Genomic DNA, 113,176 nt, shown 5'->3' on the forward strand with positions numbered 1-113,176 from the left:
GAAATGGCCACCCCGTGTGGGGTGGCCATTCGTGTAATAGGAGTCCGGCGGTGTCCTACTCTCCCACAAGGTCCCCCTTGCAGTACCATCGGCGCAGAGAGTCTTAGCTTCCGGGTTCGGAATGTGACCGGGCGTTTCCCTCTCGCTATGGCCGCCGAAACACTAGAGATGTAACTAGTAGTTTCAAACAGACAACAACGTGATTCGTCTTTCGACGATGTTGTGTGTGTTTGGTTCTCGACCGTACATCGAGAACCACATAGTGGACGCAAGCAGTGTGTGCTCTGAATAAACAGAGCCGTTTCGCAAAATYTTGGGTGTTATCAAGTTATCGACTTATTAGTACAGGTCAGCTCCGTAGGTCTTTAGTCCCTACTTCCACATCCTGCCTATCAACCCAGTAGTCTAGCTGGGAGTCTCTCACCATAAATGGTATGGAAATCTCATCTCGAGAACGGCTTCCCGCTTAGATGCTTTCAGCGGTTATCCAGTCCGAACGTAGCTAATCAGCGGTGCTCCTGGCGGAACAACTGACACACCAGAGGTTCGTCCAACCCGGTCCTCTCGTACTAGGGTCAGATTCTCTCAAATTTCCTGCGCGCGCAGAGGATAGGGACCGAACTGTCTCACGACGTTCTAAACCCAGCTCGCGTACCGCTTTAATGGGCGAACAGCCCAACCCTTGGGACCTACTCCAGCCCCAGGATGCGACGAGCCGACATCGAGGTGCCAAACCATGCCGTCGATATGGACTCTTGGGCAAGATCAGCCTGTTATCCCCGAGGTACCTTTTATCCGTTGAGCGACAGCGCTTCCACAAGCCACTGCCGGATCACTAGTCCCGACTTTCGTCCCTGCTCGACTTGTCAGTCTCACAGTCAAGCTCCCTTGTGCACTTACACTCGACACCTGATTACCAACCAGGTTGAGGGAACCTTTGGGCGCCTCCGTTACTTTTTGGGAGGCAACCGCCCCAGTTAAACTACCCATCAGGCACTGTCCCAGAACCCGATTAGGGTTCGTAGTTAGATATCCAGAGTGACCAGAGTGGTATTTCAACAATGACTCCACCTGAACTAGCGTCCAAGCTTCACAGTCTCCCACCTATCCTACACAAGCCACACCGAACACCAATACCAAACTGTAGTAAAGGTCACGGGGTCTTTCCGTCCTTCTGCGCGTAACGAGCATCTTTACTCGTAGTGCAATTTCGCCGAGTTCGCGGTTGAGACAGCTGGGAAGTCGTTACGCCATTCGTGCAGGTCGGAACTTACCCGACAAGGAATTTCGCTACCTTAGGATGGTTATAGTTACCACCGCCGTTTACTGGGGCTTAAATTCTCAGCTTCGCCTTGCGGCTAACCGTTCCTCTTAACCTTCCAGCACCGGGCAGGCGTCAGTCCGTATACATCGTCTTGCGACTTGGCACGGACCTGTGTTTTTAGTAAACAGTCGCTTCCCACTGGTCTCTGCGGCCCTATCCCGCTCCAGGAGTAAATCCCTTCACAGGTCAGGCCCCCCTTCTCCCGAAGTTACGGGGGCATTTTGCCGAGTTCCTTAACCACGATTCTCTCGATCTCCTTAGTATTCTCTACCTGAACACCTGAGTCGGTTTGGGGTACGGGTGACTAAAACCTCGCGTCGATGCTTTTCTTGGCAGCATAGGATCACTGATTTCGTCCGTGAGGACTACCCATCGGGTCTCAGGCTATATAGAAGACGGATTTGCCTATCTTCTGCCCTACATCCTTAGACCGGGACAACCATCGCCCGGCTCAGCTACCTTCCTGCGTCACACCTGTTAATACGCTAAACGCACCAGCATAGGGTCGTACGCTAGGCCCCAACCGTCACCCCGAAGGGATCAGTGATGGGGATTCAGATACTTAGCATTACTGGATTGTCTTGGGCGGTTTTTCGTCAGTACGGGAATATCAACCCGTTGTCCATCGACTACGCCTGTCGGCCTCGCCTTAGGTCCCGACTTACCCAGGGCGGATTAACCTGGCCCTGGAACCCTTGTTCTTTCGGAGGACGGGTTTCTCACCCGTCTTTCGCTACTCATGCCTGCATTCTCACTCGTGTGGCCTCCACGGCTGGTTTACACCGCCGCTTCGCTGGCCACACGACGCTCTCCTACCCATCCATACGCCTGGACCCACAAGTGGGCCGGGCAAAAATATAAATGCCACAACTTCGGTGGCGTGCTTGAGCCCCGTTACATTGTCGGCGCGGAATCACTTGACCAGTGAGCTATTACGCACTCTTTCAAGGGTGGCTGCTTCTAAGCCAACCTCCTGGTTGTCTGTGCAACTCCACATCCTTTCCCACTTAGCACGCGCTTTGGGACCTTAGTTGGTGGTCTGGGTTGTTTCCCTCTCGACGATGAAGCTTATCCCCCACCGTCTCACTGCTGCGCTCTCACTTACCGGCATTCGGAGTTTGGCTAACGTCAGTAACCTTTTGGGGCCCATCGGCTATCCAGTAGCTCTACCTCCGGCAAGAAACACGCAACGCTGCACCTAAATGCATTTCGGAGAGAACCAGCTATCACGAAGTTTGATTGGCCTTTCACCCCTATCCACAGCTCATCCCCTCCATTTTCAACTGAAGTGGGTTCGGTCCTCCACGACGTCTTACCGTCGCTTCAACCTGGCCATGGATAGATCACTTCGCTTCGGGTCTAGAACCAGCGACTAAAACGCCCTATTAAGACTCGCTTTCGCTACGCATTCCCCTCACGGGTTAAGCTCGCCACTGATCACTAACTCGCAGGCTCATTCTTCAAAAGGCACGCTGTCACCCCAACAAGGAGGCTCCAACGGTTTGTAAGCAAACGGTTTCAGGTACTATTTCACTCCCCTCCCGGGGTACTTTTCACCTTTCCCTCACGGTACTTGTTCACTATCGGTCATCTGGGAGTATTTAGGCTTATCAGGTGGTCCTGACAGATTCACACGGGATTTCTCGGGCCCCGTGATACTTGGGATACTCTTCGAGCCATAACTTCATTTCGACTACCGGGCTGGCACCGTCTATGGCAGGGCTTTCAATCCCTTTCGTCTATAAAGCGCTGTAACTCTCACTGTTCGGCAGAAGCAGCAGAAAAGTCCCACAACCCCGACCATGCAACGCCTGCCGGCTATCACACATGATCGGTTTAGCCTCTTCCGGGTTCGCTCGCCACTACTAACGGAATCACTATTGTTTTCTCTTCCTGAGGGTACTGAGATGTTTCACTTCCCCCCGTTCCCTCTACCCGCCCTATATATTCAGGCGGGAGTCACCAGGTCACCCAAAGGGCCTGGCGGGGTTTCCCCATTCGGAAATCCTCGGATCACAGCTCTATTATCAGCTCCCCGAGGCTTATCGCAGATTTATACGTCCTTCTTCGGCTCCAGATGCCAAGGCATTCACCGTTTGCTCTTAAAAACTTGACAAACAAAATTGCAAAAAGACCAATGCTTACCACCAAGAAGCAAGCTCCTCGGTGATGTCATTGATACACATAACACGACACGCACCACGTCAGACAGAACCGAAGTCCTGACCTATTTGATACGAGCGTGTAGATGCTCGCGTCCACTGTGTAGTTCTCAAAGTACGGGCGGTATCCTCCCCCACCCACACACCTCGAAAGGCATTCATGTGAGCAGGACCAGGATCCAGAAGGCAGTCCAGCCACTCCCTACGGAGCAGATGGCCCGGTCCTTCAGGACCCAACAGCGTGCACAAAACCTACTTCACACCAGAACCCCCGTTCCGAACTCCCGAAGAAGTTGTACTAACGAGCTCTTTAGCTTTTCGATTTCCTAAGTCAATGTTCCACCCATGAGCGCCACCGCAGAACGTATGTCTACGAAATGGCTACGAGGTKTACTAGCCCTTGACTGATCTGTGTAAACAGCAGGGTCAGAGGCATCCTCGAGTGCTCCTTAGAAAGGAGGTGATCCAGCCGCACCTTCCGGTACGGCTACCTTGTTACGACTTAGTCCTAATCACCGATCCCACCTTAGACAGCTCCCTCCCACAAGGGGTTAGGCCACTGGCGTTGGGTGTTACCGACTTTCATGACTTGACGGGCGGTGTGTACAAGGCCCGGGAACGTATTCACCGCAGCGTTGCTGATCTGCGATTACTAGCGACTCCGACTTCATGAGGTCGAGTTGCAGACCTCAATCCGAACTGAGACCGGCTTTTTGGGATTCGCTCCACCTTACGGTATTGCAGCCCTTTGTACCGGCCATTGTAGCATGCGTGAAGCCCAAGACATAAGGGGCATGATGATTTGACGTCATCCCCACCTTCCTCCGAGTTGACCCCGGCAGTCTCCTATGAGTTCCCACCATAACGTGCTGGCAACATAGAACGAGGGTTGCGCTCGTTGCGGGACTTAACCCAACATCTCACGACACGAGCTGACGACAACCATGCACCACCTGTTTACGAGTGTCCAAAGAGTTGACCATTTCTGGCCCGTTCTCGTATATGTCAAGCCTTGGTAAGGTTCTTCGCGTTGCATCGAATTAATCCGCATGCTCCGCCGCTTGTGCGGGCCCCCGTCAATTCCTTTGAGTTTTAGCCTTGCGGCCGTACTCCCCAGGCGGGGAACTTAATGCGTTAGCTGCGACACGGAGACCGTGGAATGGCCCCCACATCTAGTTCCCAACGTTTACGGCATGGACTACCAGGGTATCTAATCCTGTTCGCTCCCCATGCTTTCGCTCCTCAGCGTCAGTTACGGCCCAGAGATCTGCCTTCGCCATCGGTGTTCCTCCTGATATCTGCGCATTCCACCGCTACACCAGGAATTCCAATCTCCCCTACCGCACTCTAGTCTGCCCGTACCCACTGCAGGCTGGAGGTTGAGCCTCCAGTTTTCACAGCAGACGCGACAAACCGCCTACGAGCTCTTTACGCCCAATAATTCCGGACAACGCTTGCACCCTACGTATTACCGCGGCTGCTGGCACGTAGTTAGCCGGTGCTTTTTCTGCAGGTACCGTCACTTTCGCTTCTTCCCTACTAAAAGAGGTTTACAACCCGAAGGCCGTCGTCCCTCACGCGGCGTTGCTGCATCAGGCTTTCGCCCATTGTGCAATATTCCCCACTGCTGCCTCCCGTAGGAGTCTGGGCCGTGTCTCAGTCCCAGTGTGGCCGGTCACCCTCTCAGGCCGGCTACCCGTCGTAGGCTTGGTGAGCCATTACCTCACCAACAACCTGATAGGCCGCGAGTCCATCCTTGACCAAAATTCTTTCCACAACCAGACCATGCGGCCAGCTGAAATATCCGGTATTAKACACCGTTTCCAGTGCTTATCCCAGAGTCAAGGGCAGGTTACTCACGTGTTACTCACCCGTTCGCCACTAATCCACCCAGCAAGCTGGGCTTCATCGTTCGACTTGCATGTGTTAAGCACGCCGCCAGCGTTCGTCCTGAGCCAGGATCAAACTCTCCGTAAATGATTACGCACAACCACACCACCGGAATAGGCGGAGCAATTGCAAGTTTGAAACTGACAGAACAAATCATTACTGACTTGCTTTGTATGTTTATATCTATTTCCAAAGGAATCCCAAACACCTTCAAAGAAGATGCCCGGGGTTTTTGGCATTTGACTTAGTGCACGCTGTTGAGTTCTCAAGGATCGGACGCACCCGACATCAACCACACCAACCGGCACAGCATCACATCGAGGCAACTTCTCAAGCCTATAGATCGCCGACGATGATGCTCGAGAGCANCTGGTCTGCGATCGCCACCCTCAAAGAGACGTTTGGCATTTGACTTAGTGCACGCTGTTGAGTTCTCAAGGATCGGACGCACCCGACATCAACCACACCAACCGGCACAGCATCACATCGAGGCAACTTCTCAAACCTAGACCCGATCGAAGCTCTTGTCAAATCGAGCGATTCGAGCGACAAGACCGAAATCAGGCGCTTCAAATCGAACCAAACGACGTTCGACTGGGAAGGTTTACATCCTAGAACAAGAACCGGAGTCGTTTATAGACTCTGATCTGGAACTATGGGATGGTCCCGCTTGAGGCCGGAAGCTCTTCGGCTTTCCGCACCTGTGGGGTGACAAGAGGAAACATTACGGAAACACTGGGCGCTCGTCAAAACCAACGTGCAGCCCGGGCGTGTCGCGGCTGGCGGCCCCGGAATTCTGCGGAAGTGGCGCCCTTCGACAGGCTCAGGGAACGGGCGCCGTTAGTCAGGAAGCGCGCGGGCTGTTGTCGACGGCGGTGATGCGCACGACGGCGACGCCCTGCTCGTTGGACTCGGCCAGGTCGACGACGGCCGAGATGCCGTAATCGTGGTCGCCCTCCGGATCGTCGAAGATCTGGCGCACCGACCACTCCCCCGGCCGCTCGTCGATGATGAGCATCGCGGCACTGCGCGCATCCGCACCGGTGAGCAGCTCGTCGTGCTCGTCGAAGTAGTCGTCCATGGCGGCGGCCCAGGCTTCGGAGTCGAAGCCGGCGGCGGCATCGAGTTCGCCGAGCGCCTCGTAGTTCTCGAGCGCCGCGAGTTGCACCCGGCGGAAGAGCTCGTTGCGCACGAGGATGCGGAAGGCTCGCGTGTTCGAGGTGAGCAGTCGCGGCGCAGGCGGCACGATGCCGGGACTCTCGACGCTGCCGCCGTCGTCGCTCGGGTTGATCAGCTCTTCCCACTCGTCGAGCAGGCTCGAGTCGACCTGCCGCACGAGTTCGCCGAGCCACTCGATGAGATCCTGCAGTTCATCGGTCTTCGCCTCATCGGGAATCGTCTGCCTGGCCGCTCGGAACGCATCCGACAGGTACCGCAGCACGAGCCCTTCCGAGCGCGAGAGCTTGTAGAAGTTCACGAAGTCGCCGAACGTCATCGCCCGCTCGTAGAGATCACGCACCACCGACTTGGGCTTCAGCTCGAAGTCCCCGATCCACGGCTGCGAGGCGCTGTAGGTCTCGAAGGCCTCGCCAAGCAGGCCCTCCAGGGGCATGGGCCATGTCACCTGCTCGAGCAGTTCCATGCGCTGCTCGTACTCGATGCCCTCCGCCTTCATCGACGCCACGGCCTCGCCCCGAGCGAGGAACTGCTGCGCCGACAGCACCGGCCGGGGGTTCTCGAGCGTGGACTCCACGACGGAGATCATGTCGAGCACATAGGTCTCGCTGTCTCTGTCGAGCAGGTCGAAGACCGCGAGCGCGAACGGCGAGAGCGGTTGGTTGAGCGCGAAATTCGGCTGCAGGTCGACGGTGAGCCGGATGCGATCGGGCCCGCCCCCGGGTTGCGGCACCTGGGTGACGACCTCGGCCGTGCGGAGTGTGCGGTAGATCGCGAGCGCCTGGCGCAGATGCGCGAGCTGCTTCGCCCGCGGCTCATGACTCGTCTCGATGAGCTCCCGGAACTCGCGGAAAGCATCCCCCTCACGGGCGATGACGTTGAGCACCATCGAGTGGCTCACCTGCATGCTCGACGAGAGCGTCTCGGGTTCGGCGTCGACGAGCCGGAGAAAACTGGGCTCGCCCCAGGAGACGAACCCTTCCGGCGCGCGCTTCTTGACGATCTTGCGCTTCTTCTTCGGATCGTCGCCGGCCTTGGCGATCGCCTTGAGGTTCTCGGTCTCGTGCTCCGGGGCCTGAACCACGACCGTGCCGGCGGTGTCGTAGCCCGCCCGCCCGGCGCGACCCGCTATCTGGTGGAATTCCCGCGCGTTGAGCTGGCGCATCCGGGTGCCGTCGAACTTGGTGAGCGCCGTGAGGAGCACGGTTCGAATGGGCACGTTGATGCCGACGCCGAGCGTGTCCGTTCCGCAGATGACGCGCAGCAGCCCACGCTGCGCGAGCTGCTCGACGAGGCGGCGGTACTTCGGGAGCATGCCCGCGTGGTGAACGCCGATGCCCGAGCGGATGAGCCGGTTCAGGGTTCGCCCGAAGGCCGTCGTGAACCGGAATCCGCCGATCACCTCGGCGATCTCGTCGCGCTGCTCCCGCGTCGCCACTCGGATGCTCGTGAGGGCCTGGGCGCGTTCGAGGGCTGCGAGCTGCGAGAAGTGCACGATGTAGACGGGTGCCTGGTGCGTCTCGAGCAGCTCCTCGACCGTCTCTTGAACGGGTGTCGTGGCGTAGTAGTAGTGCAGCGGAACCGGCCGCTCCACGCCGGTGACGACCGCCGTCTCCCTGCCCGTTCGCGCCGTCAGGTCCTTGGCCAGCCAGGTGACGTCGCCGAGCGTGGCCGACATGAGCACGAACTGCACGTTCGGCAGCGTGAGCAACGGAACCTGCCAGGCCCAGCCGCGCTCGGGGTCGGAGTAGAAGTGGAACTCGTCCATCACGACCTGGCCGACGTCGGTGTCGGCCCCGTGGCGTAGGGAGAGATTCGCCAGGATCTCGGCGGTGCAGCAGATGATCGGCGCATCCGGATTCACCGACGAATCGCCGGTGACCATGCCTACGTTGGCCGCGCCGAACACGTCGACGAGCGCGAAGAACTTCTCGCTGACGAGAGCCTTGATCGGTGCCGTGTAGTAGCTGCGCTGACCCCGCACGATGGCCGCTGCGTGTGCGCCGATCGCCACGAGCGACTTGCCCGTGCCCGTGGGGGTCGACAGGATGACGTTGGCGCCGGAGACGATCTCGATGACCGCCTCCTCCTGGGCCGGGTACAACGAGATTCCGCGGGAACTCGCCCAGGTCTCGAAGGCTCCGAAGACCGTGTCCTCGTCGAACGCCTCGGGGAGCAGCGACAGGAGGGAGGCGGTTTCGGCCTCGCCGATCTGCTCGGAGTCGTCGTCGCTGTCGGCGGCCTCGGGCAGAGTCACGGTCATGATGTATCGATCCTGCCCTCTGCAGGGCCGAGCGCCTAACCGGCACTGTCACCCCGTTGACAAGTTCGAACATATGTTCGAACATTGCTGAATGAATTCGGTCGCAGCTGTGGAGTCACCGGCCTCGGTGAGGCAGGCTCTGCAGGCGCGCATCTCGTCGATGCAGTCCACCAGACTCGACGACGATGCATTCCCCGTGCTGCCGATGATGCGCGGAGTCCTGGCCCGCGGCCTGCGTCGCGGAACGGTCTACTCGCTCACGGGCTCGACCTCTCTGGCACTCGCCCTCGTCGCCGCCGCGTCGCAGCAGGGCGAGTGGTGCGGTGTGCTCGACGTTCCCGACCTCGGCCTCGAGGCCGCAGCCGGCTGGGGCATCGATCTCGATCGGCTCGTCTGGGTCTCCGACCCCGGTGAGCGATGGATGTCGACGGTCGGCGCGATGGCCGATGTGCTCGGTCTCGTGATCGTGCGGCCTCCGACGCGTGTCTCGGCATCCGAATCGTCGCGGCTCTCGGCCCGACTGCGACAGGCACGATCCACCATGCTCGTTCTGGGCGACTGGCCCCAGTCCGAGTCCGAGATCACCGTCGTCTCGTCGTCGTGGACGGGCCTCGGCGACGGGCACGGGCACCTCGCCGACCGTCGCCTCGACGTCGAGGTGCGCCAAGGCCAGCGAGCGGGCGCACCGCGGCGATCGCAGCTTCGCATCCCGGCGGGCACGATCCGATGAGTGCCTCGAGTTCCCGAGTCATCGTGGTCTGGGTGCCCGACTGGCCGATCGTCGCCGCGCGCCAAAACCTCCAGGCAACCGACCTCGATCTGACAGACGAGCTGCCGTTGGCCCTGATCGACCGGGGAACGGTCTTCGCGTGCTCCTCGCTCGCGCGAGCAGCCGGAGTGCGCAGGGGCCTCGCAGTTCGAGAGGCGCAACTCCGTTGCCCCGAGCTGCTGGTCGCGCCCTACGACGCGCAGGCAGACGCCCGGGCATTCGAGCACGTCGTCACGCTGATCGAAGAACTCGTCCCCGGCGTCCGCATCCTGCGCCCGGGCTTGTGCGCAATACGAGCGCGGGGTCCTGCCCGCTTCTACGGGGGCGAGCAGCAGGCCGCGGCGACCATCCGACAGGCACTGTCCGAGAGCGTCGCCTCGGTGCTCATCGGCTCGGTGCGCGTCGGCATAGCCGACAGCCCGTTCGGGGCCGAACAGGCGGCCCTGCGCACAGAGGAGTCCGCCCCGGTTCGCATCATCGATCCCGGCACCACGCAGGGCTTCCTTGCTCCGCTTCCCATCTCCACGCTCGAGACCTCACCCCTCGACGACGCCGCACTCGTGCCGGTGCTGCGTCGACTGGGGCTGCACACTCTCGGCGATTTCGCCGCCCTCGACCGAACGGCCGTCGGGGTGCGATTCGCCGAAGCGGGCCTGCGTGCGCACGCCCGGGCATCCGCCACCGATCGGCTCTCGGGAGCCGAACACGCCCCCGAAGCCGACCTCGGAGCCGACGTCGCGTTCGAGCCCGCCCTCGACCGCGTCGACCAGATCGCCTTCGGAGTGCGAGCGGCAGCGGAGTCGATGATCGAACGGCTCGCGCACGCGGGCCTGGTCTGCACCGCGCTGCTCATCACGGTCACCAGCGAGTCCGGCGATCGCAGCGAACGCTCCTGGTCGCATCCCCACCACTTCTCGGCGCCCGATGTTGTCGACCGCGTGCGCTGGCAGCTGCAGGGATCAGGCGGAGCCGCCGCGGGGCCGTCGGCTCCCGTCGAACGAATAGAGATCGCTCCCTCGCGGGTCGACGCGAGCACGAACCACGAGGCGGGGCTCTGGGGAACGTCCCTCGACGAGCGCGTGCATCACGCCCTCGCGCGGTTGAGCAGCCTGCTCGGCCACGGGGCTGTATCGACTCCCTCTCTGGGCGGCGGTAGGTTTCTGGCAGAGAGACGCGTGCTCGTGCCCTGGGGCGACGAGTCGCCCAAGACGCAACGCGCCCTCCCCTGGCCGGGCAGCATCCCGCCGCCTGCCCCCGCCACGGTGTTCAGCGCGCCCCGCCGCGCCGAGGTGCGCGGAGCGCTCGGCGAACCGGTCGACGTCGACGCCCGGGGAACAACGAACACCGCCCCTGTCTGGATGGCATTCGACCAGGCCCCTCCGCTCACGATCTCTGCATGGGCCGGCCCTTGGCCCGTGCACCAGCGCTGGTGGGATTCCGACACGCGCCGAAGCGCCGCACGCTTCCAGATGATCGATTCCACGGGCATGGCCTGGCTGCTGATTCTCGAAGACCACACCTGGGCCGCGGAGGCCCGGTACGACTAGACGGAGCGCGCTGTGAAGTGGACCAATCCGCCCATCCCCTGGTCGGAATTCGAACGGATCGCGTCGGGAACGAGCAGGCGCGACGAGCGCCCGCCCGGTGCCGACGGTGGCGACAGCCCGGCGTGGTCGCGCAAGCGCGCTCCGTACGAGCCGACACCCCGGGCCGATCGGCCGTCGGGAGCGGTCGTGCCCTACGCCGAGCTGCACGTGCACTCGAACTACAGCTTTCTCGACGGCGCCTCGTCGCCCGAGCACCTGGTCGAAGAGGCGGTGCGGCTGGGCCTCACCGGCCTCGGCCTCACCGACCACGACGGCCTCTACGGAATCGTCCGAATGGCGGAGGCGGCCGAGAGGCTCGACCTCGCGACCGTGTTCGGGGCCGAACTGTCGCTGGGCCTCGGGGCTCCCCAGAACGGAGTTGCCGACCCCGAGGGAGACCACCTCGTGGTCCTCGCCCGCAAGGAGGCCGGCTACCACCGTCTGGCCGGGGCGATCACCCAGGCACAACTCTCGCCGGGAGCGCAGAAGGGCCACCCCGTCTATTCGCTCGACGAGCTGTCGCAGACGGCGCAGAACTCCTGGCTCGTGCTGACGGGTTGCCGCAAGGGAGCAGTGAGGCGCGCCCTCCAGACCGAAGGTGCCGTGGGCGCCGACCGCGAGCTCGGTCGTCTCATCGACCTCTTCGGCCACGACAATGTCGCCGTCGAACTCTTCGACCACGGAGATCCCCTGGCCTCGAGCATCAACGACTCGCTCGCAGACCTGGCGCGGCGCTCCGGTCTGCCGGTGATCGCCACGAACAATGTGCACTACGCGACTCCCGACGCGCATCCCCTGGCTTCCGCCCTCGCCGCGATCCGGGCACGCCGCAGCCTCGACGAGATGGACGGCTGGCTGCCCGCCACCGACTACGCGCACCTGCGCAGCGGGGCCGAGATGGCGGCGCGGTTCTCCCGCTTTCCCGGGGCGGTCGAACGCACGGTCGACGTCGCCGCCGATCTGTCGTTCTCGCTGCGCTCGGCGCGCCCGAACCTGCCGAAGCTCGACGTGCCCTCGGGGCACACCCCCATCACCTGGCTTCGCGAGCTCGTGCGCCGCGGAGCTGAGAGGCGCTACCCGAATGCGACCCCGGCCGTGCTCGAGAGGCTCGAACGCGAGCTCGCCGTCATCGAGGAGAAGGACTTCCCGGGCTATTTTTTGATCGTCGAAGACATCGTCGGCTTCGCCCGCGGCCGAGGCATCCTCTGCCAGGGCCGTGGGTCGGCGGCCAACTCGGCGGTCTGTTACGTGCTCGGCATCACCGCCGTCGACTCGATCGCCCGCGGCCTTCCCTTCGAACGGTTTCTGTCGGCGCTGCGCGAAGAGGAACCCGACATCGACGTGGACTTCGATTCCGACAGGCGCGAGGAGGTCATCCAGTACGTGTACGAACGCTACGGGCGACGCAACGCCGCCCAGGTCGCCAACGTCATCAGCTACCGGCCCAAGAACGCCGTGCGCGACGTCGCGAAGGCGCTCGGCTACAGCCAGGGCCAGCAGGATGCGTGGTCTCGGCAGATCGAGAGATGGGGCAGCCTCACCGAGTCCCACGACCACGACATTCCGGATGCCGTGACCGAGCTCGCGCAGCAGCTCCTCAAGGCGCCGAGGCACCTGGGCATCCACTCCGGAGGAATGGTGCTGACCGAGAATCCCGTGGGCGAGGTCGTGCCCATCGAACACGCCCGCATGGAGAACCGCACCGTTCTGCAGTGGGACAAGGACGACTGCGCATGGATGGGCCTGGTCAAGTTCGACCTGCTCGGCCTCGGGATCCTTGCCGCCCTGCAGTACACCTTCGACCTCGTGGCGGAACACACCGGAGAGGTGTGGGACCTCGACAGCATTCCGAAGGAGGAGGCCGGGGTCTACGACATGCTGTGCCGCGCCGATGCCGTGGGAGTGTTCCAGGTCGAGAGCCGCGCCCAGATGGGCACGCTGCCGCGGCTTCTCCCCCGTCGGTACTACGACCTCGTCATCGAGATCGCGCTCATCAGGCCGGGACCGATCCAGGGAGGCGCCGTGCATCCGTATCTCCGGCGCAAGACGGGCGAAGAGGCGGTCAGCTATCCGCATCCGCTGCTCGAGCCCGTGCTGGAGCGCACGCTCGGGGTGCCGCTCTTCCAGGAGCAGTTGATGCAGATGGCCATGGCCGTCGGAGGCTGCTCACCAGCCGATGCGGATCTGCTGCGGCGGGCCATGGGGTCCAAGCGCGGGGTCGAGAAGATCGAGTCGCTGAAGGCCACCCTGTTCGAGGGGATGGCGCGCAACGGCCTCGACATCGAGACGAGCGAGGACATCTACGCGCGCATCCAGGCCTTCGCCAATTTCGGCTTCGCCGAGAGCCACGCGCTCAGCTTCGCCCTGCTGGTCTACGCCAGCGCCTGGCTCAAGCTGCACTACCCGGCAGCCTTCCTCGCGGCGCTCCTGCGTGCCCAGCCCATGGGCTTCTACTCGCCCCTCACACTCACGGCAGACGCACGACGGCACGGCGTCGACGTGCGGCGACCGAGCATCCAGTCGTCTCTGCCCGACGCGACGCTCGAAGCCCTCGATCCGCATCACCCAGCGCACCCCGATGGGCGGGCGGAGTGCTGCGATCCGAGCCAGCCGCCGGTCGGCCCGTTCGACCGTGGCGCTCCCGATCTCTCGGCGATGCATCGACGCGACGGCCGTTTCGCCGTGCGCCTCGGACTCGCAGGGGTCACCGGCATCGGAGCCGACCTCGCGCGACGCATCGTCGAGGAACGCACCCGATCGGGCGACTACGTCGACCTCGCCGACCTGTCGCGAAGGGTGGGGCTGACCACGGAGCAGCTTGAGGCCTTGGCCGCCGCCGGGGCGTTCGACTCGTTGGGCGTCAGCCGGCGCGAGGCGTTCTGGCAGGCCGGAGAGGCGTCGAAGGAACGCGCAGATCAGCTCGAGGGCTCATCGGTCAGCGTGCAGCCGCCGCTGCTTCCCGTTCTCTCGTCGACCGAACGCCTGGCCTACGACATCTGGTCGACGGGCATCTCGCCCGACGACCACCCGATCAGCCAGGCCCGCGGCGCCCTGACCGCGCGCGGCGTCTCGCCCATCTCGGCTCTGGCACGCGCCGAGACGGGCCGACGTATATTCGCGGGCGGAGCTGTCACCCACCGCCAGCGCCCTCAGACGGCCGGCGGAATCATCTTCATGAACCTCGAAGACGAGACCGGCATGCTCAACGTCGTCGTCAGCACGGGCGTGTGGAATCGCTATCGGCGGCTCGCCCGCGAGTCTCCCGCCCTCGTCGTGAGGGGCATCCTGGAGCGTTCGCCGGAGGGCATCATCAATGTGGTGGCCGACCGCTTCGAGGAGCTTCCGTTGCAGACACGCACCCGATCGCGAGACTTCCGCTGACGGCACTGTAGACGAATGTCGGGGGCTGACGCGAGACTGGATGCGTGCCAGAACTCCCCGAGGTCCACGCGCTCGTCGCCGATCTGGGCGCGCGCCTGCTCGGTCGCACCGTGGCCCGTCTCGACATGGTGTCGTTCTCGGCCCTCAAGACCTTCGACCCGCCTGTCTCGAGCCTCAACGGCCAGGTCGTCGAATCGATCGCCCGACACGGAAAGTACCTCGACCTCGGCATCGGAGACGTGCATCTCGTGCTGCACCTGGCCCGTGCCGGCTGGATCCGCTGGCGCGAGACAGAACCCCCGCCCCGAACGAAGCCGTCATCCGGCCCGCTCACCGCGCGCCTGGTCCTCGACGACGGTTCCGGCTTCGATATCACCGAGGCGGGAACGAAGAAGAGCGTCGCCATCTGGATCGTGCGCCACGTCGACGAGATACCGCAGATCGTGCGGCTCGGCCCCGATCCGCTCGACGCTGCGTTCACCCGCGAGGTCTTCCGCGGCATCCTGTCGTCGGCCGGGCGAATGCAGATCAAGGGTGTTCTGCGCGACCAGTCGCGGATCGCCGGCATCGGCAACGCCTACTCCGACGAGATCCTTCACGTCGCCCGCATGTCGCCCTACAAGCCGGCCGCGATGAGCGACGACGAGGCATCCGAACTCTACGACGCCGTGCGCGAGACCCTTCAGGCTGCGATCGACCGGTCGGAGGGAGTCAGCGCGTCGAATCTCAAGCGCGAGAAGAAGACGGCCATGCGCGTGCACGGTCGGGTCGGCGAGGAGTGCCCAGTCTGCGGCGACACCGTACGGCAGGTCATCTTCGCCGACCGCACGCTCGAGTACTGCCCCAGCTGCCAGACCGGCGGCAAGCTGCTCGCCGACAGGGTGCTTTCTCGTCTGCTCAAGTAGGCGTCTCGTCCCTCAGGGCGTGAGCGTCACCAGCCGAATGACGAATCCGGCCGGCGCGAGCCGAGGTAGGAGTCGACGACGGCCGCACCGAGGTCGTCGAGCTCCGGAGAGACGACATGCCCGCCGACCCGTTTCGCCATCGAGTCGATGAACCGGGCCAGCCCCGGGTCTTCGCCCAGCCTGAAGAAGGTCGTCGACGCCCCCAGTCGCATGGAGTTCTCGAGCTCTCGCACGGCATAGGCCACCGTGAGCGGATGCGGCGGGTAGTCGAAGAACACCTCTCCGCTCGATTCGAGGTGGGAGGTCGGTTCGCCGTCGGTGACGATGAGCAGCACGGGCTGCGCGTTGGGATGCTTGCGGAAGTGCCTGTTCGCGAGAAGGAGGGCGTGGTGCAGATTGGTGCCCTTCTCGTACTCCGCCTCGAGGCCGGTGAGCTGCTCGATCTCCATGACCTCTGCCTGCCGCCCGAACGCGATGAGCTGCAGGTCGTCGCCGCGGAATCGGCTGGTCACGAGGGTGTGCAGGGCGAGGGCCGTGCGCTTCATCGGAACCCAGCGGCCGTCCATGGCCATCGAGAACGACGTGTCGACCAGCAGGGCGACGCAGGCCTGCGTTCGCGCCTCGGTCTCCTGCACCTCCACGTCGCCGATCTCGATGCGCACACCCTGGCCGAGGGCTCCCCCGCCACCCGCGGTGCGTGAGATGGCATTGGTGATCGTGCGCGTCACATCCCACGGCTCGGTATCGCCGAACGCCCACTCGCGCGTGGCGCCGGAGAGCTCGCCTGCGGCACCCGCCTGGCGCACGTCTCGCTCGCCTTGGCGCCCGGAGAGCCGGGTGGCGACGTCGCGCAGCAGAGACTTGCCGAGCAGCCTCATGGCCTTCGGCGTCATCCGCAGGGTTCCGTCGGAGGCCCGCTTCATCGTTCCCGAGTCGCGCAACGCGTTCTCGAGTTGCTTCAGGGTGCGCGCATCCACCGATGCCTCGTCGCCGAGCTGGCGTGCAAGGGCGTCGAGATCGAGATCGTCGAGGCGCGACCCTCCATAGCCCTGGGCCAGCTGCTCGGTCAGTGCATCGAGTTCAGCGATGTCCTGGAAGACTCCCGTGCCGTCGCCGAGGCCCAGGCTCTCAGAGCCGCTCATGCTTTCCGACCCGCGCCAGTCGGCACCGGGGCGAAGCGACTGCAGCTGCTCGTCGAGTGTGGCCAACGACGACATGAGCTCGGGCGACCCGAAGGCCTGGGATGCGAGTGCGTCGAGTTCGTCGCGCTGCTCCTGGCTCATCGAATTGCGCATTCGTGCGGCCGCCGCCGCGCGCTCGGCGAGGGTGTCGATGAGTTCGTCGATGGTGCGGGGGTTCTCCGGGAAGAAGTCTCCATGAGCCCGCATGAAATCGTCGAACTGCTGCTGGTCGGCCTCGCCCCGCGCGTGCCTGTCGAGCAGCGCGGTGAGGTCGGCGAGCATGGCGGCGATGGCCGCCCTGTCTTCGTCGTCGGCGTTCTCGAGGGCCTGCTTCATGCCGGCAAAACGCTGGTCGAGCATCTCTCGGCCGAGCAGGTCTTTGATGCGCTCGAAGTCCTGGCGCGCCTCGGTGCTGCGCCAGGCGTAGTCGTTCAGCTCCTTCACGGCCGCCGCCGCGGAGGGCGGCAGGGCGCCGAGCTGCATCTCGGCGAGTGCCCGGGCGTCGTCGTCCATATCGACGTCGCGGGCCAGCTGCTTGCGTTCCTCGAGCACGGCCTTGTCGAGCAGCCTCTTCACCTCTTGGAGAGTGCCGTCGAGGTTGTGCTTCGCGGCGAGTTCGCGCCGTTTCTCCGCGACCCGGCGCGCGAGGTCGTCGAGTCCGGGCCTGTCATCGGTGCCCCGGCGGAGGAACTCGCGGAGCGACGCTTCGGGAGAGTATCCCGCCATCACGTCCTGCCCGATGGCGTCAAGCGCCTGCTTCACATCGACGGGCGGCGCGAGCGGATCGGGCCCTCCCGCGTACTTGCCGTAGCGCGATGCCCGGGTGAGCCGTCGATTGGCCCTAGCCATAGATCGTCTCGCCTCCGCCGCTCGCCTTGCTTATTCGGCGATCGAGAAAGAGGCCTTCGAGCGCGAGCTCGATCGCGCCCGCCCGCTGGCCGTCTGTGCGCGCGTCGAGCCTGTCGGTGATCTGGTCGTACAGGTCGGATTCGCCGAGCACGGGAAGGCCGCCGAGGAACTCTCGAGCCGACACCTGCTCGCCGGTCGTCACCACGGCGCCGTCCTCGACGGCGGAGACGAGCGCCCTGAAGTCGATGCCCCGCAGATACGCGTGCACCGTCTCGGCGGTGGCCCGTCGAAGAAGGTGGTCGAGGATCTCGTCCTCCCGGCCCTCCTCCCCCGACTCGAACTCGATCTTGCCGCCGAGCACGTCGACGGCCGTCTCCAGATCGACGGGCCGAGCCACGGCATCCGGTTCGCCCTGCCGCGTGGCGCGATGGATGGCCGCCGCAGCGATCGTCTCTGCTCCGGCGATGGCGAACCGGGCGCTCACGCCGCTGCGCTGGTCGACGGACGCGGACTCGCGGAGCGCCCGCGTGAAGCGGGCGAGGATCTCGACGAGGTAGTCGGGCACCTCGGCGACGAGGTCGGACTCCTGCCGGATGATCGACACCTCGTCGGCCAGTTCGAGCGGGTAGTGCGTGCGGATCTCCGCGCCGAAGCGGTCTTTGAGCGGGGTGATGATGCGGCCGCGGTTGGTGTAGTCCTCGGGATTCGCACTGGCGACGACGAGCACGTCGAGCGGCAGCCGCAGCACGTAGCCGCGAATCTGGATGTCGCGTTCCTCCATGACGTTGAGCATGGCCACCTGGATGCGCTCGGCCAGGTCGGGCAGCTCGTTGATCGCGACGATGCCGCGGTGGCTTCGAGGGATGAGGCCGAAGTGGATGGTCTCGGGGTCTCCGAGGCTCCGGCCCTCCGCCACCTTCATCGGATCGACGTCGCCGATGAGGTCGGCGACGGACGTGTCGGGAGTCGCGAGCTTCTCGGCATAGCGTTCGTCGCGGGATCTCCAGGCGACGGGAAGCTCGTCGCCGAGCTCCTCGGCGCGACGGATGCTCTGGCTGGTGATGGGCTCGAGGGGATGCTCGCCGAGCTCGGATCCATCGATGACGGGCGACCACTCGTCGAGCAGGCCGACCATCGTGCGAAGAAGCCGGGTCTTGCCCTGCCCGCGCTCGCCGAGCAGCACGATGTCATGGCCGGCGATGAGCGCGCGCTCGAGCTGCGGGATGACCGTGGCCTCGAAGCCGTGAAGGCCCGGCCAGGGATCTCGGCCCTCGCGGAGCGCCGACAGGAGGTTGTCACGGATCTCGACCCGAAGGGACTTCTGCACGTGGCCCGAAGCCTTGAGCTGACCGACTGTGGAGATGAGGGGACGCGTCATCTCTGCAACGCTACTCCCGCCTCAGACAGTGCTGTCCCTGATGCGACTGTGAATTCTCGATAGACAGAGTATGCAACGTCGTCTCTTCTTTTCTTTACCGTACGTACGGTATGGTTTCGATCATGAGAAACAGTTCACTACCTGAGATCCTCGACGCCGCCATGCGTGTCCTCGACGCGGCCGACGGGGGCGATATCACCTACGACGCGGTCGCCCGGGAGGCGGGTCTGACCAAGGCCGGCCTCATGTATCACTTCCCTTCGAAGGACGCCATGATGATCGCGATCATCGAGCACGTCATCGGCCGCTGGCAGCACGAGCTCCAGACAGCGCTGGGTGTGACCCTCGAAGAATCGACCCTCACGCAGCGGGTGCATGCCTTCGTCGAGTTCGCCGGTTCCGGCGGCGCGACGAGCGGCGAGTTCGCCGTGTTCTCCGAGGCCGTGCGGCGGCCGGCTCTTTCGGCACCCTGGCTCGACTACCTCCGCACCTGGTTCGCGGTCGATGGCGGCGATGCACCGGATGCGACGGCGCTCCTGCTGGTCTGGCTTGCCACGAATGGCCTCTGGATCGCCGAGTCGACCGGCATCCTCGCCCTCGACGACGACCGACGCAGCGCGCTGGTATCCGCACTACTCGACATCCTGCCGAAGGAGAAGCGATGAAGAAGTGGCTCATCCTCGCCGGCGCGATCGTGCTTGAGGTCATGGCGACTCTGTCGTTGCGCGCCGCGATCGACGCACCCTGGTGGGCAGCGCTCGCCGCTGCCGGCTATATAGGCGCGTTCATCGCCCTCTCGGCGCTCCTGCGCCTGGGCACTCCGATCGGTGTCGTGTACGGCATCTGGGCCGCGGCCGGTGTGGCCCTGACCGCGATCCTCGGCAGTCTGATCTTCGGCGAACCGTTCACCTTTCTGATCGGCCTCGGCATCGCCGTGGTTATAGCCGGAGTGGTGCTGGTCGAGACCGGCCACGACACGAAGCCGGAAGCTTCTGCGTTGAAGGCGGGCTCATGACCTGGCTGCTACTCAGCGGCGCGATCCTCACGGAGGTCGCTGCCACCATGTCCCTCAGGGCGTCAGAGGGCCTGCGCAAGAAGCGCTGGATCGCCCCGGTCGCCGTCTTCTACGTCACGGCTTTCTCGCTGCTCACCGTCACCCTCTCCCTGGGAATGCCCGTGGGCATCGCCTATGGCATCTGGGCGGCATGCGGCGTGGCCCTGACCGCGCTCGGAGCGCGGCTCTTCTTCAAGGAGAGGCTGACCTGGCGCATGGGCGCAGGCATCGCCCTGATCGCGGTCGGTGTTCTCATCATCGAACTCGGCAGCCAGGCGCACTGACCACACGCACTGCCCGCACAAAAACTGGCCGCACAAAGAGAAGAAGCCCCGGCCGTGGCCGGGGCTTCTTCAGTGCTGTTCTGGTGGAGCATAGGAGATTCGAACTCCTGACCTCTTCGATGCGAACGAAGCGCGCTACCAACTGCGCCAATGCCCCGGAACTGCCTTGGAAGACTATCACGACCGCGGCAGCGACTTCGAACCGAGCGGGCTGTCAGCCTGCCCTGCGGCGGGCGAGAACCTCGTCGAGGTCGAGCCCCGAGCGGTCGTCGGTGTCGACGATGCCCATGGATGCGAAACGGCTGGGCGGGCGGGGCGCCACCGGCTCGGCCACGGGCGCGAGCGGCAGCTCGATGGGAGCCACCGAGGGCCCGGCGGAGGCTGCGGCGCGCAGAGCGTTCTCGGCATCCGATGCGGCCCGACGAAGATCGGCCTCGATCTCGAGCGAGACCTCGCGCGCCACGGACGGAAGGGCCGTGGCGAGCCCGGGAGCGGAGACTCGGGCGGCGTAGAGCGGCTTCGGGAGAGGAATCGGAGTCCACTCGCTGGGAGCGACCGGCACGGCGACCGGCTGCGGCTCGGCCTCGAGGAACGAGCCGCCATGGTCGACGAGCGTCTGGTCGTGCACCGTGAGCTTCGGGGCAGGAAGGCGCAGGCTTCGACCGGCCTGGGCGAGCTTGCCGAGCATCACGACGCAGAGCGACGCCACCGAGGCCCCGATGGCGACGACGACCCAGGCACCTGCGAGGGAGATCTGGAAACCGGCCAGCACGGCGACGGAGACGGAGAGCAGCAGGATGCCCGTCGTGACCGCGCGCGAACGCTTGATGCGGGCCGCGATGAGGATGGCGACGGGAGTGGCGTCTTGCGAGACCTGGCGCAGGTAGCGCTGCTGCTCGGCGACGCTGCGCGCCGTGGTCGCGACGCGGATCTCGTCGGGCACCTCGCTCGTCTCGGCGAGGATGCGCAGGGTCTGCTGCAGGCGCACCGCGTTGCGTTCGGTTGCGAAGTACTCGCGTCGCCGAGACCAGGTCGGCATGAAATAGATCAGCCACAGCCCGGCTGCGACAGCGATGATGAGGCCCCCGCCCAGCCAGTCCGTTGTCATGCCTCTACGGTATGAGAGAGCGGAGCGGTTGAGGCCGTCTGCCTGCGTGTGTCGCGAAGACCCTGCAGCCAATTCGCAGTGATGCGATCAGCGCGGGAGCGTCTCGATCGCTCGCTGCGCTGCCTCGCGGTCACTGAGGGGCACCGTGCCTTCGCCCGCGGGAACGCGTCCGTCCTTCCATCGGCGGAGCACGCCGACCGGCAGCTCCTCGGAGACGAGGGCGAAGCAGAAGTGATCGCGCCAGTCGCCATTGATGTGGATGAACCGGCGGCGCAGGCCCTCGTAGCGGTAGCCCAGCTTCTCGACGACGCGCAGGCTGGGGCCGTTCTCGGGACGGATGCAGATCTCGATGCGGTGGAGGCCCACCTGGAAGAAGGCGTAGTCGGAGGCGAGGGCGACCGCCGTGGGCGTGATGTTCTTGCCCGCGAAACGCTCGGACACCCAGTAGCCGATGCTGGCCGACGACACCGACCCGTAGCTGATCGACGACACGTTCAGCTGGCCCGCCAGCTCACCGCTGTACTCGATCAGAAAAGGCAGGCCGTAGCCGGCCCGCGCGTTGCTCTGCAGAGACCGGATGCTCGCCCGCGTGTCGAAGGACATCGGGCCGTGCGGGTTGGTCGCCTCCCACTTGCGCAGCCAGCCGCGGTTCTCCATGAGTTCGCGTTCGAGCGCCCGCGCATCACGCACCCGGATGGGGCGGATGACGATCGGACCGTCGGACAGGGTGGGAACAAACATCGGCGGTGACAGTCATTCCTTCTGCGTGGTGGTGGATCGTGGGGCTGTTACAGGCCCTTGGCGTACTCCTTGAGCCAGGGTCGGAGGTCGGTGCCCAGGTCTTCGCGGTCGCTGGCCAACTGGATGATGGCCTTGATGTAGTCAAGCTTGTCTCCGGTATCGTACCGGCGACCACGGAACACCACACCGTACACACCACCCGCGATCGACGTATCCCCGGCGAGGGTCTCGAGCGCGTCCGTCAACTGGATCTCGTTGCCCTTTCCGGGAGCCGTGTTCTCCAGCACGTCGAAGATTTCGGGCTGCAGCACATACCGGCCGATGACCGCGTAGTTCGAGGGCGCATCCTCGGCGGAGGGCTTCTCGACGAGTCCGGTGATGCGCACCACGTCGTCTTCGTCGGTGGTCTCGATCGACGCGACACCGTACATGTGCACCACAGAGGGGTCGACCTCGAGGAGGGCGACGACACTGGCGGTGCGCGTCTCGGCGACCTCGATCATGCGCGAGAGCAGCTCGTCGCGCGCATCGATCAGGTCATCGCCCAGAAGCACCGCGAAGGGCTGGTGACCGACATGCATACGGGCGCGCGACACGGCGTGGCCGAGACCGCGAGGATCGCCCTGACGCACGTAGTGCATCTCGGCCAGCGCGGTGGCTTCGTTGACCATGCGCAGCTTGTTGCCGTCACCCTTGGACTCCAGGGTCGCTTCGAGTTCGGTAACGCGGTCGAAGTGGTTAGCCAGCGCGTGCTTGTTGCGGCCGGTGACAACGAGGATGTCGTCGAGGCCCGCTTTCACGGCCTCTTCGACGACGTACTGGATGGCCGGCTTATCGACGACCGGCAGCATCTCTTTAGGCAGCGCCTTGGTCGCGGGCAGGAAACGCGTTCCCAACCCGGCAGCAGGAATAACGGCTTTTGTGATCTTGATCCCCATGGGCACAAGGCTATCCAATGGCGAGCGGTCGGCGCGCCGGATTGCGAAACACGGCCGATACATCCATGCAACTAAAATCTCTTAGATGGTCACCGACCCGAGCAACATCAAGCGTGCACTGCGAGCCGAGCTCCGTGAGCGCCGCCGCACCCGCACCTCCGTCGAGAGAGCATCTGCCACCGAGGGCTTCACCCGCAACCTGCAGAAGCTGGTAACCGACTCCGGCGCGACCTTCATCTCGTGCTATCTGTCGGCCACCCACGAGCCCAACACCCGCGAGTTCCTCAACTGGGCAGAGGCGAACGGCATCCGTGTGCTATTTCCCATCGCCCGCGAAGACGGCCTGCTCGACTGGACCCGTGGCGACGGCGAATCCGAGGCGCAAGGTCTCTTCGGCATGCCGGAGCCCGTCGGCGAGATCCTCGGGCCGATGGTGATCAACGACGTCGACCTCATCATCGTTCCTGCGGCCGCGGTCGACGCATCCGGGGTCAGGCTGGGCTGGGGTCGGGGATACTTTGATAAGACGCTCGGCAGCATGCAGAAGTGCCCTCCCGTCTACGCCGTGATCTTCGACGACGAACTCCTCGAGTCCGTTCCGCGCGAGATCCACGACCAGCCCGTCGACGGCATCGTCACCCCCACGCAGATCCACACGTTCTAGACCAGCGCCGCTCGGCACTCTTTTCACCGTTCCAAGGAGCTTTTCCCGTGCCCACCTATTCCTACCGCTGCACCGAGTGCACGAACGCCTTCGACATCCACCAGGCGTTCACCGACGACTCGCTCACGGTCTGCCCTGTCTGCGGCGGCAAGCTGCGCAAGGTCTTCAGCGCCGTGGGCGTCACGTTCAACGGCTCGGGCTTCTACCGCACCGACTCGCGCGCGGCCGACAAGTCGAGCGGCTCGGGCAGCACGGGCGGCACGGGCAAAGCCAGTGGATCGGGCGAATCGTCGTCGGCCTCGAAGCCCGCGGCGCCGTCGACGCCGTCTGCGCCGGCGACCACGGGAGGCTCGAGCTCGTCGTCGGGCTCGAGTTCGTCACCCGCCGCGGCCAAGTAATACTGGTAGACGAGAACTGTAAGTACAGCTGAGGGGGCCCACCATGTTCAAGGGATTCAAGGAGTTCGTTCTCCGCGGGAACGTCATCGATCTGGCCGTCGCCGTCGTCATCGGCGCAGCCTTCACCGCGGTCGTGAACTCGATCGTCGAGAACGTCTTCAACCCCGTCATCGCGGCGGCATTCAAGGCCGAAGACCTGGTGGGCGCTTTCCCGATTCCCATCGGAGACAGCGCGATCCAGCTGGGCTCCGTGCTCGCCGCGATCATCCAGTTCCTCATCGTGGCAGTGGTCGTGTACTTCGCGTTCGTGCTTCCGATCAACCACCTCAAGAAGGTGGCCTTCATCAAGAAGCAGCAGCCGACCCCCGCCGAGACGGTCAGGACTCCCCCGACCGAGGCCGAGCTGCTCACCGAGATCCGCGATCTGCTCGCCAAGCAGCAGACGTCGTCGAGCACTCAGCACGACGCCTGACCGGTTCAGAGGCAGGGCCCGCTCACCAGTGAGGCGGCTTCTCCAGCTTCAACCTGTCGTCGTTCCTGTCGCTGCCGCGCGGTGAGGGGGCGCCCCACGACGCATCCGTGTCTTCGTCGGCCTTCTCGACGGCCGAGCCGTCTGCGCGCTGGGGCGTCGGGTCGGAGCCGGCCACGGCATCCGTCGTCACTCGACGTCGCCCCGTACGCCGAATGGGCGGGTCGGGAAGCGCCGCAGCGGGGTCGTGAGTCTCTTTCGGCACCTCGGGAGCCTACCGGGAGAACGGGAGCGGCGCCGTCTCGTCGGAACTGTGCGAGATGGCCGGCCGGTCGACGGCCTTGAGCTCGCGCACCCCGATGACCTGGGCGATGCGCGCTGCGACAGCCTCGGGGTCGCTGAACAGCTCGAAGCTGTGCACCCGGAGGTAGTGCCAGCCCAGCCTCCTGAGCATGTCGGGGCGCAGGCGCAGCGACTCGCGGAGGCTCGACGCGTGCACGACCGAATCCGTCTCGATGGCGATGGCCCGACCGTCGTGCGAGGCCACCAGGGTGAGCTTGCCACGGTGCTCGAACGCCACGTCGAGGCCGCGGGCTCCGAGTCGGCGCGCAAGGTCGATGAGCAGCGCGTCGCCCGGGCTCGAGAACGTGTCGGGTGTGGGGCCGGACTCGACCTCGGTGAGGATCTGCCGCAGCGCCACGATGCCGTGGGCCATGCGTTCCTCGTCGATGTCGTGCGGGTGGAAGCAGCTGACGATGTCCATCGACCGGCGTGCGCGGGTCATACCCACGGCCAGCAGCCGCTCGCCGCCCGGTCGGCCCAGTGCGCCGAAGTTCGTGAGCACCCGGCCGTGGGTCGTCTTTCCGTAGCCCACCGAGAAGATCACCCTGTCGCGACTCTGCGCGACGGACTGGTCGAGGGTGGCGACCATGAACGGCTCGGCACGGTCCTTCAGAATGAAGTCGCTGAGATCGCTGCGCTTCGCGAACGCCGAAAGCACGGCCTGCTGCACGCGCACGGCGTGGCGCGGGCTGGCCGTGATGACCATGAGCGATTCACCCGGATAGTGGATGGCGTGGTCGAGCACGAGGGCCACGACGCGATCCACCTCGTCGTCGACGCTCTCGACCGCTCCGGTCTCGGCGTCGGGCATGCCGCCGCGACCCTCGACGTAGTGCAGCGCGAGGCTGCCGTGGCCGAGGAAGGTGCCGGCCCAGGGCAGTGAGTCGATCTTGCCGCCGTAGAAGCGGTGATTCACGAGTTCGGCGAGGTCTTCGCCGCCGGCCCGGTAGCTGCGGGTCAGTTGCAGCGTGGGAACGAGTTCCGCGAGGCGCGCGAGGGCGGACTCGGCGTGCAGCTCTTCGACGGACTGCTCCGGCTGGGCGCGGTTCGACGAGTCGGGCGTCGCGGCGATGGCGATGTCGAATCGAGACGGCGTCTGCGTGACCGGGTCGCCGAAGGCCACGACCTGGCGCCCGCGGCGGATGGCTCCGACGTTCTCGGCCAGGGTCGTCGCCCCGGCATCGACGAGAATCACGGTGTCGAAGTGCAGGGAGTCGGAGATCTCTGCGATCTCGTACGGCGAGGCGAGCCAGACCGGCGCGAGGACGCGGCCCAGATGCGGCGCGGCCTCGTGCAGCGCCTGCGAGTCGACGCCGTCGGTGCGCAGGATGTTCTTGAGCGCGGTCGCCTCTTCCGGGTAGTCGACGAGCCCGACGCTCCACGTCTCGGCCAGCTGCCAGGCCAGCAGGGCACCGCTGGCCGAGGCGTGCGCCTCGTCGACCAGCCTGAAGTCGGCCTCGAGTCGATCGAGCACCGAGGTGTTCGCGCCGAGCAGGGCACGGTCGTTGGTCAGCATCAGCTCGAGCACCGACTGCCACCAGGCGAGCTCGAGCTCGTCGGCGACGGCGCTCTCGGGCACGTGCCTCTGTGACAGGTCGGTGAGCAGGGGGTCGAGCGAGTGCTCGCGAAGGGTGTCGAGAAGCGCCGTGCGCTCCTGCAGGTTCGCCAGCACTTCGGAGTCGGCGGCCAGACCCTCGACCAGCGACACGAGCTCTTCGATGGGAAGGCTCGACAGCTGGCGCGCCGTGCCGACAGACCCCAGGGGCAGGTCGAGCTGGGCGAGGTCTTCGGTGACGCGCTGGTAGGCGACCTGCACGTCGGCGATGCCGATCGGGATCTCCGGCGGAATGCCCGCGGCGGCGAATCGGTACCACAGCGTGCGCTGCTGCTGGATGTGCTTGAGGGCCTCGTTGAGGTCACCGATGTGCACTCCCGGACGCACGTACTCGCGGGCGAGGCTGCGCAGCCGGCGACGGCTCGTCGACGAGAGCTGCGGCGAGTCGCGACGGTTCGACGTGGCGGCGATGAGTTCGGTCAGCGACCGGTCGAAGACCACGGGCTGGAACTTGTCGAGGGTCTCGCGCAGGTCGAGCAGCAACCGCAGGTACACACCGAGCTCGGTCAGCGTGGCGAAGGGCCGCATGCGGGTCTGGCCGATGAGCTCCCAGGCGCCCGACAGCAGGTTCGGCAGGTCGGTCTTGTGCAGCTTCTTCGCGAGCTGGTGGGCACTGTGCGCGTCGTCCGACGTGGCGAACGCGGCACCGTACCAGGGCGAGTCGTCGGGCCCGTAGCGGAACTCGCCGAGAGCAGCCGCCTTGCTGAGGGTCTTCGCGGCCTGCACACGACCGGATGCGAGCCCCTCGAGGGCATGGCGGTCGAGGCGCGCCTTGGTGGAGGGAGGGGTCTGCAGCAGTTCGAGGCGCGCGAGTTCGCGCAGCGCATCCAGAACCGAGACCTTGAGAACAGGGTCGACCCGGCCGAGCGACGAGCGGTAGTCGAGCAGCACGCCGCGCAGGCGCACGAGGGCCTCGTCGACGTCGGCGACATGGGGCTGGCGGGCCTTCTCGTTTCGGCCGATCGACTGGATGAGGTCACGGCGCAGGGTTCGCGGCGACACGGCAACGCCGGGCAGGCCGACATCGGTGAGGCGCCTGGCGATTCCCCGCAGGCTGAGGCGGCGGGGGCTCACGACGAGAACGCGCTTGTTCTGCGCGATCAGGGCTCCGACCGCGTTGACGATCGTCTGCGTTCCCCCGGTGCCCGGGAGCGTCTTCACGACGAGGGAGTTGCCGGCGCCGATCTGGGCGATGACATTCTCCTGCTCGGGATCGGCGTCGAGGAGGAGCGTGTCGGTGGCCGGCGGTCGCTGGTCTTGGGGAGTGGCGTCGACCGGGTGGTAGGCGTCTTGCACGCCGCGGCGCGCCGTGACGTTGCCCGCGAGCGCGTCGAGAACCGGATGCGCGAGGTCGTCGGCATCGTCGACCAGCGCCTGGCTCACATCGGCGAAGGTCGAGACGGCGAGCCGGGGGCTGACGCTGAACCACGCGAGTTGCGAGGTGAGGCCCCGGAGTTGGTCGATGACGGGCTGCGGCTTGAAGACGCCGTTGTTGATGGCGAGCGCCACGAGCGCGTCGGCATCGAGCTCGATCTGGAACTGGTCGGACAGGGCGCGCACGAGCTCGGGGTTGACCACGGGGCCACCCCGCAGTTTCAGCTCGAAGTCCCGACCGTAGCGGCGCACCGACACGGGGCGCAGCAGCACGGGGGCGCTGAACGACTTCTGCTCGACGCGCCATTCGGCGAAGCCGATGCCGAGGTTGACGGCGTCGATGCCGCGCACGCTGCGGAGCTCGACGCCCTTGTCTGTGATCGCGGCCGCCGCGAGACGGGCCGTGCGCAGGGCGAGTTCGTCGCGGATGAGGCTGCTGAGGAGGGTGGCGTTGCCCGTGATGAACTGGGCGAGCCCGCCAGGATGCGTCGCGGAGAGGTCGATGCGGTTGCGCGGCGAGTCATCGAAGTGGATGAGCGGCGATGCTCCACCCACCCGACTGAGCTCGTGTCGCCAGCGTTCTCGATTCGGCTCCACCCGACTCTCACTGGTGAGGTTCGTCAGAGGTCGACCGCCCTTTTCAGGCGCGGTCTGGCTACCCCACGCCGACGAGTCGTCGTCGGCGACAGTCGGAAGTCCGTCTGCATCTAGTTTCTTATCGGCGCGCCACACACGGTTACCTTAAGCTCGCCACGCCCGAAAACGTGGCATCTGCAAGGGGTTTCGTCGCATTAGTCGGGTTTGGGCCGCTTCAGTGGTCGCTCCGGTCGTCGCTTCGGAATAGCGGCGGGCATCCGTGACGTTGATGCAATCGATGCTGAATCTCTCCGTTCTCGACCTCCTGCCCGTCCGCACCGATCAGAGCACGGCCGACTCCGTCGCGGCCGCCGTATCGCTCGCCCGCCGGGCCGACGACCTCGGCTTCACGCGCTTCTGGGTGGCAGAGCACCACAACATGGAGGCCGTCGCGGCGACCTCTCCGGCCGTGCTGATCGCCCATCTGGCGGCGAACACCCGCCGAATCCGGGTCGGGTCGGGCGGCGTCATGCTGCCGAACCACGCACCGCTCACGGTGGCCGAGCAGTTCTCGCTGCTCGAGGCCATGCATCCGGGTCGCATCGATCTCGGAATAGGGCGGGCCCCGGGCTCCGACCCGGTCACCGCCTACATGCTTCGAGGCCCGCGTGCCGACGAGGTCGGCGCTGATTCGTTCCCCGGAGACGTCGAGCTGGTCGCAGGACTCCTCGGTTCGCTCGACACGCCGATCTCCGATCCGTTCGACGCCGTGTCGCAGCCCTCGGTCACGATTCCGCTTCGAGGTCAGGACTACACGCTGAGGTCGACGCCGCGAACGTCGTCATCCCCTTCCGTGTGGCTGCTGGGCTCCAGCACCTACAGCGCCCGACTGGCCGCACGCGAAGGACTCGCCTTCGTGTACGCACACCACTTCGGGCAGTCGGGAATCGACGACGCGCTCGCGCTGTATCGCCGTGAGTTCCAGCCGTCGCCAGCTCTCGCAGAACCCATGACGTTCCTCACGGTCAACGCCGTGGTCGCCGACACGCTCGAGGAGGCGTCCGCGCTCGCCCTCCCCCAGCTCATCACCATGGCGCGGCTCCGCTCGGGCGGCACCCTCGGCCCGCGCATGACGGTCGAGCAGGCGCAGGCGGTGACGCTGAGCCCCATGGAGGAGGATCTCGTCGCCGACCAGTCCGCCCGCTGGATCATCGACACCCCCGAGGCTGCCTGGTCGCAGGTCACCGCGCTCGCCGCGAAGTACGGGGTCGACGAGGTGATGGTCTCGCCCGTGGCGAGCGACCACGAAGGTCACGACGTGAAGGTCGGCGTGGCAGCGGAACGCACACTCGAACTTCTCGCACAGCAGCAGGGCTGAGTCGGGGCGGGGCCGACCCCGGCTCGACTACCCCGCAATGGCACGCACCACGTCGGAGTACCCCTCCGGCGCGCGACCGAGCAGCCGCGACGACGTGAGCACGGCGGCTCGACCAGTACTCGCGACCGACAGCCCGAGCTGTTCGAGCGATGCGACCAGCCTCACGTCCTCGCCGGTCGTGAGCGGTTCGAACCCTCCGACGGCGAGGTAGTGGTCGGCCCGCACCCCCAGATTGGCTCCGTGCACGTTGCGATGGCTCTCGCGCAGCGGATGGCGCAGCAGGTAGTGCGCGAGTTGCTCCGCGTCGAGCCCCTCCTCATCCGGCCGCACCGCGCCGAGCAGGGCCGAGTGCCCGGCCTCGGCCGCCTCCAGCTGAACCATCAGCCAGTCCACGGGCACCGCCGAGTCGGCATCGGTGTTCGCGATCCAGGTCTCGTGCGGCTCCGCGTCTCCGGCCGCGAGCCCCCGTTCCACTCCCAGGCCGCGCGCCTCGCCCACCCTGCCGGCCGAGCTGACGACGGATTCGACCGTCGAACGGCCGGCCACGATCTCGGCCGTGTCATCCAGGCACCTGTCGAGCACGACGACGATGCGCACGTCGGGGCCATCGGCCGGGCGCGCCTGCCGGAGCGCTGCTGCTGCGGCGTCGAGGGCGTCGAGGCAGCGGCCGATCGAGCTCTGCTCGTCTCGGGCGGGAACCACGACGACGATGTTCCGGATGCGCTTGGTCACACGAGTCCTTCCTCTGCAGCGACCGAGGCCGTTCCCGGAACGCCGAAGACGTCGAGCAGAAAGTCCGCGTCGTCGTAACCGCCGACGCGAACGAGATCATCGCTGTGCCTGAAAGCGTCGTGCACCTGGTCTCCGCGCAGCGGGTAGTCGGTCACCGGATGCCGCCAGTGGCACACGATCACGGCGCCACCGTCGCGCAGACCGGCCGCGACCCGCCGCACGAGCTGTTCGAGGCCGTCGAGCGACAGGTAGTAGCCGACCTCCGACACGACGATCAGGTCGAATGTCTCGTCCGGCCACTCCTGAGGGAGCGTGCGCCGCTCGAAGCGCACCCCGGGCTGCCCCGCCAGACGCTCTCGCGCCACAGCCAACGGAGCCTCGGCAATATCGATGGCCAGGAGCCGGTCGACCCGGGGGGCGAGCTCGGCGGTCGTCACCCCGATCGAGCAGCCCACCTCGAGGGCCGAGGCATACCGCCGGCGGGGAAGCGCGGCGAGGGTGAGCGCGCGCTTGCGGCGCTCGTACCAGCGTGTCTCGAAGCCCCACGGATCGGCGCGGCCTTCATAGAAGTCGTCGAAGTAGCCCTGGGCCAGTGAGGCGTGCCTACGGTCCGGCAACCTTGCCTCGTCCGCGCTCACGAAGAAGGTCTCGAAGTCGCGCTGGAAGTGCTCGGAGAACGTCGGCGACACGATGGCCTCGTCGCCCGGCATCCCCGACAGCGGCTCCGTCTGGCTTTGGTGCAGCTCGAGTGCCGCGACCTTGCGTGCGACCTCGTTCGGGCTGAGGGCAAGGGTCCGCACGCGCCCCCACGGCCACTCCGGGGAGTCGGGTGTCGACCGATGCCAGCCCCAGATCGGGTACTCGAGATGCTCGGCGCCCTGGGTCTCGGCCGCCGCGGCTGCGGCGTCGCCCGCGGCGGTGTGATCCGGATGCCCGTCGCCGCGCCAGGGCGACACGACCAGCACCCCGGTGCGGCCGTCGATGGCCGCCGCGACGGCGCGCCGAAGAGGTTCGGTGTGCTCGCGGAGGCCCCCGTCGCGGAGTCCGAGCAGGTGCACCGCCGAGCCCGGGGCCAGCTCGTCGATCGCCCGCACGACCTCGACCCGGCGGAGCGCCGCCAGCTCGGCCGGCGAGACGGTGGGCGAATCCGGATGCGAGTGCTCGCCGAGGGTGGCGACGATGACGGTCACGGGAATGCCGGCGGCGTGCGCCGTTGCCATCAAGCCACCCGCCCCGAGGGTCTCGTCGTCGGGATGGGCGGCGACGACCACGAGGAAAGTCACGCCGTCGAGGGTCAGGTTCGAGGCCTCGTCCCAGGCATCTGTGGCGAGCCAGGTCGCGTTCGTCGTTCCCTCGTCTCGATGGTCGAAGCTCACCACGGTCGCTCGCCCTCGAGCAGTCGACGACCCAGCGATGCCTCATCGCGTTCCGCGTGGTGCTGACGCACGTAGAGTTCGAGGTCGGCGACGCGGCGGGCATGCTCGGCCTCGAGGGCCAGGGGTGCGGGTCCGAGAGAGTGGGCGGCGCGGCGGAGCACGTCTTCGACGACGTCGGCGACGACGATGCGCGTGCGCGCGGCGAGCAGTTTGCCCTCCGCACCCACGGCACGGCCCTCGTCGATGCGTCGGCCGGCGTCTGCCAGCACCACTCGCGCCGCGAACAGCTGCGCGTCGACGGCGCCGAGGTGCATCAGGGCGATTTGGTCTGGATCCCGATTCGCCGAGTGCGCGGCGGACCACAGGCGTCGCGCAAGCCCCTCCGCGCCGCCCAGCCAGCATGCGGCCACGCCGACGCCGCCCCAGGCGAATCCCGACCTATCGAGATACCAGTCGTCGGCGCCCACCGGCGAGGCGGCGACCTGGGTGAAGTCGACCGAGCCGCTCGGCACTCCCTGCAGGCCCAACGCGACCCACTCGCCCGACCGCACCTTCACGCCGTGGGCTCGCAGATCCACCTCGAACAGCCGTCGATGGCCGCCGGCGGTGTGCGCTGTCACGAGCGCCCGGTCGAGAACCCCGGCCACGGAGCACCAGGGCTTGGTTCCCGAGAGCACGAATTCGCCATCGACCTCGCGTGCGTCGAGTCGAACCGCAGGCGCCTCCGCGGCGAAGACGCCCCACGCGCCCGCCTGCGGATCGAGACCCGCCTCGCCGAGGATCGCGCGGGCATCCAGATGAGCCTCGACCACGCGCGCTGCCGTCAGATCGGAGCGACCCAACGCGGTGAGCAGCTCGAACAGTGCCGGAGTGTCACCGCCGCCGGGTCGCGGCGCGCTCCGCCCCAGCCGGATCGCGAGAGCGACGGCCCGATGCGCGTCTCCGTCGACCTCGGCCGCCTTCTCGGCCCACGAATCGACGCTCTCGGCTTCACCCATCGAAAAACTCCCCTGCTCGGCGTGAAGGTCTGGCGACTGCCCCATTCGACACGAATGCCGGGGCACCTGCGGTACCCCGGCATTCCTGTCGATGACGCGTCAGCCTCTGGCTGCGTGCGTCGTCAGTGCTTGAAAGCGTCTTTGACGTTCTCTCCGGCCTTGCGGGCGTCGGCGCCCACCTGGTCGGCCTTGCCTTCGGCTTCGAGTCGCTCGTTGTCGGTGAGCTTGCCGGTGGCTTCCTTCGCCTTGCCAGCCACGTCGGTTGCAGCGTTTTTGACCTTGTCGTCGAGTCCCATGGCATCCACCTTTCGTCGGCCGGAGTCCTTGTGAGTTCCGGTTCGCCTTCGAACCTACGCCTCGCGCGCGCTCCGGGTCCGGGGCTTGTGATGCCCCGAGCGATCGGTTACGGACGGGAGGGTCAGTTGGGGATCTCCTCGCCGGGCGCGTCGCCGACCAGCTCGTAGGAGACCGGCTCGGGGGTGACGGGACGAACGAGCCGCCAGACCCGCTCCTGCGACTCGCCTTCGACGTCGAAGGTCTCGGTGATGGTCTCTCGGGGCTTTCCGTCGACGAAGTTCTCGACGGTCTCCTTGTCTTCGGAGAGTCCGCCCGATTGAAGCAGTGCGCGATACGTGTCAGCCATGGAATCTAACCCCTTTGTCGACTCCGGAAACGGTTCCCGGTTCACCACAGTTTCCCGGATCGCTCCGCCCCGCGTCCACCCCTCGGCACGGGCCGGGAAAACGTGCAGTCGGCGCTCAGGCCGCGGCGGTGGACGCCGACACGAGCATGAGCACAGCCCGGCCGTATGCCTCTGCGGGCTCGGCCGCGACATGGCTCGACGGCTCGCCCCTGAAGACGATGTCGACCCTGTACTCCGGTGCCGAATCGTCTGATGTCTCGAGCCGCACGAGCGAACGGAACGCGCCCCGCAGCATGTCCCGCAGCTGGTCTTCGCGCGGCAGCCAGAGGGCCTCGTGCAGGTCGACGGAGTCGAGCGCCCACTCGGTGGTGCCGTTGAATCCGAGGATCGTGCCGGTGGGATAGTGCTGCGCCTCGATGGTCATGTCACTCACCGTGAAGACCTCGGCGTCGAGGGCCTCGGGGTCGAACGCCGGAGTATCGATCGAGAATCGGTCGCCCGACGCGGGCTTCCAGATCAGTCCGGCAGCGCGCAGCGATCGGGCGAGTTCGACGGTGATCATTCAGACATTATGGCTCCGGATGCTGCGCCGCGGCCCCGAGAGGCGGCCATCGGTGCACGATATGCTCCGGCGATGACCTCGACGACCTCGCGGGCCGGCTCCCTGCTGCTCGATCTGCTCGACTTCGGCTGGAAGCAGGCCCTGTCGTGCCTGTTCGCCTTCTCGATCGTGCTGGGGCTCGCGATCACCCACTTCGTCGATGTCGGGGTGGCCCGCTACGACGCGATGCTCGTGTACTGCATCATCGTGCAGATCGTGCTCGTCGCAACGAAGATCGAGACGCGCGACGAGCTCCTCGTGATCTGCCTGTTCCACGTGCTCGGCCTGGGCCTCGAGCTGTTCAAGGTCTCCGTGGGGTCGTGGAGCTATCCCGATGCGGGCCTGCTGCGCATCGGCGACGTGCCCATCTACAGCGGCTTCATGTACGCGGCCGTGGCGAGCTACATCTGTCAGGCGTGGCGCCGCTTCGATCTGGATATCGACCCGGTGCCCATGGTTCCGACGATGATCACGGCGGTGCTCTTCTACGTGAACTTCTTCACGAACCACTGGCTGCCCGACGTGCGATGGCTGCTGCTCGTCGTGGCCGCCGTCATTCTGCGGCGCACCTGGGTGCGCTTCAGGGTGCGCCGGACGATCTACCGCATGCCTCTTCTCGTGTCGTTCGTTCTCATCGGTTTCTTCATCTGGTTCGCCGAGAACATCGCCACGCGGCTGGGCGCGTGGAGCTATCCCGACCAGGAGGCGGGCTGGACGTTCGTGCACGCGAGCAAGATCGGATCGTGGACCGTGCTGGTGATCTTCAGTTTTATGCTCGTGCTCTGGTTCAAGCAGCGTAAGAAATCACTGACCGCTTGACGCGCCTGACCCGCACGACACGCTTCGACCAGCTCCAGCCGGCCACCCTGTCGAGGCGGGCTCTGCGCTCCTCGGGATACGGCTTGTCTGCAGTCGCGATGCGTTCGAATCGACGCTGGTTCGCGCACCACATCGAGAGCATGTGCTCGTGCCGGTCGTCGTCGGAGACGTCGGCCGTGCGGGCCGGAGTGCGCCTCGGAAGCCTGCCGTGCGTGTCGACGAATTGCTCGAGCAGCTGGATCATCTGCAACCAGGTCTGCTCTCGACGAGACGGCCAGCCCGGGGTCGCCAGCACGGCGTCGTAGCGACTGCGGCCGAGCTCGTCGTCGCGACTGGGGAGACGCTCGACCTGGTTCTTGACCCAGCCGGCGAGGCGCCGCTCGTGCGGATCGTCGGCCGTCAGGCGCGGGTACCGTCCATGCTCCGCGAAGTGACGCTCGACGGCCGCGCGCTGGTTCTCCCAGTGATCAGATCGCGGACTCGGCCCGCGTCTGGGATTCCACTCCCAGCCCTCGACCGTCTCGAGCGCGACCTTGCGGTCGGGCCGCAGCGACTGAGAACGCTGGCCGCGATAGAGGCGTCGCTGCTCGTGCGCCCACTCCGAGAGCCTCGCCTCGAGGGGATCCACCGACGGCCGCCGAGGATGGCGCCCGTGGACGCGCACGAAAGTCCGATAGTTCTGCAGATGGGTGTTCCATCGTTCGTCATGGGGAGACGCCATGTCAGCTCCTGTACTCCCCCAACGGCGCCCAGTATGTCAGAACTTCCGTTCGTTTCGCCAGAGATGTCGCCGGGAGGCGGACGAGGAGGGCGGCTACCTGTCGAGAAGGCGGTGCAGGAACTGCTTCGTGCGCGGCTCGCGCGGTTTCTGCAGCACCTCGGACGGCGGCCCCGACTCCACGACCACGCCGCCGTCCATAAAGACGATCGTGTCGGCCACGTGGGAGGCGAAGGTCAGCTCGTGTGTCACGAGCACCATGGTCCAGCCCTCGGTCGCGAGTTCGCGGATCACGTCGAGCACATCGCCGACGAGCTCGGGGTCGAGCGCCGAGGTGGGCTCGTCGAAGAGCAGCAGCTGAGGCTTCAGCGCCAGGGCGCGAACGATGCCCACCCGCTGCTGCTGGCCGCCCGAGAGTTCGAACGGATACGCGTCGGCCTTCGCGCCGAGACCAACGCGCTCGAGCAGCGCACGAGCATCCGCTATCGCCTCGGCCTTCGGCCGTTTCTGCACCTGCACCGGGCCCTCGATGACGTTCTCGAGAACCGTGCGGTGAGGGAACAGGTTGAACTGCTGGAAGACCATGGCGGAGCGGTCGCGCAGCGACGCGAGCTGCCTCTTGGTCGGACACTCGGCGAAGTCGACCACGTCGCCGCCGGCGAACGCGACCGTGCCCGCCTCGGGAACCTCGAGGCCGTTGAGGGAGCGCAGCACGGTGGTCTTGCCCGAGCCCGACGGCCCGATCAGGGCCACGACGTTGCCGCGCGGCACGGTGAGGTCGATCGACTTGAGAACCTCGACCTCGCCGAAGCTCTTGCGGATTCCGCGGGCCACGAGCAGCGGCGCCTCGATGGGGGCGTCGAGCGGCGCGGGCGCAAGGGGGTCAGTGGGCGACATAGCGGTCCAGTCTTTTCTCGAGCACGGACTGGGCGCTCGAAAGCACGAGGCAGATCACCCAGTAGACGACGGCGGCCTCGATGTACAGCGCCATGAACTCCTGGCTGAACGCCGCGATCTCCTGCGCCTGCCTGAAGAGCTCGGTGACCAGGATGAGCGAGGCGAGCGATGTGTCTTTGACCAGGCTGATGAAGGTGTTCGACAGCGGAGGAACGGAGACCCGCGCGGCCTGCGGCAGGATCACCCGCACGAGCGTCTGTCCGCGCGACATGCCGATCGTGTAGCCGGCCTCCCATTGACCCTTGGGCACCGACAGGATCGCCGCCCTGATGACCTCGGCCGCGTAGCCGCCCACATTGAGCGAGAACGCGATGATGGCGCTCGGCCACGGATCGACGAGGATGCCGATCGACGGCAGTCCGTAGAAGATCACGAACAGCTGCACCAGAAGCGGCGTTCCCCGGATGATCGAGATGTACACCCGCGCGATGCCCGACACGATAAAGATGCGCGAGAGGCGCATCAGGGCGACGCCGAGGGCGATCACCAAGCCCAGGGCGAACGACAGCAGGGCGAGCGGGATGGTGCCCGTGACAGCCCCGCCGACGATGGGCAGGAACGACCGCAGCAGCAGATCCCACAGCGATTCGTTCATGCGTCAATCCTCGCCCACGGGGGTGTCATCGATCGACCCTACTGCGCAGCCGCGCTACTGCGTGACGTCGCTTCCGAAGTACTTGTCGGAGATCTCCGCGAGGGTTCCGTCGGTGCGCAGCTCGTCGAGCGCCTTGTCGACGGCCTGCTGCAGCTCGGTGTTGCCCTTGGTGAAGACGAAGGCGTTGAGCGACGGGTCGTCGGTCTCGGCCGCGATCTTCAGTCCGGTGTCGCCCTTCTGCTTCTCGTAGTCGAGGAAGGTGAGGTTGTCGTTGACGGTGGCGTCGACGCGCCCCTGCTCGAGCAGCGCCACGGCCTGGGCCCATCCTTCGACGGCCTCGACGTTGGCGCCGTTCTCCTGCGCCAGCTCGTACCAGTTGCTCGTGAGCGACTGGGCGGTGGTCTTGCCTGCCAGGTCGGCGAACGAGGTGATGTCGGTGTTGTCGTCCTTCACGACGATCACGCCCGGGCTCACCGTGTACGGCTCGGAGAAGTCGTACTTGGCTGTGCGCTCGTCGTTGATCGACACCTGGTTCGCGATCACGTCGAAGCGACCCGCCTCGAGGCCGGCGAAGATGGCGTCCCACTGCGTCTCCTCGAACTTCACGTCGACGCCGAGCTTGTCGGCGACCGCGGTGATGATCTCGACGTCGTAGCCCGTGAGGTCGCCGGTTCCGTCTTCGTGGTAGCTGAACGGCTTGTAGGTTCCCTCGGTGCCGACCGTCAGCACGCCGGTCTCCTGGATGGCCGCGAGCGAGTTGGCCTTCAGCTTGCTGCCGCTCGTGGAGTCGTCGGAGGTCGACGCCGGGCTCGCGCACGCGCCGAGTGCGAGCGCGGTCGCAGCGGCGATGGAGAGGAGTCCGACAAGAGAGGTGGCGCGTTTCACGGGGGTAGTCCTTTGCTGTGGGCGGAAGTGTCCACAGTAGCCAGCGCCCGAGCCGCCCTATAAATTCCGTGACGCCGCATGACAAGCCGCGCGGGGCATCCGAAATCGAGCCGCGCGTATAGTGGAACGCAATCAGCACGCGGGCCTGGATTTGGGCTCAACGGTCCTCTGTCGAGTACCAGCCATCACTCCCCCCGCGACGAAAGATGCCGATGATCGACGACTTCTCCGTTCCCGATGTGCACGAGATCCAGGATGCGCTGGGGCGCGTCGAGCGCGGCAACACGGTCACGCAGGCCGACGCCGAGCTGCTCTTCTCGGCCCGCGGCGGCGAGCTCGACCGGCTGCTCGCGGTCTCGTCACGGCTGCGCGACGAGGGTCTCGACGCATCCGGCCGCACGGGCGTCATCACCTACTCGAAGAAGGTGTTCATTCCGGTCACGCACCTCTGCCAGGACAGGTGCCACTACTGCATCTTCGTCGAGACGCCGAACAAGCTCGCGACCAAGGGCAAGCCCATCTACATGTCGCCCGACGAGATCCTCGAGGTGGCCAGGGCGGGCGCGGCCCTCGGCTGCAAGGAAGCGCTGTTCACCCTCGGTGACCGCCCCGAGAACCGCTGGCCGGTCGCGCGCGAATGGCTGGATGCCCACGGCTATTCGTCGACGATCGACTACATCAGGGCCATGGCGATTCTCGTGCTCGAGGAGACGGGTCTGCTGCCTCACCTGAATCCCGGTGTGATGTCGTGGAGCGAGCTGCAGGCGCTTCGGCCCGTCGCCCCCTCCATGGGCATGATGCTCGAGACCACCGCGACCCGGCTCTGGTCGGAGAAGGGCGGCGTGCACTACGGCTCCCCCGACAAGGACCCGGCGCTGCGCCTGCGCGTGCTCGACGACGCCGGCCGATCGAAGGTGCCGTTCACCACGGGCGTGCTGCTCGGCATCGGCGAGAACAACGCCGAACGCGCCGAGGCGCTCTTCGAGATCCGCGCCTCGCACGAGCGGCACGGGCACATCCAGGAGACGATCGTCCAGAACTTCCGCGCCAAGCCGCGCACGGCGATGCAGAACGAGGTCGACCTGGCCCTGCAGGAGTACGTCGCGGCCGTGGCCGTCGCCCGCGTCGTGATGGGGCCGGATGCCACGATCCAGGCGCCGCCGAACCTCACCGACGCGCACGAGCTCGGCCTGCTGCTGCGCGCCGGCATCGACGACTGGGGCGGAGTGAGCCCGCTCACTGCCGACCACGTGAACCCCGAGCGCCCCTGGCCGGAGCTCGACACCCTCGCCGCGCTCACGCGAGACGCCGGATTCGAGCTGCGTGAGCGGCTCACCGCGCATCCGCAGTTCATCGGCGACCCCGATCAGTGGATCGACGCCCGGATCCGCCCCCACGTCGAAGCGCTGGCCGCGCCGAACGGACTCGCCCAGGAGGACGCCCCCGTCGTCGGCCGCCCGTGGCCCCGTCGTTCCCTGAGCGCTCGTTCCCTGAGCAGTCGTTCCCTGAGCCTGTCGAAGGGAGCAGCCCTCCTCGCCGCCTCGACCACTCCCGCGGCCCTCTCCGACGCCCACTACCTCGACCTGCTCCAGGCGAGCGGCGCCGAACTCGACGCGCTCGCCTCCCTGGCCGACGACATCCGGCACGACACAGTCGGCGACGACGTGACCTTCGTGATCAACCGCAACATCGACTCCTCTCTCTACGGACTCGACACGGCAAACGGCCTGACCCTCGACCAGATCGGCGACCTCGCCGACGAGGCCGCGTCGCTCGGCGCCACCGAGCTCTGCATCCAGGGCGCGGTGCCGGACCACATGCCGGCCACGGCATATCTCGACATCGTGCGTGCCATCCGGTCGCGCCAGCCGGGCCTGCACCTGCACGCCTACCGTCCGACCGAGATCGCCGACGGGGCCCGGCGCCTCGGGCTGCCGCTCGACGAGCACCTGTCTGCGCTCCGCGACGCCGGGGTCGACAGTGTGCCGGGCACGGGTGCGCGCATCCTCGACGACGGCGTGCGGCGCATCCTCAGCGAGGGCGGCGACCCGCCCGCGTCCGAGTGGATCGCCGCGATGACGGCCGCGCATCGCGCGGGCCTGCGTTCCACGGCGACCATGATCTACGGCCACGTCGAGACGCCCGAGCAGCAGCTCGCCCACCTGCGATCGCTCGCGCGCCTGCACGACGAGACCGGCGGCTTCACCGAGTTCATCCCGATGCCCTACGTACGATTGGATGCCCCGGCGCGGGTCGCGCGGGTCGCCGGGCCCGGTCCGGATGCGCGCCAGTCCCGCGCGGTGCACGCCGTGGCGCGACTGCTGTTGCACGGCCGAATCGACCATGTGCAGGCGGCGTGGACGAAGCTGGGACTCGCCGAGAGCCAGTCGGTGCTGAGCGGCGGCGCCGACGACCTCGGCGGACTGCTGCTCGACGGGACGGCCAGGCCCGAAGCAGGAGCCGAGGCGCACCGCTCGCTCACGATCGCCGACCTCGAGCGCACGGCCGCCGAGATCGGGCGCGGTGTACGTCAGCGCACCACAGGCTACGGATCCCCGACGGCCGAGCAGCTGGCGTTCGCGCGCCGCGCCGACGCGCCGCCCGCCTCGAGGCTGCAGCTGCCGATCTCCGAGCGGCGCAGTCTGCTCGAGCCCGCCGGACGATGACTCTGCACGACGAGGCGCGCACGGCGAGGGCTACGAGCGCTACGTCGGGTTCCGCCGTCGTGCTGTTGCACGGGCCGGGTGGCGGAGCGACCGAGGAGTTCGACTTCCTCCGGCCGATGCTGGCGCGCACCCGCGACGTGCTCTCGATTCGTGTGCCCGACCCCGCCGGCCGCCGCGCCATCGACTGGAACGAGTGCCTGGCCGACACCGTCGGAGACGCCACCGTCGTGGCGATCGGTGGTCATTCGTCCGAGGCGATCAGAGCGGCACGCCACCACGGTTCGCTCGTCGGGCGCATCGTGCTGATCGATCCCGAGCCCGCCGACGCGAACGCAGTTGCGGTCGCGAAAGAACACGGCATCGACGCGTCGCGCGTTCTCGTGCTGTCGACCGGCGCCGCCCGTCGCACGCTGCGCGACCAACCGGCCCGAATCCTGAGCCTCATCGAAGAGTTCATCGATGGCGCTGGAGCCGCCCGCGCGCCCGAGGCGACCCGGTCGCCTGTCGCTGCCACAGGCATCCGGAATACCGCCCGGCGCACCTGGCTCGACGGCACGACCGAGGTCGACACCGTGATCGTCGGCGCCGGGTTTGCAGGACTCGGAGCAGGCATCCGTCTGGCCCGACAAGGCGACGAGTCCTTCGTGATTCTCGAGCGCGCCGACGACGTGGGCGGCACCTGGCGCGACAACGTGTACCCCGGCGTGGCGTGCGACATCCCCTCGCACCTGTACTCCTTCTCGTTCCTTCCCAAGCCCGACTGGTCGGGCTTCTTCGCGAGCGGCCCCGAGATCCACGGCTACCTGCGCGATGCCGCGCGCACCGAGGGCCTCGAGCGCCACCTGCGGCTCGGCTCCGAGGTGCTCGAGATGCGCTGGATCGCCGACGATCGTCGCTGGCGAGTGCGCACCGGCGCGGGCGACTACGTGTGCCGCACGCTGATCGTCGCCGCGGGCCGCCTGTCGGATGCGCGCATGCCCGACGTGCCCGGACTCGACTCGTTCCCCGGACCGGTGATGCACTCCTCCGCCTGGGACGACTCCGTGGCCCTCGAGGGTCGGCGCGTCGGAGTGGTCGGCACGGGAGCGTCGGCGGCGCAGCTCATTCCGCGGCTCGAGCAGACGGCAGCGAACGTGGTCGTGTTCCAGCGCAGCGCGCCCTATGTCGTGCCGCGGCCCGACCGGAACTACTCGCCCGACGAGCAGACCGGCTTCGCGGCCGATCCCGCGTCGCAGACGGCGATGCGCGACGATCTCTTCTGGGGCGCCGAGACGGCATTCGCCGAGCGGATGCGCGTGCCCGGCTACATCGATCGGCTGCGCGACCGCGCGCTCGCGCACCTCGAAGCACAGCTCGCCGATCCCGCACTGCGCGCCGCCGCGACGCCGGACTATGAGATCGGCTGCAAGCGAGTCATCATCTCGAACGACTACTACCCGGCGCTCGCCTCCCCCGCCGTGACACTCGAACCGTCGGCACTTCGCTCCGTCTCGGGTGCCGTCGCGACCTCGGCCGACGGCCGGAGCGTCGAGCTCGACGTGCTGGTCTTCGCCACCGGCTTCGAGTCGACGCGCCCGCCGTTCGCCGCCCGCACCTTCGGGGCCGACGGCATCCGTCTCGCCGATGCCTGGAACACCGGAATGCGGGCGCACGCCTCGACGACCGTGCACGGCTTTCCCAACTTGTTCGTGCTCGACGGCCCCAACGCGAGTCTCGGCCACAACTCGGCCGTCGTGATGATCGAGGCGCAGCTCGACTATGTGCTCGCCGCCCTCGAGCATCGCAGCGAGGAGGGCATCGACGCCCTCGACGTGTCTCTCGACGCACAAGACGCGTACACCCGCGAGATCGACGCGAAGGCCGCGTCGTCGGTGTGGCTCACTGGCGGCTGCGAGAGCTGGTACGTCGACGAGCGCAGCGGCCGACTCACGCTGCTGTGGCCCGACTTCGCCTACGCGTTCCAGCGACGCCTCGCGCGCTTCGACCCCGAGAACTACTCGGTGGCCTGAGCCTCAGAGCTCGATCTCGCCCGTGTAGTCGCGACCGCCCTCGTGCCGGGCCCGCTCGAGCGTCATCACATCGACGCGGTGCCCCAGCTCTTCCGCGAGCGCCACGATGCGATCGCGCTTCGACGTCTCGACGAGCACGACGGGAAAGGAGTCGGAGTCGATATCGAAGAGCACGAGTTCGAGCCCGGCCGGCGCGAGGATCGCGTTGGCGCGCACCATGCCGAAGGTCAGGTGCGCATCGGGGTCGTCGATCGACTGCAGGTCGACGCCGCTCGAGAGAACGGCGCTCATGCGGCTGAGTCCCCAGGCGAGTTCGGCCGCGTTCTCCTTCCAGTCGAGTTCGTGCGCGAGCTCGTTCTCGATCAGCCAGTCGATCAGGGCGAACCACGGGTCTGGCGTCTCGTCTTCGAGGCCGCGGTTCTCGGCCTCTGCGACGTGGAGGCGCAGGTAGTCGGCGGGCGAGCCGTGGGCCAGCAGTACGACCTCGGCGAGCCCGGCATCCGGAGTCAACAGGGCGGCGAGCTCGCGCCAGCGCGCGGCGACGGCATCGTCGGGTGCCTGCGGCCGATTTTCAGACGACGGCCGCGGCACGCGTTCGGGATCGGACCTGCGCCGGAACGGGTTCCAGTCCATGGTCGTCTCCTCTCCGTGAGAGCGGGCCGCCCTCACGTCTCACCAGCCTGACACCGACGGCCTGCCGACGCATCCCCCTTTAACCAGGAACGGGCCGCGCCCCGCCGACAATCCGGCGGGGCTCGGCCCGTTCGCACAAGCGAAAGCGTCAGCTCTGCATCATCGAGACCGCGAGCATGGCACCGATGATCATCGACACGATGTTCGCGGCGATACCCACGAAGCTCAGGATGATTCCGGCGAGCGACAGGGGGCGGGCCTGTGGCTCGCGCTTGCGAGACATAAAGCCGAGGATCACGCCGGCGATGGCCAGGAGAATCCAGATGATGGGCAGGAACAGGCAGAAGACGATGCTCACGATGCCGAAGACGAGCGACAGGATCGCGAGGGTCTTCTTGCTCGAGGCGGCCGGCGCGGGGGTGTAGGAAGGGGTGGTCATCGGTGAGTCCTCCATCGGTGAAATGAATCGTGATCGTCGTGCGGAACGCCCATACCGTACCGTACGTTCGCGACGTGCAGGGGCTGCCCCGCCCTATGTCTCGGATGCGACCCTCTGCAGAATTCGTCGGCGCCACGCCTGCGGCAGCCCGAAGAGCACGCGCCCCGATCCGCGCATCACCAGCGAGTGGATGCCCAGGCTCGCCACGACGATCAGCGCTGTGAAGAGCAGCGGCGCAAGATGGCGGATCCACGTGACACCGAGCGACCACTCGACCGGAGGAAGCAGGTACAGCGCCCAGATCAGGGGCAGCTGCAGCACGAAGATGGGCAGCGTGCGCCTGCCGATCGCCGAGGCCGTCGTGGCGAACGGCTGCCAGCGCACGAGCAAGGCGATCACGGCGATCGACAGCACGACGGCCGAGCCGTCTCGCAGCAGCCGAAGCGCGCTCTCGAGCACGGTGCCCTCGACGCTCTGCTGCCACAGAAGCTGGCATGCGATGAACGCGCCGACGGCCAGGGGCACGCGCCAGCGCGCTCTGTTCACGGCGAGCGCCCGCAGTGCGGGCGCGAGGTAGACGCCGACCGCGAAGAACACCGCGTAGTAGACGACGTGCAGCCAGAGCGCCTCATCCCTCGTGACGGGCGCGGCTCCCGTCGCGACGGAGATGATCGCGAGCACGGCGAGCATCGCGGCCGGCCGCACCCGATGAAGACTGGTGAGCAGAACCACGTAGGCCGCGAGCGCGAAGATGAACCACAGCATCGAGTCGGGCACCACGAGCTGCGCGGCGTAGTGCCCAACCGTCATGATGCGAAAGGGAATGCCCGGCGAGATCACGACGATCGACAGCAGCGCGTACACCGTGAGCCACACGAGATAGAGCCAGTACAGCGAGACCGCGCGCAGAAGCGTTCGTCGGTCGCTCCATCCGGCGCGCACGCGCTTCGAGGCGACGAGCCCCGACACCACGAACAGCAGGGGAAGCCGGAACGCCCCGAAGAACTCGGTGAGCTGCGTCCAGATCTCGACGCCGTTCGTGGCAGGCGTCAGTGGCGCGTACACGAAGATGCGCACGTGCAGCAGAACGACCAGCAGCACGCAGACGCCGCGCGCGGCATCCACCCACGCGAGCCGAGCACCCACCCGCTAGCTCACCGGAACGGCCCGACGCACGACCGGCTCGAACATGCGGTCGAAGACCACGCGGCGGTCGAACTGCAGGGCATACTCGCGGGCGCGGGCCGCCCACTCCTCGCGTTCGCCGGCCGTCGTCTCGACGAGAGCCCGCACGAGGGCCCGGGCGATCGCATCCGGGTCTTCGACGGGAACGACGATCGCGTGGTCGCCGATCGCCTCGCCGATGCCGCCGGTGAGCGTCGTGATGATCGGGCCGCCGCCGGCGAGCATCTTCTCGGCGAGGGCGATGCCGAAGGTCTCGACGAATTCGGGCCGCGGCTTGCTGGGCAGAACGAAGGCCGCACATCCCTTCATGAGGTACGGCTTCTCGGCGTCTCCCACATCATCGAGAAACCGGATGCGCGACGAGACCCCGGATGCCGCGGCGGCCGCGCGGAATGCGTCGGCCTGCGGGCCCCGGCCGGCGATGACCAGGGTCTTGTCGCGGTGCACGCCGCTGCGCTCGAATCCCTCGATGAGCTCCTCGACGCCCTTGGCGTGGGTGAGTCGCGAAAGGAACAGCACGTAGTCATCGCGCTCGAGTCCGCGGGCGGCGAGCACCTCGTTCAGCAGTCCGTCGTCGAGGTCGACGTAGGCGTCGGCGTCGATGGCGGGGTACGAGACGCGGATCTTGGCGCGGCACTGCTCGGCGAAGCGGGTTCCGTGCTGTTCGTCGACGCGCTCGGCCTCGCTGATGATGAGCTGGCGGGTGTAGTCCGAGACGGCGACACAGTAGTCCTGGCTGAGGTAGCTCGTGAGGATGTGGGCCGCGGCGCCGAGCCTGCCCTCCTCCACGGCGGTGCGCACCACGTTGGTGACGTCGGAGCCCACGGCCTCGGCGATGGTGGTGACGTTCACCGGCAGGCCGGTTCCTTCCGCGGCGCGAACGGCGTCGGCGGCAGCGATCGTGTGCGGGCTCAGGTAGAGCGAGAGGCAGACGGTCGGAACGCCGTCGGTGAAGAGCTCGACCAGGCGCCCGGTGATGCCGGCGAGGTGGCGGCCGTCGGGCACCTTGTAGTCGCCGACCGGTGCCGGGCGCTCGACGATGATGCCGTCGCTGTAGGGCAGAACCGAGTCGAGCGGCTTGAGCGGCAGACCCGCGCGCTCGAGAACGTCGATGGGCCAGGTGACGATGCGCACCTCGTCGAAGCCGCGCTCGAGGGCGGTCTCGGCCAGGTTGCGGGCCTCCACGGAGTGACCGCAGATGACCGGATCGGCTCGCACGATGATCACGAGACGGTTGTCGATGGTGGTCATGGCTGTACTCCCTGGATTGGTGAAATGGAGGGTTCGCGTACCGGGCCGGGACGCGATGGAGGAAGGTTCGTCGTGGCCCAGTCGCTGGGCTCGGGGCCGAGGTCGACCAGCAGCTCGCCGCCCCGATGCAGCTCGGATCCGCTGATCCAGCTGCGGTCGAGCGGTGCGCCGTTCAGCTGCATCGACTGCACGTACCGCACCGGGCCGCCATGCACGGGTTCGACGAAGTTGCGGGTGCGGATGCGGAAGCTCTCGTCGCCCACCGCGATGGTCGCGCTCGCGAAGAGCGGCGCGTTCACGAGAACGACGTTCTGGCCGGCGACGGGGAACAGGCCGAGCGAGGCCCAGACGTTCCACGAGCTGAGCCCGCCGGAGTCGTCGTTGCCGGGCAGGCCGCCGCGACCGGTTCCGAACTGCTGCAGCAACACGTTGTGCACGATCTCGGCGGTACGGTCGGGGCGCCCGGCGTAGTGGTACGCCCAGGGAGCCTCCATGTCGGGCTCGTTGTTGAGGCCTTCGAAGCGTCCGAGCTCGTAGCCGGCCAGCATCTCGACGACACCGGGTTTATTGCCCGGCTGCGTCACGGCGGGAGCGCCGAAGCCGAAGAACTCGTCGAGCTGTGCCACGAACGCGTCGGCGCCGCCGCTGAGCTCGATGCGTGAGGCCATGTCGTGCAGCAGACGGAACGAGTAGTTGTAGCGACTACCCTCGTAGTAGGTGGAGTCCTTCAGCAGCCCGCTCGACGGGTCGAACGCGTTGACCCAGCGTTCGGCGAGCGCCTCGAACTGCTCCGCCAGCGCCGTGTCGCCCACCCGGCGCGCGACTTTCGCCGTGGCCCAGTACCCGAAGGCGAGGTCGAGGGTGTGGCTGATCGGATGCGCCTCGCCGTGCAGCAGGAATTCCTCGCCGTAGGTGCGGCGCAGGTCGTCGGACATGTGCACGAGCGCCCACTCCCAGTCGATGCCGGGCAGTCCGAGCTGGCAGAGGTCGGCGAGGAAGGTGTGCGCGAGCGCGCTGCCCTGCCGCGAGAAGCGGTCGCTCCCCCGCGCCATGCGGTAGCCGATGGGAAAGTTGCCTTCCTCCTCGCAGATGGTGAGCAGCGCGTTGGCCAGTTCGACGGCGCGCTCGGGCATGAGTGCGGTGAGCAGCGGAAGCTGCGTGCGGTAGATGTCCCACATGGTGCTGATGTCGAACGCGAAGGGTCCGTCGCTCGGCCAGAAGGGGCTCTCCGACGGGGCCAGGCAGGGCTTGATCAGCGAGTGGTAGAGCGCCGTCGAGAACACGGTCTGGCGCTCGGCCGAGCTCGTCTTGACGGCGATGGACTTGAGCTGCTTGCGCCACGTGCGCTTCGTCTTCTCCCGCCGCGGATCGAACCGGGCAGAGCCGTCTCCGCAGTCGTCGCGCAGGTTGCGCCGGGCCTGCTCGACTCCGCGCAGCGAGAACCCGATGCGCAGCTCGATGGTCTCGCCCGCCCTCGACGGCCCCGCCCACATGAGCCCGAACGGCCTCAGGGTCGTAGGCCGGATGTGGTCGAAGTCGAGCCGTTTGCCACCCGGCATCAGGCGGCGGTCGTAGAACAGCATCTGCCGCCACTGCGGGGTGTCGCACTCGATGTACACGGCGATCGGCGTGCCCTCGACCACGATCTCGCCCTGCGCGACGCCCGGCTCGAGGGTCTCGAGGTGGGCGCGAAGCGGAATGGTCGCGCCATAGGGAATCGACAGCCCGCCCAGCGAGAAGTCGATCACCACACGCGCCCGCGGGTCCTCGGGGAACGTGTACCGGTGCACGGCGCTCTTCGGTCCGACGGTCAGCTCTGCTCGCACACCGGAGTCGAGCGTGGCGCTGTAGAAGCCGGGTTCTGCGGTCTCGTCCGCGAGATCCCAGAGCCGGCCCAACGCATCCAGTGGCTCGACCATGGGGGTGACGCGGAAGTAGTTGTAGTACTTGCGAATGGCGCCGGTGCCCGACTGCTGAAAGTGCGTGAATCCGGATGCCGTGGGCTTCTCGTGCAGGGTCGAGGGCACGCCCTCGAGACTCAGGTCGTAGCGGCCGTAGCCGGTCGGATAAGCGCCGGAATAGGCGCAGGCCGAGACCATGCCCAGCGGGTAGGTGGCACCCGGATGCGTGTTGCCGATCTGGGGCTTCGGCCACCACCAGGTCGCGGCGAGCCCGGTCTGCGTGGTCAGGGCGGTGGGCTCCGACCCGATGAAGGGGTCGACGTGCCCGATCATGCGAGTGCCGGCCGTCGATTCATGATGTGACGCTAAGAGCCGGCGGCATCCGAATGGTGAACCAGCCGGAGCGGCGAGATGAACGCAGGGCCAACGGTGGTGTGCGTGGGGCTGCGCGGGGCGCCGGACGCTCCCTCTGCGATACTCGGGACGGGGCTGCTCAATCCGGGCCCGCTGAGATCAGGAGCAGACCCGCATGACTTTCGTACCGCATCCCGTGGTCATGCCTGTCAGCTCACGACGAGCACTTCTGGGCTTCTGGCTGTGGGCCGCAGCCGTTGCTCTGTTCGTCGTCGGAGTGATCCTCGGCATCGCACTCTACGACGTGCTTCCCAGCGATATGGGCGTGAACCAGTCGCTCGTGTTCCCGATCGCGGCAGGATTCATCGCGATTCCGGTGAGCACGATCGGACTCGGTTTCGCCATCACGTCGCTGGTGAAGCGCGAACCGCGCAAGGGCCTGGCCATTGCGACGATCGTTCTGTGGGCGGCGACGCCGATCGTGGTGCTCGCCGTGGCCCGCGGCCTCGCGACTGTCGCCTCTTAGCCGCCTTCCGCGTGCCGCTGCGCGAGCGCCGCGGCCACCCGCCCGATGAGGTCGTACGGGATGGGTTTCGAGTACGGAAAGTTGACGGAGTCTTTGGCGGCGCGGAACGGCGCTATCTCTGCTTCGAGGGCGTCGTGCTCGGTCGACTCGCCGTCGTCGAGTCTCGCGATCGGATAGAGGCCGATGAACTTCTTCCAGGCGGCGTAGTGCAGTCCGTAGCGGCCGCCGAGCATCACGGCGGGCATGTCGTAGCGGTACTTCTCTTCGCCGCCGGGCACCGCCTCGAGCAGCGTGCGCCTGATCTCGCGCAGGATCTGCTGCCGCTCGGCGGGGAACGAGTCGATGTACTCGTCGACCGAGGTGAACTTCTCTGTCATGCGCCTCAGAGTCGCACGGAGCAGCTCGCCGATCAAGATCGGTCAGGATCGGAGAAGCGCGTGCCCTGCGGCCATCCCTAGTCTGAAGTCGACGCCGCATACACCGCGGCGCCCCCGTTCATGTATGACCGAAGGAGACCACCATGGCCGCAGCTGCCGAAGGACTGTCGAAAGAAGAACGCGACGCGGTCAAGGATCGCGCGAAGGAACTGCGGGAGGAGGCCAAGGCGGGCAAGAACCGCGAGGCGGGCGAGAAGGCCGTGGCGAAGGCGATCGCCGAGATGCCCGAATCGGATGCCGCTATCGCGGGCCGCATCCACGAACTGGTCGCGGAACACGCGCCCCAGCTGACTCCCAAGACCTGGTACGGGCAGCCCGCCTACGCGAACAAAGAGGGCAAGGTCATCCTGTTCGTGCAGAGCGCCGCGAAGTTCAAGACGCGGTACTGCACGCTGGGCTTCAGCGAGGACGCGGCGCTCGACGACGGGGAGATGTGGCCGACGTCATTCGCGGTGATCTCGGTGACGCCCAGCGTCGAGAACGCGATCACGGAGTTGATCGTGCGGGCGTCTGGCAGGTAGATCATGCCCACAGGCGGCGCCAGAGGCAGCGGCTCGGAGAACCTCTGACGACATCTCCTGAATGGATTGACGCCGAAAAGCCTGCATTGGGAACCGCTGCGACCCGCGCGGACACTATAGGTATATGGGCGCAAATGAATTCGAGGAGTGGCGCGTTCTCGAGCGCGTCAATGCGGGCGACGCAGACGCGTTCGGGTTGCTTTTTGACTTGCATCACGATCGAGTCTTCCGGCACGCATTGCGCCTGACCGCATCAGTGCACGATGCCGAAGACATCACCGCCGTCGTGTTTCTCGAATCATGGCGCCGCAGAACCTCCATGCGGGTCACAGACGGGTCGACGATTGCCTGGCTGCTGGTGACGACCAACTATGTGTTCCGCAACTTCGCCCGCTCTTCGCGGCGCTATCGCGTTGCTCTCGAACATCTCCCGCTGCCCGAGGACACCCCCGATCACGCGGAAGCGACAGACGAGCGGCTCGATCTGGATGCCCGCCGGGTCGCTCTCCGAGAGGCACTAGCTCAGCTTCCACGCCGAGACCAGGACGTCCTCACGCTGTGCCTCCTCGAGGAGCTCAGCACCGCCGAAGCAGCCGAGGCGCTCGGCATAGCCTCGGGAACGGTGAAGTCCCGCCTTTCCCGCGCAAAGGTGCGACTCAGCGAACTTTTGCGACAACCAGATTTGACTTCGATGGGAGGCGAGCGATGAACAACGAACCGACTTTCGACCCGCGGCGCAAGAGTGCGATCCGCGATCTCATCGTCACAACCGCGCGAACGTCGACATCAAGATCCCGACGCGGTCGCGGCAGGCGAGTAGCCGCAGTCGCCACGTTGGTGGTGCTGGCGCTCGGCATCTCGAGCGGAGTCGTCTATGCGTTGAGCACGGGCATCCTCGACCCGAGCCCTGTAGCCAGCGTCACTCCGACCCCGAGCCAGACTCCCACGCCGGCCCCCGCCACCCCTACTCCCACACCGACAACGCCTCCAACCCCCGCGGCGCCCACGATCGACCTCAACGATCCCAGCACCTGGGTCATCGGTTTTGATGGGGTCGGCCCGGTCAAGCTCGGTTCCTCGTTCGAAGAACAACAACAGACGCTTCCCGCCTTCACCGACTTCACCGACACGGTGTGCGTCGGTTTCAATGTGGATCTCCAGGCTCCAACCGGATTCGCCATTCGCTTCATCGGATCACCGGACCGGCCAAACACGACGGCGGCGATCACGTTCGGCGATGGCGGTTCGCCCGTCATCGACGATCGAGCGGCCACCCCGAAGACAGCCGAAGGCATCGGCATCGATTCGACGAAGGAAGAACTGCTGTCGACGTACCCCGGCATTGAGAAGACAGGGATGTATCAGAGCGACGAAAACTCCTACTACGGTCTCTCCGACGGCAACGGTGGGTGGATCGTCTTCGCCATCATCAACGACACCGTGGGGGTGATACAGATCGCCAACGAGTCCCTCATTCCGTACGAAAACAACAGCGTCAAGACCGTGCCCTCCGAGCGCTGCCCAGCGTGACCGCCAAAGCACCGCGGAACACGCGCCGCAGCTGATGCCGAAGACCTGGTACAGCCAGCCCGCCTACGCGAACAAGGAGGGCAAGGTCATCCTGTTCGTGCAGAGCGCCGCGAAGTTCAAGACGCGGTACTGCACGCTGGGCTTCAGCGAGGACGCGCCGCTCGACGACGGAGAGATGTGGCCGACGTCGTTCGCGGTGACAGCTGACGGCCGCGGCGGTGAAGAAGATCGCCGACCTGATCGTGCGCGCCGCCGGCTAGTAGTAGATGTCGCGCTGAGTCGGTGGCACGATGGCGGCATGAGCATCATCGTGACGCCCGAACCGGGCGAGGCGACCGGCGAGGTCGCAGAGATCTATGCGGAGGACATCGCAGACATGGGCTACGTGCCCAGCCATACGCGGGCGATGGCAACCAACCCCGAGGCCTACCGAGCCTGGGAGAACCTCATCGGCGCTATCGCGCGCCCCATGGACAAGCGGCGCTACGAACTGATCACCCTCGCGGCCGCGGGGGCACTGCGCTCGAAGGCCTGCCGCCTCGCGCACGGAAAGAAGTCCCTGAAGTTCATCTCCGAAAACGAGCTCGTTCGCATCGCCCGCGACTATCACGACGCCGGTCTGTCGGCTGCGGAGGTCGCGATGATGGAGTTCGCCGAGAAGCTCAGCACCGACTCGGCGGAGATGACGGATGCCGACAGCACGACCCTGCGCGAGCACGGCTTCACCGACCGCGAGATCGTCGATATCGCCCTCGCGGCTGCGGCCCGAAACTACTACAGTCGGGCGCTTCACGCGCTCGGGGTTGAGGTGGATGTTCCGTCAGGGCTCAGCGAGCCGCTTCGCTCGGCGCTGGTCGACACGCTGTAGCTCTCGCGTGCGACGGGCGACCATGTTGAACTGGAGAACGTCAGCCACCTGCACGTCCGACAAGATCAATCAGAGAGAAGATCCGGCTTCATGACGACTATCGACCCGACCCCAGCCTTCAGCCCCCAACACGAGGCCCTGATCAAGAGCGTCCCTCTCCGTGACGGCAGTTCGATCCAGTCGGAGCGCATCTCATACGAACACGATGGCTCCTCCCTCGAGGGTTACCTCGCCTGGGACTCCTCCGCCACCGGACCGCAGCCCGGAGTGCTCGTCATCCACGACTGGTACGGGGAGGGCGAATACGTGCACGCCCGGGCCCACATGCTTGCCCGCCTCGGCTACGCGGCTTTCGCCGCCGACATCTACGGAGCCGGAGTGCGCCCCCAGGGTGACGAGGCACCCGCCGTGGCCGGCACGTTCTACGCCGACAAGCAGCTGCTTCGCGCCCGGGTCCAAGCGGGCTTCGATCGCCTGCGCTCGGATTCCCGAGTCGACCCCGACCGCATCGCTGTGATCGGCTACTGCTTCGGCGGTTCGGCCACCCTCGAGTTCGCGCGCACCGGAGCGCCTATCGCGGGCGCGGTCTCCTTCCATGGCGGACTCATCACCCATGAGCCCGCGGATGTCGCGAGCCTCCGCGCTCCCCTGCTCGTGCTCACCGGCGCCGACGACCCGGTCGTACCCGACGAGGCAGTCGTCGCCTTCGAGAATGAACTGCGCACTGCGCCAGAACTCGACTGGCAGATCGTGAGCTACAGCGGAGCCCCGCACGCATTCACCCAACCGATGCTCCCGAGCTACAGAGCGAAGGCCGACGTCCGTAGCTGGAAGGCGATGGAGGCGTTCTTCGACGAGATACTCGCCTGAATCCCGGCAAGCACTCGAGCCGAGCTGGCGACCTTGTGTCGATCCAGTGCAGGGGCAAGGGCGGGAGATCGACTGGCGCTTGGCAGAGAGACCGATCCGCAAAAGAAGCTTCCGACAGACGTCCGTGGAGGCACGTCCGCGCCTTACTCCTCGGAGAACGGCGGTTCACCTGATTGAAGATCGACAGCGGAGTCCCTCAGGGCGTGCCGCATCGCGGCCTCGGCCGCGTCGGAATCGTGGGCGCGGACAGCCTCGAGGACGCTCCTGTGATCGGGAACGGGGTCGAGCCATCGAGCCCCGGGATGATGTTGAATCCTGTTGCGCGCACCGACAGCGTGAATGATCATCACGTCGAGCCGTGCGTAAAGTTCGTTATGCGTGGCCTTCAAAAGCAGCAGGTGAAAGTCGAGATCTGCCGCTGTCAGGTCGGCGATGTTCTGCCCGGCCTCTTCGAACCGCATAAAGGCCGTCTCGAGCTGGTCGAGATCTTCGTCCGTGCGTCGCAGCGCCGCAAGTCGTGCCGCAGCAGGCTCAATGACATCCCGTAGCTCCGACAGGTCGGCGAGTAGTCGATCGTCATCGCGCTGGGCCTCGCGGCGCCACATCATCACATCGGTATCGAGCAAATTCCATGCCTCGCGGTCGCGCACGAAGGTGCCTCGTTTCGGGCGCGAGTCGACCAGACCCTTTGCGCCGAGAACCCGCAGCGCCTCCCGCACGACAGTCTTGCTCACTCCCAGTTCGGGCTCCAAAGCGTCGATGTCGATCGTCGAACCCGGCGGGTGATCTCCCCTGATGATGCGCAGCCCGAGCTGGGCGACGACCGCGCCGTGAATCCCACGGCCTGGGTAGATTGCCATGCTGCCTGACTCTAGCGCACGGAATTCGCTGCGCGTCGGACCTCTTGCGTCTTTATTCATTTATTAGTAATTTATGTTTTTACGCGGTAATCGCGTTCCCCATCACCGCTTACAAAGGAGTAATTGATGACGCACAGTCCTGTCCGCAGACGAGTGGTCGCATCCATCGCCGCGATCACCGCAGCGGGAATCGTCCTGTCGGGCTGCTCCGGCTCATCCCCCGATTCGGCCGACGACGGCACCGTCGAGCCCGCGACGATCACGTTCGCGGCATCAACGTTCGGAGACCCCGGACTCGGTCCCCGCTTGCAAGCACTCGTCGATGAATTCAACGCAGAGCAGGATGTCGTCACTGTCGAGGCCGCATCCGTTCCGTTCCCCACATTCGGGCAGACGGTGCTCACTCAGATGGGAGGCGGAGAAGGACCCGACTTGATCCGTTTCGACATGCCCGAGTTCTCCTCTGCCGGTTCGGCAGGGCTGCTCGAGCCGCTCGATGACAAGATCGATGCAGACGAGCTGGGGCTGCAGGAGGGCCCCGACCAATACATGTCGATCGACGGGTCCCGCTACGGCGTTATCTTCGACACCTCGAACTACGTCATGTACTACAACACCGATCTCATCCCCACGCCCCCGGAAACGTTCGACGAGTTCGTAGCCACGGCGAAGTCGACTACGCAGGGAGATGTCTACGGGCTGGCGTTCCGGCAGACCCAGGCAGAGGAGAACGGTGTCTGGCAGGACATCTTCAACTACGTCTACGGCTTCGGCGGCCAGTGGTCCGACGGCGAGAAGCTCACGCTGAACGACCCGAAGAACGTCGAAGGGCTCGAAGCCTTCCAATCGCTCTACGACGCAAATGTCATCCCGAAGGGCGCCGACGCCGCGACCTTCCGCAAGATGTTCGCTCAGAACCTTGTGGGTATGGAGCTGAACAACGGCGGCTACCTGGTGGCAACCCGTGGCACCAACCCCGACCTGAACTTCAGCGTCGCCCCCATCCCTTTCCCCGAGCGCAGGCAGGGCGCGATCATGGCGCCGATCACCATCAACGCGAACAGCGAGCACAAGGATGCCGCAATGGCGTTCATCAACTGGGTGCTGGAGTCCGACCATCAGGTCGAGCTGCAGGAGGCGCTCGGTGCATCGAGTGTGGCCACGAAGACCGAGCGAAGTGCCGAGGCGCTCGAGGAGACACCATTCCTTCCGGTCTATGACGAGCTGACCGAGACGAGCCTTCCGCAGATCGTTCTGGGCTTCGGGGCGGAGACGCCGGACATCCGCAAGATCGTCGTCACCGAAGTCGTCGCAGCCCTGCAGGGGCAGCAGTCGATGGAGACCGCCATGGACAACGCACAGAAGCAGGCCACCGACCTCGTCGGTGGCTGACCCACCCGCGCCGGTGCGGGCGGGTCAGCCCGCCCGCACCGGCACACTATTCCTACAGACCGGAGGATCGCTATGACAGCGATCAGATCGAAACCCCTGCGCCGGCGAAAAAGCCCGCTGGGCAGCAGATGGACCCCCTATCTCCTGTTCGGTCCGGCGGTGCTCTACATCGTCGTGTTCCAGGCCGTCCCCTTGCTGCAGGAGATCTGGCTGAGCTTCACCCGCACCAGCCTCCTGAATCCGGGCAGAAGCGTTTGGGTCGGCATCTCCAACTACACGACCGTCTTCGCCAGCGAGAGCTTTCGGCAGACTCTTCTCACCACGTTGTTGTACGTCATCGTCTGCGTCATCGGTGCGGTCGTGTCTGGACTTGTCGTGGCGCTTCTGCTCAACGCGAAGTTTCCCGGCCGCGGCATCGCCCGGGCGCTGGTAACCGTCCCCTGGGCAGCCCCGGGAATCGCGACCGCCCTGATCGCGACCTGGATGTTGAATGCCCAGTACGGCATTGTCAGCCGCACTCTGAACGCGCTGGGACTGGGCGTCGGTGGTGGTGGCATCCTCGACAACGCTGAACTGGCACTCCCCGCAATTCTTCTGACGACCATCTGGCAGCTCTTTCCCTTCGTCTCCGTCGTCCTCCTCTCGGCACTCCAGTCGGTTCCCGAGGAACTCGTCGAGGCGGCCAAAATGGATGGCGCCGGTCGAGCCTGGGTGTTCCGGGTCGTGACCTGGCAGGTCATCAAGCCAACGGTCGGGTTGGTCGCTCTTCTCATCACCATCTGGTCGCTTCGCCGGTTCGAGTTGATCTGGCTCATGACGCGAGGCGGTCCGCTCGGATCGACTCGAACTCTGGTCATCGACCTCTACTCGCAGGCCTTCGACTCCAAACAGCTCGGCACAGCTGCCGCCATCGGCATGGTGGGCATCATGATCTCGCTGATTGTCATCGTCGGAGCCCGCTTCGTCACCCGCGCCACGGAAAGAGAGTCATGATGCGACGCCTACGTCTCGGAGTCACTCTCCGCATGCTCGCTGTTCTGGTCGTTCTCGGAATCGCGGTCTTCCCCCTTTACTGGATCTTCACCACGGCGCTGACGAGCGACTCCGAGCTGTTCGGCAGTGAGCCGCGCCTCATCCCGGACCTCTCGCGCTTCTCCGTCTTCATCGAGGCCCTGGTCGACGGTCAGACGCTCATCTGGCTCCGCAACAGCCTGATCGTCGCTGTTGGAACCACGGTGCTCTCCATCGGACTCGGAATTCCTCTGGGCTACGCGCTGTCGCGGTTCTCCTTCCGCGGCAAAGTGGCTATCGGTGTGCTCCTTCTTTTCACTCAGATGCTTCCCGAAGCGCTGCTGGTCGTGCCGCTGTTCGCGCTGTTCCGACAGTTCGGACTTCTCGACTCGCTCCAAGGCCTCATCCTGGCCGACACGGCGTTCGTCCTTCCGATCGTCGCGCTCATTCTGAAGGGTGCGATCGACGGGGTACCCCGTGAATTGGAAGAGGCCGCGAGGGTCGACGGGGCACGACCTTTGGGCGTTTTGCTCCGCATCAATATTCCCCTCATCGCCCCATCCATCGCGGCAGCCGCCGTCATTGCGTTCTTCAGCGCCTGGAACGAATACGTGTTCGCCGTCACATTCGTCTTCGACAAGAGCCTTCAGCCGGCTTCGGTCGGCCTCGCAGGGTTCATCGGTGAGCAGGGAACGCAGATCCAGACCATCATGGCGGTCGCCTTCCTCTTCACTCTCCCGGCCGTCGCTTTCTACCTGTTCGCACAAAAGTACGTCGTGTCCGGCATGACTGCCGGCGCAGTCAAGGGATAAGGACCCCAGTGAAGATCACCAAGCTCGACACCATTACCGTCGACTTCTATCGCACGAACCTCGTGATCGTACGGCTGCAGACCGATGAAGGAATCACCGGCGTGGCCGAGGCCACTCTGGAGGGTCAGGAACTCGCCGTTCAGGGTGCGGTCGCGCTGCTCTCCGATGCGGTGAAGGGCAAAGACCCGACCAGAATCTCCCAGACGATCTACGAGTTGGGCCGCGACGCATACTGGCGCGGCGGGCCTGTCACGATGACCGCGCTCAGCGCCCTCGAAATGGCCATGTGGGATGTCTCCGCTCGGGCGCTGAACGTTCCCGTGCACAAGATGCTGGGGGGAACGTACCGAGATCGGGTCAGGGCATACGCCAACGGATGGTTCTCGGGCGCGCAGACGCCTGAGCATTTCGCCGAAGCTGCCGTGGCCACGGTGAAGAGTGGATTCCGAGGCCTGAAATGGGACCCCTTCGAAGCTGCTGATCTGACCCTGGAGACGCGGGACCTCGATCGAATGATCGAATGCATCGCGGCGGTCCGAGAAGCCGTGGGCGATGAGGTCGACCTGTTCATCGAGGGCCATGGACGCTTCAATGTGCCCACGGCGATTCGTGTGGCCAAAAAGCTGGAGCAGTTCAACCCGATTTTCTTCGAGGAGCCGTGCCCGCCCGACAGCATCGATGCCCTGGTCGAAGTACGCAGCAAATCACCGATTCCGATCGCAGCGGGCGAACGCTGGTTCGGTCGGCAGGGGTTCGTTCCCGCGCTGGCCCGAGGCGCCGTCGACTACGTTCAACCCGATGTCACGCACGCCGGCGGTCTGCTCGAGCTCTCCTTCATCTCGACTCTCGCGGCGAACTACTACGTTCCGTTCGCACCGCACAATCCCAGCGGGCCGTTGAGCACGGCCGCCACATTGCAGTTGGGAGCGACCCTTCCCAACTTCCGCTACCTCGAGATCATGGCCACCGATGTGCCGTGGCGCACCGAGATCTCGAATGAAAACCTCACGCTCACGCCCGAGGGCGACGTGCTCATTCCGGAGGGAATCGGTCTCGGCATCGACCTCGATTTCGACGCGATGGCAGAACACCCCTATGTCCCTCATCCGATGCGGATCTTCTCCGATACGATCGCGGACATCCGGCCGCCCGATGCCCGGTCCTATTTCAGCCGGACAAGCCCGATAACGTCCTCTGCGAGCATACGATGACAGCCTCGACCACGGCACGGTACCTCCCCGAGCGGGATGCGGTGCTCATCGGTCGGATTTTCGACCCGGTGTCGCGATCACCCAGAGTGGTCGGACTCCATCGCGGCATCCTCTCGGATCTCTCGTCGATCGTCGGAACCGTCTCTGAACTCCTGGAACGGCCCGACGCGGTTTCCGTGGTGCGGCAAGCCCCGGCTGCCGCATCCTGGCTGATCGACGACGTGATCGAGGAGTCTTTGGGGGCTCACGACGACTCGCCCCGACCCTGGCTGCTCGCGCCCATAGATCTACAGGTCATCAAGGCGTGCGGCGTCACCTTCGCAGCAAGCCTGATCGAGCGCTTGATCGAGGAGCGCGCGGGAGGAGACGCGAGCCGGGCGGCCGAGGTGCGCGACGCAGTCACTCGGGCGATCGGCTCCGATGTCCTCTCCATCCGACCGGGAAGCCCCGAAGCCGCCGCCGCGAAACGCGAGCTGCAGGAACGAGGAATGTGGTCACAGTATCTCGAAGTGGGCATCGGCCCCGATCCCGAGGTCTTCACCAAGGGACCCGTGCTGTCTGCCGTCGGTTTCGGCCAGCACATCGGCGTACCGTCGTTCTCCGAGTGGTCCAACCCCGAACCCGAGCTCGTCTTGATCGTCGACTCGCACGGTCGGGCCAGAGGCGCGACCCTGGGCAATGACGTCAACCTGCGCGATGTCGAAGGCCGCAGCGCCCTGCTGCTCGGGATGGCGAAGGACAACAACGGGTCGACGGCGATCGGCCCCTTCGTGCGGCTGTTCGATGAGAACTTCACGATCGATACTCTGCGCGAAGAGGTGGTCGAGCTCACGATCACCGGCGAAGACGACTTTCGACTCGAAGGTACGAGCAGGGTGTCCGAGATCAGCCGACCGTTCGAGTCGCTCATTGCCGCTGTGCACGGCGCCCACCACCAGTACCCCGATGGGTTCGCCCTGTTCACGGGCACCCTCTTCGCCCCGACTCAGGATCGACTGCACCCGGGCGGCGGATTCACGCACGTTCACGGTGACCGCGTCGAGATCTCGAGCGAGCATCTCGGCAGACTGGTCAACGCCGTCGGCCGCGCGGAGGACATTCCCCGATGGGAATTCGGGATCACCGCTCTGATGCGCAGCCTCACGGATCGACACCAGGACCTATCAGGGGAGACCTCCGATCGAAAGGATGAAGCGCAGTGACCGACACAGCTACCAGTTCGGATCCACGGACGGGCACGAGGCACGAGACTGACATCCGTGCGACGTCGAGCGCAGAGGTGCGCCGGATGTGCGGGCTGGCCGACTCCGCAGCCAGAGATCTCGAGATGCTCGGCCGCGAAGGGCGAGCCGTCCTGCTCGAAAGCATTGCCGACGCGCTCGAGCAGGGCCGCGAGTCCCTGGTCGCTGTCGCCGACGAGGAGACCGCACTCGGCACGACCCGGCTTAATTCCGAGCTGACTCGCACCACGTTCCAGTTCCGGTTCTTCGCAGAAGTTCTGAGAGAGGGCAGCTATCTCGAAGCCTCCATCGACCCAGCGGCCTCTACCGGAATGGGTCCGCGACCAGACCTTCGGCGCATCCTCGTCCCTCTCGGCGCGGTCGCCGTATTCGGCGCCAGCAACTTTCCGTTCGCCTTCTCGGTGCCCGGCGGAGACACGGCCTCCGCCCTTGCCGCCGGATGCCCGGTCGTCATCAAGGCTCATGAGGCGCATCCGCGAACCTCTCGACTCACCTTCGAAGCACTGCAGTCAGGGTTGAAGGCGGTGGGCGCTTCGAGCAATGCCATCCACATCGTCTACGGACGCGAGGCTGGCGTCGATCTCGTCTCCGACCCTCGCATCCGGGCCGTCGGATTCACGGGTTCGCTCCGTGGAGGAGAGGCGCTGCTCGCCGAGATCGCCCGCCGAGACTCCCCCATCCCGTTCTACGGCGAGCTGAGCGGCCTCAATCCCTTGGTCGTCACTCCACGAGCGGCGGATGCGCGGGGCTCGGACATCGCGCGCGACCTCGTGGCGTCGTTCACTCTCGGGGCAGGTCAGTTCTGCACGAAGCCGGGGCTGGTATTCATACCTGCGTCGCCCACCGGTGATGCGATGGTCGAGGCTATGGCCGTGGCCGTGCGCGACATCCCCTCCCAGTACCTGCTGACCAGTGGCATCGCCGACAATTTCGGGGCTCAACTGGATCAGATCGGTGGCGCCGAGGGTGTCGAGCGGGTCGCCGTCGGCGCATCCGACGGGTCCAACGAGTTCGCGGTCGGCAGCCACCTGTTCAGTGTCGACGTCCGTCACCTGACCGAGACGCTCACCCGCGAGTGCTTCGGTCCGGTGTCGCTGATCGCTCGCTATCGCACCGACACCGAGCTGCTCGATGCCCTCGCGACCCTCGAGTCGTCGCTGACGACGAGCATCCAGCTCGATGCCGACGAGACCGCGTTGCCGATCCTGATCGAGAAGACGATGCGCGACAGGACAGGTCGTTTCGTGTACAACGGCTACCCCACAGGAGTCGCCGTCTCCTGGTCGCAGCACCACGGCGGCCCATGGCCGTCGACGAATTCGCTGCACAGTTCGGTGGGCGCAACCGCCATTCGACGTTTCCTGCGGCCCGTATCGTGGCAATCGGCTCCCGAGGCACTCCTTCCCCGTGAGCTGCGCGACGGGTTCACCTCGATTCCGCGCCGAATCGATGGCATCCTCGTCACCCCGACAGATCGGACCTCACTATGAGAACGTGGCTCATCACCGGTTCCTCGAGCGGTCTGGGCCGGGCGCTGGCCGCCGCCGTACTCAAGCGCGGTGACAACGTGGTGCTCGCCGCGCGCACGCCCGCAGACGTCGACGACCTCGGCTCGGAGTACCCCGAGACAACTCTGGTCCAGAAGCTCGATGTGACGGACTCGGAACAGATCCTGGCCACGGTGTCTGCGGCCGTGGCACGGTTCGGAGCCGTCGACGTGCTCGTGAACAACGCGGGCTACGGCTACCGCGCTGCCGTCGAAGAAGGCGACGACGACGTCCGGAGGCTATTCGACACTCACGTCTTCGGCTCCGTGGCCTTGATCAAGGCGGTGCTCCCGCAAATGCGGGCGCGCCGATCCGGAACCATCGTCAGCGTCTCGTCCGTCGGAACCCAGCTCACCCCGGCTGGCTCCGGATATTACGTCGCCGCAAAGGCAGCCGTCGAGGCGCTGACGGGATCCCTCCGAAAGGAACTGCTGCCACTCGGCATCCACGCGATGACTGTCGAGCCAGGGGCCTTCCGCACCGACTTCTCGGGTCGCTCACTGAGCCAGTCCGTCAGGGCCCTGCCGGACTATGCGGAGACGGCGGGGCTCCGCCGAAAAGAGAACGACAGCAGCTCGGGCACACAGCCGGGTGACCCCGCGAAGGCGGCTCTCGTCATCCTGGCAGCGGTCGATGCCGCGACGCCGCCGCCGCTCCTCGCGCTCGGATCCGATGCGATCTTTGCCCGGAGGAAAGCGATGGAAGCCACGACGGCGACCCTCGAACTCTGGCAGGAGATGAGCATGCACACCGACGTCGACAGCGAAGCCTGAGCAGGTAGTTGCAGCATGGTCAGTTCTGGTGCCCCTGGAGGGACTCGAACCCCCAACCTGTTCCTTAGGACGGAATTGCTCTTCCATTGAGCTACAGAGGCTGGCCTTTAGGAGTTTAGCTTAGAGAGAAGAGCCGGTGGTCTCGATACGGTCGCTGCACGACCCGCTCGACCGGCGCATCCAACGTGCCCGCGGCGAAGCCGGCCATAAATAGGGCGCGGCTAGGCCGTTCGATGGCGACACGGGACTTCCCTTCGACAAGCTCAGGGAACGGCGGCGGCTACGCCGCGCTCTCGATGTAGCCCTCCCAGGCCGGCTCCGCGCGCTCCGCTCCGCGGACCGTCCAGCCCGACTGGTGCGGCATCTTGGGCGTCGCCCGCAGAGTCCAGCCCATCTCGGCCGGAGTGCGGTCGCTCTTGATGTTGTTGCAGCGCAGGCAGCAGGCCACGAGGTTCTCCCACGTGTCCTTGCCCCCGCGCGACTTGGGCTGCACGTGGTCGATGGTGGTCGCCGCTCCCCCGCAGTACAGGCAGCGCATGCCGTCGCGGCGCAGCACTCCCCTGCGCGACACGGGCATGAGCCTGGTCGACGGGATGCGCACGTAGCGGGTGAGGATGATCACGCTCGGCCGGTCGAACAGGCCAGAGGTGGCCCAGACCGGATGCTCGACATCGCTCTCGATGATGGTCGCCTTCTCGTTCATCACGAGAACGATGGCGCGCTTGAACGAGACCACTCCGAGTGGCTCGTATCCCGCGTTCAAAACAAGTGTTCGCATTGTTGCCCTTTCGAATTGCCCTGCACGGCTTGCAGGGACCCGATGTGTCACCCATCGATTTTCAAGCGATTACAAGAGCAAATGGACACAAAAAAGGGCACCGTCGAAATGACAGCACCCTAACTGAGCCGAACCCGGCTCAGACAACGTCCACTCGTGTGCCTCCTGACACTCAGCAGGCGGCAACCCGTGGTGCGGATGCTCCTGCCAGATATCACGAGGTCTCCTCTAAAGGCTCGAATAATTGCAGTAAGGCTAACCCACGAACGGCGTACCACAAATTCGTGGCACGCCGTCCGGGTGAGCTGTAACCGATTGTTCACAAACCGGCCAGCGGCGATTCTGTCTAGACGATGCGCACGAAGTAGTAGCTGCCCCAGAGTGCACGGTGCTCGACCATGCGGCCCCAGTCGGGCGAGTCGATCACTCCGCCGGCGCCATCGTAGATGCCGATGTGGTACATCGGCCACACCACGAGGTCGCCCGGCTGGGCGTCTTCGGGCGAGACGCGGATGCCCATGGCCGCCTGGTTTCCGACGATGCGCGGCAGATAGATGCCGAACTGGCCGAACACGTACTGGGTGAGCCCGTCGCATCCGAAACCGGCCTCGGGTGTGGCGCCGGCACTGTAGGGAACGACGCCGACGAACTGCTCGGCGTAGTCGACGACGGCCTGCCCGCTGTAGGCGCCGGAGGGCGGGTTCACGGCGAAGGTGCCTGCGGCGGGTGCTTCGGCGGAGGCAGCCGAGGCTGCGGCGGTGCTGGCCTCGGTGGCGGCGACCGCGGCCGCGGCGGCGTCGCGCGCTGCCTGCAGTTCTTCACTCGTGGGAGCGGTGTAGGCGTCACGGCTCACGGCCAGCGCGGCAGCGTTGTCGTCGACCGTGATGCTCTGCGCGGCCCCCGCCAGGTCGGCGGAGTTGTTCGCATCGAAACCCGCGGTGCCGTTGCCGAACGCGTAGGCGGGAAGGGCCATCGTCGCGATGAGGCCCAGGGCGAAGGTCATGACGACCCCGCCTGCGACGTTGCGGCGGGTCGGCATCTTCAAGCGGCGGGGCGGGGCCGTCTTCACGGTCGCCTTGGCGACGGGTGCGGATGCGCGGGGCGCCGCGATCACCGACGTCGCCGAGCGGGTCACCACGGTGGTGGGTCGCGGCACAGACGGAACGATGTCCGACTCCGACTCGCGACGCTCGCGGCGCGATCCTGGCGCGGCAGCCGTGTGGCTCACACCGGCAGGGGTGTCGATCGAGGTGTTCGGGTTCTGCTGGTCGTTCGGGGCGTCCAGCGGCTCACGAAGTTCGGTCAAGATCTATACCTCCGGCACCTCTCGCAGCATCTAGGGTGCCGCCCCGTCCCACTGAATTGTCTGCGGGTCACGCTCACCGAGAGACGGGGGAAAGAGGTGTCTCGGCGCCGTCCAAAGCCGCGATCTGGCCGTCTGGACTCGTCCGATGGTACGGGAGCGTTACCGTTTTGTCACCTTCCAGAGGACATTTTTAACGAATCGGTAACGGAGAAGATGAATGAACCTCAGCCGAAACGGCTACTTGAAGTCGGTGTCGAGGTTCACGTTGAGCCCCTCGGTCGCGTTTCCCACGTCGATATGCATGTGGGTGCACGAGTCGCTGAACTCCTTGAAGTTCTGCAGATTCAACGAGATTCCGGCCGACGAGCGGCACTCTCCCTGGCCCAGGTTCGAGCCGGGCGGCATGATCGGATCGAGGATCTCGGCGAACTTCACCGTGTTCGCGTCGGCGCCCGGAACGGATGCTCCGTTGATCAGGTAGAAGTCCACGGCATGCCCGCCACCGTTGGTGTAGTGCGACGAACTCGTCCCGCCGCCCTCGATCTGGCCCGTGCACTTGCGGTTGATGTCGCTGACCGCCACGGTGTTGAACGAGCGCACGGCAATCACCATCACCTGCAGGATGCGCAGGTCGATTCCGCAGTCGGGCTTCACCACGCCGTCGGCCAGGGCCTGGATCTCGGGGATGTGATCGGGCACCGACCCCTTGAGCCTGCCGGCCGCGACGGCCGCCATCAGCTCCTGGGCGAGCTTCTGCGATTCTTTCGACACGTAGCTGTTCGTCGTGGAATAGAGGGAGCCGGGCGCACCCTCCGCGTAGAAGTCGTCGCGAACCGCGTTCAGCGCCGGCCCCTCCCCCACGGAGAGGTTCTGGCTGTCGGTGACGTCTCCGACGCTCTGCACCGCTTGGAAGTCGGAGGGGGTCGCGAAGCCCAACGACGGAATCGACAGCGACACCACGAACAGGGCGGCGATCATCATCACGAAGCCGGCCAGAACGCGGCGCTTGATCGGCTGCGAGCGGGCGTGCGACACGAACGTTCCGCTCGACGACGACATGAGCTCGGCGACGGGCACGGAGCGTCTCACGCGCGGCGAGGCGATGGGCACCGGCTTGGACGCCTCATCGGCTCCAGACGTGGCCAGCGCAGTGAACGGCTCGGGTGCCACGTGGGGTTCGGCGAAGTCGACCTCGGCGCTCAGCACCGTCTCGGCGGCGATGTGCTCGGCGGTCTCGCCCTCGACCACCGGATGCTGCGCCACCAGTTCGATCTCGAGAGGCACCGTCTCGAGATTGGCGACCGCGAGCATCCGCTCGTCGACGGCGGGCTCGGGAGCCTGCTCTACCGCGGGCTCGTCCGGCGCCTCAGCGGCTGGCTCGGACGCCGGCTCCGGCGTCACTTCGGCGGACGGCTCGGGAGTCACGGTCGGGTCGACGTCGATGGGGGCACCGGCGCGGGCGCGGCGTCCACGACGAGAGATCGGGGCGTCGGCGGCAGGCTCGGTCTTCGGCGGCGCCGCCTCGACGACAACGGGCTCCGGGTCGGACTCGGGCTCCGACTCGATCGCCGGCTCCAGCTCCGGCTCGGGAGTCGGCTCCGGCTCCAGCACAGGCTCCGGCTCGACGACGGGATCCGTGTCGACCACAGGCTCCGGGTCGGGCTCGGGGACCGTGTCGACCACAGGGTCCGGCTCGACAGCCGGAACCGGCTCGACCACGGGCTCCGGGGCGACGGGCGCGTCTGGCCGGGCCACGGCATCCGGAACCCGATCGACGACGGCGGGCCGCTCGGAGTAGCGCTCGTCGAGCTCGCGCTCGCGCAGCTCGCGGCGACTCAGCCCGGCTGAGGCCTGGGCTGCGGCGGAGCGGTGCTGCGCCTCCGCCTCGGCTTCGGCCTGCTCCCGGTCGCGCAGTTGGCGGCGGCTCAGCGGAGCGGCGGGCGGTGCCGTGCGTGAATCGCGTCGTCGTCGAGGATTCTCGACGCTCTTGTGCGATTCAGCGGGTTCGACCACGGGGCTTGAGATCCTTCGACGCCATCAATGGCAGACATGTCCGACCGTCTGGGCGCAGAACGGGACCGGGTAGTGCAGGAGACAGTCGGAGGGCGCATCCTGATCCGGCGCTCCGCCGCCCGAACGAGCGGGGGAACTGTTCGAGGGTATGCGAATCTCCCTCATCTGTCACTCTGGCCCGGCCAGCTGCCAGGCCGCGACCAGCGCGCAGACAGAATGCGCGCCCTTCGGTCAGATGCCGACGAAGATGTGACCCGCGACCTCGTTGGGCAGTTCGAGGCCCTCGGGGAAGCCCTCGACCTCGACGAGGATGTACGAGCCGACCTGAGAGAACGCGGCCTTATTGCCGGGAACGACGCCGAACTGCTTGAGCTGCAGCAGCAGCTCGGGGTCGACCTGCGCCGGCTCGCCGAGGCGGCGGATGGTCTTGGTCTGCGGGCCCACGGCACCGTGAACGAGGCTCAGGAGATTGACCACGCCGCGGGTGAACGGCACCGCTGCCGCGTCGCCGAACTCGTCGAGGCCGGGAATCGGGTTGCCGTAGGGCGATTCGGTGGGGTGATCGAGCATCTCGATGATGCGACGTTCGACCTGCTCGCTCATGACATGCTCCCAGCGGCATGCCTCTTCGTGCACGTACTCCCAGTCGAGCCCGATGACGTCGCTGAGCAGTCGCTCGGCGAGGCGGTGCTTGCGCATGACGTGAACGGCCTTGGTGCGGCCGATGCCGGTGAGCTCGAGGTGACGATCGCCGGAGACCACGACGAGGCCGTCACGCTCCATGCGGCCGACCGTCTGAGAGACCGTAGGGCCGGAGTGGCCGAGGCGCTCCGAGATCCGAGCGCGCAGCGGAATGATGTTCTCCTCCTCCAGTTCGAGGATCGTGCGGAGATACATCTCCGTGGTGTCAATGAGATCGGCCAACGATCACTCCTTAGGAAGTTGCGCACGTACGCCTCCACCATAACGTTTGAGAACGGTGGGTAAGGCTCGGCTCACTAGACTTAACCCCATGCCTGAACTGACAATTCCCAGCGCCCTTCTGCCCACCGACGGCCGTTTCGGCTGCGGACCGTCGAAGGTGCGGCCCGAGCAGCTCGTCGACCTCGCCACCCGCGGCGCCTCTCTTCTGGGAACGTCTCACCGCCAGGCACCGGTCAAGAACCTCGTCGGATCGGTGCGCGACGGGCTCTCGAACCTCTTCTCGCTGCCCGAGGGCTACGAGGTCGTGCTCGGCAACGGCGGCTCGACCGCGTTCTGGGACGCGGCCGCATTCGGCCTCATCGAGAAGCGCAGCGAGCACCTCACCTTCGGCGAGTTCGGCTCCAAGTTCGCCGCAGCCGCGAAGGCTCCGTGGCTCGAGGCACCTCACGTGATCAACGCAGCGGGCGGGTCGCGTAGCGAGATCGAGGTCGTCGAGGGCGTGGATGTCTACGCCTGGCCCCACAACGAGACCAGTACCGGGGTGATGGCTCCCGTGAAGCGGGTTCACGGCGATGCAGGCGCGCTCACGGTGGTCGACGCGACCAGCGCGGCCGGCGGCATCCAGTTCGACGCGGCCGAGACCGACGTGTACTACTTCGCTCCGCAGAAGAACTTCGCGTCAGACGGCGGCCTCTGGTTCGGACTCTTCTCCCCCGCCGCCATCGAGCGGGTCGAGCGCATCGCCGCGTCGGGGCGGTACATCCCCGAGTTCCTCAGCATCAAGAACGCCGTCGACAACTCGCGACTCAACCAGACTCTCAACACTCCCGCCATCGCGACGCTCGTGATGCTCGACAACCAGATCGATTGGATCAATGGCAACGGAGGGCTCGCCTGGGCCTCGGCGCGCACCACGGAGTCGTCGTCAGCGCTCTACGACTGGGCCGAGGGCGTCGACTACGCCAGCCCGTTCGTTGCGAACCCCGAGCACCGCTCGCAGGTGGTCGTCACGATCGACTTCGACGACTCGATCGACGCGGCCGCCATCGCCAAGGTTCTGCGCGCGAACGGCATCGTCGACACGGAGCCCTACCGCAAGCTCGGTCGCAACCAGCTGCGCGTGGCCACCTTCGTGGCGATCGAGCCGTCAGACGTGCGCGCGCTCATCTCGTCGATTGAGTTCGTGGTGGAGAACCTCTAGCACGCGCCCCTGCGCTGGTCTCGATACGCTGCGGCCGCGGGCGGCCTCCGCTACTCGGCCGGCGCGCTCTGAACGCAGAGAACGGGCGGAGATTCGCACATCCGACGCGAATAGCGCGTCGGATAGTCAGATCTCCGCCCGTTTTAGTTCTGGCTCGCCGGAAGATGCCCTTCGACAGGCTCAGGGAACTGAACGCGACGCCCTTCGACAGGCTCAGGGAACTGAACGCGACGCCCTTCGACAGGCTCAGGGAACGGAACGGGACGCCCTTCGACAGGCTCAGGGAACGGGACGCGGAGCCCTTCGACAGGCTCAGGGAACGGAACGGGACGCCCTTCGACAGGCTCAGGGAACGGAACGCGGAGCCCTTCGACAGGCTCAAGGAACGGGCGGCGCTCCTCAGCGCAGGTCTTCGGGCGCGTCTTCGTCGTAGTAGACGCTCGAGCGGGGCTCGGAGTCGTCGAGCTCGACAACCGTGAGGCCCTCTTCGTCGACGTCGACGGTCTGCTCGGGCGAGGCCTCACGAGGCGCGTCGTCGCCGCGAACGAGAACCGACGCGTCGAGAACGGCGGCCTCGGCGTGCTCGTGCACGGCGTCGTCGAGAACGTCGTCGTCGAGAATGTGGTCGTCGAGGTCGAGCTCGTCCTCGATGTCCTCGTCGTCGGAGTCGACATCTGCTTCGTCGTCGAAGTCCTCATCGTCGTCGTCTTCCGCGAGCGCGGCCGCGTCCTGGGCGAGCTTGTAGTCCTCGAGCCGCTCGGACCACGGGGTCCACTCCGGAGAGAGCACGGCGCCCTCGCCCGGAAGCAGCTCGGTCTCGAGCACGTTCGGCTCGCTCTCGTCGTCGATGCGCGAGAGGGTCGCCGTCCAGTGCCAGTCGGGGTACCCGGGCATCAGCGAGGCGAAGTGCAGGCTGAGCACGTGCTCGTCGTGGGTGGTGTGCCCCACGACCGCGCCGATGGTCGACGCGGGCGTGATCTCGAGCAGCGCAGCGCGCGCCTGATCGACGGCGGCGAGCAGCACGGGGTCTGCCTCGAACTCCACGGACGCCTCGACGGTCTCGGTCTCGACGGTCTCGGCTTCGACAGTCTCGGTCTCGGGCTCGACCTCTGCGTCGGACGAGCCGTCAGGGGTCGGATCGGAGTGCTGCACCGGTGTCTACGCGTCCAATTCGTCGGCGACCTTGCGCAGCAGCGCAGCGATCTTGCGGCTGTGCGCCGTGTCGGGGTAACGACCCCGCTTGAGGTTCGTTCCGATTCCGTCGAGCACCTTCACGAGGTCTTCGACGATGATCGACATGTCGTCGGCCGGCTTGCGGCTGAGCTTCACGAGGCTGGGCGGGGCTTCGAGCACGCGCACCGAGAGGGCCTGGGCGCCGCGCTTGCCGTCGGCGATGCCGAACTCGAGCTTGGTGCCGGCCTTGACCGTCGTACCTGCGGGCAGGGCTGACGCATGCAAAAAGACCTCTGAGCCGTCATCGGAGCTGATGAAGCCGAAGCCCTTCTCGTCGTCGTAGAACTTGACCTTGCCGGTAGGCATTCGCGGATCTCCTTGTGTGAATTCGGCTCGCTAAGTGGCTAGCGGGCACACGATAGCCTAACGGCCCCGCGCTGAGACCGTATCCTTGGACCTGTGACAGACAAGCAGACACCGCCGGTTCGCTCCAGCGAGCGCATCCTCGCGTACATGATCGCCGGCATCATCGGGGCGTCGCTGCTCTGCTTCGCGGCGTTCCTCATCGCCTCCCTGGCGGGAGTGCGCGGCGAGGCACTGTCGCAGGGCGTCTGGCCGGCTGTGGTGATCTTCCCCCTCATCGGCCTCCCGATCGGCCTCGTGCTGATCCTCGTGCTGCTCTTCACGAATCTCCGCCGCCGCGCCAAGGAGGCACCGAAGCCTCGATGAGCGACACTCTCGCTCTCGCCGGTCGACTCCAGCTCCTGGACGACGACCACCTCGTCGCGCTCGCCTCACTGAGGCTCCACGACGCCCGCGGCATCAAGGACTTCTTCGACCTCGCCGACAGGCTCCTCGACCCCGCGTCGATCGACGCGGCGCTCGCCGCCCTGCCCCGCCGCACCCTCGCGGCCCTCGCGCATCCATCGCCCGACGCCGACCCGGCAGACCTCGAGCCGGCAGCGCGCCTCTTTCTCACCGACGGCGAGACGCCGGGGCACGCTCTGGATGCCGTCACCCGCGTTCTCGAGTCGTGGCCCGACCGCGGTCTTCCGTCGCCCGAGCAGCTCGCCACCGAGCCCCCGCCGGCCGACACCGACCGGGCCCAGCAGCGCGACACGAGCGACCGGATGGCGGCGGAGCGCGCGTTCACGGCGACCGCCGGCATCGCGGAGCTCATCCACGAACTGCGCACGATGCCCGTGCGCGAACTGGCCAAGGGCGGCGTGGCCGCGCCCGACGCCAAGCGGCTTCTGGCCTCGCTCGCCATCGCGCCCAACGACCTCGACGCGCTGCTGCGCATCGCCCGCCGCGCCGGCCTCGTGACGCTCGACGATCTTCTCTGGTCGACGACGGAGGAGGCGCTCCCCTGGCTCCTGAAGGGGTCTGCCGATCGATGGGTCGCCCTGGCGACCTCGTGGCTCGACGCACTCGCCGACGACATCGGAGGGGTTCTGCGCTCGCGCAGCCGCCGACCGTGGGGCGCAGACGCGCAGCGCACCATCGCCTACCTCTATCCGGCAGGCGGAGACGCCCTGCGCGGTCGCGTGGCCTTCGTGCTCGACAGCGCCGAATACCTGGGCATCACCGCGAACGGCTACCCCGGCGCCGCCGCACGAGCCCTGCTCGACAACACCACGGAGCCGCTGTCGAGCGTGGCCGCGGCACTGTTGCCCGCAGAGGTCTCCAACGTGTACCTCCAGCACGACCTCACGGTCATCGCGCCCGGTCCGCTGACTCCGGATGTCGACGTGCGGCTGAGAACGCTGGCCGACATCGAGGGCCGCGGCCTCGCATCCACCTACCGCATCTCGGCCGCCAGCGTGACCCGCGCCCTGGCCGAGGGAGAGACCGCCGAGGGCATCCTCTCGTTCTTCCGTTCCGTCTCGCTCACCGGTGTTCCCCAGCCCGTGGAGTACCTCGTCACCGAGGCCAGCTCCCGCTACGGCCGGCTGCGGGTGGGAGCGGGCAGCCCCGACGACGAGGCACGCGGCATCGCGAGCTATGTGCGCAGCGACGACGATTCGCTACTCAGCACGCTCGCCGTCGACCACGGCCTCGCCTCGCTCGGGCTCGAGCACGACGGCGCAGACCGCCTCACCAGCCGCTTCCCGTTCGACACGATGTTCTGGATGATCTCCGACGCGCGCTACCCCGTCGTGGCGGAGCGGGCATCCGGCGCCACCTTCGCCCCCGTTCGCACGCGCACCGCACCGCGGAGGGCCGCGCCGACCCCCACCCCCTTCGTCGACCTCGTCGCCCGTCTGCGCGAGTCCGCGCACGCGGCCGGCGATGCGCCCGAGGCGTGGATCGCGCGCCAGCTCGACGTCGCCATCAAGGCCAAGAGCCCCCTCGCGGTGAGCGTGGGCATGCCCGACGACAAGACCACGGTGTTCCTCGTGACGCCGCTGTCGCTGGCGGCGGGACGACTTCGGGCGATCGACGAGAAGGCGGGAGTCGAGCGCACCCTTCCCCTGCGCAACATCACCGCCGTCGCACCCGCGCCGTAACGCGCAAGCCCCCGCCGCCACGGGCGTGACACCCCGTTCAGCGGGTAGGATCGTACGTTATGCCGTCTGGCCCATTGATCGTCCAAAGCGACCGCACCGTGCTTCTCGAAGTCGCGCACCCCGATGCCGAGAACGCGCGCCACGAGCTCGCCGTGTTCGCCGAACTCGAACGCGCCCCCGAGCACATCCACACCTACCGCATCACCCGCCTCGGGCTCTGGAATGCCCGCGCCGCCGGCCACGAGGCCGCAGAGATCCTGGGCACGCTCGAGCGCTACTCGAAGTTCTCGATCCCCCAGGCCGTCTCCATCGACATCGAGGAGACGATCGCGCGCTACGGCCGCCTCGTCATCGAGCGCGACGACGAAGGCGGGCTGCTGCTGCGCGCCACCGATTCCGCGGTGCTCAGCCAGATCGCATCCGGCAAGAAGATCGCCCCTCTACTGGTCGAGCGCCGCGCGCCCGACACCTACGCCGTCGCCCCATGGGCGCGAGGCCAGCTCAAGCAGGAGCTGACCAAGCTCGGCTGGCCCGCCGACGACCGCGCCGGCTACACGCCGGGCACTCCTCACGAGATCGCCCTTCAGGAAGACGGCTGGGCACTGCGCGACTACCAGAAGCTCGCGGTCAGCAACTTCTTCGAGCGCGGCTCGGGCGTCGTCGTGCTGCCCTGCGGCGCCGGCAAGACACTGGTCGGCGCGGGAGCCATGGCCACGGCGAAGACGAACACGCTCATCCTCGTCACCAACACCGTGTCCGCCCGACAGTGGCGGAGCGAGCTGCTCAAGCGCACGACCCTCACAGAAGACGAGATCGGCGAGTACTCGGGCCAGCTCAAAGAGGTCAAGCCCGTGACCATCGCGACCTATCAGATCCTCACCGCCAAGCGGAAGGGAGCGTATGCGCACCTCGAGCTGCTCGACGCGCTCGACTGGGGACTCGTGGTCTACGACGAGGTGCACCTGCTTCCCGCTCCGGTCTTCAAGCTCACGGCCGAGCTCCAGGCCCGCCGCCGGCTGGGCCTCACCGCCACGCTGGTGCGCGAAGACGGACGCGAGGGCGACGTGTTCAGCCTCATCGGCCCCAAGCGCTTCGACGCCCCGTGGAAGGAGATCGAGGCCCAGGGCTTCATCTCCCCCGCCGAGTGCTTCGAGGTGCGCATCGACCTTCCCCAGAACGAGAGGCTCGAGTACGCGGCGTCGGCCGACGACGAGCGGTACCGCCTCGCCGCCACGGCGCCCGCGAAACTGGATGTCGTCAAGCGGCTCATCGAGAAGCACTCCGGCGAGCGAATCCTGGTGATCGGGCAGTACCTCGACCAGCTGCAGCAGCTCGAGACCGAGCTGGGCGTGCCCTCTCTCACGGGAGCCACTCCCGTCGCGGAGCGCGAGCGGCTCTACGAGGCGTTCCGCGACGGCACCGAGCCCATCCTCGTGGTGAGCAAGGTCGCGAACTTCTCGGTCGACCTTCCCGAGGCGAGCGTGGCCATCCAGGTGTCGGGGTCGTTCGGATCGCGCCAGGAGGAAGCCCAGCGCCTCGGCCGCCTGCTGCGCCCGAAGGAGTCGGGACTGTCGGCCAACTTCTACACGCTCGTGGCGCGCGACACGGTCGACCAGGACTTCGCCCAGAACCGCCAGCGGTTCCTGGCCGAGCAGGGCTACAGCTACACGATCCTCGACGCCGACGAGCTCAGCCCCCAGCCTGCCCGCTGAGAAGCGGCAAGGGCGTCCCGGCTCACAGGAAAGTTGACTTTTGTTCCCCAATCACTCCCAGACAACGCCCAGACAACCCGCAGATAATTGAGCCTATGACTGGCCCACGCATCCTGATCGTCGACGACGAACCCAACATCCGCGATCTGCTCACCACGAGCCTTCGCTTCGCCGGCTTCGCCGTGCGAGCCGTCTCGAACGGCGCACAGACCATCTCGGCCGTTCTCGAAGAAGAACCCGACCTGATCATCCTCGACGTCATGCTGCCCGACATGAACGGCTTCGGCGTTACCAAGCGCCTGCGGGCATCCGGCTACACCGCGCCGATCCTGTTCCTCACGGCGAAGGACGACACCGAAGACAAGATCACCGGCCTCACCGTCGGCGGCGACGACTACGTCACCAAGCCCTTCAGCCTCGACGAGATCGTCGCCCGCATCAAGGCCATCCTGCGACGCACGATGCAGGCCGACGAAGACGCGATCATCCGCGCCGGCGAGCTCACCATGGACCAGGACACACACGAGGTCTACGTCGGAGATTCGGCCATCGAGCTGAGCCCCACTGAGTTCAAGCTGCTGCGCTACCTCATGCTGAACCCCAACCGCGTGCTGTCGAAGGCCCAGATCCTCGATCACGTGTGGGAGTACGACTTCAACGGCGACGCCGGCATCGTCGAGAGCTACATCTCGTACCTGCGACGCAAGCTCGACGCCCACTCCGAGGAGTCGCTCATCCAGACGAAGCGCGGCTTCGGGTACATGCTGAAGGTCTCCAAGGCATAAGGCGCATCTCCAGCAGGTTCGCGTAACCTGATGGACGACATGCAGCACTCACTACTCACGCGCTGGAACGCGATCTCCTTGCGCAACAAGATCACCGGCGTGACCGTGCTGATGCTCACGTTCGGCCTCATCGTGTCGGGTATCGGCACCATGACCGTTCTGCGCGACTACCTGATCAAGCAGGTCGACACGCGACTGATCAACGCGTACACCGAGCCCACCTCGGTTCTCGGACCCGATGCGGACACGCGCGGCTTCGACTACGACGACGTGCTCTCCGCCCCCGCCACCTACTACGTGGCCCTGCTCGACGCCGATGCGCAGCCGATCGTCACGAACTGGAGCGGCACGGGCTTGGCCGCACCGAAGCTGACCAGCCTCGACATGTCGACGGCGACAACTCTCGCCGGGCAGCGTTTCGACGTGCCCAGCACTAAGGGCTCGTCCCACTGGCTCGCCGTGGCCCTTGTGTTGCCCGTCGACAACTACGGCACGAACAACACGCTCGTGATCGCCCAGTCGCTCGAGGGCACCGAAGACACCACCACGACCTACCTGTCGATCTTCCTCGCGTTCGGAATCGGTGTCGTCGTGCTGGGCGCCATGCTCACCCGCCTTCTGGTCACGAGCACGTTCGCGCCTCTTCGCCAGGTGGAGCGCACGGCCGCCGCGATCGCCGATGGCGGAGACTTCAGCCAACGGATGGCGGTGGAGACTCCCAACACCGAAGTCGGCAGGCTCAACCGATCCCTCAACACCATGCTGAGTCGCATCGACCGCGCCTTCGACGACAGGGCCCGCACGATCGAGCAGATGAGACGGTTCGTCGGCGACGCCAGCCACGAGCTGCGCACTCCCCTGGTGTCTGTGCGCGGCTACGCGGAGCTCTACCGCATGGGCGCCCTCCAGACGCCCGACGATGTGAGCCAGGCCATGGATCGCATCGAGAAGGAGGCCATCCGCATGGGCTCCCTGGTCGAGGACCTGCTCGAACTCGCCCGGCTCGACGAGACCAAGCCCTTGAAGCTCAGCCCGGTCAACCTGACCCCCATCGCCATGGACGCGGCGCTCGACGCCCGCGCCTCCAGCCCGGGCCGGGTCATCCGGGTCTCGACCTCGCGCCCGTCAGACCCGGTCATCACCTTCAACCCGGCCGTCGCCGTGACAACCGACGGCGAACCGGATGCCGGTGACCCGGCCGCCGCCGATCAGTCGGCCACCGGATCGATCCCCTTCTCGTCGGCATTCGCCCGGCTCCGTCGCCGCAGCGCACGCCCCACCCAGCCGAACTCCGCCTCCTCCGACCCGGTAGTGCTGCCCGCCACGGTGACTCCGTCGTTCGAGCTCGAGAACACCGACGACGAGAACGCCATCCAGCCTCTGGTGATGGCGGAGGAGAACAAGATCCGGCAGGTGCTCGCCAATCTCATCGGCAACGCGCTCCGGTTCACGTCGAGCGACAGCCCGATCGAACTCGCGGTCAGCGTCGACGAGGCCGCCAGGCTGGCCACGGTCGACGTCATCGACCACGGCGAGGGCATCCCTCCGCAGATCCGCGAGAAGATCTTCCAGCGCTTCTGGCGAGCCGACAGCTCTCGCACACGCGAGACGGGTGGCAGTGGCCTCGGCCTCGCCATCGTGTCCTCGATCGTCGCTGCGCACGGAGGAACGGTGCGGGCCCTCGAGACCGAGGGCGGCGGAGCCACCTTCCGCGTCTCTCTTCCTCTCCTCATCGAGCAGGCCCCCGCCGCGTCATCCACAGGCCCCGCCTCGACCTCCTGACGCGCTCGCTCGCCCGTCTACCGTTGCAGCTGCCGACCGACCGGTCGGTACCACCGCAGCCAGACGAAAGAGCAGGCATCCATCATGAGCCAGTACCAGGTCGACAGCGAGGCCGTCAGCGCCAGTGCATCGTCCATCCGCAGCACCATCGAACGCATCCAGGCCGACGTCGCCGCCATGCACGGTCAGCTGACCTCGCTCGAGGGCAGCTGGACGGGCCAGGCCGCCGTCGCCTTCCAGGCCGTCGTGGCCGACTGGCGAGGCACCCAGACCCGGGTCGAAGAGAGCCTGGCCTCGATCACCCAGGCGCTGTCGGCGGCCGCGCAGACCTACGCCGACGTCGAGATGCAGAACGTGCGTATGTTCGCCGTCTAGAAACGACGAAGCGGGCGACTCCCGAGGGAGCCGCCCGCTTGTGTCTTGTCTAGTCAGACCTGAGTCTGTTCAGACGAGGGACTTAGAAGTCCATGCCACCCGTGGGGTCGCCGGCCGGGGCCGCAACCTTCTCGGGCTTGTCTGCGACGACCACCGAGGTGGTGAGGAACAGACCGGCGATCGACGCGGCGTTGACCAGCGCGGAGCGCGTGACCTTCACCGGGTCGTTGATGCCGGCGGCCAGCATGTCGACGTACTCGCCGGTCGCGGCGTTGAGGCCGTGTCCGACGGGCAGGTTGCGAACCTTCTCGGCCACAACACCGGGCTCGAGGCCCGCGTTCTGAGCGATCTGCTTCAGCGGGGCGTCGATGGCCACCTTGACGATGTTCGCACCGGTCGCCTCGTCGCCCGTGAGCGAGAGCTTCTCGAAAGCGGTCTTGCCGGCCTGGATGAGGGCGACGCCACCACCGGCGACGATGCCCTCTTCGACGGCTGCCTTGGCGTTGCGCACGGCGTCTTCGATGCGGTGCTTGCGCTCCTTGAGCTCGACCTCCGTTGCCGCGCCGGCCTTGATGACGGCGACGCCACCGGCGAGCTTGGCGAGACGCTCCTGGAGCTTCTCACGGTCGTAGTCGCTGTCGGTGTTCTCGATCTCGTTGCGGATCTGCTGCACGCGACCAGCGATGGCGTCGGCGTCGCCGGCACCCTCGACGATCGTGGTCTCGTCCTTCGTGATGACGACCTTGCGGGCCTTGCCCAGCAGGTCGAGCGTCACGTTCTCGAGCTTGAGGCCGACCTCTTCCGAGATGACCTGTCCACCCGTGAGGATCGCGATGTCCTGCAGCTGCGCCTTGCGACGGTCTCCGAAGCCGGGAGCCTTGACGGCCACAGACTTGAAGATGCCGCGGATCTTGTTGACGACCAGCGTGGCCAGGGCCTCGCCGTCGACGTCTTCGGCGATGATCAGCAACTGCTTGCCGCTCTGGATGACCTTGTCGACGATCGGCAGCAGGTCCTTGATGTTCGAGACCTTGCTGTTGACGATCAGGATGTAGGGGTCTTCGAAGACGGCTTCCTGGCGGTCGGGGTCGGTGACGAAGTACTGCGACAGGTAACCCTTGTCGAAGCGCATGCCCTCGGTGAGCTCGAGCTCGGTGCCGAAGGTGTTCGACTCCTCGACGGTGACGACGCCCTCTTTGCCGACCTTGTCGATGGCCTCGGCGATCAGCGCGCCGATCTCGGGGTCACCGGCGGAGATGGACGCGGTCGCGGCGATCTCTTCCTTGGTCTCGATCTCCTTCGCGTTGGCGATGAGCTCGGCGGTCACTGCGGCGACGGCCTTCTCGATGCCGCGCTTGAGGGTGATCGGGTCGGCGCCGGCCGCGACGTTGCGCAGGCCTTCGCGAACGAGCGCCTGGGCGAGCACGGTTGCGGTGGTCGTACCGTCTCCGGCGACGTCATCGGTCTTCTTGGCGACCTCTTTGACGAGCTCTGCACCGATCTTCTCGTACGGGTCGTCGAGCTCGATCTCCTTCGCGATCGACACACCGTCGTTCGTGATGGTGGGAGCGCCCCACTTCTTCTCGAGGACGACGTTGCGACCGCGCGGGCCGAGCGTGACCTTGACTGCGTCGGCGAGAATGTTCAGGCCGCGCTCGAGGCCGCGACGGGCCTCTTCATCGAAAGCAATGATCTTTGCCATAAGTGTTTCTGTCCCTCCCGGAGACAATCAAAGAATTAGCACTCCATTGGAGAGAGTGCTAAGACAATATTGGCACTCAGGGCAGGCGAGTGCAAGCCGCAACAGCGAACGCCGCCCGCGTTCGCGGACGGCGTTCAGTGTGTCGGGCATCGCGGGTGCGATGCGGTCGAGTGCGTCAGGGGTCAGGCGAGCCGAACGGCTTCGGCCTGCGGCCCCTTCGCTCCGGTGCCCACTTCGAAGACGACCTGCTGGCCCTCTTCGAGCACCTTGTAGCCGCCCATCTCGATCGCCGAGTAGTGGACGAACACGTCCTGTCCTCCCTCGTCGACCGTGATGAAGCCGTAGCCCTTCTCAGCGTTGAACCACTTCACGGTTCCGTTCGCCATTGTTACTCCCATTGCCGAATGTGTGTCGTCAGGACACCCGAGGAAACACGGGTGACCAAGGCCGATACTAATCAGCGCATTCGCCGGATTGCGGGCGATCCCGGCAAAACGGGGCATCCGTTTCCGCATCTCAACACGACGGAAACATCACCGAAATATGTGGCCGCAATGCGACCTCCGCCCGCCCTACTGGACGGGCTCGTCGGTCGTGCCGTCTGCAGACGGTTCGACGAAGTCGGCACCGAGCACGACGGTGAGCTGCGCTCCCTGGAACTGGTCGGACGGCTCGACCCGCACGGAGGTGATCGACAGCGTGACACCGTTCGCCGTCGCGTCGGCGGTGGCCTTGGCGAACAGGGAGTCGGCGAGGCCGAGTGCGGCCGCTTCGTTCGCAGGATCGACGTAGTAGACCGTGGTCGTCTTGAAGTCGGTGGCACTCGCGTTGGCGGTGGAGCCGACGCCCGCCCATCCGGCCTCGCGCATGGCGTCGCCGACGCTGGCGGCCAGGCCCACGGTCTCTGTGCCGTTCAGGATGGTGACGCTGGCGGCCCCATCGACGATGGGAGTGATGGTCGGTGTCGGAGTGGGCGTCGGGGTGGGCGTCGAGGCCGTCGTTCCGCCCAGAATGCCGCCGAACTGGATGTTGTCGTTGATGATGGCGAGGCCCACCACACCTCCGGCGACGATGACTCCGGTCGCGAGAGCAGCCCAGGCGAACGCGATCCAGCCGCGGCCCTTGCGGCGCGGGCCCCGGTGGGCACCCGTGCGGTGAAGGTCTGCCGGGATGGTGTCGAAGCGGTCGGATTCAGGCTTGGCCATGGTGTGGTCTGGGTCCTAGTCGTCGAGGGACGTGAGGCGCACTGATCGCGCGTCCGTCCTGGCATCCCGCACTCGGTGCAGTCTCTTGATGAGCATGGGGTCGTGGGCGAGGGCGGAGGGCGAATCGATGAGCGCGCCCAGCAGTTGATAGTAGCGGGCGGCCGAGAGACCGAATTCGTCACGAATGGCCTGCTCCTTGACGCCGGCGTGCTTCCACCAGGTGCGCTCGAAAGCCAGGATCGCGATGTCGCGAGCACCGAGGGCCGGCGCTCCGCCGTCGCCCGTGCGTTGCTCGTCGAGATCTTTCGCGGCTCCCACATGGCCTCCACTTCGTGCCCGGGAGCCGTCCGGCCCCCCGATCGTCAACATCCTATGGGCCGCATGCTCTGGATCAGCCGAATGAGGCGGGCATGCCGCGATGCCTAGCGACCGGCGCGGTACATGGTGCGGTGGGCGATGCCCGCCTCCATGAACTCGTCGCCCACGGCGACGAATCCGAACGGGGCGTAGAGGCTGGTGATGTAGCTCTGCGAATGAAGAAGCAGAGGTTCGGAGCCGTAGAGCTCGACGACCCTCGCCAGGAGTAGCTGCGCGAGCCCCCTTCCCCGGTATGCGGGGCCGACGACGACGCGGCCCGGCAGTCGATGCGCATCTTCGTATTCGGCGACCTCGTCGCGAAGCACACGGAGATAGGCCGCCACGTCGCCGTTCTCCCCCGCGATCCACAGGTGATCGGTCGTGCGCTCTCTGTCGCGGCGGTCGAGCTCGCTCTCGTCGACCTTCTGCTCCACGTAGAACACGTCGGTGCGCAGCTTGAGGATCTCGTAGAGCTCCTCCGTGGTCAGCTCGCTCCAGCTCTTCTGCACGATCGTGGGTACGGTTTCGAGGGGCACGGGGGCCAAGTTTACTGTGATGATGGAAGAAGCCCTGGTCGATCGCGGAGCCGCGATCGTGGGGCGGATAAGGAGTGTCCTGTCGATGAGTTACGACGTTCAGAAGAGCGATGAGGACTGGCGGGCGGAGCTGTCGGCCGACGAGTACGCCGTGCTGCGCCAGGCGGCGACGGAGCGCCCGTGGACCGGCGAGCTGCTCGACGAGGGCCGTGAAGGCATCTACCGGTGCAAGGCCTGCAGCGCGGAACTCTTCCGCAGCGCCACGAAGTTCGACTCGCACTGCGGCTGGCCGAGCTTCTACGATCCGTCGTCGACCGATGCCGTCGAGCTGATCACCGACTCCACGCTCGGCATGGTGCGCACAGAGGTGCGATGCGCCGCGTGCGGCTCCCACCTGGGCCACGTCTTCGACGACGCTCCCCAGACGCCCACCGGCGACCGGTACTGCATGAACTCGATCTCGCTCGAGTTCGACCCGGCAGAGTAAGGGCGTGGCATCCGTCTTCGAGGCGATGCACGAGCGCCGCTCGAGTTCGAAGGTCACCGACGAGGCGCCGAGCCACGACGAGCTCCTCGAGCTCATCGACGCCGCCGGGCAGGTCGCCGACCACTCGGGCATGACGCCCTGGCGCATCCTCGAGATCCGCGGGGATTCCCGGCGCATCGTCGGCGAGAGCCTCGCCGCTGCCGCGGGACTGGAGGGTCGTGACGCAGACAAGAGCATCCGCAAGGCCTACCGCGCACCCCTGCTGCTCGCGGTGATCGTGTCGCCCCGGCCCAGCTTCAAGGTGCCGTACTGGGAGCAGGAGGCCGTCGCATCCGGTGTGGCCCATTCGCTCAACCTGCTGCTGCACGAGCGCGGCTACGGCGCGATGTGGCGCACCGGCATCCACACCCGCAGCGACGCCGTGCGACTCGCGCATCGCCTGGAGCCCGGCGAGCAGATGCTCGGGTGGATCTACGTCGGTCGATACCCCGAGCGACCACGCACGTCGCGCCGCTCCCGGGTCGACCCGCGACGGCATCTCTCGTCGCTCTGACGGCACGCCGCTCGAATCGATTCGACGCCCGGTCTTCTGCGGGCTAGTATCGAACTCTTGTGACAGATCTCGGAGTGACCTCGCCCGCAACAGGGCCACAGGTGTCGGCGCAGAATCCGCCCGGCCGAGCAGACGACGCACAGCCCGTCGGGCACCTGCGCTACTCCCCCTCCCGCCGGTGGATGGCATTGCTCGCCCTGGCCCTGGGCGGCTTCGGAATCGGGGTCACCGAGTTCGTCTCGATGGGTCTGCTGCCGAACATCGCTCAAGACCTGCTGCCCGGGCTGTACGCCGCGAATTCGGCCGACGCCAACGCCACGGCGGGCCACCTGATCTCGGCGTACGCGCTCGGTGTCGTCGTCGGAGCTCCGACCATCGCCGCGGCCGCCGCCCGCTGGCCGCGCAAACGCCTGCTCACGGTTCTCGTCGCCTGCTTCGTGATCGGCAACCTCGCCACGGCGATCCTGCCCTCGTTCGGCTGGGTGCTCGCGGCCCGCTTTGTCTCGGGCCTTCCGCACGGCGCCTACTTCGGCATCGCCTCTCTGGTCGCCGCCACCCTGATGGGCCCCGGAAAACGCGCCCGCGGCGTCGCGTTCGTGCTGTCGGGCCTCACGATCGCGAACGTGGTCGGCGTTCCCGTGGGCACCTATCTCGGCCAACACTTCGGATGGCGCAGCGCGTTCTGGCTCGTGACCGTGATCTTCGCCGCCACCCTGGTCTCGATCATCGCGACCGTGCCGTTCCAGGCCGGCAACCCCGAGAGCACGATCCGCAACGAGCTCAAGGCCTTCTCCCGCCCGCAGATCTGGCTCACCCTGGCCATGGCGTCGATCGGCTTCGGCGGAATGTTCGCCGTCTACAGCTACATCGCGCCGGTGGTCACCGACGTGACGGGACTCGGCGCAGCGGTCGTGCCGCTCGTACTCGTGACCTTCGGTGTGGGCATGACCATCGGAAACTTCATCGGTGGCTGGGCCGCAGACAAGTCTGTGGCGCGGTCGCTGCTCATCTTCATGCCGGGCATCGGCCTGGCCTGCCTCGCATTCGGCCTCACCGCCGCCAGCGCTCCTGGGCTGTTCATCTCGATCTTCTTCATCGGCGCGTTCGTGTCGGCGGCGTCACCCACCATCCAGGCCAGGCTGATGGATGTCGCGCACGATTCACAGTCGATCGCCGCAGCCCTCAATCACTCGGCCCTCAACCTCGGCAACTCACTCGGCGCGTTCCTGGGCGGCGTCGTCATCGCGGCGGGCTTCGGATACATCGCGCCTGCCTGGGTGGGAATCGGCCTGTCGATCGTGGGCGTGGCCATCCTGCTCGTCTCACTCGGCGTCGACCGCCGCAGCGCCTCTCGGGCCTGAGCTACGACACCGACGGGGCGCCGACGGCCTCGAGCTCGGTGAGCGCAGGAACGACATCGGCACTCGCATCCAGCGCGCCTCTCACCGCAGCGCACGGGTCGGTGGCCTCGGCCGCCCACGGGGCGCCACCGGCGCCGGCCGCGAGCTGGGCCTCGCAGGTCTCGGCCGCGCTCGTGCCGAACGCGGCGAGGGACGCCTGCACCGCGGATCCCGCCGCATCCAGATCGGGCTGCGAGCCGACCCTCGATGCGGTGTCGAGGCCGGCCACGTCGCGCTGCAGCGCGGCGATGGAGTCGGCAGATGCCAGGCCCGCGGCATTGTTGGCGAGGGGAAGCACTCGCTCGACCGTGGTCGCGGCCTCGGTCCGCGCCGCGGCCAACTGCGGGTCGACGGGGACGACGACCTCGACGGCCTCGACTGGCTCGACGCTGGGCGTGGGCCTCGGAGTCGACTGGCCGTGCTGAGCGTCGGCAGACATCGACATGACCGCGACGGCGACGCCCGCCCCCACGAGAATGGCGAGGATGGCGGCCACGACAACGACGCGCACCGTCACCGACCGGCTCTCGCGGCGCAATCTATAGAACGACACGGCTAATACCTCTTCCTATGAGAAGAGAGTCGATTCGGCGCGATCGCTTACGCGAGAAGCCCGTCGGATCTCGATGGATCCGACGGGCTTCTCAGGAGTGGGGCCGGCGACGGGACTTGAACCCGTAACCCCCGCTTTACAAGAGCGGTGCGCTACCAATTGCGCCACGCCGGCAGGTGGAACACCTCATTCTAGCCACGAGCCGCGGCCCGAATGAGGCGTTCCAGACGACGCGCTACTGCGCGACGGTCGGCTCGGGCGTCGGGGTGGGCGTCGCGGTGGAGTACGCCTCGCTGGCGACCTGGAGGACGAACGCGGAGAACGCGTCGGCGTCGGTGAGCGACCCGGAGTACTGCTGGCCGTTGACCAGGACGGTGGGCGTGCCCTCGACCTTCTCGACGTCGGTGTTCGGCAGCGGACCCTTGAGTGCGCGGGCCGTCGAGGCGCTCACCCAGTCTTTGAACTGGGTGTCGTCGATGCACTTCTCGATTTGCGACACCTTGTCTGCCTTGGCGTCTGTGACATAGCCCTTGAGCGCGGCGTTGTCGAGACCCTCGGTATTCTCTGCCGGCTGGTTCTTGAAGAGCAGGGCGCTGAAGTCGTAGAAGCTGTCGGGCGAGTAGTTGGCGACGCACGCCGCGGCGTTCGCCGACCGGGTCGAGTACTTCGTTCCGAGGGATCCGCGGTCGAGGATGGCGAGCGGGTGCGTGGTGAGGGTTGCGGCGCCGGATTCGATCCACTGGCCGATCTGCTCGGAGTTCGTCGCCTCGAACTGGCCGCAGAAGGGGCACAGGTAGTCGACGTAGACCTGGATGTCGACGACACCGGTCGAGTAGTCGGGGGTCGGCGCCGTCGGTTCGGCGTCCGCTGCCTGCGAGGGCGTGGTCGTGGCGACGAATCCCTGGCTCACGGTGAGGCCGTCGCTGGCCATGTTCTGGGGGCCGGGACCGGCGGGCTTGATCGCGCTGACGATGATCAGCGTGACCGCGACACCGATCGCGATGACCACGACGCCGAGGCCTCCGAAGAGGAAGATGCGGTTTCGAAGGTCTTTCTTTCGCTGCTGCTCACGAAGGGCCTTGGCCTTTTCGCGGGCTGCTTCGCGTCGGTCGTTCTTAGAGAGGCGACCATCTCCGGCTGAGCCATAAGACATACGTGTAGAACTCCGGGTGAGAGAGAAGAAAATGCGACCGGGCCGAATCTGGCCGGAAACCCCAGCGTAGAGGGCTTGACTGGGAAATCTCCAAACAGGAAGTCAAGGTGCCTCATTCGGGGGCCCTGAACCATGACATACTGGACGATGGACCGCCACCGTCGACGGTCCAGTTCAATCCATCACAACGGATCGTCCGGCACGTACCTGCCGGTGAAGGAGATCAACACCCATGGCATCTGTCACTTTTGACAAAGCTACCCGCATCTACCCGGGTGCCACTCGCGCCTCGGTCGACAAGATCGACCTCGAGGTCGCCGACGGCGAGTTCCTCGTACTCGTCGGTCCCTCCGGTTGCGGAAAGTCCACCACGCTGCGCATGCTCGCCGGCCTCGAAGAGGTCAACGAAGGTCGCATCCTCATCGGCGACCGCGACGTCACCGACGTGCCCCCGAAAGACCGCGACATCGCCATGGTCTTCCAGAACTACGCGCTCTACCCGCACATGACCGTCGCCGAGAACATGGGCTTCGCACTCAAGATCGCGGGCGTCGGCAAAGAAGACCGCGCCACCCGCGTTCTCGAGGCCGCCAAGCTCCTCGACCTCGAGCCCTACCTCAGCCGCAAGCCCAAGGCACTCTCCGGCGGCCAGCGCCAGCGCGTCGCCATGGGCCGCGCCATCGTGCGCCAGCCCCAGGTGTTCCTCATGGACGAGCCGCTGTCGAACCTCGACGCCAAGCTCCGCGTTCAGACGCGCACCCAGATCGCGTCGCTCCAGCGTCGCCTCGGTGTCACCACGGTCTACGTCACGCACGACCAGACCGAGGCCCTCACCATGGGTGACCGCATCGCCGTGCTGAAAGACGGTCTGCTGCAGCAGGTCGGAACCCCGCGCGACCTCTACGAGAAGCCGAACAACGTCTTCGTCGCCGGCTTCATCGGCAGCCCCGCGATGAACCTGTTCCACGCCGACATCGTCGACGGCGGCATCGCCTTCGGTTCGTCGGTCGTTCCCGTCGACCGCGAGACGCTGTCGCAGGCCACCGCGAAGAGCGTCACCGTGGGCGTGCGCCCCGAGGACATCGTCGTGTCGACCACCCAGGGCCAGGGCCTCGCAGTCGAGGTCGACCTCGTCGAAGAGCTCGGCGCCGACGGCTACCTCTACGGACACTCCGAGATCGAAGGCAAGCGCACCGACATCGTCACCCGCGTCGACGGCCGCTCGCACCCGTCGCTCGGCGACACGGTGTACCTGACCGCGGCTCCCGGCCACGTTCACGTGTTCGACACCGAGTCGGGCGAGCGTCTCGGCAACAAGGCTGTCGTCTCCAGCTAGTACCTGACAAACACACCAGTCGAGCTCGTCGCTTGATGCATCGGCCCCACGGCTCGGTGCTCGGGCGGCGGGCTCGACTTGTGTGTGCCCATGACTTGTCTGTGCCCATGACTTGTCTGTGCCTAGGCTTGTCCCACCAGGTTCGTTCACGCCCGGCTCGTCGACGACGAAAGCCGACCCGGCTCACCAGCAAGGAGCAGCAATGAGGGGTTCCCTCAACATCACTTCGGCCATCACCGATCCCGCCCTGCTCGATCTGCCCTGGGACGTGCCCCTCGGCGAGTGGGAAGACCAGTACATCGCCGCGCTGCCGAAGGGTCTCTCCCGCCACCTCGTGCGCTTCGCCCACCTCAGCGGGCACGTCATCGCCATCAAGGAGACCACGGAGGACATGGCCGGCGGCGAGTACAAGATGCTCCGCACCCTGCAGAGCCTCGAGATCCCCTGCGTCGATCCGCTCGCCGTCATCACCGACCGCACGAACGCCGACGGCGATCCCCTGCCCAGCGTGCTCGTCACCCGGCACCTCAAGTTCTCCCTCCCCTACCGCGCCCTGTTCTCGCAGCAGCTGCGGCCCGACACGGCCACCCGTCTCGTCGACGCCCTCGCCCTGCTGCTCGTGCGCCTGCACGTGATCGGCTTCTTCTGGGGAGACGTGTCTCTCTCCAACACGCTCTTCCGACGCGACGCCGGCGCCTTCGCGGCCTACCTCGTCGACGCCGAGACGGGCAAGCTCTTCTCCGGCGGCCTGTCGAACGGCCAGCGCGAGAACGACCTCGAGATCGCCCGCGTCAACATCGCCGGCGAGCTCATGGACCTCGAGGCTGGCGGCCGCGTCGACGACCAGCTCGACCCCATCAAGGTGAGCAACGGCATCCTCGCTGCCTATCGCACCCTGTGGTCCGAGCTGACGGGCAAGGAGTCGTTCTCGTCATCGGAACGCTGGCGCATCAACCAGCGCGTCGACCGGCTCAACGAGCTCGGCTTCGACATCGAGGAACTCGACATCAAGACCGACGACGAGGGCACGACCGTGCGCATCCAGCCGAAGGTCGTGGATGCGGGCCACCACCAGCGCAGGCTGCTGCGTCTCACCGGCGTCGACGCCCAGGAGAACCAGGCACGTCGCCTTCTCAACGACCTCGACGACTTCAGCGCGCGCTACAGCAAAGACGACTACGACGAGGAGATGATGGCCCACGACTGGGTCGCCAAGGTCTTCGAGCCCGTCGTGCGCAGCGTTCCCCGCGACCTCAAGCGCAAGCTCGAGCCGGCCGAGCTCTTCCACCAGCTTCTGGAGCACCGGTGGTTCATGAGCGAACAGCAGGGGCGCGACATCCCCCTCGCCGAGGCCCTCAACGCCTACATCAACGACGTGCTCCGTCACCGCCGCGACGAGGCGACGGTCATCGACCCGCCGACCGGAACGATCACGCTGCCGATCGACGTGCAGACGGGGTCGGTGCCTGTCGAGGCCGACGACGACGAGGACTGGCGCCTGAAGGTCTGAGTAGGCCCTTCGACGGGCTCAGGGAACGAAACCGCTCCCTGAGCCTGTCGAAGGGGGCGGCTACTTCTTCTCTGCCCGCAGCCGCGAGATCTCGTACAGGGTGACGCTCGCGGCGATACCCGCGTTGAGCGACTCCGTGGCCGCGGTGATGGGGATCGAGACGACGGCGTCGCAGGTCTCGGTGACGAGGCGCGACAAGCCCTTGCCCTCACTGCCCACGACGATGACCACCGGGCCGTCGGCGAACGACAGGCCGGGCAGCGACACGTCGCCGCCCCCGTCGAGGCCGATCACGAAGACGCCCTTCTGCTTGAACGCCTTGAGCGTGGCCGTGAGGTTCGAGGCCATGGCGACAGGGGTGCGAGCGGCGGCGCCCGCCGACGTCTTCCAGGCGGAGGCCGTGACCCCGACGGATCGGCGCTGCGGCACGATGACGCCCTGGCCGCCGAACGCGGAGGTCGATCGGATGATCGCGCCGAGGTTGCGCGGATCGGTGATGCCGTCGAGCGCGACGAACAGCGGGGTGTCGCCGCGAGAGATGACCTCGTCGAGAAGGTCGACGGGATGCGCGTACTCGTACGCGGGCACCTTCAGCGCGAGGCCCTGGTGCACCGAGTCGAAGCTCGTGAGACGGTCGAGCTCGGGGCGCATGACCTCGAGAATCGGGATGCCTCGGTTGGTCGCGAGGGCGAGGGCCTCTTTCACCCGCTCATCCATCTCGATGCGCGTTGCGAGGTAGAGGGCGGTCGCCGGGATCTTCGCCCGCAGGGCCTCGACCACGGAGTTGCGGCCGGTGACGACCTCGAACTCCTCGTTCTTGGCGCTGCGGCGCGGGGCGGGCTTGCGGTTGGGGTCCTGCGACGCACCGCGACTGCTGCTGCTCCGACCACCCTTGCCGCCGGCCGCGATGAAGCGCTCCTTGGCGGCCTTGGCCTTTCCGGCGGGGTGGTACGGGCGGTCCTCCGCCTTGGGCGTGGGCTTCTTGCCCTCGAGGGCCTGGCGGCCCTGGCCGCCCGACCCCACGGCCTTGCCGCGGCTCGCCTTGCGTACGGCGCCGGCCCTGGTGGGCTTGTTCGCTCCTGATTTAGCCATCGAGACTCCAATGCGATCCCGAGGGACCGTCTTCAATAGTGATGCCCGCTGCGTTCAGTTCATCACGAACTCGGTCGGCCGTGACGAAGTCGCGACCTTCCCGGGCAGCCTGGCGGTCTTCGAGCAGTCGTTCGACGAGCGCGGCGAGCGCGACATCGGTCGCTCCGCCCTGCGCAGTCGACCACTCGCTGGATAGGGGGTTGATTCCGAGCACGCTCGTCATCGCGATGACGGCACCCAGTGCGTGTGCCGCCTCGACGAGGTCTTCGTTGTCGAGGGCCGCATTGCCCGCTCGCACCGTGTCGTGCACGACGCCGAGTGCCTGGGGCACTCCGAGGTCGTCATCCATCGCCTCGACGAACTCGTCGGGCAGGGCCTGCACCGCATCGGAGAGGAAGCGCGTGCCATCGAGTCGACGCTGTGCCCGCTCGAGGAAGCCCTCGATGCGACCGAGTGCAGCCTCTGCCTCGGCGAGGGCTCCGTCGTGGAACTCGAGGGTGGAGCGGTAGTGCGCGGCTCCCAGGTAGTAGCGGAGCACGAGCGGACGCGCCGACGCGATGAGTTCAGAGGCGAAGATCGAGTTGCCGAGCGACTTCGACATCTTCTGGCCCGACACCGACACGAGCCCGTTGTGCAGCCAGTAGTTGGCGAACGGATCTCCCGCCGCGGTCGACTGCGCGAGTTCGTTCTCGTGGTGCGGGAACCTCAGGTCGATGCCGCCGCCGTGGATGTCGAACTGGGGACCCAGGTACTTGGTCGACATGGCGGAGCACTCGATGTGCCAGCCCGGGCGTCCGGCGCCCCAGGGGCTGCTCCACGACGCGGACTCGGGCTCCTCGGGCTTGTGCCCCTTCCAGAGGGCGAAGTCGCGAACGTCTTTTTTGCCGCGCGGATCGGAGTCGGTCGCCGGGGCCATGTCGTCGAGGCTCTGGTGCGTGAGCTCGCCGTAGTGCGGCCAGGCGCGCGCGTCGAAGTACACATCACCCGACTCGTCGTCAGCCGCGTACGCATACCCCTCATCGATGAGTCGGCCGATGATCGTGTGCATCTCGGGGATGCTCGCCGTGGCGCGCGGCTCGTAGGTGGGCGGCAGCACGCCGATGGCGTTGTAGGCGGCCGTGAACTCTAGTTCGACTCGGTAGGCCAGCGCCCACCACTGCTCGTCGCTGCTGGCCGCGTTCACCAGCACCTTGTCGTCGATGTCGGTGACGTTGCGCACGAACGTGACATGGTGGCCGGAATAGGTCAGCCATCGCCGCAGCTGGTCGTAGACGAGCGCCGAGCGCAGGTGACCGATGTGCGGCGACGACTGCACCGTGGGTCCGCAGACGTAGATGCCCACCTGGTCTGGAACGAGGGGGACGAAGTCGGACAGGGTCCGGCTTCTCGAGTCATACAGTCTAAGCGCCACCCAGCTAGTTTAGGCGGGGCGCAGCGGGTGTTACGTGCCCTCGCCCGCCTCCGGGCGCGGCAGCGGCGCGATGAGGGCGGTCGCGATGGCCGCGATGCCCTCGCCCCGACCGGTGAACCCCAGCGAATCGGTCGTGGTCGCCGACACGGAGACGGGGCAGCCGAGCAACGCCGTCAGGCGCTCCTGGGCCTCGGCCTTGCGCGGCGCGAACCTCGGTCGGTTGCCGACGAGCTGCACAGAGGCATTGACCGGTGCGAACCCCGAGTCGTGCAGCAGCCGCAGGGTCTCGACGAGGAAGACCTCCGCGTGCGCACCCTCGAGTCGCGGATCGTCGACTCCGAAGATGCCCCCGATGTCGGCGAGGCCGGCGGCCGACAGGAGGGCGTCGCAGAGCGCGTGGGCCACGGCGTCGCCGTCGCTGTGGCCGGCAAGCCCGGCCTCGCCGGGCCAGAAGAGACCCGCCAGCCAGAGCGGCTGGCCATCGTCGAGGGCGTGCGCGTCGACTCCGACGCCGGTGCGAAACGCCGGTGCGGATGCCTGTGGCCGGCTCGACGAGGGACCCTCGGCCAGCAGCTGCGCGGCTCGTCGAAGATCCCACGGGGTCGTGATCTTGAATGCCAGCGGATCTCCCGCGACGATGGCGACCGAACCGCCCACGTGCTGGATCAACGCTGCGTCGTCGGTGAACTCCGTGTCGGCCGCTGCGTATGCGGCCACGAGCTCGGCGCGCGGAAAGGCCTGCGGCGTCTGCACCGCGGAGAGTTGTGACCGGTCGACGGTCTCGAGCACGGTCGACGAGGCGTCGACCCGCTTGATCGTGTCGCTCACGGCGAGTCCGGGGATCGCGCCCCGGCCGGAGGAATCGACCGCGGCGATGATGCTCTCGAACAACGAACGCGGGGCCAGCGCCCGGGCGGCGTCGTGCACCAGCACGACCTCGACCGAAGGCTCGAGCACCGCCAGTCCGGCGGCGACCGACGCCTGGCGCGAGTCGCCCCCGACGACGACGGTGCAGGCATCCGACACCGGGCCCGCGGCCCGCTCGACGATGTCGCGCGCCTCTGACACGTGCGTCGACGGAGCGACCACGATGACCTGAGCCGCCTCGGCGAGGCCGAAGAGAGGATCGAGCGACCTCGACAGGATGCTGCGCCCATCGAGGTCGACGAAGGCTTTGGGGAGCGGTTCACCCAGGCGGGTTCCGCTGCCGGCGGCCACGACGATGATCGCGACGCGGGGCGTCGGCGCAGAAAGGCTCACGCTCTAGGAGGCCAGAACCTCGTCGAGAACAAGCGATGCCTTCTCTTCGTCGGTCTTCTCGGCGAGGGCCAACTCGGAGATCAGGATCTGGCGGGCCTTGGCGAGCATGCGCTTCTCACCTGCGGAGAGGCCCCTGTCTTGGTCGCGACGCCACAGATCGCGAACAACTTCGCTGACCTTGATGACATCGCCCGACGCGAGCTTCTCGAGGTTCGCCTTGTAACGGCGCGACCAGTTGGTCGGCTCTTCGGTGAACGGAGCACGAAGCACGTCGAACACGCGGTCGACGCCCTCTTTGCCGATGACGTCGCGAACGCCGACGAGTTCGACGTTCTCGGCGGGCACCTCGATGGTGAGATCGCCCTGGGCGACGCGGAGCTTGAGGTAGGTCTTCTCTTCACCCTTGATGATGCGGGTCTTGACCTCGGAAATCGTCGCCGCCCCGTGGTGCGGGTAGACAACGGTTTCGCCGACTTCAAAAATCATCGATGGAATCCCTTCAGCGCATTACAGACTACCACGGCGCACTTTTTCGAACCCCCTCGCCCGACGGCGCACCGCGCTCGTCCGACGCACGCCGCGACCGATCGCGGGGCCCGTCATTCGGTAGGCTAGGAAAGTCCGCGTCCAGCTCCCCGAGGGAGCTGCGCCGAACCACTTCTGGAGGAACTTGTGAGAGCACGACTCGGGGCCGCACTGGCCATGGCCGCCCTTCTTGTGGTCGGCACGGCCGGCTGCGCATTCATCACCCCGCAGGCGACGACGAAAGAGGTCGAGACGGCCAACGGCGTCAATGGTCGGGTCGGCACGGTCGACATCCGCAACGCCACGCTCATCAGTGACGACGGCGAAGACGCCAGCCTCCTGGTCACCTTCAACAACAGTGCCACCGAGAGCCGGGCACTCACGCTTCAGTACGAGGGTGACGGCGGCAAGACCGAGTTCACCATCCCCGTGGCCGGCAACGGCAACACGAGCTTCGGTGCCGACGGCGAGACCCAGATCGTGCTGCGGGGCATCGAGGCCACCGCCGGATCGCTCTTCCCGGTCTACTTCCAGTACGGCGACGCCGAGGGCAAGCAGCTCCTCGTTCCGATCCTCACCACGGAGTTCGCCGAGTACACCGGCCTCGCTCCGACGCCGCTGCCCACGGTCACGCCGACGCCGACATCCACTCCCTCGACGACGCCGGTGCCCACCGACGTCTCAGAGACGCCGACGCCCGAGGCGACGCCCGCTCCGTAGCGGCCATCGCCCGGGCCCCGGGCATCCGGTCACGCCTCGAAGCGGTACCCGAGTCCCCTCACGGTGACCAGCAGGGTCGGCTCCGAGGGAACGGCCTCGATCTTCGACCGGATCCTCTTGATGTGCACGTCGAGGGTCTTGGTGTCGCCGAAGTAGTCGGAGCCCCAGACCCGGTCGATCAGCTGTCCGCGGGTGAGCACGCGGCCGGCGTTGCGCAGGAGCAGTTCGAGCAGCTCGAACTCCTTCAGCGGCATGGCCGTGTCGATTCCGTTCACGCGAACGGTGTGCCGCTCGATGTCCATCTGCACGGGCCCGCTCTCGAGGATGGGCTCGGCGAGATCGCTCGGCTCGCTCTGTCGGCGCATCACCGCCCGGATGCGTGCGAGCAGCTCCCGGGTCGAGTACGGCTTGGTGACGTAGTCGTCGGCCCCGAGCTCGAGCCCCACCACGATGTCGATCTCGGAGTCCTTGGCCGTGAGCATGATGATGGGCACCGTGCTGCGGGTGCGGATCTCACGGCACACCTCCGTTCCCGGAATCCCCGGGATCATCAGGTCGAGCAGCACGAGATCGACCCCGCCCCGATCGAATTCGGCGATGGCGGTGGGGCCGTCGGGCGCCACGGTGACCGTATAGCCCTCGCGGCGCAGCAGGTACGCGAGCGGCTCGCTCAGGGCGTCTTCGTCTTCGACGAGAAGGATGTGGGTCATCGTGAATCTCCTTGTGGTGCGGACGCGAGCGATGTCGCCTCCGGAAGCCTGATCGTGAAAGTGGAACCTCTGCCGAGCTGCGACCACACCCGCACATCGCCGCCGTGGTTCTCCACGATGTGCTTGACGATACTGAGGCCGAGTCCCGTGCCGCCGGTGTTGCGGGAGCGCGCCTGGTCGACTCTGAAGAAGCGTTCGAAGACGCGGTCGAGATCGTCGCTCGCGATGCCCAGGCCTTGGTCGGTGACCGCGATCTCGACGACGCCGTCTTCGACGCGCACACCGATGCCCACCCGCGAGTTGTCGAGCGAGTACTGGATGGCGTTGCCCACGAGGTTGTGGATGGCCATGACGAGCAGACTCTCGTCGCCGAACACCTCGACGTGCTTGGCGCCGCCCTTGACCAGGGTCGTTCCCCGCAGCTCGGCCTGCACATGATTCTGGTCGATGGCCGACGCGATGAGATGGTCGACGTTCAGCACCTCGGCCGATCGAAGAGTATCCGCAGCCTGGAGACGGGAGAGCTCGATGATCTCCTGCGTGATGCGGGTGAGGCGGGCGGCCTCGGTGTGCAGCCGCTTGGCGAACCGGCGAACCTGCTCGGGATCGTCGGCGGCCGGGTCGAGCGCCTCTGAGAGGAGGGAGATCGCACCGATCGGCGTCTTGAGCTCGTGGCTGATGTTCGCGATGAAGTCACGTCGCACGTCTTCGAGGCGGAAGGTCTCGGAGTGATCTTCGGCGAGGAGAAGGATGTACCTCGAGCCGAGCCTGGCCACCCGCACCAGATAGTGCACGCTCGCATCTCCGAACGGGCCACGGGCGAGCTCGACCGCGGTGGTGATGGGCTCGCCGCTCGAGCGGACCTTGTCGACGAGGGCGACCAGCTCGGGGTGCACGAGCGCCTGCTGGGCGACGAGTCCGAACGAGATCGAGCCGGGAGACGCCGTGACGACGTTGTTCGACGGGTCGATCACAACCCCGGCAGAGTCGAGCGCGTTGATAACCTGTTCGACCCCGTCGGGAACCGCCGGATTGACCACGTCGACCGCGTTGCTGCCCCGCCGTTCGGCGGCGTGAAGGAGCGCCATGAACCCGGCGCCCACGAGGAGGCCGAATGCCACAGAAAGCAGCACCAACCAGCCTGAGTCCATGAACCCCACACTAACGACTCGACCCATGACAGAATTCACGTCTATGCCCGAACAGGCGCCGCTTAGCCGAGTGTTCAGGTCTTCGGCACCTTCCGTTAACCTGATCTCGGCAGAATGATCCGGGCGCCAGCAGGCGCCCCTACCCTCGACGCTGCACAAAATCCGCCACATCGGCGTCGGGACGAATCCGTGAAAGGACCTTTACGCATGCGCGAAGTTTTCCAGCAGGAGCTGCGGGAGGTACAGGACCGCCTGGTCGAGATCTCGACGCTCGTGACCGTGGCGATCACCAATGCCACGACCGCCTTCAACGAATCGAACGTCGCCCTGGCCGAGTCGGTCATCGCAGAAGACCACAAGATCGACGCCCTGGCCGTGAGCCTCGATGAGCTGGCCATCAACATCCTCGCCCTTCAGCAGCCGGTCGCCCGCGACCTGCGCATCGTGGTCAGCGCGCTGCGCATCTCTGCGTCGCTCGAGCGCATGGGCGACCTTGCCGAGCACATCGCTCAGCTCGCCCGCTACCGCTACCCCGACAAGGTCGTGAAGAAGAGCCTGCGCGGCACCTTCACCGAGATGGGCCGCCTCGACGTCGCCATGGCGAAGAACCTCACGGTTCTGCTCACGAACGAAGACCTCGCACTGGTCGAGGTCATCCGCGAAGACGACGACTCCCTCGACGAGCTGCACGTCAGCGTGTTCGATGCCGTGCTCGGCGAGACTTGGAAGGGCGGCGCTGTCGACACCGTCGACGTGACCCTGGCCAGCCGCTACCACGAGCGCTTCGGCGACCACGCCGTGGCGATCGCCAAGAAGGTCCAGTACCTCGCCACGGGCGACTGGGCCGGCGCCGCGGAGTAGCCTGCATAGCCTTCGCGGAACGCGATCGGAACGCCCTCGGGCGGTCCGGTCGCGTTCCGTCGTTTCAGGCGGAGTCGCCGAAGCCGCGGGGCCTCTTGCCCCCGTGGACGGACTCCCCCATGCTGGGGGGCATGTCGCAATCCCCGTACACGCCGTTCACACCGGCCCCGTCCGCTCCCCCGGCCCAGCTCGTCTCGACCCGGTGGCTGCTCGCGCTCGTCACGGTGTCGCTCGGCGGGTACCTGCTGGTACTCAGCCTCGCCGGCCAGTTCATCCAGCTGTTCACGGGCATGCGCATCGAGCTGTCGTATGGGGCGATGCTTGTGCTGCAGCTGCTCTTCGCCGTGGCGGTGGTGCTGCTCGGGCTCTTCTTCGCGCCGACATCCCTGGCTCGCCGGTCCATCGCCGGCGCGATCGTCGCGGTGGTCGTGCTGTTCACGGTCATCCTGCAGGCTGTGCGCCTGACGACCGGCCTCGGCTCGGCCACGGTGTTCATCGGCTTCACCTTCGCGGACGCCTTCGTGATGCTGCCCCTGGCGCTGGGCGCCGCGTGGCTCGTCGTGCGCGCCCGTCCGGGTGTCGCCTATGCGGCGTTGGCCCTCGTCGTGATCCCAGCCCTCGTGCACTGGGCGCTCCTGGTCAACGGAGTCGATTCGGTCACCACCCAGATCGTCATGCTCATCCTGGGTGCGCTCGTGGCAGCCGGCATCGGCTGGGGCGGCGCGATCGCCGCCCGCGTCCTGGGCGGATCCTCCGCTGCACCGCGACCGCAGCCTCAGCCGCAGTACGCTCCCTACACACAGCAGCCTGTCTATGAAGAGCAGAACGACCGGCCCGCGGAGCGCGGACCGGTCATCTGACGGTTCTCGGCGAGAGCCGGGCCTTGGGCTACTTCTTGCCCTGGTTGGCCACGGCTGCGGCACCCGCGGCTGCCGCCTCGGGGTCGAGGTAGGCGGCAGGCTCGATCGGAACGAAATTCTCGTCGAGCTTGTAGACCAGCGGGATTCCGGTAGGAACGTTCAGCTCGGCGATGTCGTCGTCGGAGATTCCGTCGAGGTGCTTGATCAGGGCACGCAGCGAGTTGCCGTGTGCGGTGACCAGGACGACCTTGCCCGCCTTGAGGTCTTCGGTGATGTCGGAGTGCCAGTAGGGAAGCATGCGCTCGATCACGTCTTTGAGGCACTCTGTGCGGGGCACCTCGCCGTCGATGTGCGCGTAGCGGGGGTCGCCCACCTGCGAGTACTCGGCGTCGTCGGCGATGGGGGGCGGCGGAACGTCGAACGAACGGCGCCACGTCTGGAACTTCTCGGGGCCGTACTCCTCGAGCGTCTGGGCCTTGTCCTTGCCCTGCAGGTCTCCGTAGTGCCGCTCGTTGAGCCGCCAGCTGCGCTTGACGTCGATCCACTGCCGGTCGGCGCCCGCGAGCGCGAGGTTGGCCGTCTCGATGGCGCGCGACAGCACCGACGTGTACAGGATGTCGGGCAGCGTGCCCGAGGATGCGAGGAGTTCGCCGGCGCGTTTCGCTTCGGCGATCCCCTGCTCGCTGAGGTGCACATCGACCCAGCCCGTGAAGAGGTTCTTCTGGTTCCAGTCGCTGTTGCCGTGGCGCAGCAGAATCAAGGTGTAAGGCGTAGACATGCTCCCAAGTCTAGGGGCGGCGGACCTTGTCATTCGTGGTGAACTGGAAGCATGCCGATCGGTGAAATCACACGGGGTACGACGAACACCAATCGTCTGCGCCGTGTCGACCGCTTCATCACCACGCTGCCCGTGCTGCGCCGAACCGACGACCCGCTGGTCGTCGACCTGGGCTACGGCGCCAGCGGTGTGACCGCCTTCGAGCTGCAGCACCGGCTGGCCCGCGTGCGCTCCGACGTCGAGGTCGTCGGCCTCGAGATCTCGCCCGACAGGGTGCGCACCGCGACCGAGCAACTCGCCCGGGTGCGGGCCGGCGCCACCACGTTCTCCCCCGATGCCCGCGTCTCGTTCGCCCTCGGAGGGTTCGAGACACCGCTGCCCGACGGCCGCCTCGCCGCCGTCATCCGCGCGTTCAACGTGCTGAGACAGTACGACGAGTCGGAGGTGCCGGAGGCCTGGCGACGCATGGTCTCGCGCCTGCAGCCGGAAGGCGTGCTCGTCGAGGGCACCTGCAACGAGATCGGCCGCGTCTCCAGCTGGATCACCGTGACCTCGGCCGGAGCGCAGACTTTCACGATCTCGCTGCGCCTCGCAGACCTCGAGAAACCCTCGATCGTCGCCGAGCGGCTGCCGAAGTCGCTCATCCACCACAATGTGCCCGGTCAGCCGGTGCACGCCCTGCTCAGCGAGCTCGACAGGGCGTGGCAGCACAATGCCGGCGTGGGCGTGTACGGCGCGACCCAGCGATGGCTCGCCTCGGTCGAGGCCCTGGATGCCGCGGGCTGGTCGATCCTCGGCGCCCGGTCGCGCAGGCGGCTCGGCGAGCTCACGGTTCCGTGGTCGCAGGTGGCGCCGGTCTGACGCCCGAGGTCTCCCCCGCCTCAGACCGACATGTCGGGCATCGACGCCCGCGCCTCCTCGGCGCTGAGGCCCGAGGCCATCAGCAGGTCCATCACCAGGGGTCGCATAGCGAAGACGACGGAGGTCTCGGCCAGGGGCTGGCCCGGCAGCAGCCGTGCGGGGTGCAGCCTGACCGCGATCAGAATGAGGTTCTGCCTCACGAGCGGCTCGAGCTGCGGCTCGGCGAGGCTCTGCGAGAGCAGGTTCACGCTGCCCACGACGCCCGAGAGCAGCTCTGCGATCTCGGGCCGCGGGCGACCGTCGCGATCGAGCACGGATAGCCTGCGTGTGACCACGCGAAGGTTGCGCATGGCGAGATCCATGTTCTGCTGCATCACGTGCTGCCGCTGCAGTTCGGGGAGGTGTTTTCGCAGGAACGGGGAGATCCGGGCGATCGCGAGCGCGGAGTCGAGCGATGTGCGCCACGAGTCGACGAGGGGCTGCGTGCGACGCGCCTGCTCGAGAACACGATCCGTCTCGGTCTCGCTGCCGACCCGGAGGATCGCCGCGAGCGAGGCGACCACGTCGATGTAGGCCGAGAGGAACCTCTTCGCGTCGCGGAGCGCCCCGCGCCGCGGATCCCGCGGGATGAGCGCCGTGCACAGCAGGGCGATCGCGCCGCCGATGACGCCGTCGATCGTACGGGTGAACGGGCCGCCGGCCTGAACGGGCAGCACCGCCACCAGAACGGACTGCACTCCCGCGACGATCGCGAAGGAGGCTGCCGGCGAGAGGAGCCGCGCCACGGTGAGCGTCACCCCGAGGGCGACGGCGAGCTGCCAGACCCCCTGGCCGAATCCGAGCACGATCGCCTCGCTCAGCGCGATGCCCAGGGTGACCCCCAGGGCGGTCTCGACCACGCGCAGCGGTCGGGCATCCCGCATGAAACCGAGGCTCGAGATCGTGACGGTCACCGCCGTCACGGGTGCGGGGTGCCCCAGCAGGTACCGGGAGATGGAGAACGAGATGACGACCGCGACCACGATCTGCACGATCGCGGGCGCACTCGAGACCAGTCGGTCGATCGAGGCCCCCGGGGCGTACACGGCGCCCGGGAGGCCGCTCGATGCGACGGCACGTCGTAGTCGACGCGCAGCCGCGCCCGGTTTCGAGAGGTGGCGCACGACGCGTTAGCGCCGCATCACGCCGAGTCGCGGCATGCGGCGGATGCGGCCCACGACGCTCCCGGCCTCGGGCGGCACGATGACCTCCTGGCCCGCCGCCACGACGATGCCGTCGCTCAGAACCCCGAGATCGCGATCGACCGGCGTGGAGCGTCGCACGACCGCGAGCGCAACGGGACCGAGCTCGTAGTGGATGCCGCTGGACGTGACCTGCCCCACGACGTCGGACTCGCCGCCCTCGGCAGCGTCGGGCAGCGCGGGAAGAACCACGTCGTCTCCCGGCGCGGGCAGCACATTGTCGGTTCCGTCGAGGTGCAGGAAGACGAGGCGCCGCGGCGGGTGGCCGAGGTTGTGCACCTTCGCTACGGTCTCCTGGCCTCGGTAGCAGCCCTTCGAGAGGTGCACGGCGGAGCGCATCCAATCGAGTTCGTGCGGGATGGTCTTCTCGTCTCCCTCTGTCGCACGGCGAGGACGCCAGGCCGCGATGCGCAGGGCCTCGGCCGCCAGCACTCCCGCAACGGCGACCTCGCCGGCACGGGCTCGGTCGGAAAGCGCGGCGAGTTCGTCGCGGGCCACGAGCGTCTCGCGCCACAGCCACTGCGCTCCGGGGTGATCCTCGATCTGCGCGTACTGGTGACCGCCCTCGGAGACGGCGCTCCAGGGGTCGCGCCAGACCAGGGCGACGCCGTTCGGCGACGCGGCCACGGCATCCAGAACCGGGTTCGACTCGCCGATCGAGCCGAGCGTGGCGAAGTCGGCCGTGCGGTCGGAGACGACGACCCGCAGGGTGAAGCGCATCTTGAGCAGCCAGGCGAGCAGGCCCGGAAGCTCATCGGCGTCGACGAGGAGCCAGGCCGTGTCGCCGTCGTCGACGACACGCATGTCGAACTCGACTCGTCCGGAGACACCGAGCAGCAGCGACTCCGTGGACTGCCCCGGAGCCAGCCGAGTGAGGCTCTGGCTCGTCAGCGAGTTCAGCCAGGTGAGGCGGTCGGCGCCGCTGACCGAGATGACTCCGCGGTGCGAGAGGTCGACGATGGCACCGGCGAGCAGCGTGCGCTGTTCGGCGACGGGATTGCCGTAGTGGGCGGGCACTCCCTTGTCGGCTCCCGCCGAATCGACTGCGCCGGGAAGGCCGAGGAACGGAGAGGGAGCTGAGTTCATTGCAGTCAATCTGTCTTGGCGAGACGAGCGGAGGCGTGGGTGCGGAGGCTCTGCCCGAGGGCGGCGATGTCCCACGCCCACAGCAGGTGGGAGTCGACGAGGCCGTAGATGCGCGTGGCGGCCGTGTACTCCTTCGCGCCGTGCGAGCGGATGACCGCGTCGGTCGAGAGGTCGATGCGCGCTCCGGCGACCTGGCCGATGTAGAGCTCCATCACACCACCGGGGTGCACCAGGGCGACCTCGACGTCGAAGCCGTTCGTCGCGTTGCGCAGGGTCTCGACCTCGTCGGCTGTCGTGAACGGCCTCTGCTCGGCCGGAGGCAGCATGCCCGGGCCTGGATCGGCCTCGACGAGGGGACGGCTCAGCCGCCAGTAGCCGGTCTCCGTCGCGAGCGGCGTGGGTTCGTCGTCTCCTTCGCCGATGAGCCAGGCGTAGGAGTTGTAGTTGAGGTGGGGCAGTCCGTCTTGGCTGAAGCTCACGCGCTGCCCGAACTCGCGCGTGACCTTCTCGTCACCGATCGAGTAGTCGATGACTCCGGTGCCCTCCCAGACGCCGATCAGCCACGAGAGGGGAACCAGTTCGGCGTTGAGCCCGATGGGCAGTTCGATCACGGTCAGCGCTGGCCGCGGAAGAGCTTGAAGATGACCATGCCCGAGATCCAGGCGATGGCCAGGCTCGCGAGACCGAGCAGTCCCACGAAGAAGAGTTCGAGCGCGACGTACGATTCCATGCTTCGATCCTAACCCGACTCGTGCCCGCGGAGGCGGTGGGCTCTAGGCGGCGAAAGCCATGGGGGCGAGGATGATCGTGGCCACCGCCAGCACGACGACGGCGCCGGTGGCGCTGGCCGTCACCCGATTGACGTAGCCCTCTTTCCGCCTGATGCCCAGCTGGATGCCGAAGGTCAGGAGGGTGCACACCCCCAGCACGACGGGGAGGAAGACGAGGTAGTTGCGGGGGTCGGCGAGCGCGGCGACGGCGATGGCCCCGATCACGGCCACCAGCCAGACCGGCACTACGCTCTTCATCAGGAGACTCACCCTCCTATTCTGCCCGATAGTATGACGGCAGGCTTTCTTGGAGGACCATACGTGGCGCAGCTGTTGATACTGACCTCTGCGGTCGACCGCGAGGTTCTGCCGGCACTCTCTCTCCTGAGCCACCGTGCCAGGCAGATACCCGCCGAACCCGCGCAGCTGGTGAACACGCCCAACTGCGACCTCATCTTCGTCGACGCCCGCAACGATCTCGCCTCGGCACGTTCGCTGTGCAAGATCCTCACCACCACGGGCGTCGGGGTGCCGATTCTGCTCATCATCACCGAGGGCGGCCTCACCGCGGTGAGCGCCGACTGGGGCGCGGCCGACGTCGTTCTCGAGACGGCGGGTCCCGCCGAGGTCGACACACGCATCCGCCTCGCCATCGGCCGACAGGTGCAGGATCAGTCGACCTCGAAGATCCAGGCATCCGGCGTGGTGATCGACGAGGCGAGCTATTCGGCCAGAGTGCACGGCCGACCCCTCGACCTCACGTTCAAGGAGTTCGAGCTCCTGCGCTTCTTCGCCATGCATCCCTCGCGCGTCTTCACCCGGGAGCAGCTGCTCTCCGAGGTGTGGGGCTACGACTACTTCGGAGGAACGCGAACGGTCGACGTGCACGTGAGGCGGTTGCGCGCCAAACTCGGCGACCTCGAATCCCTCATCGGCACCGTGCGCAACGTCGGCTACCGCTTCAACTTCTTCGAAGACGACAATGAGCGCATCGCTGCAACTCAGGGCAAGTAGCCCCACCCAGCTCGGGGCGGCGTTCACTCGGCTGATCTCCCGTTCGTCTCTCGTCGACGGCCAGCCGCCGTTCAACGACCAGGCGCTCGTCGACGCGGCATCCGGGGCAAGGGCACTGATCGTGGCCGAGCACGGCGACGTGATCGCCGGAGCCGTCATCGTGGGCGAGGGCGAGTTCGAATTCGTCGTCGACCCCGAGTTCCGGCGCAACGGGCTCGGCACGATCCTGCTCGATCGCATCCTCGACGGTGCGGAGCCCGCGATCGCCGGCTGGGCGCACGGCGATCACCCGGCCAGTCGCATCCTGGCCGCGCGCACGGGGTTCGAGGCCGTGCGCACGCTGTATCAGTTGCGGATGCCCGTGCCGGGGCCTTCGACGGACGCCCCTTCGACAGGCTCCCCTTCGACAGGCTCAGGGAACGAGGGGGTCGTCATCGAGGCGTTCCGGCCCGGTGTCGACGATGAGGCGTGGGTCGAGCTCAACGCCCGGGTCTTCGCCGATCATCCCGAGCAGGGCTCGATCACGCTCGACGACCTGCACGCACGCATGGCCGAGCCGTGGTTCGACGCCGGCGACTTTCTCGTCGCGAGGCACGACGACCGACTGATCGCCTACAACTGGCTCAAGATCGAGGGCCCCGACGAGCCGGGAGAGATCTACGTGGTGGGCGTCGATTCCACATACGCGGGGCGGGGCCTCGGGCGCACGCTCATGCAGCACGCGTTCGACCGCCTGCGCGAGCGGGGAATCTCGACGGCGGCGCTCTACGTCGACGCCGACAATGTCGGTGCCGTGCATCTCTACCGATCGCTCGGATTCGCCGACCACACGGTCGATGTTCAGTACCGGCGTCCGCTCGCCGGATGACATGATGATTGCATGAGCGGCGACAACATCCTCCTTGACTCGAACTTCGGTTCGGACTTCGACGACGACGACGAGATCATCGAGATCCTCGACGATCCGTCTCTTCCCGAAGGCCGCTACCTCGACCGCGAGCTCAGCTGGCTCGCGTTCAATACGCGGGTGCTCGAACTCGCCGAGGACCCGACGCTTCCGGTGCTGGAACGCACCAACTTCCTCGCGATCTTCTCGTCGAACCTCGACGAGTTCTTCATGGTGCGCGTCGCCGGACTCAAGCGCCGCATCGCCACCGGCCTCGCGGTTCCCACGAACATCGGCCGCAAGCCCGTCGATGTGCTCGGAGACATCTCCCGTGCCGCCCACGAACTACAGCTGCGGCACGCACGCGCCTACCAGGAGCTGGTCAAGCCGGCGCTCGATGAGGCCGGCGTGCACATCGTCACCTGGGACAGCCTCGACGAAGACGACCGCTCGCGCCTCAGCGACTACTTCTCCACGCAGATCTTCCCCGTGCTGATGCCGCTCGCCGTCGATCCGGCGCACCCGTTCCCCTACATCTCCGGCCTCTCGCTCAACCTGTCGATCCGGGTGCGCAACACCAAGATAGACAAGGAGGAGTTCGCCCGCCTCAAGGTGCCCCAGGTCATCCCGCGCTTCATCCGCGTCGACGAGACCGAAGACGAGACGAACGTGCGCCTCATCGCGCTCGAGGACCTGATCGCCAACCACCTCAGCCACCTGTTCCCCGGCATGGAGGTGCTCGACCACCACGTCTTCCGCGTGACCCGCAACGAAGACGTCGAGGTCGACGAGGACGAGACCGAGAATCTCATCCAGGCCCTCGAGAAGGAGCTGCTGCGCCGACGATTCGGCCCGCCCATCCGGCTCGAGGTGACGGAGGACATGGACGACCGCACGCTCGAGCTCATCGTTCGCGAGCTCGACGTCACCGAGCAGGAGGTCTACCGGCTGCCCGCTCCCCTCGACCTGGCCGGCCTCTTCGACCTCGGCAAGATCGACCGCCCCGAGCTGCACTACCCCAAGCGGGTTCCGACCACCTCCGTCGCCCTGCAGCCGAGCGAACCGAACGCGAAGCCCGACATCTTCAAGGCGATCGCGCGCCAGGATGTGCTGCTTCACCACCCCTACGAGTCGTTCGCCACGAGTGTGCAGGCGTTCCTCGAGCAGGCCGCGGCCGACCCGCACGTGCTCGCGATCAAGCAGACCCTCTACCGCACCTCGGGCGACAGCCCCATCGTCGAGGCGCTCATCGATGCCGCCGAGGCGGGCAAGCAGGTTCTCGCCCTCGTCGAGATCAAGGCGAGATTCGACGAGCAGGCCAACATCTCGTGGGCCCGCAAGCTCGAGAAGGCCGGAGTGCACGTGGTGTACGGCCTCGTCGGCCTGAAGACCCACTGCAAGCTCGCGCTGGTGATCCGCCGCGAGAAGGGCGTGCTGCGCCACTACAGCCACATCGGCACCGGCAACTACAACCCGAAGACCAGCCGCATCTACGAGGACTTCGGTCTTCTGACGGCCGACGACCAGGTCGGAAAAGACCTCACCCGACTCTTCAACGAGCTCTCCGGCTACGCGATCGAGAAGAAGTTCAAGCGACTCCTCGTCGCCCCGCTGCACCTGCGCAAAGGCCTGCTCAAGCGCATCGCCCAGGAGGCGACGAACGTCGAGCAGGGGCTGCCCGCCGGCATCCGCATCAAGGTCAACTCGATCGTCGACGAGGCGATCATCGACGCGCTCTACCGCGCGAGCCAGGCCGGCGTCCCCGTCGAGATCTGGGTGCGCGGAATCTGCGCCATCAAGCCGGGCGTTCCCGGCCTCAGCGAGAACATCACCGTGCGCTCGATCGTCGGACGCTACCTCGAGCACTCGCGCATCTTCTCCTTCGTCAACGCGGGCGAGCCGGAGACCTGGATCGGCAGCGCCGACATGATGCACCGCAACCTCGACCGCCGCGTCGAGGCCCTCGTACGGCTGACGAGCAGCGATCACCTGCGCGAGATCAGCGAGCTCTTCGACCTGGCCATGGACGAGAACACCATGTCGTGGACCCTCGGCCCCGACGGCGACTGGGTCCGTCGCAGCATCGACGCCGACGGCAACCCGCTCGTCGATCTGCAGGACGTGGTCATGAAGCAGATCTCCAAGCGGCGCAAGCGAAGCGGAATCAGTCGGTGATCCGAGCGGGGGAAGCGGGCCAGTGACTGTCTTCGCCGCGGGAGCGGTCTGCTGGCGCGTCGTCGACGGCAAGATCAAGGTGCTCCTGATCCATCGCACGCGCCATAAAGACATCTCCCTGCCCAAGGGAAAGCTCGATCCCGGCGAGGTGCTGCCGCAAACCGCCGTGCGCGAGATCGCGGAGGAGACCGGTCTCAAGGTCGCCCTCGGTGTGCCGCTCGGGGTCACGAACTATGTGATGCCCAACCATCGCGAGAAGGTCGTGCACTACTGGGCGGCCGAGGTCACCGAAGAGGCTGTGCTCAACTCCACGTTCGTGCCGAACAACGAGGTCGCCGCCCTCGAATGGATGCCCGTGGCGAGGGCCCTCGCATCGATCAGCTACAAGCGCGACGCCGAGATCCTCAAACGGTTCCAGGCCCTCGTCGACGACGGACTCACGAACACCTTCGCCATCATCGCCCTGCGCCACGCCAAGGCGATTCCCGCATTCGACTTCGACGGACGCGACTCCGCCCGCCCGCTGACCCATCGCGGAGAGCTCGAGGCGAGGTCGATCGTCGCCGGTCTGAGCGCCTTCGGCCCCACGGTCATCCGATCGTCGACCGCGCTGCGCTGCCAGCAGACGGTCGCGCCGACGGCCGACGCGCTCGGCATCACCTTGAAGAAGACCGACTCGATCGCCCAGGACGCGTTCGAGAACGGCACCAGCGACATCCGGGGCCAGGTCGGCAAGCGCGTGCGCCGACGGGTGACGAGCATCCTGTGCAGTCACGGCCCCGTGCTGCCCGAGATCATGCGCGAGGTCGCGCTCGCCACGGGCAGCACCAAGCTCGCCTCGATCTCTCGGGCCGGCGACCTGCCCGTGGCCGGGTACACGGTCATCCACCTCTCGAGGGATCGCCCGGGGGCGGGCATCATCGCCATCGAGACGCACGTCCCGCGCTGAGGGCGCTGTTCACCTCCCGTTTACCTGATCAGGAGAGATTGGTCACGCGCGCTCGTTAGGTTCACTGAGGGCCATGCACCGGCCCATCCCCAGCAATAGAAACCCTGAAAGGGATTTTTCAGTGAAGCTTTCGCGTATCGCCGCCCCCGCGGCACTCTTCCTCACCGCCGCGCTGGCGCTCTCCGCCTGCGCCGCCAATGAGGCGCCCGCCGCCGGCGACTCGACCGAGTCCGCCTCGACCCTGACCGGCACGCTGACCGGTATCGGCGCCTCGAGCCAGGGCAGCGCCCAGGAAGCCTGGATCGCCGCGTTCCAGACCGCCAACCCCGATGTCACCATCAACTACGACCCCCAGGGTTCGGGTGCCGGCCGCGAGAGCTTCATCTCGGGTGCCGCCGCCTTCGCCGGTTCCGACTCCGCGCTGAGCGACGAGGAGCTCTCGGGAGCCTTCGCCAGCTGCGCCGCCGACACCAAGGCCATCGACCTTCCGGTCTACATCTCGCCGATCGCCGTTGTCTTCAACGTCGAGGGTGTCGAAGAGCTGAACATGGACGCTTCGACGCTCGCCAAGATCTTCTCCGGCGCCATCACCACGTGGGACGACGCGGCCATCAAGGCGCTGAACCCCGACGCCACGCTCCCCAGCGCAGCAATCACGGCCGTTCACCGCTCCGACGACTCCGGCACCACGAAGAACTTCACCGACTACCTCGGCAAGGTCGCTCCTGCCGACTGGGCAGAGAAGGCCGCCGACACGTTCCCGTTCCAGAGCGGTGAGGGCGCACAGGGCACCTCGGGCGTCATCCAGGCCGTCACCAACGGCAGCAACACCATCGGCTACGCCGACGCCTCCAAGGCCGGTGACCTCGGTGTCGCCAAGCTCAAGGTCGGCGAAGAATTCGTCGAGTACACCGCCGAGGGTGCCGCCGCCGTCGTCGAGGGTTCCCCGCTGGTCGAAGGCCGCGAAGCCAACGACATCGCCATCGCGCTCGACCGCGAGACCACCGACCCGTCGCACTACCCGCTCGTGCTGGTGAGCTACATCATCGCCTGCCAGGAGTACGCGGACCCGGCCCAGGCCGAGCTCGTGAAGGCATACGTCGGCTACCTCGCCAGCGATGAGGGCCAGCAGGAGGCCGCTACCTCCGCCGGCGCTGCGCCGCTCTCGAGCGACCTCGCCTCGAAGGTCGCCGACGCGATCGCGACCATCAAGTAACACCGCTTCACACTCTGTCCGGTCCCGACTCGCGTCGGGGCCGGACAGATCGCGGGTTTAGGCCCGAAACAGTCCCACCCCCTCCTCCCTGAACACCGGTTGACAGGACCCCAGCTCTCATGACGACAGCACCCCCCAAGCCCGTTGACGCGAAGCCGCCGGTTCCCGCGGCCGCTCCGGAACGGATCAAGGCGAAGCAGCGCCCCGGCGATGTGATCTTCTCGACCTCCACGATCGTCGCCGGCGGTCTGATCCTCGCCATCCTCGCCCTGGTCGCCCTCTTCCTGATCGTGCAGTCGATCCCCGCCTTCGTGGCCGATCCTGCCGAGATCAAGGGCTCCCCCTCGAGCTTCTGGGCCTACGTCGCCCCCCTCGTCGGCGGCACCATCTGGGCCGCCTTCCTCGCTCTGGTCATGGCTGTTCCCGTGGCCATCGGCATCGCCCTCTTCATCTCGCACTACGCCCCCCGGCGCCTCGCGGCCGGCTTGGGCTACGTGGTCGATCTGCTCGCGGCCGTGCCCTCGGTCGTCTTCGGTCTCTGGGGCATCACCGTTCTCGCGCCGTTCGTGCAGCCGTTCTACTCCACCGTCGTCGACATCTTCGGCTGGATCCCGATCCTCGCCGGCCCCGTCTCCGGCACGGGCCGCACCATCCTCACCGTCGCCATCGTTCTCGCGGTCATGATCCTTCCGATCATCACCGCCCTCTCCCGCGAAGTCTTCCTGCAGACGCCGCGCCTCCACGAGGAGGCGGCCCTGGCGCTCGGAGCCACCCGCTGGGAGATGATCCAGATGGCCGTGCTGCCCTTCGGCCGCCCCGGAATCATCTCGGCATCCATGCTCGGCCTCGGTCGCGCGCTCGGCGAGACCATGGCCGTCGCCATGGTGCTTTCGGTCTCGGGCGGCTTCTCGTTCGACCTGCTCAAATCGACCAACCCGTCGACGATCGCGGCGAACATCGCCCTCAACTTCCCCGAGGCGCACGGAGTCGGCGTGAACGTGCTGATCGCATCCGGTCTGATCCTCTTCGTGATCACGCTCATCGTGAACTCGATCGCCCGCTACATCATCAACCGCCGCAAGGCATTCTCGGGGGCCAACTAATCATGACCACGACAACCGTCGCCGCCCCTCCCATGACCAACACGCTCACCGCGGGCAAGCTGCCCAAGGCCACGCCGTGGCTGCTGCTCGTCGGCAGCTGGATCGTCATGGGCGTGATCTTCGGCCTGCTGATGATGGCCGGTGTGACCGCTGACTTCAACATCGTCGGCACCATCTTCTTCGGAACGGTGCTCTTCGTCATCGTGCTCACCGTGGTATCCCGCCTCTACGAGGGCGTGCGCCGCTCGAGGGACCGCATGGTCACCTCGCTGGTGTCGCTGGCTTTCATCATCGCGCTGCTCCCCCTCATCTCGCTGCTGTTCACCACGATCGTCAACGGTGCACACCGCTTCGACCTCACCTTCTTCACCTACACGATGCGCAACATCGTGGGTGAAGGCGGCGGCGGGCTGCACGCGATCATGGGAACCCTGCAGATCACCGGCTGGGCCACGCTCATCTCGGTGCCGATCGGACTGCTCACCGCCATCTACCTGGTGGAGTACGGCCGGGGAGCCTTCGCGCGGTCGATCACCTTCCTCGTCGACGTGATGACCGGCATCCCGTCGATCGTCGCCGGTCTGTTCGCGTTCGCGTTCTTCGCCCTGCTGACCGGAGTAGCCGGAATCCGGTTCGGCTTCGGTGGCGCCGTCGCGCTCTCGATCCTCATGATCCCGGTCGTCGTGCGCTCGACGGAGGAGATGCTGAAGCTCGTTCCGAACGAGCTGCGCGAGGCATCCTTCGCCCTCGGTGTGCCCAAGTGGCTCACGATCGTCAAGGTCGTTCTGCCCACCTCGATCGCCGGAATCACCACCGGTGTGATGCTGGCCATCGCCCGCGTCATCGGTGAGACGGCCCCCCTGCTGATCATCGCCGGCTTCACGCAGAGCATGAACTACAACATGTTCAACGAGCGGGTCATGACCCTGCCGGTCTTCGTCTACACCCAGTACGCCAACCCGGGCTCGGATGCCCAGGCGTACCTCGACCGAGCGTGGACCGGGGCCCTGACCCTGATCCTGATCGTGATGCTGCTCAACCTCGCGGCCCGAGTCATCGCCCGCATCTTCTCCCCCAAGCTCGGCCGCTAACCCTAAAGGAACCCACGTTGTCCAAGCGCATTGAAGTAAACGACCTCAACGTCTACTACAGCAACTTCCTCGCTGTCGAAGGCGTGAGCCTCACGATCGAGCCCCGAACCGTCACCGCGTTCATCGGCCCGTCGGGCTGCGGCAAGTCCACCTTCCTCCGCACGCTCAACCGCATGCACGAGGTCATCCCCGGCGCGCGCGTCGAGGGTGAGGTTCTGATCGACGGAAACAACCTCTACGGTCCGGGCGTCGACCCCGTGCTCGTGCGTCGGCAGGTCGGCATGGTCTTCCAGCGGCCGAACCCGTTCCCGACGATGTCGATCGGCGACAACGTGCTCGCCGGCTCCAAGCTCAACAACCGTCGCATGTCGAAGTCCGACGCCGACGACCTGATCGAGAAGTCGCTCCGCGGCGCCAACCTCTGGAACGAGGTCAAGGACCGCCTGCACCTGCCCGGTTCCGGCCTGTCGGGCGGCCAGCAGCAGCGCCTGTGCATCGCCCGCGCCATCGCGGTCGAGCCCGAGGTCATCCTGATGGACGAGCCATGCTCGGCTCTCGACCCGATCTCTACGCTCGCCATCGAAGACCTCATCGGCGAGCTGAAGAACGACTACACGGTCGTGATCGTCACGCACAACATGCAGCAGGCCAGCCGCGTCTCCGACCGCACCGCGTTCTTCAACATCGCGGGCACGGGCAAGCCCGGCAAGCTCATCGAGTACGACGACACCACGACCATCTTCTCGAACCCCACCGTTAAGGACACCGAGGACTACGTCTCGGGTCGCTTCGGCTAAAGAGTCTCCACGCACAACGACGAAGGCCCCCTCGGCATGAGGGGGCCTTCGTTGTTGTGCCCTTCGACAGGCTCAGGGAACGGTGGGCTCAGGGAACGGGGTCGCTACGCGCTGGCGATAGCGACGATCGGCGTCGTGGTCGGCGTCTTCGATCCGCCCGCGGGTTCGATCGTGACGCCCACGGTGTCTCCCGCCGACATCGTTCCGTCGAGCAGGTGCCACGACGTCTTGTGGGCGCCCGTAGCGTCGAAGGTGCCCGCGGGGGCCGCTCCGGCATCGTTGATGTACCAGGCCTCGTAGACGCTGCCGGCCGGCAGGGGTTCGAGACCGTCGACGACGACCGCGGAGCGTCCGAGCTCGTTCGACCACACCAGCGTGGCGACACCGCCGCCGTCGACCTCGCTGCGCTGGGACTGCGTGTCGGACGCCGCGTAGATCTCGGCGAGACCCGCCGCCTGCTGGTCGACCAAGACAGGGGTGCCGCCCGTGATCGCGGAGCCGACGAAGCCGCCTCCGACGAACAGGGCGATCGCGGCTGCCGCCGAGACGAGAAGAGTGGCGGGCCGGGCGAACCAGCGCGTCTGCGCCTTCTGCTGGGCCGCACCGGTCTCGACGACCGGGCGCGGGGCATCCGCCGTGCCGCCGGAGACGGTGTTATCGGAGACGGCATCGTCGGAGACCGACCGGCCGTCGGACACCGACGAATCGGAAACGGGGCTGACCACCTCGCGGGGAAGCTGCGGGGTCGACGCGATCGCGGCCATGATGTCGACCTTCAGCTTCGCCGACGGCTCGACGGGAGTCGACGCGAGGCCCAGGAGAACGGCCGTGGCGCTGAGTCCATCGGCCTCCGCGGCAAGGTCGGGATCCGACTCCGACGCTGCGATGAAGCGGTCGAGTTCTTCGGGGGTCAGGGCGCCCAGAGCGAAGGCTCCAGTGTTGAGGCGGGGGTCGTCGTGTGCAGACATCAGGCAACTCCCATTTCGTCTCGAAGGCGGATCATGCCGTCGCGCAGGCGCGTCTTGACCGTTCCGATCGGAATGGCCAGGATCTTGGCGACCTCGCTATGGCTGTATCCCCCGTAGTACGCCAGAGAGATGGCTTCGCGCTGCAGTTCAGTCAGCTGAGTCATTGCTCTCTTCACCCTTTCATGTTCGATTCTGATCTCGACCGATTCGGCCACCTGATCGTATTCACGGTCGACATCGCGGATACCGATCTTGATATCGCGATCGTGGGAGGACTGCGACGCGCGGACGCGGTCGACCGCCCTGCGATGCGCCATCGTGAGAACCCAGGAGAGGGCGGCGCCGCGCTGAGGATCGAACCGTGTTGCCGTGCGCCAGATCTCGAGAAACACCTCTTGAGCCACTTCTTCGGACTGCGCGTGGTCGATCAGCAGTCGTTTGATGAGGCCGAGAACCCGCGGTGCGATGCGGTCATACAGTTCGGCGAATGATCTCTGATCGCCGTCGGCGACCCGCAGCAGCAGGCTCTCGACTGTGTCGAGCGCCTCCATCGGGGTACCGTCGTGGTCGCTATCAGAGGTCACGAGCTTAAGCATGACAGGTTTCCCACCTGAGGCCTGTTGTTCGTGGTCCGTTCACACCAATGATTCGGTGCGGGTACGATGTCGGATTGGTCGAGCCTCAGAGCTTTTCGTATACGCCCTGAACCGGACTGTGCGCGATGAGACCGGCCTCTTCGAATGCGGCCAGCCAGCCGCCCATCGGCCACCGTCCCCACCGGGCATGGAACAGGGCCGCGTTGCGCAGGATGTCGTCGAGGTGCGACACCGGAGGCGACTCGACAGGGTGGTGCTGGTGGAAGGCGCGGGCCGCACCCACCCAGGCGAGCTCGATGCCGCGGTGCGCGGCGGTAGCGGCGAAATCCGTGTCCTCCCCGCCGTAGCCTACGTACGACTCCTCGAAGCCTCCGATACGCCGCCAGGTCGAGGCGGTCACGGCGAACGAGAGCGACCAGAACAGATCATGGTCTCCCCCTCGGATGACCTCGCCCGACTCGGGCGCCGGGCGCGCAGCGTGCGGTTCAGCGAGTGTCTCGATCGTGTCGAGGTCGTAGCCGCGCGACGGCGCGGGGGGCAGGTAGGCGACGGGGCCGCACAGGATGTCGCCGCGCAGCTCGACCGAGGCCGCTGCGGCCTCGTAGGCCCCGATCAGGGCGGGGCTGGGAACGCAGTCGACATCGAGGAAGACCAGCACGTCGGCACCGGCCGCGAGCGCCGCGTCGGCGCCCGCGTTCCTCGCCGCCGCGATCGGCAGGCCGAGCGGATGCGCCGGGTGACGAAGCACACGGACGGGTGCGCGGTCGGGCACCCCTCCCCCGGCGAGCTCGACCGGGTCGTCGACAGCCACGACCACGTAGTCGTCGGGACGTCGTTCGCTGCGGGCCACGGCCTGCCTCTGCAGGTCGAGATGCGCATGCCGCCCATGAACCACCGTGATCACGGCGACCCGGGTCACGCGGGCTCTCCAGCGGGCGCCTGCGCCAGCTCGCGCTGGATGACGGCCGCGGCGACCCGGGCCCCCAGTCCGTCGTTCCACCCGTCCCACAGCTCGCCGTCGAGGCCGAGGGCCTCGTCGAGGAGAGTCGGCCACCCGGTGACGGGGAAGTTCCATCGCACGAGGGCGGGCCACCGACTGCTCCCTGCGAGCACGGAGGCGGTCGTCGTCTGCTCCTCGTGCGGCCTCGACTCGGGGATCACGATCGCGGGGCGCCGCGCAGCCGCCACGTCGGCCAGCGCGTTCTGGCCCGCGTGCGTCACGACGACGTCGGCCGCGCAGATCTCCGGCCACGGGTCCTCCACCCAGCGTCCTCCGCGGCTGCCGAGCACGGTCCAGTGCCAGTCGGGAGTTGCCTCCCGCGCCACAGCGATCGTGGCCGCGTCGAGTGAGCTGCCCCCGGCACCGCCGAGCAGCAGCAGGCGCCGCGGCGCGTCGGGCGTCGCAGAACGGCGCCGCTCGTTCACCCGGCCGCCGAAGCGCGAGATCGCGCCCACGCAGTGCAGCCGGCGCCGGGCCGGCGCGCTGAGGCCGGAGATCATGCCCTCGGCCTCCTGCGGCCAGGCTGCGATGATCGCCG

At 66.6% G+C, this 113,176-nt stretch carries 104 protein-coding genes, 3 tRNA genes and 3 rRNA genes (1 of these 110 cut by a window edge); 51 read left to right on the plus strand and 59 right to left on the minus strand.

Annotated elements, in window-relative coordinates; genetic code table 11:
- Positions 1 to 42: 42 nt before the first annotated feature.
- The 4 genes from rrf to ASF06_RS04840 form a co-directional block, all read right to left on the minus strand.
- Positions 43 to 159 (minus strand): 5S ribosomal RNA (gene rrf, locus ASF06_RS04825).
- Positions 160 to 319: 160 nt separating this feature from the next.
- Positions 320 to 3,440: ribosomal RNA gene (locus ASF06_RS04830) — 23S ribosomal RNA — on the minus strand.
- A gap of 499 nt (positions 3,441 to 3,939) precedes the next feature.
- Positions 3,940 to 5,463 (minus strand): 16S ribosomal RNA (locus ASF06_RS04835).
- Together the 16S, 23S and 5S rRNA genes form the textbook arrangement of a ribosomal RNA operon.
- Before the next feature lie 757 nt (positions 5,464 to 6,220).
- The gene (locus ASF06_RS04840; protein WP_082500726.1) at positions 6,221 to 8,815 is read right to left on the minus strand and encodes a DEAD/DEAH box helicase; all 2,595 of its coding nucleotides are present in this window, start codon (positions 8,813 to 8,815) and stop codon (positions 6,221 to 6,223) included.
- Between the two features lie 91 nt (positions 8,816 to 8,906).
- Between ASF06_RS04840 and ASF06_RS04845 the strand changes: the two genes are divergently transcribed.
- From ASF06_RS04845 to ASF06_RS04860, 4 genes are read left to right on the plus strand one after another with little or no spacing between them, the layout of a single operon-like run.
- The gene (locus ASF06_RS04845) at positions 8,907 to 9,545 is read left to right on the plus strand and encodes a hypothetical protein (RefSeq protein WP_157439080.1); all 639 of its coding nucleotides are present in this window, start codon (positions 8,907 to 8,909) and stop codon (positions 9,543 to 9,545) included.
- Positions 9,542 to 11,131, plus strand: a complete 1,590-nt coding sequence (locus tag ASF06_RS04850) for a DNA polymerase Y family protein (RefSeq protein WP_055944205.1) — start codon at positions 9,542 to 9,544, stop codon at positions 11,129 to 11,131. The genes ASF06_RS04845 and ASF06_RS04850 overlap by 4 nt, the downstream gene beginning before the upstream one ends.
- 12 nt (positions 11,132 to 11,143) lie before the next feature.
- Positions 11,144 to 14,551 (plus strand): error-prone DNA polymerase, encoded by a 3,408-nt coding sequence (locus ASF06_RS04855; RefSeq protein ID WP_055944208.1) that lies wholly within the window; start codon positions 11,144 to 11,146, stop codon positions 14,549 to 14,551.
- Positions 14,552 to 14,595: 44 nt separating this feature from the next.
- Positions 14,596 to 15,456: an Fpg/Nei family DNA glycosylase gene (locus ASF06_RS04860; protein WP_055944211.1), complete on the plus strand. Its 861-nt coding sequence runs from the start codon at positions 14,596 to 14,598 to the stop codon at positions 15,454 to 15,456.
- A gap of 26 nt (positions 15,457 to 15,482) precedes the next feature.
- Here ASF06_RS04860 and ASF06_RS04865 read toward each other — a convergent pair whose 3' ends face one another.
- Both ASF06_RS04865 and ASF06_RS04870 read right to left on the minus strand, forming a co-directional pair.
- The gene (locus ASF06_RS04865) at positions 15,483 to 17,486 is read right to left on the minus strand and encodes a vWA domain-containing protein (RefSeq protein WP_055944214.1); all 2,004 of its coding nucleotides are present in this window, start codon (positions 17,484 to 17,486) and stop codon (positions 15,483 to 15,485) included.
- Positions 17,479 to 18,864: a hypothetical protein gene (locus tag ASF06_RS04870; RefSeq protein WP_055944217.1), complete on the minus strand. Its 1,386-nt coding sequence runs from the start codon at positions 18,862 to 18,864 to the stop codon at positions 17,479 to 17,481. The genes ASF06_RS04865 and ASF06_RS04870 overlap by 8 nt, the downstream gene beginning before the upstream one ends.
- Positions 18,865 to 18,986: 122 nt before the next feature.
- Between ASF06_RS04870 and ASF06_RS04875 the strand changes: the two genes are divergently transcribed.
- Genes ASF06_RS04875 through ASF06_RS04885 form a run of 3 tightly spaced genes read left to right on the plus strand, consistent with a single transcriptional unit; the run spans position 18,987 to position 20,202 of the window.
- Complete coding sequence (locus tag ASF06_RS04875; protein ID WP_162237677.1) at positions 18,987 to 19,529, plus strand: TetR/AcrR family transcriptional regulator; 543 nt, start codon at positions 18,987 to 18,989, stop codon at positions 19,527 to 19,529.
- On the plus strand, positions 19,526 to 19,879 hold the full coding sequence (locus tag ASF06_RS04880; protein ID WP_055944224.1) for a DMT family transporter: 354 nt from the start codon (positions 19,526 to 19,528) through the stop codon (positions 19,877 to 19,879). Before ASF06_RS04875 ends, ASF06_RS04880 begins: the two co-directional genes overlap by 4 nt.
- Positions 19,876 to 20,202 (plus strand): DMT family transporter, encoded by a 327-nt coding sequence (locus ASF06_RS04885; RefSeq protein WP_055944227.1) that lies wholly within the window; start codon positions 19,876 to 19,878, stop codon positions 20,200 to 20,202. Before ASF06_RS04880 ends, ASF06_RS04885 begins: the two co-directional genes overlap by 4 nt.
- An 81-nt stretch (positions 20,203 to 20,283) precedes the next feature.
- On the opposite strand, the gene ASF06_RS04890 is transcribed toward ASF06_RS04885, so the two are convergent.
- From ASF06_RS04890 to galU, 4 genes are all read right to left on the minus strand, one after another.
- Positions 20,284 to 20,359 (minus strand) — tRNA-Ala (locus ASF06_RS04890).
- Between the two features lie 57 nt (positions 20,360 to 20,416).
- The gene (locus ASF06_RS04895) at positions 20,417 to 21,310 is read right to left on the minus strand and encodes a hypothetical protein (RefSeq protein WP_055944231.1); all 894 of its coding nucleotides are present in this window, start codon (positions 21,308 to 21,310) and stop codon (positions 20,417 to 20,419) included.
- 87 nt (positions 21,311 to 21,397) lie between these two features.
- Positions 21,398 to 22,051 (minus strand): GNAT family N-acetyltransferase, encoded by a 654-nt coding sequence (locus ASF06_RS04900; protein WP_055944234.1) that lies wholly within the window; start codon positions 22,049 to 22,051, stop codon positions 21,398 to 21,400.
- Between the two features lie 47 nt (positions 22,052 to 22,098).
- A complete protein-coding gene (galU, locus tag ASF06_RS04905) occupies positions 22,099 to 22,989 on the minus strand; it encodes a UTP--glucose-1-phosphate uridylyltransferase GalU (RefSeq protein WP_055944237.1) in 891 nt (296 codons plus the stop codon).
- 85 nt (positions 22,990 to 23,074) lie between these two features.
- Between galU and ASF06_RS04910 the strand changes: the two genes are divergently transcribed.
- The 3 genes from ASF06_RS04910 to mscL are packed head-to-tail and all read left to right on the plus strand — an operon-like array spanning position 23,075 to position 24,523.
- Positions 23,075 to 23,653 (plus strand): 5-formyltetrahydrofolate cyclo-ligase, encoded by a 579-nt coding sequence (locus ASF06_RS04910; protein ID WP_055927586.1) that lies wholly within the window; start codon positions 23,075 to 23,077, stop codon positions 23,651 to 23,653.
- 47 nt (positions 23,654 to 23,700) lie between these two features.
- Positions 23,701 to 24,051 carry an FmdB family zinc ribbon protein gene (locus tag ASF06_RS04915; RefSeq protein ID WP_055944240.1) on the plus strand — a complete coding sequence of 117 codons (351 nt, stop codon included), beginning with the start codon at positions 23,701 to 23,703 and terminating at the stop codon, positions 24,049 to 24,051.
- A 43-nt stretch (positions 24,052 to 24,094) separates the two neighbouring features.
- Positions 24,095 to 24,523 (plus strand): large conductance mechanosensitive channel protein MscL, encoded by a 429-nt coding sequence (mscL, locus tag ASF06_RS04920; RefSeq protein ID WP_055944244.1) that lies wholly within the window; start codon positions 24,095 to 24,097, stop codon positions 24,521 to 24,523.
- 22 nt (positions 24,524 to 24,545) lie between these two features.
- On the opposite strand, the gene ASF06_RS19380 is transcribed toward mscL, so the two are convergent.
- Both ASF06_RS19380 and ASF06_RS04925 read right to left on the minus strand, forming a co-directional pair.
- Positions 24,546 to 24,785: a hypothetical protein gene (locus ASF06_RS19380; RefSeq protein WP_157439081.1), complete on the minus strand. Its 240-nt coding sequence runs from the start codon at positions 24,783 to 24,785 to the stop codon at positions 24,546 to 24,548.
- A gap of 9 nt (positions 24,786 to 24,794) precedes the next feature.
- Complete coding sequence (locus ASF06_RS04925) at positions 24,795 to 28,583, minus strand: AAA family ATPase (RefSeq protein WP_442853926.1); 3,789 nt, start codon at positions 28,581 to 28,583, stop codon at positions 24,795 to 24,797.
- Positions 28,584 to 28,725: 142 nt separating this feature from the next.
- Between ASF06_RS04925 and ASF06_RS04930 the strand changes: the two genes are divergently transcribed.
- Positions 28,726 to 29,805, plus strand: coding sequence for an LLM class flavin-dependent oxidoreductase (locus tag ASF06_RS04930; RefSeq protein WP_200920322.1), 1,080 nt, complete (start codon positions 28,726 to 28,728; stop codon positions 29,803 to 29,805).
- 27 nt (positions 29,806 to 29,832) lie between these two features.
- On the opposite strand, the gene ASF06_RS04935 is transcribed toward ASF06_RS04930, so the two are convergent.
- The 6 genes from ASF06_RS04935 to ASF06_RS04960 form a co-directional block, all read right to left on the minus strand.
- Complete coding sequence (locus tag ASF06_RS04935) at positions 29,833 to 30,537, minus strand: glycosyltransferase (RefSeq protein WP_055944247.1); 705 nt, start codon at positions 30,535 to 30,537, stop codon at positions 29,833 to 29,835.
- A complete protein-coding gene (locus ASF06_RS04940; RefSeq protein ID WP_055944250.1) occupies positions 30,534 to 31,916 on the minus strand; it encodes a PIG-L family deacetylase in 1,383 nt (460 codons plus the stop codon). Before ASF06_RS04940 ends, ASF06_RS04935 begins: the two co-directional genes overlap by 4 nt.
- Positions 31,910 to 32,911, minus strand: coding sequence for an acyl-CoA dehydrogenase family protein (locus ASF06_RS04945; protein ID WP_055944252.1), 1,002 nt, complete (start codon positions 32,909 to 32,911; stop codon positions 31,910 to 31,912). Before ASF06_RS04945 ends, ASF06_RS04940 begins: the two co-directional genes overlap by 7 nt.
- Before the next feature lie 122 nt (positions 32,912 to 33,033).
- Entirely contained in the window at positions 33,034 to 33,207 is a 174-nt protein-coding gene (locus ASF06_RS04950; RefSeq protein WP_082500829.1) for a CsbD family protein, read from the minus strand.
- Positions 33,208 to 33,329: 122 nt separating this feature from the next.
- Positions 33,330 to 33,554: a hypothetical protein gene (locus ASF06_RS04955; RefSeq protein WP_055944259.1), complete on the minus strand. Its 225-nt coding sequence runs from the start codon at positions 33,552 to 33,554 to the stop codon at positions 33,330 to 33,332.
- A 115-nt stretch (positions 33,555 to 33,669) separates the two neighbouring features.
- Positions 33,670 to 34,116 carry a hypothetical protein gene (locus tag ASF06_RS04960; protein ID WP_055944262.1) on the minus strand — a complete coding sequence of 149 codons (447 nt, stop codon included), beginning with the start codon at positions 34,114 to 34,116 and terminating at the stop codon, positions 33,670 to 33,672.
- A gap of 72 nt (positions 34,117 to 34,188) precedes the next feature.
- Between ASF06_RS04960 and ASF06_RS04965 the strand changes: the two genes are divergently transcribed.
- Positions 34,189 to 34,974, plus strand: a complete 786-nt coding sequence (locus ASF06_RS04965; protein WP_055927562.1) for a DUF817 domain-containing protein — start codon at positions 34,189 to 34,191, stop codon at positions 34,972 to 34,974.
- On the opposite strand, the gene ASF06_RS04970 is transcribed toward ASF06_RS04965, so the two are convergent.
- The 4 genes from ASF06_RS04970 to ASF06_RS04985 form a co-directional block, all read right to left on the minus strand.
- A complete protein-coding gene (locus ASF06_RS04970; protein ID WP_055944265.1) occupies positions 34,943 to 35,695 on the minus strand; it encodes a helicase associated domain-containing protein in 753 nt (250 codons plus the stop codon). The genes ASF06_RS04965 and ASF06_RS04970 overlap by 32 nt on opposite strands.
- A 93-nt stretch (positions 35,696 to 35,788) precedes the next feature.
- Positions 35,789 to 36,589: an amino acid ABC transporter ATP-binding protein gene (locus tag ASF06_RS04975; RefSeq protein ID WP_055944270.1), complete on the minus strand. Its 801-nt coding sequence runs from the start codon at positions 36,587 to 36,589 to the stop codon at positions 35,789 to 35,791.
- Entirely contained in the window at positions 36,576 to 37,244 is a 669-nt protein-coding gene (locus ASF06_RS04980) for an amino acid ABC transporter permease (protein WP_055944275.1), read from the minus strand. Before ASF06_RS04980 ends, ASF06_RS04975 begins: the two co-directional genes overlap by 14 nt.
- A gap of 54 nt (positions 37,245 to 37,298) precedes the next feature.
- Positions 37,299 to 38,129 (minus strand): amino acid ABC transporter substrate-binding protein, encoded by an 831-nt coding sequence (locus ASF06_RS04985; protein ID WP_055944278.1) that lies wholly within the window; start codon positions 38,127 to 38,129, stop codon positions 37,299 to 37,301.
- Positions 38,130 to 38,341: 212 nt separating this feature from the next.
- Here ASF06_RS04985 and cofG point away from each other — a divergent pair, with 212 nt between their 5' ends.
- A complete protein-coding gene (gene cofG / locus ASF06_RS04990; RefSeq protein WP_235500910.1) occupies positions 38,342 to 40,795 on the plus strand; it encodes a 7,8-didemethyl-8-hydroxy-5-deazariboflavin synthase CofG in 2,454 nt (817 codons plus the stop codon).
- Positions 40,792 to 42,804: a flavin-containing monooxygenase gene (locus ASF06_RS04995; RefSeq protein WP_235500911.1), complete on the plus strand. Its 2,013-nt coding sequence runs from the start codon at positions 40,792 to 40,794 to the stop codon at positions 42,802 to 42,804. The genes cofG and ASF06_RS04995 overlap by 4 nt, the downstream gene beginning before the upstream one ends.
- A 3-nt stretch (positions 42,805 to 42,807) precedes the next feature.
- Here ASF06_RS04995 and ASF06_RS05000 read toward each other — a convergent pair whose 3' ends face one another.
- The 5 genes from ASF06_RS05000 to ASF06_RS05020 all read right to left on the minus strand — a co-directional run bounded on the left by ASF06_RS05000 (position 42,808) and on the right by ASF06_RS05020 (position 48,546).
- Positions 42,808 to 43,437: a DUF6630 family protein gene (locus ASF06_RS05000; protein WP_055944285.1), complete on the minus strand. Its 630-nt coding sequence runs from the start codon at positions 43,435 to 43,437 to the stop codon at positions 42,808 to 42,810.
- Positions 43,438 to 43,585: 148 nt separating this feature from the next.
- Positions 43,586 to 43,876, minus strand: coding sequence for a DUF4190 domain-containing protein (locus ASF06_RS05005; protein WP_157439082.1), 291 nt, complete (start codon positions 43,874 to 43,876; stop codon positions 43,586 to 43,588).
- Positions 43,877 to 43,969: 93 nt separating this feature from the next.
- Positions 43,970 to 45,001 (minus strand): acyltransferase family protein, encoded by a 1,032-nt coding sequence (locus tag ASF06_RS05010; RefSeq protein ID WP_162237678.1) that lies wholly within the window; start codon positions 44,999 to 45,001, stop codon positions 43,970 to 43,972.
- A 24-nt stretch (positions 45,002 to 45,025) separates the two neighbouring features.
- Positions 45,026 to 46,312 (minus strand): glycosyltransferase, encoded by a 1,287-nt coding sequence (locus tag ASF06_RS05015; protein ID WP_055944295.1) that lies wholly within the window; start codon positions 46,310 to 46,312, stop codon positions 45,026 to 45,028.
- Positions 46,309 to 48,546: a glycoside hydrolase domain-containing protein gene (locus ASF06_RS05020; protein WP_055944298.1), complete on the minus strand. Its 2,238-nt coding sequence runs from the start codon at positions 48,544 to 48,546 to the stop codon at positions 46,309 to 46,311. Before ASF06_RS05020 ends, ASF06_RS05015 begins: the two co-directional genes overlap by 4 nt.
- Before the next feature lie 196 nt (positions 48,547 to 48,742).
- Here ASF06_RS05020 and ASF06_RS05025 point away from each other — a divergent pair, with 196 nt between their 5' ends.
- Positions 48,743 to 49,093 (plus strand): hypothetical protein, encoded by a 351-nt coding sequence (locus ASF06_RS05025; RefSeq protein ID WP_157439083.1) that lies wholly within the window; start codon positions 48,743 to 48,745, stop codon positions 49,091 to 49,093.
- Here the strand turns inward: ASF06_RS05025 and ASF06_RS05030 are convergent.
- Positions 49,090 to 49,470: an iron chaperone gene (locus ASF06_RS05030; protein WP_055946170.1), complete on the minus strand. Its 381-nt coding sequence runs from the start codon at positions 49,468 to 49,470 to the stop codon at positions 49,090 to 49,092. The genes ASF06_RS05025 and ASF06_RS05030 overlap by 4 nt on opposite strands.
- Before the next feature lie 143 nt (positions 49,471 to 49,613).
- Between ASF06_RS05030 and ASF06_RS05035 the strand changes: the two genes are divergently transcribed.
- The 5 genes from ASF06_RS05035 (at position 49,614) to ASF06_RS05055 (ending at position 53,319) form a co-directional block, all read left to right on the plus strand.
- Positions 49,614 to 50,051, plus strand: coding sequence for a DUF1801 domain-containing protein (locus ASF06_RS05035; protein WP_055944304.1), 438 nt, complete (start codon positions 49,614 to 49,616; stop codon positions 50,049 to 50,051).
- Positions 50,052 to 50,175: 124 nt separating this feature from the next.
- The gene (locus tag ASF06_RS05040) at positions 50,176 to 50,760 is read left to right on the plus strand and encodes an RNA polymerase sigma factor (RefSeq protein ID WP_055944307.1); all 585 of its coding nucleotides are present in this window, start codon (positions 50,176 to 50,178) and stop codon (positions 50,758 to 50,760) included.
- Positions 50,757 to 51,581 (plus strand): hypothetical protein, encoded by an 825-nt coding sequence (locus tag ASF06_RS19815; protein WP_055944311.1) that lies wholly within the window; start codon positions 50,757 to 50,759, stop codon positions 51,579 to 51,581. Before ASF06_RS05040 ends, ASF06_RS19815 begins: the two co-directional genes overlap by 4 nt.
- Positions 51,582 to 51,615: 34 nt before the next feature.
- Complete coding sequence (locus ASF06_RS05050) at positions 51,616 to 52,449, plus strand: peroxidase-related enzyme (protein WP_326941023.1); 834 nt, start codon at positions 51,616 to 51,618, stop codon at positions 52,447 to 52,449.
- A gap of 90 nt (positions 52,450 to 52,539) precedes the next feature.
- Positions 52,540 to 53,319: a dienelactone hydrolase family protein gene (locus ASF06_RS05055; protein WP_055944314.1), complete on the plus strand. Its 780-nt coding sequence runs from the start codon at positions 52,540 to 52,542 to the stop codon at positions 53,317 to 53,319.
- Positions 53,320 to 53,462: 143 nt separating this feature from the next.
- On the opposite strand, the gene ASF06_RS05060 is transcribed toward ASF06_RS05055, so the two are convergent.
- Positions 53,463 to 54,239 (minus strand): FadR/GntR family transcriptional regulator, encoded by a 777-nt coding sequence (locus ASF06_RS05060; RefSeq protein WP_200920323.1) that lies wholly within the window; start codon positions 54,237 to 54,239, stop codon positions 53,463 to 53,465.
- A 66-nt stretch (positions 54,240 to 54,305) separates the two neighbouring features.
- Here ASF06_RS05060 and ASF06_RS05065 point away from each other — a divergent pair, with 66 nt between their 5' ends.
- The 7 genes from ASF06_RS05065 to ASF06_RS05095 all read left to right on the plus strand — a co-directional run bounded on the left by ASF06_RS05065 (position 54,306) and on the right by ASF06_RS05095 (position 62,166).
- Positions 54,306 to 55,571 (plus strand): ABC transporter substrate-binding protein, encoded by a 1,266-nt coding sequence (locus tag ASF06_RS05065; RefSeq protein ID WP_082500728.1) that lies wholly within the window; start codon positions 54,306 to 54,308, stop codon positions 55,569 to 55,571.
- A gap of 72 nt (positions 55,572 to 55,643) precedes the next feature.
- On the plus strand, positions 55,644 to 56,564 hold the full coding sequence (locus tag ASF06_RS05070) for a carbohydrate ABC transporter permease (RefSeq protein ID WP_055944323.1): 921 nt from the start codon (positions 55,644 to 55,646) through the stop codon (positions 56,562 to 56,564).
- A complete protein-coding gene (locus ASF06_RS05075) occupies positions 56,561 to 57,394 on the plus strand; it encodes a carbohydrate ABC transporter permease (RefSeq protein WP_055944325.1) in 834 nt (277 codons plus the stop codon). Before ASF06_RS05070 ends, ASF06_RS05075 begins: the two co-directional genes overlap by 4 nt.
- Positions 57,395 to 57,456: 62 nt before the next feature.
- Positions 57,457 to 58,605, plus strand: coding sequence for a mandelate racemase/muconate lactonizing enzyme family protein (locus ASF06_RS05080; RefSeq protein ID WP_268750640.1), 1,149 nt, complete (start codon positions 57,457 to 57,459; stop codon positions 58,603 to 58,605).
- On the plus strand, positions 58,602 to 59,807 hold the full coding sequence (locus tag ASF06_RS05085; protein WP_055944331.1) for a fumarylacetoacetate hydrolase family protein: 1,206 nt from the start codon (positions 58,602 to 58,604) through the stop codon (positions 59,805 to 59,807). Before ASF06_RS05080 ends, ASF06_RS05085 begins: the two co-directional genes overlap by 4 nt.
- The gene (locus tag ASF06_RS05090; RefSeq protein ID WP_055944334.1) at positions 59,804 to 61,336 is read left to right on the plus strand and encodes an aldehyde dehydrogenase (NADP(+)); all 1,533 of its coding nucleotides are present in this window, start codon (positions 59,804 to 59,806) and stop codon (positions 61,334 to 61,336) included. The genes ASF06_RS05085 and ASF06_RS05090 overlap by 4 nt, the downstream gene beginning before the upstream one ends.
- A complete protein-coding gene (locus ASF06_RS05095; protein WP_055944337.1) occupies positions 61,333 to 62,166 on the plus strand; it encodes an oxidoreductase in 834 nt (277 codons plus the stop codon). The genes ASF06_RS05090 and ASF06_RS05095 overlap by 4 nt, the downstream gene beginning before the upstream one ends.
- Positions 62,167 to 62,192: 26 nt before the next feature.
- Here the strand turns inward: ASF06_RS05095 and ASF06_RS05100 are convergent.
- The 5 genes from ASF06_RS05100 to ASF06_RS05120 form a co-directional block, all read right to left on the minus strand.
- A tRNA-Arg gene (locus ASF06_RS05100) sits at positions 62,193 to 62,267 on the minus strand.
- Between the two features lie 179 nt (positions 62,268 to 62,446).
- Positions 62,447 to 62,944 (minus strand): HNH endonuclease, encoded by a 498-nt coding sequence (locus ASF06_RS05105; protein ID WP_055927508.1) that lies wholly within the window; start codon positions 62,942 to 62,944, stop codon positions 62,447 to 62,449.
- 346 nt (positions 62,945 to 63,290) lie between these two features.
- Positions 63,291 to 64,250, minus strand: a complete 960-nt coding sequence (locus ASF06_RS05110) for a C40 family peptidase (RefSeq protein WP_055944340.1) — start codon at positions 64,248 to 64,250, stop codon at positions 63,291 to 63,293.
- 237 nt (positions 64,251 to 64,487) lie between these two features.
- Positions 64,488 to 66,263, minus strand: a complete 1,776-nt coding sequence (locus ASF06_RS05115; protein ID WP_055944343.1) for a hypothetical protein — start codon at positions 66,261 to 66,263, stop codon at positions 64,488 to 64,490.
- A 231-nt stretch (positions 66,264 to 66,494) separates the two neighbouring features.
- Entirely contained in the window at positions 66,495 to 67,187 is a 693-nt protein-coding gene (locus tag ASF06_RS05120) for a metal-dependent transcriptional regulator (protein WP_055927500.1), read from the minus strand.
- Between the two features lie 88 nt (positions 67,188 to 67,275).
- Here ASF06_RS05120 and serC point away from each other — a divergent pair, with 88 nt between their 5' ends.
- The gene (gene serC, locus ASF06_RS05125; RefSeq protein ID WP_055944346.1) at positions 67,276 to 68,388 is read left to right on the plus strand and encodes a phosphoserine transaminase; all 1,113 of its coding nucleotides are present in this window, start codon (positions 67,276 to 67,278) and stop codon (positions 68,386 to 68,388) included.
- Positions 68,389 to 68,787: 399 nt separating this feature from the next.
- On the opposite strand, the gene ASF06_RS05130 is transcribed toward serC, so the two are convergent.
- The gene (locus ASF06_RS05130) at positions 68,788 to 69,540 is read right to left on the minus strand and encodes a DUF3027 domain-containing protein (protein WP_055944349.1); all 753 of its coding nucleotides are present in this window, start codon (positions 69,538 to 69,540) and stop codon (positions 68,788 to 68,790) included.
- A 6-nt stretch (positions 69,541 to 69,546) separates the two neighbouring features.
- Complete coding sequence (locus tag ASF06_RS05135) at positions 69,547 to 69,927, minus strand: cold-shock protein (RefSeq protein ID WP_055927490.1); 381 nt, start codon at positions 69,925 to 69,927, stop codon at positions 69,547 to 69,549.
- 93 nt (positions 69,928 to 70,020) lie between these two features.
- Between ASF06_RS05135 and ASF06_RS05140 the strand changes: the two genes are divergently transcribed.
- The 6 genes from ASF06_RS05140 to ASF06_RS05165 all read left to right on the plus strand — a co-directional run bounded on the left by ASF06_RS05140 (position 70,021) and on the right by ASF06_RS05165 (position 76,725).
- Positions 70,021 to 70,290, plus strand: a complete 270-nt coding sequence (locus ASF06_RS05140) for a hypothetical protein (protein WP_055927487.1) — start codon at positions 70,021 to 70,023, stop codon at positions 70,288 to 70,290.
- Positions 70,287 to 72,071: a helicase-associated domain-containing protein gene (locus tag ASF06_RS05145; protein ID WP_055944352.1), complete on the plus strand. Its 1,785-nt coding sequence runs from the start codon at positions 70,287 to 70,289 to the stop codon at positions 72,069 to 72,071. Before ASF06_RS05140 ends, ASF06_RS05145 begins: the two co-directional genes overlap by 4 nt.
- A gap of 59 nt (positions 72,072 to 72,130) precedes the next feature.
- Entirely contained in the window at positions 72,131 to 73,783 is a 1,653-nt protein-coding gene (locus tag ASF06_RS05150) for a DNA repair helicase XPB (RefSeq protein WP_055927482.1), read from the plus strand.
- A gap of 95 nt (positions 73,784 to 73,878) precedes the next feature.
- On the plus strand, positions 73,879 to 74,568 hold the full coding sequence (locus ASF06_RS05155; RefSeq protein ID WP_055927476.1) for a response regulator transcription factor: 690 nt from the start codon (positions 73,879 to 73,881) through the stop codon (positions 74,566 to 74,568).
- 39 nt (positions 74,569 to 74,607) lie between these two features.
- The gene (locus ASF06_RS05160) at positions 74,608 to 76,350 is read left to right on the plus strand and encodes a sensor histidine kinase (RefSeq protein WP_055946176.1); all 1,743 of its coding nucleotides are present in this window, start codon (positions 74,608 to 74,610) and stop codon (positions 76,348 to 76,350) included.
- An 84-nt stretch (positions 76,351 to 76,434) separates the two neighbouring features.
- Positions 76,435 to 76,725 (plus strand): WXG100 family type VII secretion target, encoded by a 291-nt coding sequence (locus ASF06_RS05165; RefSeq protein ID WP_055944354.1) that lies wholly within the window; start codon positions 76,435 to 76,437, stop codon positions 76,723 to 76,725.
- A gap of 82 nt (positions 76,726 to 76,807) precedes the next feature.
- Here ASF06_RS05165 and groL read toward each other — a convergent pair whose 3' ends face one another.
- The 5 genes from groL to ASF06_RS05190 form a co-directional block, all read right to left on the minus strand.
- A complete protein-coding gene (groL, locus tag ASF06_RS05170) occupies positions 76,808 to 78,427 on the minus strand; it encodes a chaperonin GroEL (protein WP_055927470.1) in 1,620 nt (539 codons plus the stop codon).
- Positions 78,428 to 78,609: 182 nt separating this feature from the next.
- Positions 78,610 to 78,813, minus strand: a complete 204-nt coding sequence (locus tag ASF06_RS05175; protein ID WP_044440195.1) for a cold-shock protein — start codon at positions 78,811 to 78,813, stop codon at positions 78,610 to 78,612.
- 186 nt (positions 78,814 to 78,999) lie between these two features.
- A complete protein-coding gene (locus ASF06_RS05180; RefSeq protein WP_055944357.1) occupies positions 79,000 to 79,632 on the minus strand; it encodes a LytR C-terminal domain-containing protein in 633 nt (210 codons plus the stop codon).
- A 15-nt stretch (positions 79,633 to 79,647) separates the two neighbouring features.
- Entirely contained in the window at positions 79,648 to 79,950 is a 303-nt protein-coding gene (locus ASF06_RS05185; protein ID WP_055944360.1) for a DUF3263 domain-containing protein, read from the minus strand.
- A 104-nt stretch (positions 79,951 to 80,054) separates the two neighbouring features.
- Positions 80,055 to 80,525 (minus strand): GNAT family N-acetyltransferase, encoded by a 471-nt coding sequence (locus ASF06_RS05190; protein ID WP_235500913.1) that lies wholly within the window; start codon positions 80,523 to 80,525, stop codon positions 80,055 to 80,057.
- 85 nt (positions 80,526 to 80,610) lie between these two features.
- Between ASF06_RS05190 and msrB the strand changes: the two genes are divergently transcribed.
- From msrB to ASF06_RS05205, 3 genes are all read left to right on the plus strand, one after another.
- Positions 80,611 to 81,012, plus strand: coding sequence for a peptide-methionine (R)-S-oxide reductase MsrB (msrB, locus tag ASF06_RS05195; protein ID WP_055944363.1), 402 nt, complete (start codon positions 80,611 to 80,613; stop codon positions 81,010 to 81,012).
- 4 nt (positions 81,013 to 81,016) lie between these two features.
- Entirely contained in the window at positions 81,017 to 81,565 is a 549-nt protein-coding gene (locus tag ASF06_RS05200) for a nitroreductase family protein (RefSeq protein ID WP_235500914.1), read from the plus strand.
- A 182-nt stretch (positions 81,566 to 81,747) separates the two neighbouring features.
- The gene (locus ASF06_RS05205) at positions 81,748 to 82,926 is read left to right on the plus strand and encodes an MFS transporter (protein WP_055928179.1); all 1,179 of its coding nucleotides are present in this window, start codon (positions 81,748 to 81,750) and stop codon (positions 82,924 to 82,926) included.
- Position 82,927: 1 nt separating this feature from the next.
- Here the strand turns inward: ASF06_RS05205 and ASF06_RS05210 are convergent, their stop codons facing one another.
- The 3 genes from ASF06_RS05210 to ASF06_RS05220 all read right to left on the minus strand — a co-directional run bounded on the left by ASF06_RS05210 (position 82,928) and on the right by ASF06_RS05220 (position 84,671).
- Positions 82,928 to 83,518, minus strand: a complete 591-nt coding sequence (locus ASF06_RS05210) for a hypothetical protein (protein ID WP_157439084.1) — start codon at positions 83,516 to 83,518, stop codon at positions 82,928 to 82,930.
- A 98-nt stretch (positions 83,519 to 83,616) separates the two neighbouring features.
- A tRNA-Thr gene (locus ASF06_RS05215) sits at positions 83,617 to 83,692 on the minus strand.
- A 61-nt stretch (positions 83,693 to 83,753) separates the two neighbouring features.
- Positions 83,754 to 84,671, minus strand: a complete 918-nt coding sequence (locus ASF06_RS05220) for a DsbA family protein (protein WP_055944369.1) — start codon at positions 84,669 to 84,671, stop codon at positions 83,754 to 83,756.
- Positions 84,672 to 84,903: 232 nt separating this feature from the next.
- On the opposite strand from ASF06_RS05220, the gene ASF06_RS05225 reads away from it, so the two are divergent.
- Both ASF06_RS05225 and ASF06_RS05230 read left to right on the plus strand, forming a co-directional pair.
- Positions 84,904 to 86,007, plus strand: a complete 1,104-nt coding sequence (locus tag ASF06_RS05225; protein WP_055927451.1) for an ABC transporter ATP-binding protein — start codon at positions 84,904 to 84,906, stop codon at positions 86,005 to 86,007.
- Between the two features lie 202 nt (positions 86,008 to 86,209).
- The gene (locus ASF06_RS05230) at positions 86,210 to 87,517 is read left to right on the plus strand and encodes a DUF4032 domain-containing protein (RefSeq protein ID WP_055927449.1); all 1,308 of its coding nucleotides are present in this window, start codon (positions 86,210 to 86,212) and stop codon (positions 87,515 to 87,517) included.
- A gap of 60 nt (positions 87,518 to 87,577) precedes the next feature.
- Here ASF06_RS05230 and rlmB read toward each other — a convergent pair whose 3' ends face one another.
- The 4 genes from rlmB to ASF06_RS05250 are packed head-to-tail and all read right to left on the minus strand — an operon-like array spanning position 87,578 to position 91,766.
- Positions 87,578 to 88,609 carry a 23S rRNA (guanosine(2251)-2'-O)-methyltransferase RlmB gene (rlmB, locus tag ASF06_RS05235; RefSeq protein WP_055944372.1) on the minus strand — a complete coding sequence of 344 codons (1,032 nt, stop codon included), beginning with the start codon at positions 88,607 to 88,609 and terminating at the stop codon, positions 87,578 to 87,580.
- Positions 88,602 to 90,020 (minus strand): cysteine--tRNA ligase, encoded by a 1,419-nt coding sequence (cysS, locus tag ASF06_RS05240; RefSeq protein ID WP_055944375.1) that lies wholly within the window; start codon positions 90,018 to 90,020, stop codon positions 88,602 to 88,604. The genes rlmB and cysS overlap by 8 nt, the downstream gene beginning before the upstream one ends.
- Before the next feature lie 30 nt (positions 90,021 to 90,050).
- Positions 90,051 to 91,280 (minus strand): 2-C-methyl-D-erythritol 4-phosphate cytidylyltransferase, encoded by a 1,230-nt coding sequence (ispD, locus tag ASF06_RS05245; protein ID WP_055944378.1) that lies wholly within the window; start codon positions 91,278 to 91,280, stop codon positions 90,051 to 90,053.
- 3 nt (positions 91,281 to 91,283) lie between these two features.
- Positions 91,284 to 91,766 carry a CarD family transcriptional regulator gene (locus ASF06_RS05250; protein ID WP_055927439.1) on the minus strand — a complete coding sequence of 161 codons (483 nt, stop codon included), beginning with the start codon at positions 91,764 to 91,766 and terminating at the stop codon, positions 91,284 to 91,286.
- Positions 91,767 to 91,952: 186 nt separating this feature from the next.
- Between ASF06_RS05250 and ASF06_RS05255 the strand changes: the two genes are divergently transcribed.
- Positions 91,953 to 92,525 (plus strand): hypothetical protein, encoded by a 573-nt coding sequence (locus ASF06_RS05255; protein ID WP_157439085.1) that lies wholly within the window; start codon positions 91,953 to 91,955, stop codon positions 92,523 to 92,525.
- Positions 92,526 to 92,554: 29 nt separating this feature from the next.
- Here the strand turns inward: ASF06_RS05255 and ASF06_RS05260 are convergent, their stop codons facing one another.
- Both ASF06_RS05260 and ASF06_RS05265 read right to left on the minus strand, forming a co-directional pair.
- Entirely contained in the window at positions 92,555 to 93,235 is a 681-nt protein-coding gene (locus ASF06_RS05260; RefSeq protein ID WP_055927433.1) for a response regulator transcription factor, read from the minus strand.
- A complete protein-coding gene (locus tag ASF06_RS05265) occupies positions 93,232 to 94,386 on the minus strand; it encodes a sensor histidine kinase (protein WP_055944384.1) in 1,155 nt (384 codons plus the stop codon). Before ASF06_RS05265 ends, ASF06_RS05260 begins: the two co-directional genes overlap by 4 nt.
- Before the next feature lie 207 nt (positions 94,387 to 94,593).
- Between ASF06_RS05265 and phoU the strand changes: the two genes are divergently transcribed.
- Positions 94,594 to 95,247: a phosphate signaling complex protein PhoU gene (phoU, locus tag ASF06_RS05270; RefSeq protein ID WP_055927427.1), complete on the plus strand. Its 654-nt coding sequence runs from the start codon at positions 94,594 to 94,596 to the stop codon at positions 95,245 to 95,247.
- Positions 95,248 to 95,378: 131 nt separating this feature from the next.
- Positions 95,379 to 96,107 carry a hypothetical protein gene (locus ASF06_RS05275; protein WP_157439086.1) on the plus strand — a complete coding sequence of 243 codons (729 nt, stop codon included), beginning with the start codon at positions 95,379 to 95,381 and terminating at the stop codon, positions 96,105 to 96,107.
- Positions 96,108 to 96,135: 28 nt separating this feature from the next.
- Here ASF06_RS05275 and ASF06_RS05280 read toward each other — a convergent pair whose 3' ends face one another.
- Positions 96,136 to 96,885, minus strand: coding sequence for a phosphoglyceromutase (locus ASF06_RS05280; RefSeq protein ID WP_055944389.1), 750 nt, complete (start codon positions 96,883 to 96,885; stop codon positions 96,136 to 96,138).
- A 51-nt stretch (positions 96,886 to 96,936) separates the two neighbouring features.
- Here ASF06_RS05280 and ASF06_RS05285 point away from each other — a divergent pair, with 51 nt between their 5' ends.
- A complete protein-coding gene (locus ASF06_RS05285) occupies positions 96,937 to 97,746 on the plus strand; it encodes a class I SAM-dependent methyltransferase (protein WP_055944392.1) in 810 nt (269 codons plus the stop codon).
- A gap of 20 nt (positions 97,747 to 97,766) precedes the next feature.
- Here ASF06_RS05285 and ASF06_RS05290 read toward each other — a convergent pair whose 3' ends face one another.
- From ASF06_RS05290 to ASF06_RS05305, 4 genes are all read right to left on the minus strand, one after another.
- Positions 97,767 to 98,909, minus strand: a complete 1,143-nt coding sequence (locus ASF06_RS05290) for an FUSC family protein (protein WP_235500915.1) — start codon at positions 98,907 to 98,909, stop codon at positions 97,767 to 97,769.
- Between the two features lie 6 nt (positions 98,910 to 98,915).
- Positions 98,916 to 100,073: a CAF17-like 4Fe-4S cluster assembly/insertion protein YgfZ gene (gene ygfZ, locus ASF06_RS05295; RefSeq protein WP_055944398.1), complete on the minus strand. Its 1,158-nt coding sequence runs from the start codon at positions 100,071 to 100,073 to the stop codon at positions 98,916 to 98,918.
- Between the two features lie 5 nt (positions 100,074 to 100,078).
- Positions 100,079 to 100,684 (minus strand): FABP family protein, encoded by a 606-nt coding sequence (locus tag ASF06_RS05300; protein ID WP_055927412.1) that lies wholly within the window; start codon positions 100,682 to 100,684, stop codon positions 100,079 to 100,081.
- Between the two features lie 162 nt (positions 100,685 to 100,846).
- Positions 100,847 to 101,101, minus strand: coding sequence for a hypothetical protein (locus tag ASF06_RS05305; RefSeq protein WP_157439087.1), 255 nt, complete (start codon positions 101,099 to 101,101; stop codon positions 100,847 to 100,849).
- A gap of 63 nt (positions 101,102 to 101,164) precedes the next feature.
- On the opposite strand from ASF06_RS05305, the gene ASF06_RS05310 reads away from it, so the two are divergent.
- The 8 genes from ASF06_RS05310 to pstB all read left to right on the plus strand — a co-directional run bounded on the left by ASF06_RS05310 (position 101,165) and on the right by pstB (position 110,074).
- Positions 101,165 to 101,857 carry a response regulator transcription factor gene (locus tag ASF06_RS05310; RefSeq protein WP_055927408.1) on the plus strand — a complete coding sequence of 231 codons (693 nt, stop codon included), beginning with the start codon at positions 101,165 to 101,167 and terminating at the stop codon, positions 101,855 to 101,857.
- On the plus strand, positions 101,826 to 102,725 hold the full coding sequence (gene mshD, locus ASF06_RS05315; RefSeq protein WP_055944404.1) for a mycothiol synthase: 900 nt from the start codon (positions 101,826 to 101,828) through the stop codon (positions 102,723 to 102,725). The genes ASF06_RS05310 and mshD overlap by 32 nt, the downstream gene beginning before the upstream one ends.
- A gap of 12 nt (positions 102,726 to 102,737) precedes the next feature.
- On the plus strand, positions 102,738 to 104,918 hold the full coding sequence (locus ASF06_RS05320; RefSeq protein WP_055944407.1) for an RNA degradosome polyphosphate kinase: 2,181 nt from the start codon (positions 102,738 to 102,740) through the stop codon (positions 104,916 to 104,918).
- Between the two features lie 22 nt (positions 104,919 to 104,940).
- The gene (locus ASF06_RS05325; RefSeq protein WP_055944410.1) at positions 104,941 to 105,867 is read left to right on the plus strand and encodes an NUDIX hydrolase; all 927 of its coding nucleotides are present in this window, start codon (positions 104,941 to 104,943) and stop codon (positions 105,865 to 105,867) included.
- Positions 105,868 to 105,988: 121 nt separating this feature from the next.
- Positions 105,989 to 107,083, plus strand: coding sequence for a phosphate ABC transporter substrate-binding protein PstS (pstS, locus tag ASF06_RS05330; RefSeq protein ID WP_055944413.1), 1,095 nt, complete (start codon positions 105,989 to 105,991; stop codon positions 107,081 to 107,083).
- 119 nt (positions 107,084 to 107,202) lie between these two features.
- Positions 107,203 to 108,186 (plus strand): phosphate ABC transporter permease subunit PstC, encoded by a 984-nt coding sequence (gene pstC, locus ASF06_RS05335; protein WP_055944416.1) that lies wholly within the window; start codon positions 107,203 to 107,205, stop codon positions 108,184 to 108,186.
- A 2-nt stretch (positions 108,187 to 108,188) separates the two neighbouring features.
- A complete protein-coding gene (gene pstA, locus ASF06_RS05340; protein ID WP_055944419.1) occupies positions 108,189 to 109,277 on the plus strand; it encodes a phosphate ABC transporter permease PstA in 1,089 nt (362 codons plus the stop codon).
- Positions 109,278 to 109,294: 17 nt separating this feature from the next.
- The gene (pstB, locus tag ASF06_RS05345; RefSeq protein ID WP_055944421.1) at positions 109,295 to 110,074 is read left to right on the plus strand and encodes a phosphate ABC transporter ATP-binding protein PstB; all 780 of its coding nucleotides are present in this window, start codon (positions 109,295 to 109,297) and stop codon (positions 110,072 to 110,074) included.
- A gap of 104 nt (positions 110,075 to 110,178) precedes the next feature.
- On the opposite strand, the gene ASF06_RS05350 is transcribed toward pstB, so the two are convergent.
- The 4 genes from ASF06_RS05350 to ASF06_RS19980 form a co-directional block, all read right to left on the minus strand.
- Positions 110,179 to 111,042 (minus strand): anti-sigma factor, encoded by an 864-nt coding sequence (locus tag ASF06_RS05350; protein ID WP_055944424.1) that lies wholly within the window; start codon positions 111,040 to 111,042, stop codon positions 110,179 to 110,181.
- Complete coding sequence (locus tag ASF06_RS05355) at positions 111,042 to 111,638, minus strand: sigma-70 family RNA polymerase sigma factor (protein ID WP_082479633.1); 597 nt, start codon at positions 111,636 to 111,638, stop codon at positions 111,042 to 111,044. Before ASF06_RS05355 ends, ASF06_RS05350 begins: the two co-directional genes overlap by 1 nt.
- A gap of 85 nt (positions 111,639 to 111,723) precedes the next feature.
- Complete coding sequence (locus ASF06_RS05360; protein ID WP_055944427.1) at positions 111,724 to 112,557, minus strand: glycosyltransferase family 2 protein; 834 nt, start codon at positions 112,555 to 112,557, stop codon at positions 111,724 to 111,726.
- Positions 112,554 to 113,176: the 3' portion of a glycosyltransferase gene (locus tag ASF06_RS19980; protein ID WP_055944431.1), read on the minus strand. The gene runs 403 nt beyond the window's last position; the window shows 623 of its 1,026 coding nt (coding positions 404-1,026); the start codon falls outside the window, past its right edge; the stop codon is at positions 112,554 to 112,556. The genes ASF06_RS05360 and ASF06_RS19980 overlap by 4 nt, the downstream gene beginning before the upstream one ends.

The sequence above is a fragment of the Agreia sp. Leaf244 genome, from assembly GCF_001422695.1.
Classification (GTDB): domain Bacteria; phylum Actinomycetota; class Actinomycetes; order Actinomycetales; family Microbacteriaceae; genus Agreia.

Excerpts from the sequence above, each read along its gene's own strand:
- ASF06_RS05005 (WP_157439082.1), bottom strand. The coding sequence starts at position 43,876 with ATGACCACCCCTTCCTACACCCCCGCGCCGGCCGCCTCGAGCAAGAAG.
- ASF06_RS04980 (WP_055944275.1), bottom strand. The coding sequence starts at position 37,244 with ATGAACGAATCGCTGTGGGATCTGCTGCTGCGGTCGTTCCTGCCCATC.
- ASF06_RS04900 (WP_055944234.1), bottom strand. The coding sequence starts at position 22,051 with ATGTTTGTTCCCACCCTGTCCGACGGTCCGATCGTCATCCGCCCCATC.
- ASF06_RS04840 (WP_082500726.1), bottom strand. The coding sequence starts at position 8,815 with ATGACCGTGACTCTGCCCGAGGCCGCCGACAGCGACGACGACTCCGAG.
- groL (WP_055927470.1), bottom strand. The coding sequence starts at position 78,427 with ATGGCAAAGATCATTGCTTTCGATGAAGAGGCCCGTCGCGGCCTCGAG.
- ASF06_RS05265 (WP_055944384.1), bottom strand. The coding sequence starts at position 94,386 with ATGGACTCAGGCTGGTTGGTGCTGCTTTCTGTGGCATTCGGCCTCCTC.
- ASF06_RS04870 (WP_055944217.1), bottom strand. The coding sequence starts at position 18,864 with ATGACGCGTCCCCTCATCTCCACAGTCGGTCAGCTCAAGGCTTCGGGC.
- ASF06_RS05175 (WP_044440195.1), bottom strand. The coding sequence starts at position 78,813 with ATGGCGAACGGAACCGTGAAGTGGTTCAACGCTGAGAAGGGCTACGGC.
- ASF06_RS05205 (WP_055928179.1), top strand. The coding sequence starts at position 81,748 with ATGGCATTGCTCGCCCTGGCCCTGGGCGGCTTCGGAATCGGGGTCACC.
- ASF06_RS04930 (WP_200920322.1), top strand. The coding sequence starts at position 28,726 with ATGCTGAATCTCTCCGTTCTCGACCTCCTGCCCGTCCGCACCGATCAG.
- ASF06_RS05030 (WP_055946170.1), bottom strand. The coding sequence starts at position 49,470 with ATGACAGAGAAGTTCACCTCGGTCGACGAGTACATCGACTCGTTCCCC.
- ASF06_RS05275 (WP_157439086.1), top strand. The coding sequence starts at position 95,379 with ATGTCGCAATCCCCGTACACGCCGTTCACACCGGCCCCGTCCGCTCCC.
- ASF06_RS05305 (WP_157439087.1), bottom strand. The coding sequence starts at position 101,101 with ATGAAGAGCGTAGTGCCGGTCTGGCTGGTGGCCGTGATCGGGGCCATC.
- rlmB (WP_055944372.1), bottom strand. The coding sequence starts at position 88,609 with ATGGCTAAATCAGGAGCGAACAAGCCCACCAGGGCCGGCGCCGTACGC.
- ASF06_RS05165 (WP_055944354.1), top strand. The coding sequence starts at position 76,435 with ATGAGCCAGTACCAGGTCGACAGCGAGGCCGTCAGCGCCAGTGCATCG.
- ASF06_RS04955 (WP_055944259.1), bottom strand. The coding sequence starts at position 33,554 with ATGGCTGACACGTATCGCGCACTGCTTCAATCGGGCGGACTCTCCGAA.
- ASF06_RS05075 (WP_055944325.1), top strand. The coding sequence starts at position 56,561 with ATGATGCGACGCCTACGTCTCGGAGTCACTCTCCGCATGCTCGCTGTT.
- ASF06_RS05015 (WP_055944295.1), bottom strand. The coding sequence starts at position 46,312 with ATGACCACCATCGACAACCGTCTCGTGATCATCGTGCGAGCCGATCCG.
- ASF06_RS05065 (WP_082500728.1), top strand. The coding sequence starts at position 54,306 with ATGACGCACAGTCCTGTCCGCAGACGAGTGGTCGCATCCATCGCCGCG.
- ASF06_RS05040 (WP_055944307.1), top strand. The coding sequence starts at position 50,176 with ATGGGCGCAAATGAATTCGAGGAGTGGCGCGTTCTCGAGCGCGTCAAT.
- serC (WP_055944346.1), top strand. The coding sequence starts at position 67,276 with ATGCCTGAACTGACAATTCCCAGCGCCCTTCTGCCCACCGACGGCCGT.
- ASF06_RS05095 (WP_055944337.1), top strand. The coding sequence starts at position 61,333 with ATGAGAACGTGGCTCATCACCGGTTCCTCGAGCGGTCTGGGCCGGGCG.
- ASF06_RS05230 (WP_055927449.1), top strand. The coding sequence starts at position 86,210 with ATGAGGGGTTCCCTCAACATCACTTCGGCCATCACCGATCCCGCCCTG.
- mscL (WP_055944244.1), top strand. The coding sequence starts at position 24,095 with ATGTTCAAGGGATTCAAGGAGTTCGTTCTCCGCGGGAACGTCATCGAT.
- pstA (WP_055944419.1), top strand. The coding sequence starts at position 108,189 with ATGACCACGACAACCGTCGCCGCCCCTCCCATGACCAACACGCTCACC.
- ASF06_RS04875 (WP_162237677.1), top strand. The coding sequence starts at position 18,987 with ATGAGAAACAGTTCACTACCTGAGATCCTCGACGCCGCCATGCGTGTC.
- ASF06_RS05320 (WP_055944407.1), top strand. The coding sequence starts at position 102,738 with ATGAGCGGCGACAACATCCTCCTTGACTCGAACTTCGGTTCGGACTTC.
- ASF06_RS04885 (WP_055944227.1), top strand. The coding sequence starts at position 19,876 with ATGACCTGGCTGCTACTCAGCGGCGCGATCCTCACGGAGGTCGCTGCC.
- ASF06_RS05025 (WP_157439083.1), top strand. The coding sequence starts at position 48,743 with ATGACTTTCGTACCGCATCCCGTGGTCATGCCTGTCAGCTCACGACGA.
- pstC (WP_055944416.1), top strand. The coding sequence starts at position 107,203 with ATGACGACAGCACCCCCCAAGCCCGTTGACGCGAAGCCGCCGGTTCCC.
- ASF06_RS05220 (WP_055944369.1), bottom strand. The coding sequence starts at position 84,671 with ATGTCTTATGGCTCAGCCGGAGATGGTCGCCTCTCTAAGAACGACCGA.
- phoU (WP_055927427.1), top strand. The coding sequence starts at position 94,594 with ATGCGCGAAGTTTTCCAGCAGGAGCTGCGGGAGGTACAGGACCGCCTG.
- ASF06_RS04845 (WP_157439080.1), top strand. The coding sequence starts at position 8,907 with ATGAATTCGGTCGCAGCTGTGGAGTCACCGGCCTCGGTGAGGCAGGCT.
- ASF06_RS05135 (WP_055927490.1), bottom strand. The coding sequence starts at position 69,927 with ATGCCTACCGGCAAGGTCAAGTTCTACGACGACGAGAAGGGCTTCGGC.
- ASF06_RS04965 (WP_055927562.1), top strand. The coding sequence starts at position 34,189 with ATGACCTCGACGACCTCGCGGGCCGGCTCCCTGCTGCTCGATCTGCTC.
- cofG (WP_235500910.1), top strand. The coding sequence starts at position 38,342 with ATGATCGACGACTTCTCCGTTCCCGATGTGCACGAGATCCAGGATGCG.
- ASF06_RS05035 (WP_055944304.1), top strand. The coding sequence starts at position 49,614 with ATGGCCGCAGCTGCCGAAGGACTGTCGAAAGAAGAACGCGACGCGGTC.
- ASF06_RS05280 (WP_055944389.1), bottom strand. The coding sequence starts at position 96,885 with ATGTCTACGCCTTACACCTTGATTCTGCTGCGCCACGGCAACAGCGAC.
- ASF06_RS04970 (WP_055944265.1), bottom strand. The coding sequence starts at position 35,695 with ATGGCGTCTCCCCATGACGAACGATGGAACACCCATCTGCAGAACTAT.
- ASF06_RS04945 (WP_055944252.1), bottom strand. The coding sequence starts at position 32,911 with ATGGGTGAAGCCGAGAGCGTCGATTCGTGGGCCGAGAAGGCGGCCGAG.
- ASF06_RS04995 (WP_235500911.1), top strand. The coding sequence starts at position 40,792 with ATGACTCTGCACGACGAGGCGCGCACGGCGAGGGCTACGAGCGCTACG.
- ASF06_RS04910 (WP_055927586.1), top strand. The coding sequence starts at position 23,075 with ATGGTCACCGACCCGAGCAACATCAAGCGTGCACTGCGAGCCGAGCTC.
- ygfZ (WP_055944398.1), bottom strand. The coding sequence starts at position 100,073 with ATGAACTCAGCTCCCTCTCCGTTCCTCGGCCTTCCCGGCGCAGTCGAT.
- ASF06_RS19815 (WP_055944311.1), top strand. The coding sequence starts at position 50,757 with ATGAACAACGAACCGACTTTCGACCCGCGGCGCAAGAGTGCGATCCGC.
- ASF06_RS05060 (WP_200920323.1), bottom strand. The coding sequence starts at position 54,239 with ATGAATAAAGACGCAAGAGGTCCGACGCGCAGCGAATTCCGTGCGCTA.
- ASF06_RS04880 (WP_055944224.1), top strand. The coding sequence starts at position 19,526 with ATGAAGAAGTGGCTCATCCTCGCCGGCGCGATCGTGCTTGAGGTCATG.
- ASF06_RS05020 (WP_055944298.1), bottom strand. The coding sequence starts at position 48,546 with ATGATCGGGCACGTCGACCCCTTCATCGGGTCGGAGCCCACCGCCCTG.
- ASF06_RS05105 (WP_055927508.1), bottom strand. The coding sequence starts at position 62,944 with ATGCGAACACTTGTTTTGAACGCGGGATACGAGCCACTCGGAGTGGTC.
- galU (WP_055944237.1), bottom strand. The coding sequence starts at position 22,989 with ATGGGGATCAAGATCACAAAAGCCGTTATTCCTGCTGCCGGGTTGGGA.
- ASF06_RS04850 (WP_055944205.1), top strand. The coding sequence starts at position 9,542 with ATGAGTGCCTCGAGTTCCCGAGTCATCGTGGTCTGGGTGCCCGACTGG.
- ASF06_RS04895 (WP_055944231.1), bottom strand. The coding sequence starts at position 21,310 with ATGACAACGGACTGGCTGGGCGGGGGCCTCATCATCGCTGTCGCAGCC.
- ASF06_RS05225 (WP_055927451.1), top strand. The coding sequence starts at position 84,904 with ATGGCATCTGTCACTTTTGACAAAGCTACCCGCATCTACCCGGGTGCC.
- ASF06_RS05070 (WP_055944323.1), top strand. The coding sequence starts at position 55,644 with ATGACAGCGATCAGATCGAAACCCCTGCGCCGGCGAAAAAGCCCGCTG.
- ASF06_RS05000 (WP_055944285.1), bottom strand. The coding sequence starts at position 43,437 with ATGGACTGGAACCCGTTCCGGCGCAGGTCCGATCCCGAACGCGTGCCG.
- ASF06_RS05260 (WP_055927433.1), bottom strand. The coding sequence starts at position 93,235 with ATGACCCACATCCTTCTCGTCGAAGACGAAGACGCCCTGAGCGAGCCG.
- mshD (WP_055944404.1), top strand. The coding sequence starts at position 101,826 with ATGAGCGCATCGCTGCAACTCAGGGCAAGTAGCCCCACCCAGCTCGGG.
- ASF06_RS05160 (WP_055946176.1), top strand. The coding sequence starts at position 74,608 with ATGCAGCACTCACTACTCACGCGCTGGAACGCGATCTCCTTGCGCAAC.
- ASF06_RS04950 (WP_082500829.1), bottom strand. The coding sequence starts at position 33,207 with ATGGGACTCGACGACAAGGTCAAAAACGCTGCAACCGACGTGGCTGGC.
- ASF06_RS05285 (WP_055944392.1), top strand. The coding sequence starts at position 96,937 with ATGCCGATCGGTGAAATCACACGGGGTACGACGAACACCAATCGTCTG.
- ASF06_RS05355 (WP_082479633.1), bottom strand. The coding sequence starts at position 111,638 with ATGCTTAAGCTCGTGACCTCTGATAGCGACCACGACGGTACCCCGATG.
- ASF06_RS05180 (WP_055944357.1), bottom strand. The coding sequence starts at position 79,632 with ATGGCCAAGCCTGAATCCGACCGCTTCGACACCATCCCGGCAGACCTT.
- ASF06_RS05145 (WP_055944352.1), top strand. The coding sequence starts at position 70,287 with ATGAGCGACACTCTCGCTCTCGCCGGTCGACTCCAGCTCCTGGACGAC.
- ASF06_RS04975 (WP_055944270.1), bottom strand. The coding sequence starts at position 36,589 with ATGTCGCCCACTGACCCCCTTGCGCCCGCGCCGCTCGACGCCCCCATC.
- ASF06_RS05050 (WP_326941023.1), top strand. The coding sequence starts at position 51,616 with ATGCCGAAGACCTGGTACAGCCAGCCCGCCTACGCGAACAAGGAGGGC.
- ASF06_RS05055 (WP_055944314.1), top strand. The coding sequence starts at position 52,540 with ATGACGACTATCGACCCGACCCCAGCCTTCAGCCCCCAACACGAGGCC.
- ASF06_RS04865 (WP_055944214.1), bottom strand. The coding sequence starts at position 17,486 with ATGGCTAGGGCCAATCGACGGCTCACCCGGGCATCGCGCTACGGCAAG.
- ASF06_RS05150 (WP_055927482.1), top strand. The coding sequence starts at position 72,131 with ATGCCGTCTGGCCCATTGATCGTCCAAAGCGACCGCACCGTGCTTCTC.
- ASF06_RS05155 (WP_055927476.1), top strand. The coding sequence starts at position 73,879 with ATGACTGGCCCACGCATCCTGATCGTCGACGACGAACCCAACATCCGC.
- ASF06_RS05250 (WP_055927439.1), bottom strand. The coding sequence starts at position 91,766 with ATGATTTTTGAAGTCGGCGAAACCGTTGTCTACCCGCACCACGGGGCG.
- ASF06_RS05350 (WP_055944424.1), bottom strand. The coding sequence starts at position 111,042 with ATGTCTGCACACGACGACCCCCGCCTCAACACTGGAGCCTTCGCTCTG.
- ASF06_RS04960 (WP_055944262.1), bottom strand. The coding sequence starts at position 34,116 with ATGATCACCGTCGAACTCGCCCGATCGCTGCGCGCTGCCGGACTGATC.
- msrB (WP_055944363.1), top strand. The coding sequence starts at position 80,611 with ATGAGTTACGACGTTCAGAAGAGCGATGAGGACTGGCGGGCGGAGCTG.
- ASF06_RS05085 (WP_055944331.1), top strand. The coding sequence starts at position 58,602 with ATGACAGCCTCGACCACGGCACGGTACCTCCCCGAGCGGGATGCGGTG.